Origin of the sequence: Pseudoduganella sp. UC29_106 (assembly GCF_044055365.1) — a bacterium.
Lineage (GTDB): Bacteria > Pseudomonadota > Gammaproteobacteria > Burkholderiales > Burkholderiaceae_D > Rugamonas.
In genome coordinates, this window is the sequence record NZ_CP171977.1 from 6,987,058 (window position 1) to 7,100,298 (window position 113,241).

The window sequence follows — 113,241 nt, forward strand, 5'->3', positions numbered from 1 at the left end:
TTCGAGATTCGACCCATGCCGTGGTCGGACGTTTAGGATGCCGCGCCACAGTGCGCTGCCCAGTTAACACCTACTTGACAAGTCCTTTGCTAGCTTAGGTCGAAACAAACGACCTCGGTAGGCTATACCGTGAAGACGGTCATAATAAACGCCGACGATATCGGCATGCATCCGGCAATTGACGACGGGGTGGCAGCGCTGGTGGCGCAGGGAGTGGTGACTGCGGCCAGCGTGATGGCGCTCGGCAATCCCGATCGTCACGCGCTGGGCGTGATGCGCCAGTGCGGCGCAAGCCTTGGCTTGCACCTCGATTTCAGCAGCCCTTTGGCGCACGCACCGCGGCACGGCGCGCACACATTTACCACGACGATGTTCGCCGCCTGGTCCGGCCACCTCGACCGCGGGCGCACACGCAAGGCGATCCGCTACCAGATCGAGCGTTTCCGGGAGCTGACAGGCAGCCTGCCCGAGTTTGTCGACGGTCATGACCGCGTGCACCAGTTCCCCGTTGTCCGCGAAGCGCTGTTCGATGAACTGGCCGAAATAATGCCCGGCCAGTCCATCTGCATCCGCAGCACGGCGCCCCAGGTCTGGCGCGGCGCCCGCGCGGCGCTGATCGCCCTGGGTTCGGGCGCCCTGGAGCGCATGGCCCGGCGCGCGGGCTATTTGCACAACACGGATTTCTACGGAGTGTACGACCACTCCGGCCGGACCGACCTGGGGCGCTGCTGGCGGGGCTGGTTCGCTTCGCAGCGGGCATCCGGTGCGCTGGCCATGTGCCATCCGGCATCGGCCGCGCGCGGACTGGAACCCTACCGGCTGAAGGAATTTGCCTTCCTGGGCGGCCCGCAATTTGCGGAATTGCTGGCGGAATATGACATGCGCCCCATGCCCTGGTGGCGGATCTAACTTTCCAGGATGCGGATCGCTTCGCGCGCCAGTTCGATCGCCTGTTCTTCCATCGCGATGCCGCCCTTGAGCAGCAGGTAGTGCAGCTGACGGGCCTTGGTATCGGCGCCGGTGGCGAAGTCGCGTTTCTCGAAGCTGCGGTACAGGGCCAGGCGCTCCTCGTGCATGGCCAGGTGGCGCTTCATTTCCTCCTGCAGCCCGGCCGGACCCACAGCCGCTTCGGCGCGCAGGCGCACCATCAGCGCGTCCCGCAGGTGACGCGGACCTTCGCTTTCGGCGATCCAGCGTTTCAGTTCCGCCACGCCCGCGGGCAGCACACGGTAGGCGCGCTTGCGGCCGCGGCCCGTCTCGGCCGGCAGGGACTCGACCCAGCCCGCCTGTTCCAGCCGGGCCAGCTCGCGGTAAATCTGCTGGTGGGTAGCGTGCCAGAAGTAGCCGATCGACTTGTCGAAGCGCCGGGCCAGTTCGGAGCCGGAGCCGGCTCGTTCGCAAAGGGAGGTCAACAGCGCGTGGGGCAAGGACATAAACGTGGCAACAATGGACAAATGCTCACATCTTGCCGTAGCGGTGGAGATCGTACAAGCCACAGATGTTTATGCAACCAGTTGCAAAGAAAATCGAACGGTCGTATATTTATGCAACCAGTTGCATAAACAAGGACCCCGCCATGACCGCCTACCCCCACCTGCTGTCCCCGCTCGACCTGGGCTTCACCACCCTGAAAAACCGTGTCCTGATGGGCTCGATGCACGTTGGCCTGGAGGAAATGCCGAATGGCTTCGAACGCATGGCCGCCTTCTACGCCGAACGTGCCCGGGGCGAAGTGGGTCTGATGGTCACCGGCGGCATCTCGCCGAACGAGGCGGGCCGTCCTTGGGCGGCTGGGGCCAAGCTGACCACGGAAGATGAAGCGAAAAAGCATCGCATCGTCACCGAAGCCGTGCACGCTGCGGGCGGCAGGATCGCCATGCAGATCCTGCACTTCGGCCGCTATGCCTACCACGACAAGCTGGTGGCGCCGAGCGCCCTGCAGGCGCCGATCAACCGCTTCGAGCCGAATGAACTGTCTTCCGAAGAAGTGGAACAAACGATCCAGGACTTCGTCAACTGCTCCGCCCTGGCCCAGTTCGCGGGTTACGACGGCGTGGAAATCATGGGCTCCGAGGGTTACCTGATCAACGAATTCATCGCCGCCCGCACCAACCACCGCGACGACGAATGGGGCGGCAGCTATGAGAACCGCATCCGCTTCCCGGTGGAGATCGTGCGCCGCGTGCGCGAGCGCGTCGGCCGCAACTTCATCATCATCTACCGCCTGTCGATGCTGGACCTGGTGGAAGGCGGCTCCACATTGGAGGAAGTGGTGCAGCTGGCGCAGGCCATCGAAAAGGCCGGCGCCACCATCATCAATACCGGCATCGGCTGGCACGAAGCACGTATCCCGACCATCGCCACAAAGGTGCCGCGCGCGGGCTATGCCTGGGTGACCAGGCAGCTGATGGGCAAGGTCGGCATCCCGCTGGTCGCCACCAACCGCATCAACACGCCGGAAGTGGCCGAGGGACTGCTGGGTGAAGGCGCATGCGACATGGTATCGATGGCCCGCCCCTTCCTGGCCGACCCCTTCTTCATGCAAAAGGCGCGCGAAGGCCGCGCCGATGAAATCAATACCTGCATCGGCTGCAACCAGGCCTGCCTGGACCACACGTTCGGCGGCAAGCTGACTTCCTGCCTGGTGAACCCGCGCGCCTGCCATGAAACGGAGCTGGTGATCGAGCCGGCCGTGTCGAAGAAGCGCATCGGCGTGGTGGGCGCCGGCCCTGCGGGCCTGAGCTTCGCCGTCACCGCCGCCGAGCGCGGACACGAGGTGGTGCTGTTCGATTCCGCTGCCGAAATCGGCGGCCAGTTCAACGTCGCCAAGAAAGTGCCGGGCAAGGAAGAGTTTTATGAAACCTTGCGCTATTTCCGCCGCCAGATCGAGCTGAAAGGCGTGGATCTGCGCCTGAACACGCGCGCCGACGTCGCCACGCTGGCGCAAGGCGGCTTTGATGAAATCGTGCTGGCAACCGGCGTCACGCCGCGCAAGCCCGAAATCGCCGGCATCGACCATCCGAAAGCCCTGAGTTACCTGGACGTGCTGCGCGACGGCAAGGCGGTCGGCAAGCAGGTGGCCGTGATCGGCGCTGGCGGCATCGGTTTCGATGTCAGCGAATACCTGACGCACGAGGGCGAAAGCGGCGCGCTGAATCCGGAGAAGTTCTACGCCGAATGGGGCATCGACACGCAGTACGCCGAGCGCGGCGGCCTGCGCCAGCCGGAGGTGGAAACGCCACCGCGCAAGGTCTACCTGTTGCAGCGCAAGACCAGCAAGGTGGGCGATGGCCTGGGCAAGACCACGGGCTGGATTCACCGCACGGGCCTGAAGGCGCGCCGCGTGGGCATGAGCGCCGGCGTGAACTACGAGCGCATCGACGACGCCGGCCTGCATGTGACCGTGGACGGGCAGGCGCAGGTTCTGCCGGTCGATCATGTGATCATCTGTGCCGGCCAGGAGCCGCTGCGCGAACTTCAGCAAGGCTTGCTGGATGCAGGCTGCAAGGTGCACCTGATCGGCGGTGCGGATGTCGCCGCCGAACTGGATGCGAAACGTGCTATCAACCAGGGCACGCGCCTCGCCGCGGCCATTTGAGGAGAGCCTCATGAACTTGCACCCCGCCGCCGCCAGATCGCTGGACCTGTGGCATTCGATGGTCGCCAGCGGCGACCTGGCCCGCTTGCCCGAAATCGTGCGTGCGGACGCGGTCTTCCGCTCGCCGGTGGCGCACACGCCTTACGAGAGCGCGGCTGCGGTGGTGATGATCCTGAATGCCGCCCTGCGTACTTTCGAGGACTTCAAGTACCACCGTGAACTCGCCAGTGAAGATGGCTTGAACGTGGTGCTGGAATTCAGCGCCCACGTCGGCGGCAAGGAACTGAAGGGCATCGACTTCATCCGCTTCGACGAGGAAGGCCGCATCGCCGACTTCGAAGTGATGGTGCGCCCGATGAGCGGCCTGCAGGCGCTGGGAACCGCCATGGCCGCCCGTGTCGGCGCCCACCTGCAGGCGCTGAAGGCCTAACGGTTCGTCAGCGTCACGCCGGCGGCGACCAGCACGCCGCCGGTCACCATCGAGGCCAGCACCTGCTCGCCGAGCATCAGCGCCGCCAGCGTAATGCCGAAGACTGGCACCAGGTTGTTGAAGACGGCTGCACGCGAAGGGCCGATGGCCTTCACGCCCTCATACCACCACACGAATCCGATCACCGTGCCGAAGGCGCCGAGGTAGGCGACCGAGGCGCCCACCTTCCAGTCCACCACGCTCCAGTCGACCGAGCCGATTTCGCGCGAGGCGCCGAGCAGCAGGAAGAGCAGGCCCCACAGGGCGGCATAGGTCGTTGCCGCTAGCGGCGTCAGGCCTTTCAGCGCGGCGCGTCCGACGATGGTGTAGGCCGCCCAGGAAGATGCCGCCGTCAGCATGAATAACTCACCGGTGCCGAAGGACTGGCTGATGTCATGCAGCGCCTGCAGCGGTTCGCCGCGCGTGATCACGATGGCCGCGCCGACGAAAGCGATGGCGATGCCGCCCCATTTCAGGCCGGTAAGCCGTTCGCGCATGATCACCGCCGCCGCCAGCGCCGTGACGATGGGATTCAGCGCCACGAACAGCGCCGAGCGGCCCGCCGGCATATGGCCCAGGGCCGTGAAGAAGCAGAAATTGTAGAGGAAGATGCCGGTCAGGCCCAGCGCCGCCGTGGCGCCGATCTGCTGGCCCGTCAGCCGCGGCAGGCCGCCTTCGCGCTTCCACGCCAGCAACAGCAGCAGGACCGCCGCAATGGCGAAGCGCAGCGACGCCGCCGTCATCGGCGGCAGGGCGTGCGAGGCGATGCGTCCTGCGATGAAAGTGCCACCCCAGATAAAGGTGGTCATTACAAGCTTGGCATAGATGGTTTTCATTTTGATCTTGCGGGCTGGGTTCGGAGCTTATACATTAATGCTAATCCCGACTCATGGAAAAATGAGGAAATACTCATGACCTTCACCCAGCTGGAAATCTTCGCCCTGGTCGCCGAACTGCGCGGCTTCACTTCCGCTGCCCTGCGCCTGGGCGTCAGCCAGTCCGCCGTATCGCACGCCATCAAGTCGCTGGAGCAGGAGCTGGGCGCGCAGTTGATCACCCGCCAGCAGGCAGTAATCGAGGTAACGGAGCTGGGCCAGCGCCTGCTGGTGCAGGCGCGCGAGATCTTGGGACTGGCCGAAGCCATGCGCCAGGAAGTGTCGGCCGCCAGTGGTCTGAACAAGGGGCTGCTGCGCATCGGTTCCTTCGGTCCCACGTCTTCGCTGCGCCTGCTGCCCATCATCCTGGACGTCTACCATCGCCGCTATCCGAACATCGAAGTGCGTATCGACGAGGCCACGGATGCCGATACCCTGCAGGCCATCCAGGACCGGCGCGTGGACGTGGGCTTCATCAGCCTGCCGGATGACCGTTTCGACACCGTGGAGCTGGTGGAGGACCAGATGATGGCCCTGCTGCCGGTCGGCCATCCGCTGGCCGCGCAAAAGGCGGTGTCGGTGCATGACCTGCTGCCGCTGCCCTTCGTCAGCCCGGAGCAAAGCTGCGCGGCCCCCGTGGAAGCCGCGTTTGCCGCCGAGGGGCTGTGTCCGCAGGTGCGCTACCGCATGACGCAGGTGTTGACGGTGCTGGGCATGGTGGAACGCGACGCGGGCTTCTCCTGCACCGCCGAACTGGCGCTGCCGGTTGACCTGGCGCGCACCTATCCCGGCGTGGCGGTGCGGCCTTTCGATCCGCCGATCCGGCGCCGCGTGGGCCTCGGCTTGCGCAATCTGGCGCAGGCTTCCCCCGCGACGAAAGCCTTTGTGGAAATCGCGCGCGAGGTGTGCCGCTCAGCACAGCGCGAACAGGCGGGCAAAGGCCAGGACGCTGCCCGGCTCCAGCATCGAGGTAAAAGCCCAGCCACTGAGTATGCTTAAAACGGCGGCTGTGCATAACAGCACGACTTGTTCACAGCGGTTCATCGCGCCTCCTACGCGGTTTGCAGCCGTGCCACGGCGCGGTCATCGATAGGCCAGTGCAGCGCGGCCGCCGCCAGGCCGACCGCCACGGCGGCGAACCATACCAGCTGGTAGGAATGGGTGGCGTCGTACACCACGCCGCCCAGCCATACGCCGAGGAAGCCGCCCAGCTGGTGTCCTACGAAGACAAAGCCGAACAGCGTGGAGATGTAGCGCACGCCGAATACTTGGCTCACGATGCCATTCGTCAGCGGCACGGTGCCCAGCCAGGTTATCCCCATCACGAAGGCGAACACGTAGACGCTGGCCTCGCTCAGTGGCGCGCTCACGAACAGCGCCATCGTGGCGGCGCGCAGCAGGTAGAGGTAAGCCAGCAGGTGCTTGCGTCGGTACTGGGTGCCGAGCTGGCCGCACAGGTAGGTGCCGGCCACGTTCGCCAGCGCTACGATGGCCAGGGCGGCGACGCCCACATTGGCCGAAAAGCCTTTGTCCAGCAGGTAGGCGGGGAAGTGGCCGGCGATGAAGGCCAGCTGGAAGCCGCAGGCGAAGAAGCCGGCGTTCAGCAGCCAGAAGCCGCGGTGCCCCATCGCTTCGCGGATCGCTGCACCCATAGACGCCGCCTCGCCTGGCCCCGGCCGCACGCCCGGCCCGGCCGCCGCGCCCGAGACGGCCGCGCTGTCGTCGAGCGGCATGGCGAGCGGCGCGGAGAGGGCCAGCATGAACGCCACCGCGATCAGCGCGGCCATCCAGCCCACGTTGCCGATCAGCCCTTGCGCCGCGGGCACCATGGCAAACTGACCCACCCCGCCAACCGCTCCTGCCAGCCCTAAAGCCCAGCTGCGCCGCGCCGCCGGAACGAGCCGGTTCAGCGCACCGTACACGGTGCCAAATGAAGTCCCCGCCAGTGCCATGCCGATCAGCAGCCCGCCGGACAACGCCAGTTGCGTGCTGCTGCCCGCATGCGCCATCAGATACAGCCCGGCCGCATACAGCAGGCAGCCGCCGGCAAGCACGCGGCGCGAGCCGAAGCGGTCCGCCAGCATGCCGGTCAGGGGCTGCATCAGTCCCCACACAAGGTTCTGCAGGGCGATGGCCAGCGCGAAATCCTCGCGCCCCCAGCCACGCTCGGAAGTCATGGGCAGCATGAACAAGCCCTGCACATGGCGCATGCCCAGCGCCAGTCCCATGATGACGCCGCCGCACAGCACGGCGGCCAGTGGTGATTTCATGAATTTCATCGATGCTCTCCCGGAATCTATGCACTCCGAGCATAGCGGCCGGCGCAGCGCAGGCGCCAGCGTTGATTTGGCATGACATCCATGCGTAATGCGCATGGATAGGATGCGTAAACAGCGTTGGCGCGCCTCGCGGCCTGGGCGCAGAATGAAGTCATCGAAGGAGCAAAGCCATGAATATGCTGATGACATTGCAGGCCCGTCAAACGGCCTCCCTGGCGCCCGAGGGCACGGTGCGCGTACGCTGCCTGCGCGGCATCCTGTGGATCGTGGGGCAGCGCGACGGCGAGGACCGCGTGCTGGAAGCGGGAGAGAGCGTGATGCTGGGCGCGCAGCGCCACTACCTGTCGAGCGTGCGGCGCGACGACGCGGTGTCCTTCGAACTCAGGCCGCAGCAGCAGGGCTCAAAGGCCGGCATGCTGGCGCGCCTGGGGCAGCGCCTGCGCCAGCTCTTCTGAAGTGGAAGCCAGTTGCTGCACCAGCCAGTCGCGGAACACGGCCACCTCTGCGCGCGGCGCGGGATCGGCCTGCAGCAGCCAGTAGCTGTAATCCGGCACGGCGCGGCGGCGACCATGCTGCGCCACCAGGCGGCCATCTTTCAGCAGCGGCAGGATCAGGGGCACGCGGCCCAGCGCCACGCCGTGGCCCTCCACGGCGGCCTGGATCAGCTGGTCGTACTGGTTGAATTGCAGCGTGCCGCGCGGCTTGCGCGCCAGGCCGAAATCGTCCAGCCAGCTGCGCCCAGTGCAGCCAGGGGCGGCGGCGGTCGTCCAGGTCCAGCAGCACCTGCGCCAGCAGGCCTTCGTCATCGGTGAAGGCGCCGGCGGCGACAGCGGGGCTGGCCACCGGCACCACATCCTCATGGAATAGATGAATCGCATGTTCCGGCGCGGACGCGGTGGGGCTGTAGCGGATCGCCAGGTCCACATCTTCCTGCGCCAGGTCCATCACGCGGTTGGTGGCGGCCACGCGCACATCGATGTGCGGATGCGTGCCGAGGAAGGCGCCCAGGCGCGGCAGGATCCACAGGGAAGCCACGCCCACGCTGGCCGACACCGTCACCGGCCGCGCGCGCCGCTCGCTGCGCAGAGATTCGGCCAGCTCGCCCAGCCTGTCCATCCACGGCGACGCCAGACGGAACAACTGCTCGCCCGCCGGCGTCAGCGCGATGCTGCGGTTGCTGCGCGTGAACAGTCGCGCGCCAAGGCGCTCCTCCAGCGACTGGATCTGGCGGCTGACGGCCGATTGCGTCAGGCACAGATCCTCGGCCGCAGCCGTGATGCTGAGCCGCCGCGCGGCCGCGACAAAGCCGCGCAAGGCATCCAGCGGCGGCAGGGAAACAAGCGGGTGCGGCATGCAATCTCCTCATGCGAGCCGCAGCGTCCGCTACGGCGTCAACTCATGTGGATGATTGTAGATCATGCGGCGCCAGCATGGGCGCACGCGCACTCTTGCGCCGTCCCGCCATGATTTCCAGCTCGCGGCGGGCCTGCTCGGCCTGCAACTCCAGCGTGCGCACTTCGACTTCCAGCGCTTCCACGCGCAGCGCGTGGATGTCGAGGCCGATCTGCTGGGCGGCGAACGCCATGACTTCGATCTCGTCCGGCCGGTAGCTCTCCTGGCGCGATTTCGGCGCAATAAGCACGAAGCCGTTCAGCGTGCCGCGATGGCTCATGGGCAGCACCAGCTCGCCCGGGACGCGATGGTGGAATTGCTCCAGCTGCGCCGGCGCCATGTCCGCCCGCAGCGCCACCGCCAGTTCGTGGTTGGGATCGATCTCCTCCGGCGCCTCGTTCATCGTGCCGCCCACCAGCGCATAGTTGCCGCTGGCCTGGCGCAGGTAGATTGCGCAGCCCGCCTGCGCAGTGAAGCGGTCGATCGCCGTGCGGAAGGAGGACAGCAGCGGCTCCACCTCGGTGAAGTGCGCCGCCTGCTTCACGTAATGGCGCAGCTTGTGTTCATTGTCGTGCCACTTGAAGAAGAAGATCTTCTCCACCCATTTCTCGATGCGGCCGTGCAGCTGGTGGAAGACCAGGTAGACGCCCAGCGCAATGCCGGCGTCGATCAGCAAGCTCTTGTGGGCATGGTCGTTCCCCTTCAGCAGCGATTTCGACAGGAACTCCAGCAGCCCGACGGTGCACAGCAGCAGAACGCTGACCACGCTGTACACCATGGCGCGGTTGACGGCGAATTCGAAGTGGAAGATGCGATGGCGCAGCACGGCGTAGGCGAGGCCGCAGTACATCAGCAGATTGCCCGTCACCGCCGCCATCACGGCCACGCGCATTTCACCCACGGTCCAGTCGGCAGCCGGAATCCAGACCGCGGCGCCCGGCACCGCGCCAACGAAGAAGGAAGCCATCAGCCACATATGCCGCTGCCGCACCTCGCCGCTGCTCTGCCGCCAGCCCTCGGCCAGACTCAGCATCGTCATCGTGATGCCGCTGCCGGCGCACAGCATCAGCAACTGGCCAAGCAATGGTGATTCGCCGCCCAGCGCCCACCACGCTGCGTAGGCGGAGGTTCCAAAGCACAGCACGCGCAACACTGGCAGCGTGCGCAGCAGCCACAGGCGCAGGGTGCTTGTGTGGTAAGGCTGCCAGCTGAGGATGAAGCACACGCACCAGTACCACATCAGCGGCAACAGCCCCAGCGCAGCGAGCTTGCCGGCCTGGAGCGCCGGCGCCGCGGCGGAATAGTGGAAATTGACGAAGAACAGTGCGCCCGTACCAAGGAAGGTGCGCGCCAGGAAGCGGTAAGTCTGCTGTCTGCCCTGCTTGAAACCGATCATCAGGCAGAACAGCAGGGAGACCAGTCCGAGCATCACCCTGCCCCAGTATTCGAACTGGTCGGCGAACGGCACCGGCGTTGGCCTGGCCTCGACTTGCAGATGGCGAGGCACACCGTTGCGGTAAAGCGTGAGGCCGACTGCTTCGCCCGGTACGAAACGGCGCCAGCGGTCCAGGTGATGATCGAAGCGCAGCGTGTCGCCGATTTGCGCGCCGGCGGCCTCCAGTGCTGATTGCTTATCGAAAGCCTCGATGCGCAGCAAGTGCGAGCCGGGTGGCGCGGCATAGCGGCTGAATTCGTCGTTCAGCTGCATGCCCAGGCTGCCCTGTGTGCCGTCCACGAGCGTGGGCCGGATCGCATGACCAAGGTCCGACATCATCAGCATGGCCAGCAGCGCAGCGCATGCTGCGTTGAGCCACTTCCAGGTTGCGGGCGCAAGTCGGAACAGCGTCATGTCTGCCTCACTGAGGATGGGCGATCGGACGATTATATGGTTAGAATGCTGTTCTTATGGCAACTACCACCGAAAAACTTTTCAGGGACGCAACAGCCTGGGAGCGCTGGCTGGAGAAGGAGCACGACAAGTCTGCCGGCATCTGGATGCGCATCGCAAAGAAGGGCGCAGGCGAGGCCTCGGTGCAGTACGCCGAAGCGCTGGAGGTGGCGCTGTGCTTCGGCTGGATCGATGGCCAGAAGAAGAGTATCGACGAGCATTACTGGCTGCAGAAGTGGACGCCGCGTACTGCCCGCAGCATATGGTCCAGGATCAACCGCGAAAAGGTGAAAGTCCTGATCGGGCAGGGCCGCATGCGCGAGCCGGGCCAGCGCGAGATCGACCGCGCGAAGGCGGACGGCCGCTGGGAGCAGGCCTACGAGTCCTGGAGCGCCGCTACCGTCCCCGACGACCTGCAGGCCGCGCTGGACGCCAGCCCGAAAGCGCAGCAGTTCTTCGCCACCCTCAGTAGCAGGAACCGCTACGCCATCCTGTTCCGCACCCACACCGCCAAGCGCGCGGAAACGCGTGCGAAGCGTATCCGCGACTTCGTCGCCATGCTGGAGCGCGGCGAAACGATTTATTAAGCGCGGTAGCGCGCCGCAGGCTCGTTGCGTGACAGGTTGGGGCCCATCGCCAGGCGCGCAGCGTTAAAGCGTTCCCACTCGCCGGCGTCCGGCAGCGAGGGGATGGTCACCACTTCGCCCTGGTCGAAGCCGGACAGCGCAGCGTCCACCAGGTCATCCACCTTCATCACGATCTGGTTTGGCAGGTGCTGCACCGGCACGCCCGCCTTGTCCCAGAACGGAGTCTCGATGGCGCCCGGCAGCACGGCCTGCACGCGCACGCCCTTCGCGCCCAGTTCATGGTGCAGCGACTGCGTGAGCGCCAGCACGAAGGCCTTGGAGCCGCCATACACGCCATTCAGCACTTCCGGTGCGACCGCCACGATGGAGGCGATATTGATGATGGTGCCGCTGCCGGCATTGCCGAAGCGCGGCGCCACGGCGTGCGTGAGGCGGGTCAGGGCCTTGACGTTGATGTCGATCATGGCGTCCATCTGGTCGATGTCGGATTCGGCCAGCTTGGCAGTCGCGCCCAGGCCTGCATTATTGACCAGCATCGTGATCTTTGCGTCATCGGCAAGGCGCCTGGCGACGCGCGCCAGTTGCGCGGCGTTGGCCAGGTCGGCGGACATGGTCTCGACCTGCACGCCGTATTTGCTGTGCAGCTCGGCGGCCAGCACCGCCAGTTTTTCGCCGCTGCGGGCGACGAGCACCAGGTTGTGGCCGCGACGGGCCAGGCGGTCTGCATACACGGCGCCGATGCCGGTGGAAGCGCCGGTGATCAGCGCGGTCTGGGTAGTTGCCATGGGATTGCTCCTGAAAATTAAGTTGACATTGTCAGTTTAGAGTCCTAAATTGAGTCCCATTGGACGTATTTCCCTCAATTTGGGTCATCATGAGCAAACGCATTGGCATTTTGGTATATCCGCGCTTCCAGGTGCTCGACCTCGTCGCCACCACGGTTTTCGAGCTGGCCAACATCATCACCGGCAAGGCCCTGTACCAGACCACGCTGCTGTCCGAACAGGGCGGCAACGTGATCAGTTCCTCGGGCGTGCCGGTGGCATCCGAGGCTTTCGGGCAGCAGGATTTCGATACGGTGCTGGTGTCCGGCTGGATGGAGCCGGTGCGCTCGACGCCGGGATTCAACGATTTCCTGCGCGCCGCCAGCGCGGCATCGCGCCGCACGGCCAGCCTGTGCACGGGCGCCTTCCTGCTCGGCCAGGCCGGCTTGCTGGACGGGCGCCGCGTCACCACGCACTGGTGGCAGGCGCGTGAGCTGCAGCACGCTTTCCCGAAGGCGCGGGTGGAGGAAGACCGCATCTTCATCAAGGATGGCAAGATCTGGAGTTCGGCGGGCATGACGGCCTGTATCGACTTGTGTCTGGCGCTGGTGGAAGAGGATCACGGCGCCGAATTGTCGCGCCAGATTGCGCGCAAGATGGTGGTGTATCACCGCCGCAGCGGCGGGCAGTCGCAATTCTCGGCGCTGCTGGAGCTGGAACCGAAGTCCGACCGCATCCAGCAGGCTTTGACCTACGCGAAGGAGAACCTGCGCAAGGCTCTGTCGGTGGACGAGCTGGCGGATGCCGCCCATCTGAGCCGGCGCCAGTTCAGCCGCTCGTTCCGGCTGGAGACGGGGCAATCGCCGGCGCGCGCGATCGAAGTGCTGCGCGTGGAAGCGGCGCGCGCAATGATCGAGTCGGGCAACCATTCGATCGACATCGTCGCCCGCGAGAGCGGATTCGCGGACCCGGAACGCATGCGCCGCGCCTTTGTCCGCGCCTACGGACAGCCGCCCCAGGCCATCCGCCGCGCCGCCCGCGAAGCCGCCGCCGCTTAGCCGGTGGGCGCGCTGGCTATGGCGCTTCCACCTTCTCCTCGCGCTCAAGCCATGCGCGGCCCTGGTCGAGCACCTGCGCCAGCTCGCGCCGCACGGCCGCGAAGTGCGCCGGCAGCGATTCCGGCGAACCCTCCTTGATGGCCGCTTCGGCTTCCAGCGTCGCGCGTACCAGCCGTTTCGCTCCCAGCACGCCCACCGCCCCGCGCATCGAATGGAAAATCTTGCCCGCATCGGCGGTGCGCCCTTCGCGCAAAGCCCGGTCCGCATCATCCACGGGCTGCAGGCCGGCATCCAGCGCGCCGCGCACCATCCTGAACATCACGGCCCGGCCCTTGGCATCCCTGCCCATCACCTTCATCAGGCTGTCCATGTTGAAAACCGGCTCGTTATCCACAGGCGCCGGCGCCGCGGCCGGCACCGTGGGAGGCACAACACGCAATTGCGGACGCTGGCGTCCCGGCAGATTGCGCTCGATCACCGCCATCATTTCTTCGACCACCACCGGCTTGGCGATAAAGTCGCTGATGCCCGCCTGCTCGCAGCGGTGACGCTCCGCCGCCAGCACGCCCGCCGTCATCGCAATCACGGGCAGGGACAGTTTCAGCTCATCGCGGATCATGCGCGTGGCGCTGAAGCCGTCCAGCACCGGCATTTGCATATCCATCAGCACGATGTCGTAACGGCTGGAGTCCGCGCGCAGCACATCGACCGCCTGCTGTCCGTCGCCCACCACATCCAGCGTGGCGCCCGCGTGTTCGAGGATGCCGCGCGCCACGGCCTGGTTCAGCAAATTGTCTTCGACCAGCAGGAAGTGCACGCCCTTCAGGCGATCCGCCGCCACGCCAGCCCCGCCGGTCGCTTCCTCGGCGCCGCTGGCGTTGAGCGCCTGGTGCAGCGCGTCGAACAGGCTGGAACCGGTAATAGGCTTCACCAGCACCACATCGGCTTCCGGCGCGCCGGAAATCGCATCGATCTGGTCGCGCGCGAACGCATTGATCATGACGACGATGGGCTGCTTCTGTCCGGACGCCGCCTGGCGTATGCCCTTGGCTGTGGCCAGGCCGTCCATGCCGGGCATGTGCCAGTCCGCCAGCACGACATCGTAGGGACTCGTTTCCGCCTGGCGCGCGCGGAACATGCGAACTGCTTCGTCGCCCGAGCCCACTTCGTCCGCCTTCCAGCCCCAGGCGCGCAGCAGCTGGCCTATCATCTCGCGGCTGGTGCGGTTATCGTCCGCCACCAGTACGGACAGTGGCCCGATCAAAGGCTTGCGCTGCCCGTCGATCTTGCTGCCGACCACGTCGAACCAGAGGTCGAAGCAGAAGCGGCTGCCCTTGCCTTCCTGCGACTTCAGATCAATCTGCCCGCCCATCATCTCGATCAGGCGCTTAGTGATGGCCAGGCCCAGGCCCGTACCGCCGAAGCGGCGCGTAATGCTTTCGTCGCCTTGCGAGAAGGCGCTGAACAACTGCGCCTGCTGCTGTTCGGTCATGCCGATCCCGGTGTCGCGCACTTCGAAGTGCAGCTGCACGCGCTGCTCTTCGCGCACCACCACATGCACCGCCACCACCACCTCGCCCTGCTCGGTGAACTTGATCGCATTGCCGGCCAGGTTCACCAGGATCTGCTGCAGGCGCAGAGCGTCGCCGCGCAGCAGTGTCGGCACTTCCGGATGCACGACGATGGCCAGTTCCAGCTCCTTCTCGCCGGCATTCATCGTCATCGTCGTGGCCAGCGTGCCCATGGTCTCGTCCAGGTCGAAATCGATGGGCGCCAGTTCCATGCGGCGCGCCTCGATCTTGGAGAAGTCCAGCACATCGTTCAGGATGCCCAGCAGGGACTGGCCGGAGGTGCGGATCATGTTCAGGTACTTGCGCTGCTGGGCCGTCAGCGAGGTATTGCCCAGCAGGTAAGCCATGCCCAGCACCGCATTCATCGGCGTGCGGATTTCGTGGCTCATGTTCGCCACGAAGTCGCTCTTGGCGCGGTTGGCGGATTCGGCGTGGTCGCGCGCGCGCTGCAGTTCCACCGACCGGCTTTCGCCCTCCGCCATCAGTTCATTGAAGGCCTCCGTCAGCTCGCCCAGTTCATCCTTGGTAGTGACGGGGATGGGGCGTAAAGCGCTCCGGGTGCCGGCGCAGGGACTGGATGGACTTGCGCAGCCGTCCCAGTGGCTCCATCAGCCGGAACGTGATCCAGCCTATCAGCAGCGCGGCCGCCACGGAAGCGGCGACGCTCCACAAGGCAAGGCGCCAGATCGGCCTTCGAAGGGCTCGAAGGCTTCTTCCATCGGCAGCAGTGCCGCCAGCACCCAGTCCGTCGAGCGCAGGGCCTTGTAGCTGGTAAGCGCCGGCACGCCAGCGCTGTTCACGCTGATCACCGTGGCTTCAAAGCCTTCGCGCAGCGCGCGCGTGGTGGCCGGGTTGGCGTTGCCCGGCCGCGGCTTCAGCAGGCGCTGTGGTTCGGGATGCAGCACATAGATCGAAGGCTCGCTGCGCGTGACGGCGAAGTAGTAGCCGGTGCGGCCCACCTTGGCATTGCGCAGGTGGCCCAGCAGATTGTCCTTGAACAAGCGCAGCACGCCGATCAGCACTGCCTGTACCTCGCCCTTCTCGTCCAGCACGGGCGCCACCATCTGCACGACGGGCTGGCCGCCGGCGCGGCCGAACACGGGTTCCGCGATCAGGGGCTTCTTCGTTTGCATCACCCGTTTGAAGTATTCGCGGTCGGCGGCGTTGACGCCAACGCGGCCTTTCACTTCGGGCGCATCAGCGATCACCCGGCCTTGCGGATCGAGCACCAGCACATCGTCGAACAGCGAAAGAATGGCGCGGTCTTCATAATAGGCGCGTAACGCGGCGGAATCGTGGGAAATGGCCAGCGGCTGGCGGCGCGCGGAGAGCGCAATGATATCCAGCAGCATGGTCAGCTTGTCGTCCAGCTCCACGGCGGTGCGGTTGATCAGGGCCGTTTGCTGGTCCTCCAGCACCTTGGTGAAGTCCGTGCGCATGCGATGGGCCTGGAGCGTCGCGACGAGCGCAATCAGCACGATGGACGTGATGCTGGTTGCGAGGGCGACCTTCACTTTTGATCCCGAGAGGCTTCATGGTTTCCTTTAGGACGAGGGCTGGGAAAATTCTCCTATCAATGTGACGGATTGGCAAGCAAAATGGCTCCGCTATTAACATTGAAGTTATGAGTACAAAAAATATTTTCGAATCCGCGATCCAAATGCGGCGCTGCCGCCTCTTAGTAGCCGAGGGACTTCCTCAGCAAACTAAAAGGGGTGCAAAATGTTCTACGTGAAAAATGTTCCGACCTGGGAGCGCGTGCTGCGCGTGGTAGTTGGCCTGGCCGTAGTGGCCTGGAGCCTGCTGGCGCTGGGCGGTATCTGGGGCATCGCGATTGCGGCATCGGCTGCCGGCATCGTGGCTTCCGGCCTGTTCGGCTTCTGCCCTGCCTGCGCCATGGTCGGACGCCGTCTCGATAAGGCAAGGAAGGCGAATGGCGCTCTCTGAAGTCCATCATCCGGTGCTGGAAGCCGCCCACGGCGGCGATCCGGCGGCGCTGGAGCAGCTGATGCAGCTGTGCCAGCCGGATATCCGCCGCTACGCCCAGCGCTCCTGCCTGATCAGCGATGTGGACGACGCCGTGCAGGAAGTGCTGCTGGTGATGTCGCGCCGGCTTTCTTCGGTGCGCGTGCTGGCGGCGTTTTCGGGATGGCTGTTCAAGGTGGTGCAGCGGGAGTGCCGCCGCCTGGGGCGCACCACCATTGGCTGGGATCCCTGGGACCAGGAACGCGCGGAACAGTGGCTGGCTTCTCACAATAATGCGGGGCTGAGGTGGAGCTGATTCGTGCGCTGGAGTCGCTGCCCGCGGGATTATCTGCAGATTATTCTCTTTGCGCGATTTCGAGGAGATGAGCATGGATGAAATCGCGACGGAGCTGGGGGTGACGGTCGCGGCGGCGAAGAGCAGGCTGCATCGGGCGCGGGGGATGGCTCGCGAATACCTGGTTGGCTGAATTGAGACGGCGGATCAATGATCCGCCCTACGCGTTTCGGGCGGATCGGGCCGCATGTTCGCGGCAGATCGGGCCGGGCGGTGGCGTCATGGTGTGCCGACGGTGGCCTGGCGCTGGGCGGGCCAGAGCCATTCGCCTTCGAGGCGCCAGTCGCGGCGCTCGCTCTCGATGACTACCTGCCAGCGCGAGCGCTCGAGCATGGGCAGCGGCACGCTGAAGTCGCCGTTCGCGTCCGGACGCGCCAGCAGCACGAGGTCGTGCTCGGGCTGGGTGGCGTGCGACAGGCGCACGGTCAGCGTTTGCGGTGGCAGCGCGGTGGCCGAAGCCACGTGTCCGCGCAAGGCGCCCTGCGCCGCGTCGAAAACTCAAGGTGACGCCCACGCCCAGGGCGGCGGCCGCGCGGTCGCGCCGCAGGTCCTGGTTGATGGCCTTGCCCTTCTTGTAATAGTCGCCGACCACCAGCGCATCCTGGTGCGAGAAGGCGAGCCAGCTGGTGTAGAAGCCGCCCACGATCACGAAGGCGGGGCCGGCCATCAGCAGCCATGGCCAGCGGTGTCTGTACCAATCCATTGCAGTTCTCCTTAGCGGCGCGGCACGATGAAGACCGCGCTTTCGCGCACGCTGAGCGACGGATCGTCGGTGGCCGTCAGCTCGAAAGTGATCTTGTTGGAACCGCGCTCGCCGGCGCCGTGCGGCACGCGCAGGCGCACCGGCACGGCGCGCGTTTCAGTGGCGGCCAGCGTGGCCACGTCCTCGGTGACGACGGCCAGGCCATCGATGCCGCTGGCGCGGATGCGATAGCTGTGGCCCTGCTCCGACGTGTTCATGATCTGCAGGCGGTAGACGTTCTCGATCATCCCGTCTTCCACCTCTCGGCCCATCGAACCGCGGTCACGGATCACGTCCACCTTCAGCGGCGTGCGCATCCACAGCGCCGCAAACACGGCGCAGATGAACAGCGTGAGTGCCGCTGTGTAGATCATCACGCGCGGACGCAGGATGCGAGCGTGGCCGCCGCCGTGGATGGCGCGGTCGGTGTCGTAGCGGATCAGGCCGCGCGGCTGCCCGGTCTTGTCCATCACCATATCGCAGGCATCGATGCAGGCGGCACAGCCGATGCATTCATACTGCAGGCCCTTGCGGATATCGATGCCGGTCGGGCAAACCTGCACGCACAGCGAGCAGTCGATGCAGGAGCCTGAGGTATCGCGGCCGCGCGGTTCGCCGCGCTTCTCATCATAAGTGATGATCAGGGTATCGCGGTCGAACATCGCGCTCTGGAAGCGCGCATAGGGGCACATGTATTTGCATACCTGCTCGCGCATCCAGCCCGCGTTGCCGTAAGTGGCGAAGCTGTAGAACACTACCCAGAACCACTCCCAGGGACCGAAGTTCAGCGTGAGCGCTTCGTGCGCCAGGGAGCGGATCGGCGTGAAATAGCCGACAAAGGTAAAGCCGGTCCACAGTGCGAGGGCCAGCCAGGCGATATGCTTGCCGCCCTTGCGCCAGACCTTGTCGAAACCCCAGGACGCCTTCTTCAGGCGCATCTGGGCGCTGCGCGAACCCTCGAACTTGCGCTCGATCCAAAGGAACATCTCGGTGTACACCGTCTGCGGGCAGGAATAGCCGCACCACACGCGGCCCGCAACGGCCGTGACGAGGAACAGGCCCCAGGCGCAGGCGATCAGCAGCGCGGCGAGGTAGATGAAGTCCTGCGGCCAGAGCACCAGGCCGAAAATATAGAACTTGCGCGCCGCCAGGTCGAACAACAGGGCCTGGCGGTCGTTCCACGTGAGCCAGGCGGTGCCGTAGAACACCAGCTGCGTCAGCCACAGGCAGAGCCAGCGTAGCGAGGTGTAGCGGCCTTTCACCTCACGCGGATAGATATCCTCGCTTGCGGCGTACATCTTGATGACTTTTGGAGCGGGGGCATTCATTTTGTCGCTACTGCGGGAGGATTCGAAAGACTCCAGACATAAGCCGCCAGCACATGCACCTTGCCCTCGCCGAGGAAGTCGCCGAATGCGGGCATGGTGTTGTCGCGGCCCTTGCGGATGGTTTCCATGATGGTCTCGGCGCTGCCGCCGTAGAGCCAGATCTTGTCGCTCAGGTTGGGCGCGCCCAGTGCCTGGTTGCCCTTGCCGCCGGCGCCGTGGCAGGCCATGCAGGCGCTGAACTTGGATTTGCCCATCACCGTCTTGATCGGATCGGAAGTGCTGTCGGAGAGGCTCAGCACGTAGTGCGCCACGTTCTCGATATCCTTGTCCGAACCGACGGCGGCAGCCATCGAAGGCATCACGCCGTGGCGGCCCTTCATGATGGTTTCCTTGATCGTTTCAGGTGCGCCGCCATGCAGCCAGTCCTTGTCTGTCAGGTTGGGGAAGCCCTTGTTGCCGCGCGCGTCCGAACCGTGGCACTGGGCGCAGTAGGTCAGGAACAGGCGCTCGCCCATGGCGTGGGCCTGCGGATCGGCTGCCACGGCGCGCAGGTCCTGCTGCTGGTAACGCGCGAACAGCGGACCGTATTGCGACTCGGCCTTCGCCAGTTCCTGCTTGTATTCGCCGGTCGAGTTCCAGCCCAGTTTTCCGGCATAGCTGCCCAGGCCAGGATAAAGGGCGAGGTAGCCGACGCCGAAGACAATGGTCAGGTAGAACAGCCACATCCACCAGCGCGGCATGGGTGTATTCAATTCGGTCAGGTCTTCGTCCCAGATATGGCCGGTGGTGCCGACATGGCCGTCCACCGACTTCAATGCGCTGACCTTGTGCGTGGATTGGCTCCACAGCAGGACGCCGCAGCCCACGATGCCAAGTATGGTCAGCAGGGCCACATAGATGTTCCAGAAATCGCTGGTGAAATCAGCCATGGTCCTTCTCCTCGTCGGCGAAGGGCAGTGCTGCCGCCTGTGCCCAGCCTTCCTGGTTGCGGCGGGCATAGGCCCACCAGACGATGCCGATGAAGGTCCCGAAGGACACGACGGTCATCACGCTGCTGGCGGTGCTGAAAATTGCTTCCATCTCAGTTCCTCGTCTTGATCAGTGTGCCCAGGCCTTGCAGGTAGGCGATCAGGGCGTCTTCTTCCGTCTTGTTGGCCAGTTCGGCCGGTGCGGCGGCGATTTCGGCATCCGAGTAGGGATCGCCGAGGCGCTTCAGCGCCTTCATCTTCGGCACCACGTCGGTCGGCACCAGCTTGGTCTGCGCCAGCCACGGGTAGGAAGGCATATTCGATTCCGGCACCACGTCGCGCGGGTTCTGCAGGTGGGTGCGGTGCCATTCATCGCTGTAGCGGCCGCCCACGCGCGCCAGGTCCGGGCCGGTGCGCTTGGAACCCCACTGGAATGGGCGGTCATATACGTACTCGCCCGCCACCGAGTAGTGGCCGTAACGCTCGGTCTCGGCGCGGAAGGGACGGATCATCTGCGAGTGGCAGGCGTAGCAGCCCTCACGCACATAGATGTCGCGACCCGTCAGGCGCAGCGCGGAGTAAGGCTTCAGGCCAGCTACCGGTTCGGTGGTCGATTTCTGGAAGAACAGCGGAATGATTTCCACCGCGCCACCCACCGATACCACCAGCGTGACCAGTACGATCAGCAGCCAGGGGTTCTTTTCAATCCATTCATGCGAAAACTTCATTCTCTTGCTCCTTTATGCCGCCATGCTCATTTCCGGAATACGTGCGGTGGCGGTGGTACGGCCGCGCAGCGTCATCCAGGTGTTGTAGGCCATGATGCCCATGCCGGAGAGGTACAGCACGCCGCCCAGGAAGCGCACCACGTAGTAGGGATAGGTGGCCTTCACGCCTTCGACGAAGGTATAGGTCAGGGTGCCGTCAGGGTTCACGGCGCGCCACATCAGGCCCTGCATCACGCCGGCGATCCACATCGCGGCGATGTACAGCACGATGCCGATGGTGGCTACCCAGAAGTGCAGGTCGATCAGCCTGGTGCTGTACATCTTCTGCTGGCCGGCGAGGCGCGGCAGCAGGTAGTAGATCGAGCCCATGGTGATGAAACCAACCCAGCCCAGGGCGCCGCCGTGCACGTGGGCGATGCCCCAGTCGGTGTAGTGCGACAGCGCGTTGATGGTCTTGATCGACATCATCGGGCCTTCGAAAGTGGCGATGCCGTAGAAGGACAGCGAAACGATCAGGAACTTCAGGATCGGGTCGGTGCGCAGCTTGTGCCATGCGCCGGACAGGGTCATGATGCCGTTGATCATGCCGCCCCAGCTTGGCGCCAGCAGGATCAGGGAAAACACCATGCCGAGCGATTGCGTCCAGTCGGGCAGCGCGGTGTATTGCAGGTGGTGCGGGCCGGCCCACATATAGGTGAAGATCAGTGCCCAGAAGTGTACGATCGACAGGCGATACGAGTACACAGGGCGTTCGGCCTGCTTCGGGATGAAGTAGTAGACCATGCCCAGGTAGCCCGCGGTCAGGATGAAGCCCACGGCGTTATGGCCGTACCACCACTGGATCATCGCGTCCTGCACGCCGGTGTACATCGAGTAGGACTTGGTCAGCGAGGCCGGCATGCTCATGCCGTTCACCACGTGCAGGATGGTCACGGCCAGGATGTAGCCGCCAAAGAACCAGTTGGCGACGTAGATGTGCTTGACCTTGCGCTTGATGATGGTGCCGAAGAAAACGGTGGCGTAGGCGATCCACACCACGGCGATCAGGATCGAGATGGGCCACTCCAGTTCAGCGTATTCCTTGCCCCGGGTGAGGCCCATAGGCAGCGTGACCACGGCGCTCAGGATGACGGCCTGCCAACCCCAGAAGGTGAAGGCTGCCAGCTTGTCCGAGAACAGGCGCACCTGGCAGGTGCGCTGCACCACGTAGTAGGAAGTGGCGAACAGGCCGCAGATGCCGAAGGCGAAGATCACGGCGTTGGTGTGCAGTGGACGCAGGCGGCCGTAAGTCAGCCACGGTATGTCCAGGTTCAGTGAGGGCCAGGCCAGCTGCGCGGCAATGATCACGCCGACCAGCATGCCCACGAAGCCCCACACCACAGTAGCGATCGCGAACTGCTTGACGATCTTGTAGTTGTATTGATCCAATTTTGGTTCTCCCGGAGACGCTTTGATGAGGTACGTCAAAGGTTACCGAGCGAGGGGTCAAAATTCCTTGATATGGATCAAAATTGCCCCTGCGAGCAGGTGTTAGCGGTCGTCGTCTTGCAGGATACGCAAGCCGGGGCCGGTGAGGTCGTCGAACTGGCCGTTGTCGGAGGCCTTGAAGTAGAGCCACAAGGCGCCGAAGACGAGCAGCACGCTGATGGGAATCAGAACGTAGAGGGCTTCCATGATGAGGTCCTGCGCAAGCGGAGCGCGTTGAGAATGACGATGGCGGAACTGGCGGCCATGCCGATGCCGGACAGCCAGGGATTCAGCAGGCCGATTGCCGCCGCCGGGATGGCAGTCAAGTTGTACAGCGTGGCCCAGGCCAGGTTCTGTCGGATCACGCGCATCGTGGACGCAGCCGTGTGCGAGGCTTCCGCCAGCAGGCCCAGTTGCGCGTGCAGCAGCACGCAATCGGCGTGCGCCTGCGCCAGCGCGGCGCCGCTGCCCATTGCGAAAGAGACATCAGCGGCGCTCAGCACGGCCGCGTCGTTGATGCCGTCGCCGACCATGGCGACCACGGCGCCCTTGGCTTGCAGTTCCTGCACGAAGTTGAGCTTTTGATCCGGCAGGCAGCCGCCATGGCCGCGTTCCATGCCCAGCTCGTGCGCGACGGCGTCCGCAATCTCCTGCTGGTCGCCGCTGAGCAGGATGACTTCCTTGCCTTGCTTGCGGAACGCCTGCACCACAGCTCGCGCTTCGGGGCGCAGCGCATCGCCGATCGTGAAGCGCGCCAGCCAGCGGCCTTCGGCGCCCAGCCAGACAGTCGTGCCGGCGCCGCTTGCGTCGGCCCCCGTCGGCACGGGCGTGCCAGCCACTCCTGCGACGAAGACCGCTGTGCCGATCCGGTAGCGCTGGCCGCCAATATAGGCTTCCACGCCATGCCCCGGCAGCTCGAACGGCTCGCTGGCGACGGCAGGCGCGTGTCCGTTCGCGTTGGCGGCCGCGCTGATCGCGCGTGCCAGTGGATGCGCGCTGAAGGCCTCCAGCGCCGCTGAGATGTGCAGGCATTCGGCGGCGGATGCACCGCCGAGGGGCGCGATGCGCTGGACGACGGGGCGGCCCTCGGTCAGCGTGCCCGTCTTGTCAAAAACGATATGCGTGGCGCGATGCAGCGTCTCCAGCACGTGCGGGCGCACGATCAGTACGCCCTTGCCCAACAGGCGGTCCGTGGCCGCAGCCAGTGCGGACGGCGTAGCCAGCGACAGCGCGCAGGGACAGGAAACGACCAGCACTGCAATCGCCACCGGCCAGGCGCGCGCCGCGTCATGCCACCACCAGAAGGCGAAGCTTGCTGCAGCAAACAGCAGCAGGCCGGCCACGAACAAGGAAGCGGCGCGGTCCGCCCACTGCGCAATCTGCGGCTTGGCGCCGCCCGCCTGTTCGACCAGTTTGAGCAGGTCAGACAAAGTGCTTTCGCGCGCAGGCCTGGCAACGCGCAGCACGACGGCGTTGCCGGCATTGACAGCGCCACCCGGCACTTCGTTGCCCGTGCGGCGCGGCTGCGGAGCGCTCTCGCCGGTAAGCAGCGACAGGTCGACCGAGGTCGCGCCCTCTTCGATCACGCAGTCGGCGGGAATCGCTTCACCGGCCTTGACCAGCACCATGTCGCCAGCCTCCAGCGTGGATGCGGGAACGACATCGCAATCGCGCGATTCCGGCCAGCCGCGCAGGCGCGATGCCGATTCCGGCAAGCCATGCTGCATGCGCTCCAGCGCGCTCGCGGCCTTGCGCCGCGCCAGCAATTCCAGGTAGCGGCTGCACAGCAGCAGGAAGATGAACATCGTGACGGAGTCGTAATAGACTTCGCCCGCGCCGCGGAAAGTGGACACCGCGCTGCCGATGAAGGCGGCCAGGATGCCCAGCGCCACCGGCACGTCCATGCCCAGCACGCGTGCGCGCAGGCTGGACAAGGCGCCGCGCAGGAAGGGCAGCGCCGAATAGGCGACGGCCGGCAGCGTGAGGAACAGGCTGGCCCATCGCAGCAGACTTGCCATCTCGCTATCGAGCGTGCCGTCGCCTGCTGCCATGTATTCGGGCGCCACGTACATCATCACCTGCATCATCGACAGGCCGGCCACGAACAGCTGGCGGCCCAGCGTGCGGCTGGCTTTCTGCAATTGTTCGCCGTGGCGGGCGGCGTCATAAGGCCAGGCGGTGTAGCCGATGCTGCGCACGGCCTGCAGGATGTCCGCAGCCGTGGTCTTGTCCCTATGCCAGCGCACGAACAGGCGCTCGGTGGCCACATTCAGACTGGCCTGCTGCACGCCGTCCAGCTGACGCAGGCGATGTTCGATCAGCCACACGCAGGCGGCGCAGCGGATGCCTTCCACCAGCAGCGTCGCTTCGCACGCATCGCCGTCGGCCACGATGCGCGGGTCGTCGTTGAACAGTTTCAATTCAGGCGGCACATCTGCCTGTCCGGCGGTGGCGGCGAAGCCGGTGCGCTCGCGGTAATAGCTGGCCTGGCCGATATCGACAATGGTTTGCGCAACGGCCGCGCAGCCGGGGCAGCACATGGCGCGCCCGGCGCCGTCGATCGTGACGCGCCAGTTCGCATCCGGCGCGACGTGCAGGCCGCAGTGGAAACATTCGGTGGCGGCGACTGCCGCCATATTCATTGTTGTACCGTCAGGCATAGCGCATCGATCCATCCGTGTTGCATGCCTCCTGCGGCGCGCGCGATGCCGAGCAGGCCAAAGCCCAGCACCAGCAGCCCGCACAGCAGGCGCACTGCGCGGCGCTGCATGGCCGCGCGCAGTTTTGCGCCGAGCAGGCCCATGGCCAGCAGCATCGGCAGCGTGCCCAGTCCGAAGGCGGCCATCACGGCCGCGCCTTGAGGGGCCGAACCGCTCAGCAGGGCGGTCAGCAGCACGCTGTAGACCATGCCGCAGGGGACCCAGCCCCAGATGGCGCCGAGCCCCAGCGCTTTTAGCGGCGTGTCCATCGGCACGACGGCGCGCATCACCGGGCGCAGCGTGCGGTGCATGCCTTGCCACAGCGTGCCGCCGGCGGCTTCGACACGGGCGAGGCCGCGCCATGCGTCCATCAGGTAGAGGCCGAGGGCGGCCAGCATGAGGTTCATCAGCCAGTAGCCGGCGGTTTGCCATTGCGCGACGCGTGCGAGATCGGCGGCGCTGCCCGCCAGGCCGCCAGCGATGGCGCCTGCCACGGCGTAGCTGCCGATGCGGCCGGCGTTATAGCCCAGCACCAGAGGCCAGGAGCGCACCTTCGCTGCGCCGGACGCGATCGGAATCACGCGCTGCGCGGGGAGGGTGCTGAACGCGCTGACGATCCCGCCGCACATGCCCGCGCAATGCACGCTGCCCGCGAGCCCGACGACGAAGACCGGCAACAGGTTCATATCGTCCTGGAGAAGCGCAAGGGCTGCGCGGCGCCCGCGGTGGATGGCGCGGCACGGTCGCGGGAAAGATGGCGGTCGAACACCATGCAGATATTGCGGATCAGCAGGCGACCGCGCAGGGACACGGAAATCCAGTCATCCTCGATGGTCAACAGCCCGTCCTCGGCAAATTCCTCCAGCCGCTGCAGCTCTTGTGCGAAGTAGTGCTTGAAGCGGATCGGATAGGCCAGCTCCAGCGCGGAGATGGACAGCTCGAAATTACACATCAGCATCTGGATCACCAGCCGGCGCAGCAGGTCGTCCGCATCGAGCGCGTAGCCGCGCGCGATCGGCAGGCGGCCGGCATCCAGACGGGCGTAGTACTCGTCCAGCGTCTTCTCGTTCTGGCTATAGGTGCCGTTGACGGCGCTGATGGCCGAAACGCCCAGCGCAACCAGGTCGGATTCCGCGTGCGTGGAATAACCCTGGAAGTTGCGGTGCAGACGGCCCTGGCGCTGGGCGACAGCGAGATCGTCGTCCGGCCTGGCGAAATGGTCCATTCCGATGTAGACATAGCCGGCGGTGGTCAGCGTCTTGATGCACAGGGCCAGCATGTCCAGCTTCACCGATGGTTCCGGCAAGTCTTCTTCCGCGATGCGGCGCTGCGGCTTGAACAGATGCGGCATGTGCGCATAGTTGTAGAGCGCGATGCGGTCGGGATTCGCTTCGATCACCTTGGCCAGCGTGCGCGTCATCGTTTCCATGGTCTGCTTCGGCAGACCGTAGATCAGATCAATGCTGATGGAGCGGAAGCCGGCATCGCGGGCGGCCTGCATCACGGCCAGCGTTTCTTCCGCAGGCTGGATGCGGTTGACGGCTTTCTGCACTTCCGGTTCGAAGTCCTGCACGCCGAGGCTCACGCGGTTGAAGCCCTGGGCGCGCAGCCTGAAGATGCGCTCGCGGTCCACCGTGCGGGGATCGATCTCGATGGAGTATTCGCCTTCGCTGTCCGGTGCAAAGTCGAAGCGGGCGCGCAGGTGGGCCATCAGCTCGTCCATCTGCTCGTCGCTGAAATAGGTTGGCGTGCCGCCGCCGAAGTGCAGCTGTTCCACGCGATTCATGCCGGCGAACAGGCTGCCCTGCATCTCCGCTTCCTGCTTCAGGTATTCGAGATAGGTGGCGGCCTTGCTGCGGTCCCTGGTCACGATCTTGTTGCAGGCGCAGTAGTAGCACACGGTATCGCAGAAGGGCACATGCACATACAGCGACAGCGGCCCGCGCCCGCCGCGCAGGCGGCGCGCTGCCAGCGCTTCCAGGAAGCTGGTGTAGCCGAAATCCGCGTGGAAGCGGTCGGCGGTCGGGTAAGAGGTGTAGCGCGGACCGGAGGTGCTCAGGCGGCTGATCAGGTCTGCGTCGAATTGGACTTCCATCATGTTCTCCGGTCAGGCCGCGGCCAGTTGCAGGGGGGCCTTGCGTACAGCGGCGCGCTGGCGGCGCGGGCTGCCGAATTTGAACAGGCTGATGGCCTGGGTAAGGTCGTAGGCTTCTTCGGCCAGGCTGCTGGCGGCGGCGGCGGCTTCCTCGACCAGGGCCGCGTTCTGCTGCGTGACCTGGTCCATGTGCGCAATCGCTTCGTTGACCTGGTCCACGCCGATGCTTTGCTCGCGCGAGGCGGTCGAGATTTCCTGCATGATGGCCGTGACCTGCTGCACCGAACCGACCACCTGCTCCATTGTGGCGCCGGCGCGCTGGGCGCGTTCCATGCCGTCGCTGACCTTGCCGACCGAGATTTCGATCAACTGCTTGATATCCTTGGCCGCCGCCGAGGAGCGCTGCGCGAGGTGGCGCACTTCGCCCGCCACCACAGCGAAGCCGCGGCCCTGTTCACCGGCGCGCGCCGCTTCCACCGCAGCATTCAGCGCCAGGATATTGGTCTGGAAGGCGATGCCTTCGATCAGGCCGATGATGTCCACGATGCGTCTGGACGAAGTATTGATTTCATCCATGGTGGCAATCACGTCGGCCACAATGGCGCCGCCCTGCACCGCCACTTCCGATGCGGCCTGCGCCAGCAGGTTGGCCTGCTGCGAGTTGTCCGCATTGGCTTTCACGGTGGACGAGAATTCTTCGATGCTGGAGGCGGTCTTTTCCAGGCTGGCCGCCTGCGACTCCGTGCGGCCGGACAAGTCCTGGTTGCCGACGGCGATCTGGCGCGTGGCGACAGCCATGGTTTCCACGTTCACGCGCACATCGCGGATGGTGGCGATCAGGTTGCTGTTCATCTGCTGCAGGGCGCGCAGCAGCTGGCCCACTTCGTCCGAACTGTGGGACTCGAAGCTGCCGGAGAGGTCGCCCGCCGCGATCTGGCGCGCGCCTTCCAGTGCGCGGCCCAGCGGCTGCAGCATGCCCACGCGCAGCGTGTACCACAGGAAGACGTTGATCACGAGGCCAGCGGCGGTGGCGCCGAAGATGCCGTAGCGGAGGGTGTCGCTGCCATCGTTGAACAGGCTGGCGATGCAGACGGCCGCCAGCAGCACGTTGACCACGCTGGTGGAGAGCCAGATGCGCATGGCCAGCGAAACATGGCCCAGGCGGGACAGCAGGCCCTCGATGCCGCGGCGGATTACGTGGCCGTGCACCATGGCGATGTGCTGCGTGCCGTGTTCGCGCAGCTCGCGGTAAGCCTTTTCGGCGGAGGCAATCTGCGCCGGCTCGGCCTTGGTGCGCACGGACATATAGCCGATCGTGCGGCCGTTTTCGCGGATTGGCGTGATATTGGCGCGCACCCAGTAATAGGCGCCGTTCTTGCAGCGGTTCTTGACGATGCCGGTCCATGGCAGGCCGGACTTGATCGACGCCCACATGTCGGCAAACGCTTCCCTGGGCATGTCCGGATGGCGGATGATGTTCTGGGGCTGGCCGAGCAACTCTTCCGACGTGAAGCCGCTTACCTGCTCGAAGTAAGGGTTGACGTAGGTTATATTGCCATCCAGGTCAGTTTTCGAGACGATGGCCTGTTCATCGTCCAGCTCAACTTCCTGGTTTATTACCGGTAAATTAACTCGCATCGCGCACTCCTGGGTATCAGGAGTGCAGTCTAGGGATGCTCAGGTCAAAATTTAATGATCTAAATCAAGTTTGGGGCAGTGCCCCGCCGCGCAGGTAGTCAGGCCTGCCGCTTGATGCCGCTCAGAAGTCGGGTGCCCAGGGTGACGGCGGCCAGCACGATGGCGCCGGCGATCACGCCGATGACGGCTTCCGTCACGGGTGGCACGACAACTCCCAGGACCGGACCGATGCCGCCCACTTCGCGCGCCACGTCGCCCAGATGCTCGACGCCATGGTGCAGGGCGGGAATGCCGTGTGACAGGATGCTGCCGCCGACGGTAAACATCGCGATCGTGCCGGCGACGGAGAGGAATTTCATCAGCCTGGGCGCGGCGGCTAGCAGGAAGCGGCCGAGGCCCTGGACGGCGGCGCCGGCTTTTTTGGTGAGGTAGAGGCCTGCGTCATCCATCTTCACGATGCCGGCCACGATGCCGTACACGCCGACCGTCATGACCACGGCGATAGCGGCCAGCACGGTCACTTGCTGGCTGAAGGGGGCATCGGCGACGGTGCCGAGCGCGATGACGATGATTTCGGCCGACAGGATGAAGTCGGTGCGGATGGCGCCCTTGATCTTGTCCTTCTCCAGCGCGACCAGGTCAATGTTCGGATCGGCGACGGCGGCGGACAGTTCGGCGTGGTGAGCGTCATCCTCCGCCTGGCTGTGCAGGAATTTGTGCGCCAGCTTTTCGAAGCCTTCGAAGCACAAGTAGGCGCCGCCCAGCATCAGTAGGGGCGTGATGGCCCACGGTGCAAACGCGCTGATGGCCAGCGCAGCGGGCACCAGAATGGCCTTGTTCTTCATCGAACCGACGCCCACCGCCCACACTACAGGCAGTTCGCGGTCGGCGCGCACGCCGGATACTTGCTGCGCGTTCAAAGCCAGATCGTCGCCCAGCACGCCGGCGGTCTTCTTGGCCGCAAGCTTGCTCATGGCGGCCACGTCGTCCAGGATGGTGGCGATATCGTCGATCAGGGCGAGCAGGCTGGAACCGGCCATTAACAAACTCCTAAGAATGAAATGCCGACAATCTATCACGAGTGGCGGCGAGGCTGACAATGGCCAGGGCGGCTATACTAGGTTTTTTGCCTGCCGGGAATTGTCATGAGCTTCGCCACGTGGATCACTTTTGTCATCGCCGCAGCCATTATTGCCCTGTCGCCGGGCTCCGGCGCGGTATTGTCGATGTCGCATGGATTGTCCTACGGTGTGAAGAAAACGAGCGCCACTATCATTGGCCTGCAACTGGGCCTGTTGCTGGTGCTGGCGATTGCCGGAGCAGGCGTGGGCTCGCTGCTGCTGGCGTCCGAGGTGGCATTCAATGTGGTGAAAACGGTGGGCGCGATCTACCTGATCTGGCTGGGACTGAGCCAGTGGCGCGCCAGGGTGCAGATCGGCGACCGCGCCGGCGTGACCGTGCAATACGTGCTGCCCTCCACCCGCAAGCGCATCCTGACCGGTTTCCTGACCAACGCCACCAATCCGAAAGGCATCATTTTCATGGTGGCCGTGCTGCCGCAGTTCATCACTCAAAGCGCCCCCGCTGTTGCCGCAACTGGCAATCCTGGCGGCAACCATGTGCGTGATCGACCTGACGGTGATGCACAGCTACGCTTTTCTGGCCTCCTCCATGCAGCGTTTCTTCCGCGACGCTAGTGCCCTGAAGAAGCAAAACCGCGTATTTGGCGGCTTGCTGATGCTCATTGGATCGGCCCTGTTCTTCGTCAAGCGGGGCGGCGCCCACGCCTGATTTCCCTCCACTCCCGCCCTTTTGCAATCATTTGTAACGGCGGTCGTCGTGTTCAGTTTTCAGGCGTTAAATGAAAACAAAAACATTTCGGGAGTGGAGACCATGAAACGCAAATTTGTGCATTTCCTGCTACTGGCGGCGCTGGTGGCAGTATCGTCGCTGGCGCTGGCGGATCCGCCAACGCGGGTGGGCCGCGTCTCCGCCATCGAAGGGCAAGTGACCATGCTCGTGAACGGCGAGCACGAAACCGGCAATCTGTTGAACTGGCCGGTCACCAACGGCAACCACATTACAACAGCGCCCGGCGCGCGCACCGAATTCCGTGTGGGTTCGGCGGCCGTACGCCTGGATGGCGATTCCGATATCGAAGTGCTGGACCTCGATGAGGACAGCATGCGTCTGCGCCTGAATTACGGCACGGCCAGCGTGCGCATCCGTGATCCGCAAATGCTCTCCGGCTTCGACCTGCGCACGCCGCAAGCCCGCATCGTGATGACCGAACCGGGCACGGTGCGCGTGGATACCGAGCGCGCGCCGGACACCACCACCGTCTCCATCCTCGCCGGCGCCGCGCAAGTGGAAGGCGGCGGCGTTTATACGAACGGCCAGGCCGGCAAGCGCATCGAAGTGCGCGGCGACGAGCTGTATTCCAGCCTGGCCGTGCGCGACCGCTTCGACGACTGGGTGCAATCCCGCGACCGCCGCGAGGAAGGCTTGCCCGCGGCGCGCTACCTGCCCAGCGACGTAACCGGCTATGAAGAACTGGACCAGTACGGCACCTGGATCGACAATCCGGAATACGGCACGCTGTGGACGCCGCGCCTCGTGCCGTCCGGCTGGGCGCCCTACCGCGACGGCCGCTGGGTCTGGGTCGATCCCTGGGGCTGGACCTGGGTCGATAACGCGCCCTGGGGCTATGCGCCGTCCCACTATGGCCGCTGGGTCGTGGTGAACAGCCGCTGGTGCTGGGCGCCGGGCCGCTTCGTCGGCCGCGCCGTGTGGGCGCCGGCGATGGTAGGCTGGGTTGGCGGTAGCAACTGGAGTGTGAGTATCGGTTCCTACAGCGGGCCTGGCGTGGGCTGGTATCCGCTGTCGCCGCGCGACCGCTTCGTTCCCGCCTATCGCGTTACGCCGGCCTATGAGAACCGCTTTGCCTGGCATCACCGCTCCAACGACCGCTGGCAGGAGCGCTTCCGCGACCGTGACCATGATGGCCGCCGCGATGGCGTGACCGTGCTGCCGCGCGACCAGTTCGAGCGCCGCCGCTCGATCGTCGTGCCGACCGTGCCGCGCGGACGCACGCCCGATGTGCGCAATGTGGTGCAGGCGCCGCCGCCGGCTCCGGTCGATCGTCCCGCCTGGCGCGATACCCGCGCAGCCGGGATCGACAGCAACGGCGATGGCCGCCCGGACCGCTTCGTGGGCGGTAACCGCAATAACTTCATCGACCGGAATGGCGACGGCCGGCCGGACAACAACGTCCGCGACAGCCGCAACGACCGCAATGGCGACGGTCGCCCGGACCGCTTCGTGGGCGGCAACCGCAATAACCTGATCGACCGGAATGGCGATGGCCGACCGGACAACGTCGCTCGCGATAATCGCAACAACATGATCGATCGCAACGGCGACGGGCGGCCGGACAATATCGTCCGCGAGAACCGCAACGATGGCCGCCCCGACCGCTTCACTCGCGATGGCGCCGACCGCGATCACGACGGCATTCCCGACTGGCGCGAGCGCCAGCGCAACGAGCAGCCGCGCACCGTGACGACAATGCCGCACGCGCCCGGCGCGGTGGCTGCGCCGCAGCCGCAGCAGGGCGTGCTGAGCACTACGCCGCCGCCGTCGCGTCCGCAAGCGGCGGAGGACCGCAACGCCCGCCAGCGCGACATGCGCAACCGGGATGACGATGACCGCGACCGCCGCAACAACTGGCGCGAAGCCCGCAATGAGCGCCCGGGTGGCGTCCACGTCCAGACCCAGCCGCAGGCCCAGCCACAGATGCAAATGCAGCCGCAACCGCAACCGCAACCGCAACCGCAAGTCCAGCAGCCGCGCCAGCAACCCTGGCAGGCCCGGGAACGGGACCGCGGCGACCGGGCCGACCGCGAGCCGCCCCAGATGCGCGAACGCCATCAGGCGCCTCAGCCGCAACCGCAGCCTCAGCCGCAAATGCAGGCCCAGATGCCGCAAATGGCGCCTGCCCGCCCGGCGCCGGCAATGCCTGCCCCGCCGCCGCAAGCGCGCCAGGAGCAGCCGCGCCAGGAGCGTCAGGAGCGCAATGAAGGCCGCCGCGAGCACGGCGGCGATCGGGGCGACCGCGGAGAACGAGGTCGCGAAAACTCGCGCTAAAACCGTTCAGTCCGGAAAAACGGGCTTCCAGTGCCCGTTTCCGGCACTTTGTCACAAAGCCGTAGTGGCAGCCGGGTACATTTCGGTACATTGTTACCGTTTTGTCCCGACTAATTCCACCATAAATTAGTCTTCAGCCAGCCCCTCAACCCGGGCTGGCTTTTTTTATTTCGTTTCCCGCGCACGCTGGCGGATGCGCTCGCGCCATTCGCCCAGCGCGGACAGCGCCCCGTGGAATTCCCGCTCGATCAGGTCGGCTTCGGCCTCGGTCACCTTGCCGTCCAGCAGCGCGTCCGACACCGCTTCGGCCACCGCGCCCACCTGGGCCATCACCTTGCACACCGTCTGCGACAGGTCGTCGCTGCCCACCTCCTCGGGGATCGGCACCACGAAAGCGGCCATGCCGTGCCGGGTCAGCAGCGCATGCAGCGGCAGCATTGCCTCCGCCACGCCGGCGTTGCGGCAATGCTCGACGATGGCCGACACCTCTTCGAATGAGGGGTAGTGGGAGGCGATGGTCGGCGCCAGCTTGTTGCGCAGCACGTTCACGGAAATGCCCATGCATTGCGCCAGCGCTTCCAGGCCGCCCGGATAGCTGCGGGCGACCTTGTACAGCGCGTCGTGTTGGTTCATGTCTAAGTACTTGCGAGTCATGGTGAAGCGGGCCTTTTATTACCGATGAAATTGTATTAAGTCCCAGATATTCTGACTTTCATCGAAAGCTTTATCAACCAACAACGGTGGAGACCATGAATTCGCGTTTTCGCAATGCCGTCGTTTTTGCGCTGCTGCTGCCGTTTGCCACGATGGCCGTGGCGGAAGCGCGGCCCGGCGGTTCATCGTTCCGGGGCGGTTTTTCGTCGCATAAAAGCAGCGTGACGAGGTCCGCGCCGGCGCCTGCGCCCAAGCAGCCTTCGTTTGGCAGCTTTGGCTCGCGCCGGCCGGATGCAGCGCCTGCCCGCCCGTCGTCCCCCGCCTCAGCCCCCGACGCGGCGCGCGGCGGCTCCGCGATGTCGCGCGACCTTGACCGCAGCGCGGCGCAGGATCGGGCGGTCCGCAACTGGGAATCGCGCCGCGACGCTTCCTCCGCCTCCAACACGCCGCCACTGCCGCCGCTGAACCCCGTCCTCCCCGGCGGCGCTTCCTCGGCCCGCAGCGCTTCGGCCGGCGCTGCCGATACACGCGTGGCTGGCAACGGCGCCACGTCCGGCGGCTATAGCCAGCCTGGCCCGGCGCCGGTCGTAATCCGCGAGCGCAGCGGCAGCAATGCCTGGCTGTGGGGCATTGGCGGCTACCTGCTGGGCAGCCACGCCATGTCGCACGCCAAGGATGCGCCGCCTGCGCCAAACACTGACGCCAACCCCGCCGGTGCCGCATCGAGCGCCGCCGGCGGGACCGCGCAGCCTGCCGAGACCGGGACCGGCGCCGACGCAGCGCCCAAGTCCGACCTGGACGCACTGACCGCATCGGCATCGCGGGCAGCTGAAACCGCGGCAGCTGGCAGCGTTCAGGCAACCGAACCATCGCGCACCCCGGCTGTCGAAGCCCAAAAGGAGCGCAGCGCGGTCCGCACGATGACTTGGGCGCTGCTGATATTCGGCTTCGCCTGGCTGCTGTGGATCGGCTGGCGTCACGCCAAAGCAGGCAAAAAGAACGCTAACTATTCATTTGAAAGGAACTGATCGCCATGGGCTGGAAGAACGCAATCGACTACCTGCGCAGCGCCACGCGCCGCGGCACCGAGTCCGAGCCGCGTCAGGACGAAGGTCTGCCGCTGCAGGCCCGGATCGGCAGCCTGGTCAGCCTGCAACTGTCGCCGTTGCTGCGCGCCGGCGCCGAAGGCTCGCTGATCGTCCTGCCGGAGGAAGAAGACACGCGCATCCTCGCCATTTCCCAGCTGAAGCTGTCGATGGCAGGCCGCGTCTACCGCTACTACCTGGCGACCGGCGACAACGACAGCGAAGAAAAGTTCCTGCAGCTGTACGTCGACGAACAGGGTGAAGTGAAGGAAATCCTGTACTGCACCCAGCTGGTGCGCGTCACGCCCGAAACGGTGGATGACCAGGATGCCTACACCGGCGCCAACGGCCACGGCCTGGGCGACCGCAACTACTCCTTGTGGCGCGGCCAGCTGGAGGAAATCGGCGTCGATGCAGCGGCGATCGAGACCGCGTTCGGCGCAGAAGAGGCCATTGACTACCGGCGCGATGCCGGCGATCCGGAGGCGGAATTCATCCCGCCCTACAGCGGCACCGAAACCCGCCTGGACGACGCGGCCGGCATGCTGGGCCTGAAGCAGCAGCTGTACTTCATGCCCTACGTGCGCACGCTGCGCGACGGCGGACAGGAATTTTTGCTGGTCACGACGGAAGTACTGCAGAGCGTGAACGGCGATGCAAGAAAACGCGGCATTCATGTTGATTTCGTCGTCGGAATCCGCGTCGAGCAGGAACGGCTGGTCATCCAGTGACCGCCGCAATAACACATCACCCACTGAAAGGAATGAAGATGAGCAACTCGAATGGCTGGGCACTGACCGCACGACTGATTTCCAAGCATTTCGGCGCGCTGGGCGACCGCGTGTCCGAGGCCATTGCCAGCTTTGACCCTGAAACCGCGACCGAGGCCGACCGCGACCGCCTGGCCGATACCCTGCGCAGCGCCGCGCAAAAGCTGGCCGCCGCCCGCTCCGCCTTCAACAAGGAACGCGACGATGTGGTCCGCCTGCGCGAACTGATCGCCACCGACGAGAAAGCGGCCGAAACCCTGGGCGAGCGCCTGGCGTCCGGCAAGATCTCGGAAGCGACCATCAACCTGTTCTGCGACGAGCTGGAGGCCAACAGGAACCGCCTGCCGCAGGAAATCCAGGAGGAAGCGGATGCGCAGGCTTACATGGACGAGCTGCAGAAAATCGTCGACGCCCTGTCCCAGCAACTGGCCGACTTCGATTCCGCCGCCAAGAAGGCGCGCCAGGCGCTGGCCGCCGCCAAGGCCCAGCGCGACCTGCAGGACGTGCGCGCCGAACGCCAAGAGCAGCTGGCCAGCCTGTCCGGCATGCGCGGCAACACCAGCGCGCTGAATGCGCTGACCAGGCGAGCGCAGAAGATCGCCAACGAAGCGGAGGGCATGAAGATCGTGTCCGACATCGGCCAGCGCCCCTACGACCAGGCTGCCGAGATCGAGGCCATCCGCAAATCGGTGACCCAGCCGGACAGCGGCAATGAGTCCGCCCTGGAGCGATTGAAGCGCCTGTCGGCCAAGGCTGCCTAAGCTAAAATACGGGCTGGCGCGTGCTGTGCGCGTCAGCCTTTATTTTTGGAATGATTATGAAAGCGATCCCGCCCTCCGAGTCCCTCATCGAATACCCGAGCGACTTCCCGATCAAGGTGATGGGCCCGACTCACGACGCCTTTGCCCCCACCATCCTGGAAGTGGTGCTCAAGCACGACCCGACTTGCCACGAAGGCAAGATCGAATCCCGCCCCTCCGCCAAGGGCAATTTCACGGGCCTGACCGTGATCGTGCGCGCCATCAGCCGCGAACAGCTGGACGCGCTGTACACCGAGCTGTCCGGTCACCCGATGGTAAAAATCGTCATGTAATGAAGAGGGCGCCCGGCGGCTGGCGGGGAGTTTTCCCGGCGCCGGGCGCCCTGTCGAATTCAGCAGAAAACTTCGTATTCTGTGATATTGCCGTTGCTGTCCTTGAGGCAGAGGCGCTTCCCTGCGTCGTGCTGGGCAATGATGCTCTCGTAGAGCCGCAGAGCATTCTTCATTACCTCGGCATAGGAAGCGGCTTCCGTTTTATCCTTTAGTGCGTTAAGCCTTTCGAACGACTTCTCCGCCAGCTCCAGCTGAACGCGCGTCGTGGCTTTTGTCGCCTTCTTTTCCATCACTTTTATCCTTCAATTGCTCGAACAACCCGACAATCGTATCGAGAATCTTGTCGAACGGTTCCATGTTGCCAGTCTGGGCGCCGTAGAACCCGAACGCAGCAACCAGCATAAAAACTGCTGCCACGGCGACTTTTCGCCAATCAGCCCATAGACCAGGCTTCTTTTCCTTCTCTTCGGAGGTAATCGTTACCTCTACTTTCACCTGCAACTTTTGCTTTGGATCGAAATCCTGGCCTACTTTCACTTCGTACTTCATTTGGGCATGTCCTTTTAAAGGACGGTACAGAAGCCCTGCCTTCCCTCCACTTACTGCAACCTTGCGACTGATTTCTGTAGTCGTCTTGCTTGTTTTACTGCACGCATACGTAACGAATTGGGGCGGCGTGCCGCAAGGTCAGTGGTGATCGAACGAAGCGGGGGCCACCCGCGTCCGCAGTCGATCTCGCTGTAAGTCTTTGTTGTTGCTAGCCATAGTTCTTGAGATAGTTCTAAAAAGAGCGTCGCCGTCTGTTGCCTGGCGCCACCAAAACGCACCGGAATGGATGCGTAACTTCAATGTAGTCCATGCCGAGGGAAATGCAATCACCAAATCATCAAATTTTGATGATCGTGAGGGATCAGGCGGGTGGCTGGGCGTTGGCGATCTCAGCCTTCAGCCAGTCGCGGAAGGCGCGCACCTGCGGCTTGCCGTAGGCGCCGGGCGGGCTGACGAGGTAGTAATCCTCGGCGCAGGGGCAGGTAATGCCGAACAGGCGGATCAGATGGCCGGAAGCGATCTCCTGCATGGCCACCACATGGCGCACCAGGGCCACGCCGTCGCCGTCCACGCAGGAGCGGATCAGCATGGACAAATCCTCGAACATCACGCCGCCGGCCGGCTCCGCCAGCGCCAGGCCAGCCGCCTTGAACCACGGCGCCCAAGGCTCATTCGATCGCAGCAGCACGGCGTCGGCTAGGTCGCGGGGCTCGACCGGCAGCGGGCCGTGGCGATAGTTGGGACTCACTACGGGATAGTAGATCTCGCCCATCAGCCGCTCGGAAACGAGGCCGGGATAGCGCCCCTGGCCGAAGCGGATGCCCACGTCGATGTTCTCCTTGACCAGGTCCTGCAGCTGGCTGCTCGCCTGCAGGATCACTTCGATGTCCGGGTGCTGGTCGATGAAAGAACCAAGCCGGGGCGCCAGCCAGCGCGCGGCGAAGGATGGGATGGCGGTTACGCTGAGGCGCTGGATGGCATCCTGCGATGGGCGCAGCGCCTGGGCGGCGCGCGCAATATCGTCCGCCGCGCGCGCGATCGCTTCGGCGAAACGCTTGCCTTCCGGCGTTACGCGCACTTGGCGGCCGTTGCGGATAAAGAGCGACACGCCCAGCTCTTCCTCCAGCGCCCTGACCTGATGGCTGATGGCGCCGTGCGTCAGGCAAAGTTCTTCCGCCGCGCGCGAGAAGTTCTCATGGCGGGCCGCGGCCTCGAAGGCGCGCAGGGCGGAGAAGTTCGGCAGGCGCGGCAGCTCGCTCATTTGTGAGAAAAATTAACAAGTACAACGAAAATATATCGTTATGGCAAGCGCCATTCAAGACCTACTATGTGAATAAATCTACACTAGCTGGAGTTAGCCGTGAGCCTCAAACTGTACGTCGATGCCGAATTCACCAGCCCTTATGCGCTGTCGTCTTTCGTCGCCCTGCGCGAGAAGGGCCTGGAGTTCGAACTGGAAACCGTGGACCTTGAAGCCGGCAAGAACAAGGAGTTGAGCTATACCGGTAAGGCGCTTACCGGCCGCGTGCCCTGCCTGGTGCACAACGACTTCATGCTGACGGAGTCCAGCGCCATCGATGAATATCTGGACGAGATGTTCCCGGCGCCTGAATACCGGGCCCTCTACCCCGTGCTGCCGCAAAAGCGCGCCATCGCGCGCCAGATCCAGGCGTGGATCCGCAGCGATCTGATGGCCTTGCGCGAGGAACGCAGCACGTACACGGTGTTTTACCGCCGGGCAGACAAACCCTTATCTGGCGAGGCGCAGGCGGCAGCGGACAAGCTGATTCGCCTGGCCGAGCAGGTGATCGACGGGCAATTCCTTTTCGGACGCTGGTGTATCGCCGATACCGACCTGGCCGTCATGCTCAGCCGGCTGGTGATGAATGGGGATCCGGTGCCGCAGAAGCTGAAGGATTATGTGGCGCAACAGTGGCAGAGGGATTCTTTGCAGGATTGGCTGAAGAATATCAATTTGCAGGCGGCGTGATCAGAACCCAGGGCAGAAGCAGGTGTCAGGCACGATGTGCCTGACACCAGGTTTGCGCCTCGGGTTCAAGGAAACTGCTCAGTCATTAAGCAGAAGCCCACCGCCCAAAGTATAATGGCGGGGCTATTTCAACAACGAAATGTCCTGATGTCGATCAAGCCGGCGGTGATCCGCCACCTCGGCCACGCCGAATACGAGCCCACGTTTGCCGCCATGCGCACCTTTACCGATGCGCGCGAGGCGGACACGCCCGACGAACTGTGGATCGTCGAGCACCCGCCCGTGTTCACGCTGGGCCTGGGCGCGGACCGCGGCCACCTGCTGGCCGGCGCCACGCAAATCCCCGTTGTGCAGACCGACCGCGGCGGCGAGGTCACCTACCACGGCCCCGGCCAGGTGGTGATCTACCTGATGATGGACTTGCGCCGCCACAAGCCGGGCGGCAAGCTCTACGCCCGCCAGTTTGTGCACAAGATCGAACAGGCCATTATCAATGTGCTGGCGGCGTATAATCTCGCCGGCGAGCGCGTGGAAGGCGCGCCCGGCATTTACATCGCTGAAGGGCCCAAGAAGGGCGCCAAGATTGCCGCCCTCGGCCTGAAAGTGCGCGGCAATGGCTGCACCTACCATGGCGTGTCGCTGAACGTGGGGATGGACCTGTCCCCCTTCACCTGGATTAATCCCTGCGGCTATGCCGGCCTGGAAACGGTCGACATGCGCAGCATGGGCGTGGAAGCCCCCCTGGCCGATGTACAGCAAGCGCTGGCTGAAGAGCTGGTGCGCCTGCTGGAAGTTGCCGAACCCGAATTTACCTGAGAAGCCCGTGAGGGCAAGCAGCTTATGACCTATAACCCGAGTGACAAGCAAAAAGGCGCCGACAAGACTTCGCGCATCCCCATCAAGATCGTGCCGATCGAGCAGGTGGAGCGCCTGAAGAAGCCGGAATGGATTCGCGTCAAGGCTGCTTCGGCATCGTCTCGTTTCTATGAAATCAAGGACATCCTGCGCGAGAACAAGCTGGTCACCGTGTGCGAGGAAGCAAGCTGCCCGAACATCGGCGAGTGCTTCGGCAAGGGCACCGCAACCTTCATGATCATGGGCGACAAGTGCACCCGCCGCTGCCCGTTCTGCGACGTGGGCCATGGCCGTCCGGACCCGCTGGATGTGGATGAGCCGAAAAACCTGGCCAACACTATCGCCAAGCTGCGCCTGAGCTATGTCGTGATCACCTCGGTGGACCGCGACGACCTGCGCGACGGCGGCGCCGCCCACTTCGTCGAGTGCATCACCCAGACCAAGGAACTGTCGCCGAAAACCCAGATCGAAGTGCTGGTGCCCGACTTCCGCGGCCGCCTGGAAAAGGCGCTGGACATTTTCGCCGGCGGCCTGCCGGACGTGATGAACCACAACCTGGAAACCGTGCCGCGCCTGTACAAGGAAGCACGCCCGGGCGCCGACTACCTGCACTCGCTGAAGCTGCTGAAGGACTTCAAGAAGCTGTACCCGCACGTGAAGACCAAGTCGGGCCTGATGGTCGGCCTGGGCGAGACCGACGAGGAAATCCTGCAGGTGATGCGCGATATGCGCGAGCACGACATCGACATGCTGACCATCGGCCAGTATCTCGCGCCATCCAACAGCCACCTGCCGGTGCGCCGCTACGTGCATCCGGACACCTTCAAGATGTTCGAGGAAGAGGCGTACAAGATGGGCTTCGGCCACGCGGCCGTGGGCGCCATGGTGCGCTCCTCCTATCACGCCGACGTGCAGGCCCACAACCTGCTCGAGCAGGCCTGATCTCCTAAGGGCTGAAGCAAACCGCTGCCTCTTCCTGGACCCGCTCCAGGAAGTCCAGCACCAGGCGCCGGGTTTCTCCCGCGCGCCAGAAGATGTGCCAGGCCACCGGGTCGAGTCCCGCCAGCGGGACCGACCGCAGCCCCGGCATTTCCGTGTATTGCACGAATCCCGCCAGCATCATGCAGCCCAGGCCGCTCTGCGCCATTTGCAGGCCGGCCTGGACCTGCGAGGTTTCGTAGACGATGTGGGGGCACACGCCCGCGCGCTGCCACTCCAGTTGAATCCAGTCGTAGAGCGAAGGGTGCAGGTCGCGCGCGTGCATGATGAGGCGCTGGCCACACAAGTCCTTCAAGGACAGCCGTTCTGCCTGGGCCAAGGGGTGGCCGTCATGCATCAGCACGCGCCAGCCTGCGCTGAGCAGCGATTGCGAGCGCACCGATCCATCCGCAGGAACCAGGCCAATCAGGTCGCGGTTGGCACAGCCGAAGCCGATGTCGATCTGCGCCCGTTGCAGAGCGGCAATCTGCATATCGGCATTGATGTCATGCCTTATGAGCTTCAGTTCGGGATAGCATGGCTGCAGGCGCGCCAGGGCGCCCGGCAACACCCCCACATTGGCGTACTCCACCAGGCCGATCGACAGCCGGAAGTCGTCCAGCCCGCCGGCCTCGCGTGCGCGCCGGGTGGTTTCTTCGAGTAACTGGAAGATCTGGTGCGTTCCGTCGCGCAGTACTTCTCCGGCACTGGTCAGCGTGACTTTACGATGGTCGCGCAGCAGCAGTTTGACTCCAAGCGACTCCTCCAGCCGGGCGATCTGCTGGCTCAGGGCCGGCTGCGTGATACAGGACAGTTCTGCGGCGCGGCCGAAATGCAGCTCCTGCGCAAGTGTCGAAAAAATATTTATAAGCCCGCAAATCACGCGCCTGCATAGAACCAATCCCCAGCCATAAGCTCCGCCTTATCGCAGGCGGCTGCATTTCTAATTGGCCGATTATAGGGTTCCCATCAGATACTTGCGGCATGAAACCAACTATTAACTCCCGCCGCGTTGTAGCGGCGCATCGCGAGCCGATACTTAACGCGGGCATTGCGGAAATCCTCAGGCAATATCCGGACCTCGACGTCGCTCTGGCGGAGAGCGCCGGCCACTGTGCCGGCGCGGCATCGGTCGTCACCGACTGCCAGACTGCCGTGGCGGGCGCCCTCGCGCTGCCCGTGCTGATCGTGGATGCGTGGCCGAATCGAGCGCATGCTGCTTACCGTGCGCGCGGCCGGAATCAAAAATTACGTGTTACAGGAAGCCAACGCGGCGGAATTGCATGCGGCGGTGAGCCAGCTGCTGGGTGGAGGCAACTATTTCAGCCCTGCCTTATATGCACTATTGTTGCAAATGCATGCACTCGAGCGTCCAACCCGGCGCGAAAGCGAGGTGCTGGCGCTGCTTGCGAAGGGCTATTGCAACAAACGAATAGCCCAGCGGTTAGGCATTCAGCAGGGCACCGTGAAAGCCCATATGCAGTCGTTGATGGGCAAGCTGGGCGCGTGTTCGCGAACCGAGGCGCTGGCGCTGGCTTACCAGCGCGGCATCGTCGAAATTGAGGCGGCGTAAAGCGATGCTTACTGCTGGGGAGCGCCGTAGCACAGGGTGTACAGCTCGGTGCGCAGGGCGCTGAATTCCGGATCGATTTTCAGGTCGCTCATGGAGCCGGCGCCGCCGAAGTAGTGCAGGACTTCGCCTTTTGCTGCCGAGCAATCCATCACGCTCAGTGCGCGGGCACGGCCCAGCAGGCGCGCCCAGTCGGCCTGGCGATTGTCTTCCAGCAGGGTTTCCATGCGTTGCATGATGTTGGACAGCTGCTCTTTGTCGTTCATAGGTCGTTCTCCGTCGAGGCCCGCGCAGGGCCGTTAGTTTCGATGAATCCACCTTGTGAGCTTTGCCTGTCCGGCCCTCCCGCCTTTGTGAGGGGGAACGCATGCGGCATTGCATAAGCATACCCGTTTTTGTCTGACTCGACCTCCGGAAAATGAAAAGGTTGATATCATTCAATCTTTGCCCGGAGTGCTGCATGAACCCGCAATTCACCGCCGAATACGCCAACAAATTCGCCGAGGGCACGCTGCCCGCGCACCTGAATATCCGCATCACCGAAGTTGGCCCCGGCCTGGCCATGGCGGACATGGAAATCTCCAGCTTCCACCTCGCTCCGAACGGCTTCCTGCACGCCGGCAGCGTCGTGACCCTGGCGGACACCGCCTGCGGCCTGGCCTGCTACGCCAACCTGCCGGAAGGCGCCAGCAACTTCACCACCGTCGAGCTGAAGTCCAATCACCTGGGCACGGCGCGCGAAGGCGCGATCACCGTGGTGGCCAGGGCCGTGCACATGGGCCGCACCACCCAGGTGTGGGACGCCACCGTCACCGACAAATCGAGCGGCAAGACCATCGCCCTGTTCCGCTGCACCCAGATGATCTTGTACCCGAAGGCATGACGGTACGCATCGAAGCGTCGTGGAAGGAGCAGTTGCAGGCTGAGTTCGAGAAACCCTATTGGGGGAGCCTGGCCAGCTTCGTGCGGGCCGAATACGCGGCAGCCCAGTGCTGCCCGGCCGGCAGGAATATCTTCCGCGCCTTCGATCTCACGCCCTTCCCCGACGTGAAGGTTGTCATCCTTGGCCAGGACCCTTATCACACGCCGGGCGCTGCGATGGGTTTCTGCTTCTCGGTGCCGGAAGGTAACCGTCCCCAGCCCAGCCTGCAGAACATCTTCCAGGAAATCGGCAGCGACCTCGGCGTCGCGCGCTCGCAAACCGATTTGTCCGACTGGGCCGGGCAGGGCGTCTTCCTGCTGAACAGCGTGCTCACGGTGCGGGCGCGCGAAGCCGGCTCGCACGCCGGCAAGGGCTGGGAGACTTTTACCGACAGCGCGATCCGCTACCTGTCCGAGCAGCGCGAGCACCTCGTCTTCATCCTGTGGGGAAGTTATGCGATAGCGAAACGTGCGCTCATCGACCCCCGAAAGTACCTTATCATCACATCGCCGCACCCGTCGCCGTTCTCGGCGCACAAAGGCTTCTTCGGCAGCAAGCCCTTCTCGCGTGCGAACGATTTTTTAGCCGCGAAAGGCCACTCACCCATCGACTGGGGCGATAAATAATGGTCAAACTGGCCGCCTTTGGCGCCGGACTGCTCCTTGCCAGCTCGCTGGCGCGCGCACAGATTCCTTATACGGACGACAGCGTCTTTCTTGGTCTTGGCGGGCAGGAGGGCATCCACGATATCGTGGAGACCTTCATGCCCATAGTGCTGTCGGACCCTCGCATCAAGGATTTCTTTTCGGGTATCGATATCGAGCAATTGAAGGTGCGGCTGGGCGAGCAGTTTTGCGAGGTGTCCGGCGGCCCCTGCCAGTTCAGGGGCAAGTACAAGATCCGCGATATGCAGTCGATCGAGAAGGATGTTGTATGCGAGACGCCCGAAGGGCCCTGCAAATACGTGGGCGCCTACAAGGACCGCGATATGCACACGGTCCACGAGGACCTGAAGCTCAAGGATTTTCACTTCAATGCGCTGGCCGAGGATTTGCAGATTGCGATGGAACGCAATCACGTGCCGACCAGCGTGTCCAACAAGCTGATCGCCAGGCTGGCGCCGTTGCGGCGCGAAATCGTCACTTCGAATGCGCCGGCCGAACGCTGGCCGGAAATGGGCAAGTTCATCGCCACCGGTGGCGTGTCGCAGGTGGAGGGCGCGGGTGGCGGCGGCATCGTGCCGTGGGCGCTGATCACCGGTTATGGCACGCGCGACAGCTGGGGCGCCAACGCCCACTACACTTATGTGAAGACGCAGGATTATTCGTTGAAGACTTATGGTGTTGCGGTTGGCCTGTACGATCGCGTCGAGCTGTCGCTGGCGCAGCAGCAGTTCGAAGGCGCACTCGCGCCGCTGGACCAGCTGAACATCAAGCAGGATATCTTCGGCGTCAAGGTGCGCGTGGCGGGCGATGCCGTCTACGCCCAGGATTCATGGCTGCCGCAGATCGCGGTGGGCGCCATGTACAAGAAGAACAAGGGTATCGGCGGACTGGGTGCGCTGGGCGTGACCAATGTGAAGCAGCTCGGCGCGAAGGATGACACAGGTTACGACTTCTATCTGTCCGCCACCAAGGTGCTGTTCGAACAGAGCCTGCTGCTGAACGGCACGCTGCGCTCGACGCGCGCCAACCAGATGGGCTTGCTCGGTTTCGGCGGCGACCTGCACGGCGGCCGGCGCATCCAGCCTGAAATCTCGGCAGCCTGGCTGTTGACCCGCCAACTGGCTGCTGGCGCTGAGTGGCGCCGCAAGCCGCACAACCTCGGCGTCGATAACGAAAAAAATTACTATGATGTGTTTGTGGCCTGGTTCCCCAGCCGTAACCTGTCCCTGACCGCCGCCTACGCGAACCTGGGCGACATCACGATCTTTAACCCAAAGACGCAAAAGGGCGTCTACTTTTCCGTCCAGGCGGGCTTCTGATGAAAACACAATTCTACGCAGCCTCCAGTCTCGACGGCTTTATCGCCACCGAAGACGATTCGCTGGACTGGCTGTTCTCGCTGGGTGCGCTGGAAGACTCCAGTTATCCATCTTTCATCGCCGAAGTCGGCGCGCTGGCCATGGGCTCTTCAACTTACGAGTGGATGCTCCGCAACGCCGACAAGGTTGCTGCCGAAGCCGGCTCGCCATGGCCCTATTCCCAGCCCTGCTGGGTCTTCACCAGCCGCGAGTTGCCTGCTATCCCAGGCGCCGACTTGCGCTTCGTGCGCGGCGATGTCCGCCCGTCCACGCTGCGATGTCGGCTGCCGCCGGCGGCAAGAACCTCTGGATCGTCGGCGGTGGCGACCTGGCCGGCCAGTTCTACGACGCCGGCCTGCTCGACGAGCTCATCATCCAGGTCGGCTCCATCACCCTCGGCGCCGGCAAACCGCTGTTCCCCCGCCGCCTTTCCGCCCCGATGACGCTGACCTCCGTCCAGCAATACGGTCCCGGCTTCGCCGAGCTGCGCTACCAGATCGCGTCGGTGGGTAAGCAGTCCTGATTTACTCAATCAGATCGCCGAGCCTGAATGGCTGGGGTGAACAGTTCAAACAAAAGGACGCCGCAGCGTCCTTTTTTGTTAGCCCTGCAGGGTCTTTTCCAGCAGCTTGTGCAGTTCGGCAAACTCGGGCTTGCCGACGTAGCGCTTGATGATCTTGCCGTCCTTGTCGATGACGAAGGTGGTGGGGGGTCATGTTCACGTCGCCATAGGCCTTGGCGGCCTCGCCGGTCACGTCCAGCGCGACCTTGAAGGGCAGCTGGCGGGTTTCGGTGAAGTTCACGACATAGTTCGGCGCGTCGTACTTCATCGCCACGGCCACGAATTCGAGGCCTTTCGACTTGTACTTGTTGTACGTGTCGACCATTTCCGGCATCTCCGCCACGCAAGTGGTGCAGGAGGTTGCCCAGAAGTTAATCATGACAACCTTGCCGCGCAGCGAAGCCGGCGTGATCTGCTCCCCCTTGAGGCCGACAAACGTCACTTCCGGCGCCGGGGTATGGTTGTTCAGAGAGGAATAGGCTGCAAAGCCGATCCCGGCGATTACAACAGCTGCAATCGCCGGCTTGATCCAGGCTTTGGAAGAAGTATTGGCATTCATGCCGATGATTATAGTCCGATCAGCCCTGGGCTTGCTGGGAGGCGGCCGGAGCGTTCTGGTAGGACTTCCACTCTTCCTCGGAGATGTACTCGTACACCTTCACGACCTTGTACACGCCGCTCACGCCGCGTGCAATTTCGGCCGCCTGGTTGCCCTCGCGCTGGGTCACGCGGCCCATCAGGTAGACATTGCCACGCTCGGTAATGACCTTGAAGGAGTTGGCCGAAATATCCTTGGCATCCACCAGGCTGGCCTTCACCTTGGTGGTGATCAGCACATCGTTGGAGCGGGAGGTATAGCTGGCCGGGCCGGCGATTTCCAGCTCGTTGACGATACCGATCACGCCTTCGATGCCCTTCACCTCGCGCTCGACGGCGGCCTTCATTTCCTCATCGCGCACTTCACCGGTCAGCAGGACCTTGCGGTTGAAGGCGTTCACATTCACGTGGCCGGCGTTGCCTGTCACATTGGGGATTTTCACCTCGGCCTTCACGACAATGGCCTTGTCTTCAGTCTGCGCGCCAAAAGTGCGGCGGTCGGCCGCAGCCAGCGTGCCGGACGCGGTGCCGGCAACGACCAGCGGGAAGCAGGCAGTCAGGCTACTCGCCAGCGTGGCGGCCAGGGCGACCGTCAACAGGGGGCGGGTTGCTTTATTCATTCACATCTCCTCCGAACAGGGCGACGTCGATGCCGTCGCAAATGCAGTGGATGGTTACCAGATGGACTTCCTGGATACGGGCGGTACGGTCAGCCGGCACGCAGATATGCACGTCGGCGTCGGTCAGCATCTTGCCAATGGCGCCGCCGCCTTTCCCGGTCAGCGCCACCACGCGCATTTCGCGCTCCAGCGCCGCTTCGATGGCCGCCATCACGTTGGCCGAATTGCCGGACGTGGAAATGGCCAGCAGTACGTCGCCGGCCTGGCCGAAGGCTTGCACCTGCTTCGAGAAGATCTCGCGGTAGCTGTAGTCGTTGGCCACGGCCGTCAGGATCGACGAGTCGGTGGTCAGGGCGATGGCCGGCAGCGGGAAGCGTTCGCGTTCGAAGCGCCCCACCAGCTCCGCAGCGAAGTGCTGCGAGTCCGCCGCGGAACCGCCATTGCCGCAGGCAAGGATCTTGTTGCCGTTGGACAGGGCGGAGAACATCAGTTCAATCGCCTGTGCAATCGGCTGTGCGAGCACGGTGGCGGACTGGATCTTGGTTTCGGCACTTTCGTGGAAGTGCTGGAGAATGCGTTGATTGTTCATAGTGTGCGTAATTATAGTGCAGCTGCCTGTGCCGCCGGACAAGCCTTGTTAAAAATGCTTACATTATTTCAAGTACATTGCGCAGCCAGCGCAGCTGGCCGTTCTCAATGGCGATGACGTCGAAACGGCAGGGCGGCACCTGATGATACCGCAGGAGATAGTACTGGGCAGCCCTCACGAGCCGCTTTTGCTTGGCCGGCGTGACGCTCCACAGCGCGCCGCCGAAGCGCGTGCTGGCGCGCTTGCGCACTTCCACGAAGACCAGCCCGGGTCCGTCGCGCATGATCAGGTCAAGTTCGCCCGCCTTGCAGAGAAAATTGCGTTCGACCAGCGCCAGGCCCTGAGCCTGCAGATAGGCCAGCGCCTCTTCTTCGCTGAGACGGCCCTCGACCTGCTGCGGGGTGCGGTTCACTGTGCCGCGGTGACGGGAGTCGGCACACCGTTGGTGTACACGGCCGGCATTTCGACGCGCTCGAAGTACGATGGGCCCTGGCCGAAATCAACAGTCAGCTGGCCGGTAACGCCGTCGAGGCGGAAGCGCTTGCCGGGGCGCAGGGCGATTTCGCGGGCGACGCGGAAGGCGTCGATGCCGAGGGCATAGAGACGTTCCATGTCCGCGCTCAGGCGCACTTCATCGCGCGGCTCGGGCTGGGGATACATCATCACGGCCGGATGGTCGCGCTGCAGCTGCCACGGCAGGTCCAGCAGGCGCACGCCATCCAGTTCGGGGCCGGGCTGCCACAGCGCACGGCCCGGGTTCAGGGAAGAGATGCCATACAGCGGAATATCGCCCAGCGGCGGTGCGTTCAATGCGACTTTCAGCTGGCGCGCCTGGTCCACGTCCAGCGCGGCAAACAACACGTCCGCCGGTTCGGATTGCAGGCGGGCGCGCAGGGCCACCAGTTCCGGGTCGCCCAGGTAGCCGCCGCTGGCGCTGAGTTCCAGGATCTTCACTGGAGCGCCGATGCGCTGCCATTGCGCGGCAAAGGCGTTCGCGCCGCGCTTCTGCCACGGCGACCCGGCGGACAGCACCAGCGCACGCGCATTCGGATGTTCCTGCGCCGCCCAGGTGGCAGCCTGGCGCGCCTCATCCTCGATCGACAGGCCGATGGAAATCATTTGCGGCGGCAACTGGACTTCGCCGCGCGTTTCAGGGTGGTTGAGGGCGATCGTCGGCTTGCTGACCAGCGGGCTGCCGGAGACCGCCGTCACGGCTGAGCGGGCCAAGGGGCCGACGATGATGTCATTCTGCTGCTGGGCGCTGGCGTAAGCGGACAGCACATCCTGCGCCGGATCGCCCGTTTCGACCAGGTTGATGGTGAGGCCGGCCTTGTCGCGTTCATAGGCGGCCATGAAGCCGGCGCGCAGGGCATCGGCGGCGCGGCCCAGGGTTTCGGAGCGCAGCGGCAGCAGCAGGGCGATGTTCACGCCGTCCTTGCCGGCCGGGTTGGCCTGGGCGGAGGCGCCGCTCATCTGTGCGCCGGGCATGGCGATGGCATAGGTTTGCACCTGGGTGGCGGGTTCGGGCGCCTTTTCCGGCGCGCGCTCAGGCAGGCGCACGGGCCTGGACGCGGCTGGCGTACTTGTCACCGACTCGATTGGCGCGCACAATCCGCCGGGCGTGCCGCAAGGCGTGCTGCAGGCGCTGACCAGTGCCGCGGCAGCGATGAGTAGTGCGATTTTTCCTTTTTTTGCCAGCATCCAACCCCCAATGACAGTTCACGAATCCAGCCCGCTTGCCGCCCTGCCCGTCCTTGGCGAGACCGCGCACCAGACATATCCTACGGCAACATTGTATGTAGTGGCTACGCCAATCGGCAATGTTACTGACATTAGTCTGAGGGCCCTGCACGTCTTGACTATTGTTGACGCCGTCGCCTGCGAGGACACGCGCAATACCGCCCAGCTGATGAACCGCTTCGGCATTTCCAAGCCGCTGGTGGCCGCGCACATGCATAACGAGCGCCAGGCGGCCGAGGCGCTGGTGGCGCGGCTGCAGGCGGGGGAACGGATTGCGCTGGTGTCCGATGCAGGGACGCCGGCCGTGTCCGATCCCGGCGCGCGCATCGTGGACGCAGTGCGCGCGGCCGGGCTGCGCGTGGTGCCGCTGCCGGGCGCGTCGGCGGCGGTGGCGGCGCTGTCGGCCTCCGGCCTGGTGAATGACCAGTTCCATTTTGTCGGCTTCCTGCCGTCCAAGGCGAAGCAGCGCGAGGGCGTGCTGCAGGGCTTGCGCAGCGTGGCCGCGACCATGGTGTTCTACGAGGCGCCGCACCGCATCGTCGAATGCGCGCAGGCGCTGGCGGACGTGTTCGAGCCCTCGCGCCAAGTGGTGTATGCGCGCGAGCTGACCAAGCTGTTCGAGGAAATCCACCGTTGCCCGCTGTCGGAAGCCGTGGCGTGGCTGAAGGCCGATGCGCACAGGGAAAAGGGCGAATTCGTGGTGCTGCTGGAAGGCGCGCCGGAATCGGCGGACGCCGGCGATGCGGAGGCCGAGCGTGTGCTGCGCATCCTGCTGGCGGAACTGCCGGTCAAGCAGGCGGCAACGCTGGCGGCGCAGATCACCGGGCAGAAGAAGAACGCCCTGTACGACCTGGCGTTGCAGATCAAGGGCGAGTGATCACCACTTGCAGCCGGAATCCTTCTTGTCCATCATCAGATAAAGGGGCGCCAGCAGGCCGCCGGGAATGCCGTCCTTGCAATTCGGACGGGCGGACTGCTTGATTTCCCGCCCCAGCTTCTGTTCTTTCGTTTCGCGGTAGCGCGGGCCGTTGCGCACCTGGGCATTCGGCGCGTCCGACTTCGGTTCGTCCAGATCGGAGGCGATGTCGCGGGCGGCGGCTTTGGCGGCGTCCGGGTCGAAGCGCGGCGCTGCGTCCGGCGCCGTCCCAGGAGGCGCCGGCTCGGCGCGTTCGGCTGGCCCGCTGATCGCATCCGGCGTGCGCCGTGGCGCCGGCGCATAAATCGCCTCCGGCGGCTTTTTCGGCCGCGCGGCCGGCCGCTCAGGACGCACCGCCAGGGGCCGTTCTGGCTCGCTTGCCGGCTTAGTCTCCGCCACCGGCTCCGGCGGCTTGGGCAGTAGCCGCACGGTGACCGGACGAGACCACCACGCTGGCGGCACGGTCGTAACAGGCGCAGGCGGCCGCAGCACGGTCAGCAACAGTGCGTGTATCAGGATGGAGGCCGCTACCCCGAAGGAAAAGCGCAAACCCGGGTGCGGCGCGCGGGCAGCGTCGATCGGCATGCTGCGAATATTCTCACATTGTCAGAAAAGCACAAGCGCTGCCGTGACATTTTTTCGGATCGGCCTTGACGAAGGCCGCGCGGGCCGGTATTATCTTGCTTCTTCGGAGTGTAGCGCAGCCCGGTAGCGCATCTGCTTTGGGAGCAGAGGGTCCAAGGTTCGAATCCTTGTACTCCGACCAATTTAAAACCCCGTTTGATGGCAACGTCAAACGGGGTTTTTCCGTTTTATCCCCGTTCGTTCCCAAATTCGCCCTCTTCGTCGCAACAGACGTTGGGGCTCCGGCAGATGGCTAGAATGGCTGCAGGTCCACTCATATTCCGCCTCCATCATGCTTGCTGAATTGCGATTCAACGTCAAAGCGGTCGAACACGACCGGCGGCTGGCCAGGCGTTACTTGTGCCAATCTGCCTTGCGCATGGGCGCCGGGATGCTGCTGATCACAGCAATCGCCGTCTACGTACCGATGATTGCCATCACCTGGCAACTGGGGCACGGTGCAAAAAGCCTTGGCGTACTGGTGACATGGCTGAACTTCTTCAATGTCGTGTTTACGCCCATCCTGCTGCCGGCGCTGCTAAGCATGGGCGATGCCGCGCGCACTCTTGCCGCCTGGCGCAATGCCGGTGTGGCGTTGACGCCCGAAATGATGTCGTCGCGGCCACGGCTGACGGTTCAATCTCCGCTCGACCCTATCAGCACGTTCGATCTGTGCGCCGAAACCCTGTCCGGGCTGGCGCTGGGCGCCGCGCTTGGCTACCGTGGACCGGCAGTGTTCTGGCACCAGCCATTCACTGGCCGTATCGTGCTGGGCCCCTGGCGGCCGCTCTGGCTGGGCCGCAGCGTTGAAGTGCGGGTGTCCGAGGACCTGGGCAAGCCCGTACAAGTGCACATCCGCCATCGCTTCGGCGTCGACTTCTTCCTGGTACAAAAGGGGAAGGCGTGGGAAACGGTGCAGACCATCGCGAGCCAGCTCGGCAAGCAGCTGGAGCAGCGCGACCGTGCCTTGAGAGCCGCGCGCCGCGAACGAGAACTGGAGCGCGCGGCCCTGCAGGCACGCCTGTCGGCACTGCAGGCACAGGTTGAGCCGCACTTCCTGTACAACACGCTCGCCGATCTGAAGCATCTGGTGCGAACCGACCCCGATGCCGCGCAACTGATGCTGGACCATCTGGTGGCCTATCTGCAGAACGCGCTGCCGGATATGCGCTCGGTGTCGTCCACGCTGGAACGCGAACTGGCGCTGGCGCGGGCCTACCTGTCCATCATGCAGATCCGCATGGGACATCGGCTGCGCTTCCGCATCGAAGTTGGCGAGGACCTTCTGGCCCAGCCCTTCCCGCCGGCGATGCTGATTTCGCTGGTGGAGAATGCGGCCAAGCATGGCCTGGAGCGCGCCAGCCGGCCGGGGGAGATTGTTATTGGCGCGGCCCTGAGCGGCGCCAGGCTGCGCGTGACGGTGCGTGATGACGGCGTGGGGCTGACCGAGCAAATGGGACAGGGCTTCGGCCTGTCCAATATCCAGGAGCGCCTGCAGCTGCTGTATGGCGAGCGTGCATCCTTGTCGGTGGAATCAGCACAGCCGAGCGGTGTCGAAGCCGCGCTGACCGTCCCGATTGACGCGAAACCGGAGTGACAATGCCCACCGCACTGATCGTAGAAGATGAACCCCTGCTGCGCGCCGAACTGGCTGACCAGCTGAAAGCCCTGTGGCCGGAGCTGGATATTGCCGGCCATGCGGAGAACGGCATTGAGGCTATCGCATTGCTGCAAGGCCTGCAGCCGGATATCGTGTTCCTGGATATCCAGATGCCCGGGCTGAACGGGCTGGAGGTGGCCAGGCATGTTCCCGAAACCAGCCAGATCGTGTTCGTAACGGCTTATGCGGACTACGCCATCCAGGCTTTCGATGCCGGCGCAGCAGATTATCTTGTGAAGCCGATTAACGCGGCGCGCCTGCTGCAAACCATCAAGCGGTTGAAGAGCCGCAGTCGCGCGGCGGCGCCGGTGCCGCACGATGTCTGGCAAAAGGTGTTCGGGCAGACCGGCGCGCCCGCTTATCTGAAATGGATCAAGGCTTCTGCCGGCAACACCGTGCGCCTGGTGATGGTCAACGACGTGCAGTACTTCCAGTCGGACGGAAAATATACGCGCGTCGTCACGCAATCGGCGGAGGCGCTGATACGCCTGCCGCTGAAAAACCTCGTCGAACAGCTCGACCCGAGCCAGTTCGCGCAAATCCACCGCGGCGCCATCGTCAACCTGCAGGCAATAGACCGCGTGGAGCGTGACGGCACGGCGATGGAAGTGCGCCTGAAAGGACGGACCGAAAAACTGTCCGTCAGCGAGGCTTACACCCGCCAGTTCCGCCAGATGTAGTGATCAACCGGCGCGCTTGGCGGCGATGGCGTTGCCGGCGCGGCTGACGCTCTTGCGGTTCAGGTGAGCGGAAATGAACAGGCCAGCGTCCACCACCTTGTCCAGGTCCACGCCCGTCTCGATGCCGAGGCCATTCAGCATATAAATCACATCTTCCGTCGCCACATTGCCGGTAGCGCCCTTGGCATATGGGCAGCCGCCCAGGCCGGACACGGAAGAATGGAAGATCGAAATCCCCAGCTCCAGCGAAGCATAGATATTGGCCAGCGCCTGGCCGTAGGTATCGTGGAAGTGACCGGACAGCCCGTCGAGACGGAACTCGCGGATGGCTGTCTCCATTACCGCCTGCGTCTTGCGCGGCGTGGATACGCCGATGGTGTCGGCAATATCGATTTCATCGCAGCCCAGGTCGCGCATGCGGCCCACGACATAAGCCACGGACTCCAGCGGCACCTCGCCCTGGTAAGGGCAGCCGAACGCCGTGCTGACGGAAGCGCGCAGTCGCAGCTTGTGTTCCTTGGCCGCCTTCGCCACAGGCGCGAAGCGCTCGATCGATTCCGCAATCGAACAATTGATATTCCGCTGCGAGAAAGCTTCGGACGCTGCACCGAAAATCACTACTTCATCCGCGCCGGCGGCCAGCGCCGCCTCGAAGCCCTGCATATTCGGGGTTAGCGCCGAATAGATCACGCCCGGCTTGCGGGTAATCCCGGCCATCACCTCTTTGGACGTGGCCATCTGCGGCACCCATTTCGGCGAAACGAAGGAAGCCGCCTCGATATTCGGGAAGCCCGCCTCGGTCAGGCGGTTCACCAGCTCGATCTTCACATCGGCCGGTACTTCGCCCTTCTCATTCTGCAGCCCGTCGCGTGGGCCGACTTCAACAATCTTGACCTTCTTCGGCAAACTCATAATCAGTATCCATGCAAACGGTTGATGACATCGGCGACGGGCTCGCCCTTCTCCAGCTGGCGGATCTTGCCCGCGATCTGCTGCACGCTCTCGCGGCGCAGGGTCAGGGCGGCGATGTGCGGCGTGATGGTGACACGCGGTTCCTGCCAGAACGGGTGCTGCATCGGCAGCGGCTCGTTGCGGAACACGTCCAGCGTGGCGCCTGCGATATGGCCGGACTTGATCAGGTTGAGCAGGTCGGGCTCGTTGACGTGGGCGCCGCGCGCCACATTGATGATGTAGGCGCCCTGCGGCAGCTTCAGCATATTGCCGCGATTGAGAACATTGCTCGTTTCAGGCGTCAGCGGCAGCATGCAGACCACGGCGTTCGAACCGCGCAGGAAGGTGTCCAGGCCTTCCGGGCCGTAGAAGCATTGCATCCCGTCCACATGCTTCTCGGTGCGGCTCCAGCCGCGCACGGGGAAGCCGAACTCCTTCAGCGCCTGGATCACGCGCATGCCCAGCACGCCCATGCCCAGCACCCCGACAGCGAAGTCTTCCTTGTGGTGCTGCGGCAGCTGGTCCCAGACGCCGGCGCGGGCCTGGGTGTCGTATTCGTCCAGGCGGCGGAAATAGCGCAGCACGGCGTGCGTCACATACTCCGCCATCTGGATGCCCATGCCCGCATCGCCGAGGCGGATGATGGGGATCTCATGCGAGATTTCCTGTTCGAACTTGAGGATGGCGTCCGCCCCCGCACCGGTAAGGAAGATGGCCTTCACTTCGGACAGTTCGCGCAGCATGGCCTCGGGCGGCGACCACACGATGGCGTAGTCGCAGGGTGCGGCTTTCACGCCGGGCTGCCATACCACGACCTCCGCTTCCGGCAGGTGACGGGCGAAATCCTTTATCCAGGGCTCGGTCTTGCCGTCTGCCCTGTGCAGCAAAATGCGCATGGTGTCTCCTCCTACGCAGCAGCCTTGAATGCCAGCAGAGGAGCGCCGTCGGCGACCTGGTCGCCCACCGCATACAGCACTTCCTCCACCACGCCATCATGGGGAGCCGAGATGGTATGTTCCATCTTCATCGCTTCCATAATGACGAGCGCATCTCCTTTTTTCACTTCCTGGCCATTTGCGGCCAGCACAGCGACAACCTTGCCAGGCATCGGCGCGGTCAGGCGTCCTCCCTCTGCTTCCGATTCGCCTGCGTGGGCCATCGGATCGTTATAGTCGAGCACATAGTGTCCGCCGCCGGTGAAGACATGGAAAATGTCGCCATCGCGGCGCACAGTGCCGTGCACGGAAGTTTCGCCCAGCTTGATGCTGAAATCAACGCCCTTCTGCGATTGCAGGGTCAGATCGACCTGGATGCCCTTGATTGCGAATTGCCAGCCATGCGGCAGGTAAGTCAGCAGCGGTTCGTAGCTTTTGCCATGCTCGTCGCTGAAGGCCAGCTTGCGTGCATAGTTGAAGTTCATGCGCCAGCCCAGGGCCTGGCCCCACGGATCGCCCTTGTTGGCGCCCGATTGCGCTGCAGATTTGTCTTTTTCTTCCTCGATCAGCGATACGGCGGCCAGTGCGACAGCAGCTACCGGCACCGAACGGGCCGGCGGGAACAGGGACTCCTGGTTACGCTCGATCAGGCCCGTGTCCAGGTCGGCGCTGGAGAAGGCGTCGCCCTCGACCAGGCGCTTGAGGAAGGCGATGTTGCTGGCCAGTCCAACGATCTGGTACTGGGCCAGGGCCTGGGCCATGCGGGCCAGCGCCTGCTTGCGGTCTGCACCCCACACGATCAGCTTCGCGATCATCGGGTCGTAGAACGGTGAAATGGCATCGCCTTCGCGCACGCCGGAATCGACGCGCACGGCGGCAGGGTGGCCCGGAACGCCGCCCAGCTCAAAGTTGACCGCATCCGGCGTATCCAGGTGGCGCAGCGTGCCGATGGACGGAAGGAAGCCCTTCTCCGGATTCTCGGCATAGATGCGGGCCTCGATGGCGTGGCCATTGATGGTCAGATCTTCCTGCTTCTTCGGCAGCGGCTCGCCTGCGGCAACACGCAGCTGCCATTCAACCAGGTCGGTGCCGGTGATCATTTCGGTGACAGGGTGCTCCACCTGCAGGCGCGTGTTCATCTCCATGAAGTAGAAGCTGCCGTCCTGGTTGGCGATGAATTCCACGGTGCCGGCGCCGACATAGCCGACGGCCTTCGCGGCTGCTACCGCGGCTTCGCCCATCGCGGCGCGGCGCTCGGAGTCCATGCCCGGCGCCGGCGCTTCTTCCAGCACTTTCTGGTGGCGGCGCTGCACGGAGCAGTCACGCTCGAACAGGTGGATGCAATTGCCGTGTGTGTCGGCAAACACCTGGATTTCGATGTGGCGGGGACGCAGCAGGTACTTCTCGGCCAGCACCTTGTCATCGCCAAAGGAGCTGATGGCTTCGCGCTTGCAGGAGGCCAGCGCGTCGGCGAAGGCCGCGGAGCTCTCGACCACGCGCATGCCCTTGCCGCCGCCGCCCGCCGATGCCTTCAGCAGCACCGGATAGCCGATGCGGTCGGCCTGTTGCTGCAGGAAGGCGGTGTCCTGATTGTCGCCGTGATAGCCGGGCACCAGCGGAACATTGGCCTTTTCCATCAGCTGCTTGGCGGCGGACTTGGAACCCATGGCACGCATCGCCGAAGCTGGCGGGCCAATGAAGACCAGGCCCGCTTCCGCGCAGGCGTCCGCGAACTCGGCGTTTTCGGAGAGGAAACCATAGCCGGGGTGGATCGCTTCCGCGCCCGTTGCCAGCGCTACCGCGATCAGCTTGTCGCCGCAGAGGTAGGACTCCTTTGCTGGCGCTGGGCCGATGTTCACCGCTTCGTCGCAAACCGCCACGTGCTTGGCATCGGCGTCCGCCTCGGAATAGACGGCGACCGTGCGAATGCCGAGCCGGCGGGCCGTGGCTGCGACACGGCAGGCAATTTCGCCGCGGTTGGCGATCAGGATTTTTTTGAACATGGTCTCTCTCTATCCTCGTTATATGTTTAATTCCCGGGCCGTTCAGCGGCGGATCAATGATCCGCCCTACGACGCGTCCTGTAATCGTTTCCCAGCCGACGCATTGCGGACGATTTTGGCCCCAACGGGGCTGTAGGGCGGATCATTGATCCGCCGTGGCTCAGCAGCCGCAGGCTTCCTTTTGCACCGAATCCAGCGTGGTGCCGCGAGTCGGCAGTCCCAGCTTCGCCAGCAGGGCGCGGTCATCGTTCGCTTCCGGGTTATCGGTCGTCAGCAGCTTGTCGCCGTAGAAGATCGAGTTGGCGCCGGCCATGAAGCACATCGCCTGCACCGCCTCGCCCAGCTCGCGGCGGCCGGCGGACAAGCGCACGCGCGCCTTCGGCATCGTGATGCGCGCAATCGCGATGGTACGCACGAACTCCAGCGGGTCCAGCTTGTCCATGCCGTACAGCGGCGTGCCTTCCACCTGAACCAGGTGGTTGACCGGCACCGACTCCGGATACGGATTCAGGTTTGCCAGCTGCGCGATCAGGCCTGCGCGCTGCTCGCGCGTCTCGCCCATGCCCACGATGCCGCCGCAGCAGACTTTCAGGCCCGCGTTGCGCACGTGGCCCAGCGTGTCCAGGCGGTCCTGGTATTCGCGGGTGGAGATGACGTTGTTGTAGAACTCAGGCGCGGTGTCCAGGTTGTGGTTGTAGTAGTCCAGGCCCGCATCCTTCAGGCGCTGCGCCTGTTCCGCTTCCAGCATGCCCAGCGTGGCGCAGGTTTCCAGGCCCAGGGCCTTCACTTCGCGCACCATGGTTTCGACTTTTTCCATGTCGCGCTCTTTCGGGCTGCGCCAGGCGGCGCCCATGCAGAAGCGGGTCGCGCCGTTGTCCTTGGCTTGCTTGGCGGCGTCAAGGACGGTGTCCAGGTCGAGAATCTTCTTGGCTTCCACGCCAGTGTCGTAGCGCGCGGCTTGCGGGCAGTAACCGCAATCCTCTTCGCAACCGCCGGTCTTGATGGACAGCAGGGTCGCCAGTTCAACGTCGCCATCCGGCCAGTGCGCGCGGTGGGTTTGCTGGGCGCGGAACATCAGCTCGTGGAATGGGAGCTCGTACAGGGCCAGCACTTCTTGCAGGGGCCAGGTGGCGTCCTGCGGCAGCGTGATGGCGGCGGTGGGACGGTGCAGTTCGACGGTTTTCGGTTCTTGCAGGGACATCGGTTTCTTTTCCTCTCTGTTCTGGGACGGCGGATCAATGATCCGCCCTACGCCGCGGTGGCGGATCTGGTGTTTATTTTGTCGGGCGCACAGGCCAGTTGGGCAAGCGCGTAAAGTCAAGGTACTCGGCGGCAGCGGCGGCGCTCGGCTGGGACAGGCGCGGGATGCGGCCCAGCAGCGGCGCCGGGATGCGCGCTTCCAGGGCGGCGATATTCTCGTCCGCGAAATTGAATTCCAGTTCCAGCGTGTTGGCAACCCAGCCCGCCAGCTTCAGGCCGCGCGACTGGATCGCTTCGACCGTCAGCAGCGCGTGGTTGATGCAGCCGAGCCGCATGCCGACCACCAGCACGACCGGCAGCGCAAGCTGCTGCGCCAGGTCGGCGGTGTCGTATTCGTCGGTCAGCGGCACGCGGAAGCCACCGACGCCCTCCACGACGGTGGCGTCGGTCAGCGCGGCGATTTCCAGGTAGGCGGCGAGAATCGGCACGGGGTCGATCTTGCGGCCTTCAAGCTCTGCGGCGATGTGCGGCGCGGCCGGCTCTTCCAGCATGAATGGCGTGGTGAGCGACTGCGGCAGCGATACATTGCCGGCTTCCGCCAGCTGGTCCGCATCGTCGTTATGCAGCTCGCCGTTCTTCATCACGGCGCCGGCGGCGACCGGCTTCATGCCGCAAGCGCGCACGCCGCGCCGCACCAGTGCGTACAGCATGGCGGACGACGTCAGGGTTTTGCCGATTTCGGTATCGGTGCCGGCCACGAAGCAGGCGAAGCGCGTCGGTACGCCATCGGCTGCGGCAGCGGCGGCAGGTGCGGGAGCGATGACAGGATCTTCAAGCGCCATCTCAGGACCTCCTTTCCAGTGCGTTCAGTGCTTCCACCAGCTGGGCCACATCCTGCCGCGTATGGGCGGCGGACAGGGTGACGCGCAGGCGCGCCGTCCCAACCGGCACGGTGGGTGGGCGGATACCGCCGACCCAGATGCCCTGCTCCCACAGCGCAGCCGAGGCGCGCATGGCGGCGTCGTTCTCGCCGATCACGATGGCCTGGACCGAAGTGATGGACGGGATGCGCTGCCATTTCTGCAGGCGCAGGCCGTCGTCCAGCTGGGCGATCAGGGCGTTCAGGTGGTCGCGGCGTTCGCGGCCCTCTGAACCTGCAATGATATCAAGGCTGGCCAGCAGCGCGTGCGCCAGCGCCGGCGGCGCGGCGGTGGTGAAAATGTAGGGACGGGCGCGCTGGATCAGGGTTTCGATCACGGTGCTGTGCGCGGCCACGAAGGCGCCGCCGACGCCAGCCGCCTTGCCCAGCGTGCCCACATAGACCAGGTTCGGCGAGCGCAGGTTGAAATGCTCCAGCGCGCCACGGCCATTGGCGCCCAGCGTGCCGAAGCCGTGGGCGTCGTCCACGATCAGCCAGGCGCCCTGGCGCTCGCACACTGCCAGCAACTGCGGCAGCGGCGCCAGGTCGCCGTCCATGCTGAACAGGGAGTCGGTGACCACGATCTTGTTGGATGCCGTGCTTTCGGCCAGCATCGTTTCCAGCGCCGCCACATCCGCGTGCGGATAAACCTTCAGCGTGGTGCGCGACAGGCGGCCGCCATCGATCAGCGAGGCGTGGTTCAGCGATTCGCTGAAGACTTCGGTGTTCTTGTCGCCGACGGCCAGGCCGGTGATGACGCCGAGATTGGCCATATAGCCGGTGCAGAAGTACAGCGCGCGCGCGTCCACCACGTGCGGCGACACGAATTCCGCCAGGCGCTCCTCCAGCTGCACGTGGGCGCGGCTGTGGCCCGAGATCAGGTGCGAAGCGCCGCTGCCGGCGCCGTACAGGTCTACGCCTTCGTGCATGGCTGCCGCAATCTTCGGATGTGCGGCCAGGCCGAGATAGTCATTGCTGCAGAAGGCCAGCATTTCGCGGCCGTCCACGGTCAGGCGCGGTGCGCAAGGCGTTTCCACCGAGCGGCGCTTGCGGATCTGGTGCTTGTCCTGCAAGAGCTGCAGGTGGGCTTCGAGTTTGTTCAGCAGTTCCATTACGCGATCACCTTCTCGAACACGGTCAGCGTGCGTTGCGCCAGGCCGCCGATTTCCTCGTCGCTGAGGATGTAGGGCGGCATCAGGTAGACGGTGGAACCGATGGGGCGCAGCAGCAGTTCGTTGCGGGTGGCTTCGGTAAAGAAGCGGCGCGAGAAGTCCGGTGCGGCGTCGATGGCGTCGAAAGCCCAGATCATGCCGCGGTTGCGGAAGTTCTTCGTGCGTTCGTGATTGGCCAGCGGCGCCAGGGCATCGGTCAGCTTGCGCGAGCGGGCCTTGTTCGCTTCCAGCACATGGTCTTCGGCGAAGATGTCCAGCGTGGCCAGCGCGGCGCGGCAGGCCAGCGGGTTGCCGGTGTAGGAGTGCGAGTGCAGGAAACCGCGCGTGACGTCGGCGCTGTAGAAAGCCTGGTAAATCTCTTCGCGCGACAGCACGATGGAGAGCGGCAGGTAGCCGCCGCTGATGCCTTTCGACAGGCACAGGAAGTCCGGCCACACGCCCGCCTGTTCGCAGGCGAAGAAGGTGCTGGTGCGGCCGCAGCCGACGGCGATTTCGTCCAGGATCAGGTGCACGCCGTGCCTGTCGCACAGTTCGCGCACCAGCTTCAGGTAGAGCGGATCGTGCATCGCCATGCCCGTGGCGCACTGCACCAGCGGCTCGATGATGATGGCGGCGATCCTGCCGGCGCGCTCGGTGAACACGCGTTCCACATCCGCAGCGGCGCGGCGCGCCACGTCTGCGGCGGTTTCGCCTTCAGCGGCCTGGCGCGCATCGGGCGACATCACGGTCTGCGCAGCGCGCAGCAGCGGGCCGTAGGCATCCTTGAACAGGGCGACGTCGGTAACGGCCAGCGCGCCGATCGTTTCGCCGTGGTAGCTGCCTTTCAGGCAAACGAATTCCTGCTTGCCGCCATGGCCGCTGTTGCGCCAGGCGTGGAAGCTCATCTTGAGCGCGATTTCGACGGCGGAGGCGCCGTCCGATGCATAGAAGGCGTGGCCCAGCTGGTGCTGCGTCAGCGCGGACAGGCGCTCGGACAGCTGGATCACCGGCTCGTGCGTGAAGCCGGCCAGCATCGCATGCTCCAGCATGTCCAGCTGCTCGCGCAGGGCCGCGTTGATGCGCGGGTTGGCATGGCCGAACAGGTTCACCCACCAGGAGCTGATCGCGTCCAGGTAGCGGTTGCCTTCATGGTCGTAAAGCCATACGCCGCGGCCATGGCTGACCGGGATCAGCGGCACGGTTTCGTGGTGCTGCATCTGGGTGCACGGATGCCATACGCTACGCAGGCTTCGCGCGACCCAGTCGCTGGTTTCGTTTTTTTCCAACTTGACTCCTATACGGCGGGTCAAACGACCCGCCCTACGCACCGGGGCGGAACATTGTCCACCTGCGGCGCGTAGGGCGGATCATTGATCCGCCGTTCTTAATTCAGCCACCCAGGCTTGCGCTTCTCCAGGAAGGACTGCACACCCTCGCGCCCTTCGCCGGACGCGCGGATGTGGGCAATGCGCAAGGCCGTATCAGCCAGCAGCACATCATCCACCGGGCGGTGTGCGATATCGCGCACCAGCACCTTGGCTTCCCTGACCGCGTTAGGGCTATTGCCCACCAACGCCTTCAGCACTTCAGCAACTTTTGCATCCAGCGCCTCCGCAGCAACGACTTCGTGGACGAAGCCGATGCGGTGCGCCTCCTGGGCGGTGAATCGCTCGGCGGTGAGGAAATAGCGGCGTGCCGCATTCTCGCCCATCGCCTTGATGACATAAGGGGAAATGGTGGCCGGGATCAGTCCCAGCTTCACCTCGCTCAGGCAGAAATTGGCTTCCTGGACGGCCACCGCGATATCGCATGCCGCCACCAGGCCCATTCCGCCCGCATAACAGTCGCCCTGCACCTTCGCCACGACGGGCTTGGGGCAGAGGTAGATCGTGCGCAGCATCTGCGCCAGCTGCATGGCGTCGGCCTCGTTCTCCTCGTGAGAGTACGCGGCCATCTTTTTCATCCAGTTCAGGTCAGCACCGGCGCAGAAGGCCGGGCCGTTGGCGGCCAGCACGATGGCGCGCACCATTTCGTTGCGTCCCAGTTCGTGGAAGGCAATCGAGAGTTCATTGATCGTGTGCTCGTTGAAGGCATTGCGCACATCCGGACGGTTCAGCGTGACGGTGGCGACTTTGTCGATGATGCCGACGGTAAGGGTTTGATATTCCATGCTGCCCTCCTTACATGCGGAACACGCCGAACTTCGTATCCGGGATCGGCGCGTTCAGCGTGGCCGAAAGCCCCAGGCCCAGCACCATGCGCGTGTCGGCGGGATCGATCACGCCGTCGTCCCACAGGCGGGCAGACGCATAGTAAGGGTGGCCCTGGTGCTCGTACTGATCCTTGATCGGCTGCTTGAACGCGGCTTCTTCGTCCGCGCTCCAGCTGCCGCCTTTCGCTTCGATGCCGTCGCGCTTCACGGTGGCCAGCACGGACGCCGCCTGGTCGCCGCCCATCACGGAGATGCGCGCATTTGGCCACATCCACAGGAAGCGCGGCGAGTAGGCGCGGCCGCACATGCCGTAGTTGCCGGCGCCGAAGGAGCCGCCAATGATGACGGTGAACTTCGGCACGGAGGCGGTGGCGACTGCCGTCACCATCTTCGCGCCATTGCGCGCAATGCCTTCGTTTTCGTATTTGCGTCCCACCATGAAGCCGGTGATGTTCTGCAGGAAGACCAGCGGGATCTTGCGCTGGCAGCACAGTTCGATGAAGTGCGTGCCTTTCAGCGCGGACTCGGAGAACAGGATGCCGTTGTTGGCGATGATGCCGACCTTCATGCCGAAGATGTGGGCGAAGCCGCACACCAGCGTGGTGCCGTAGCGCGCCTTGAACTCATCGAATTCGCTGCCGTCCACGATGCGCGCGATGACTTCGCGGATGTCGAAAGGCTTGCGGGTATCGACCGGGATCACGCCGTACAGTTCTTCCGGCGCGTACTTCGGCTCCGCCGCTTCGCGCAGCGCGCCCTGTTGCGGCTTCTGGCGGTTCAGGTTGGAGACGATGTTACGGGCCATGGACAGGGCATGCATATCGTCCTGCGCCAGGTGGTCGGCCACGCCCGAGAGGCGCGTATGCACATCGCCGCCGCCCAGGTCTTCCGCCGATACCACTTCACCCGTCGCCGCCTTCACCAGCGGAGGGCCGCCGAGGAAGATGGTGCCCTGCTCTTTGACGATGATCGATTCGTCGGACATGGCCGGCACATAAGCGCCGCCGGCCGTGCAGGAGCCCATCACCACCGCGATCTGCGGGATGCCCTTGGCGGACATATTGGCCTGGTTGTAGAAGATGCGGCCGAAGTGTTCGCGGTCGGGGAACACGTCATCCTGGTTCGGCAGGTTGGCGCCGCCCGAGTCCACCAGGTAGATGCAGGGCAGGTTGTTCTGGTCGGCGATTTCCTGGGCGCGCAGGTGCTTCTTCACGGTGACCGGATAGTAGGTGCCGCCCTTGACGGTGGCGTCGTTACAGACGATCACGCATTCCTGGCCCGACACGCGGCCGATGCCGGTGATGATGCCGGCCGAGGGGGCGGCATTGTCATACATTTCGTACGCAGCCAGCTGGGAGAATTCGAGGAAGGGCGTGCCGGGATCGAGCAGCATCTGGACGCGGTCGCGCGGTAGCAGCTTGCCGCGGGCGACGTGCTTGGCGCTGGCCGCTTCGCCGCCGCCTTCAGCCACCTTGGCCACTTTGGCGCGCAGGTCGTCGACCAGGGCTTGCATCGCGGCGGCGTTGACCTTGAAGTCTTCGCTGCGCGGATTGAGTTTGCTTTCGATGTGCGGCATGGTCTCCCTCTCTTATTCTGGAAATTGACCGTCCACGTAAAACCAGCGCAGGCCGCCTTCGCCGGGCTCGCGCAGGAAGCGGCTGATTTCGTGCAGCCGTTGACCGCGGCCATCGACGCGCAAGCGGGCGACGAACTCGACGAAATCCTCGTTTTCCGCGGCCTCTGCTTTACGTTGACGTAAACGTAAAGCAGATTTTACCTCAAGTCCCAGCCATTGGAGCTTTTCATTTTTGCTAATTATTGGCTCTTGTGGACGGGTGCTGGGGTGCCAGGTGGCCTGCAGGTAGGCTTCATCCTTCAGCGTGTACGCGGTGTAGCGCGAGCGCATCAGCTGTTCCGCCGTCGCCGGCAGCGCCTTTCCCTCGATAAACGGCCCGCAGCAAGTGGCCAGCGATGGGCCGCCACAGGGACAGCCGGTAGGGGTCTTGGTCTTGGACATCCCGCAATTATCCGCGATCCGGCGCTGGTATGGGTTCTGCGGGGCTGCGCGTTATTGCTTTGGCAATGCTGCCGTGGCAGCATACGAGGCTTCAACTTCGCGGAGGATATCCCATGCAGCAACGCTGGACGGTTCCCCAGGCAATCCTCATCGGCGGCGCGCTCGCCGGACTGCTGGACATTACTTTCGCGATCTCGTTCGCGATGTATAACGGACTGACGGCCGAGCGGCTGCTGCAGGTTGTTGCCAGCGGGCTGGTCGGCAAGTCTGCATTCTCCGGCGGCTTTGGCACCGCCGCCCTTGGCCTGGCCTGCCACTTTTTGCTCAGCTTCGTATGGATGACTTTGTTCTTCCTCGCCGCCCGCCAAGTGCCCGCGCTCGCGGCCCGTCCGCTCGTTGCCGCTGTTGGCTACGGCATCCTGGTTTTCCTGGCGATGCGCCTGGTCGTCCTGCCGCTTTCCGCCTTTCCGAACGCCGTTACCTTCAAGCCGCTTGCCACGACGCTCGACCTGCTGTCCCATATGTTTCTGTTTGCCCTGCCCATTGTCTGGGCCACGCGCAAGGCCTTGCGGCGAGACGCCGGCGGCTGATCAAGCACGGCGGATCAATGATCCGCCCTACGCCGCGCCGGTGATTTTATGGAGCCGCCCAATGTGGATGCGGCGATGGTTTTATGGGCCGCCCAATGCGGATGCGGCGGTGATTTTATGGGGCCGTCCAATGCGGATGCGGGGATGAAATTGAATGTCACGCGACGCGGGCGACGGCGCGGATTGTGATCGCCCCCAATGCGGCCGCCGATGCGGATATTGATCGGCCCGCGGCGCGTAGGGCGGATCATTGATCCGCCGTGCGTGCTCAGTCAGCGGCAGGAGCCAGGCTCAAGCGGCGAGCGCGAGGCAGTCGAGGGTGAACGGCGTCTGCTTGCCGCGCATGAGCGTGGCGAGGAGGTTGGCGGTGCCGCAGGCGAAGGTGAAGCCGAGGGGGCCGTGGCCGACATTGAGCCAGAGGTTCGGATATTTAGTGGCGCCGATTATGGGCGCGGAATTCGGCGTGGCGGGGCGCAGGCCGGCCCAGGGCTCGGCCTTGTCGTAGTCGGCGGCGTGCGGCATGGTGGCGCGGGCCAGTTTGGTCAGGCCGGCGATGCGGCGGCGGTCGATGGACGTGTCCTCGCCGACCATGTCGACCATGGCGGCGATGCGCAGGTTGCCGCCGATGCGCGCATACAGCGTCTTGCGTTCGAAATCGGTCACGCTGATTTCGGGTGCGCAGTGTTCGGCGCCGATCGGCGCGGTGAGGCTGTAGCCTTTCAGCGGGTACATCGGCAGGTAGATGCCGGCGGTGGCGGCCAGATTGCGGCTCTGGATACCCGCCGCAAGGACGAAGTGGTCGGCAGCGAGCCAGCCGGCGTTGGTCTGGATGGCGGACACGCGTCCGTTCTCGGCGAAGATGGTATGCGCTTCGGCGTGCACAACGCCTTCGAAGCGCGGATGCGCCATCAAGCGCTTTTCCAGCGCCAGGCAGAACGCCTGGCAGTCGGCGACTGCTTCGCCGCTGTTGAAGATGCCGCCCGCGAGCGATGGCGCCAGCTCGGCCAGCGCCGGTTCCAGTTTGGCGGTCTCAGCGCCGTTCAAAACGACGCGGTTGTCCTCTGAGCCCGGCTTGGCAACGGCCTTGTCGAAAGCAGATTTGGAACGGTAGACCACGAGCTTGCCCGCGTCGCGCCAGGAGAATTCGGACAGCGGCAGCTTCAGTTCCAGCTGCGCCATGGACTGCCGGCTCAGCTCACCCAGCTCGAGCAGCTTGGCCGTGGTGCGGGCGTTGTCGGCGGAATTGCAGTTGGCGAGGAATTGCGCCAGCCAGCGCCACTGGCGCATATCGGCTTCGGGACGGAAGCGCAGCGGGCCGTCTTCCTGGAACATCCATTGCAGCGCTTTCAGCGGCACGCCGGCGTCGGCCAGCGGCGAGACGTAGCGGTAGCTCAGCTGGCCGCCGTTGCGCGCGCTCGCCGCGCTGCCGACCGTAGGCGCTTGCTCCAGCAGCGTGACGCGATAGCCGGCCTCCAGTAGCCACCAGGCCGAAGCCAGGCCAACGACACCGCCACCGATCACGACTACTTGCTGTGCTTCTTGCTGCATTACGCCTCGCTAGGGCCTTTCACGGCCGGGTTATTCATGATAGGAAGGGTAACGGTCAGCTGGCCGTTGTCGCCAATTAAAGTTATTACAGGGGCCATAACCTCGGGTGATGCCAGCACGGCGGATCAATGATCCGCCGTACACGCTGTGGCTAATCCGGGACGCGTCCGCCGCTATCGCCCAACACGGCCCGGCGGTACAGGGCGTCGAGAATCAATTCTTCGGTGCGGGTGTGGGCGGAGAACTGCCCGGGGTAGGCATCGGGATCGCTGGCGAAGCCGCCGATCAGGGAGACGAGGCCGTTCTTCCTTTGCAGATCGACCACAAAGGTGGAAATCAGGCCATAAGCCTCGCCCAGGTGGCCCACAGCGGAGAAGCCGCCGCCGGATACGAGGCGGTTGCCTTTGCCCGGTTCGTCGGCGAAGCGCTGCGTGCCCAGTCCCCAGCTGTGATAAAGGCCCTTCAATGTGTCGCCATTGCGGCCGTTGTAATGCCACTGCTCGGCAAACATCGCCTGCAACGACTCGGGACGAAGGATCTGCTTGCCCTCAAAGCGTCCGTTATTGATCAGCATGAGCATGATCTTGCCCATGTCCCCCGCCGAAATGCGCATGCCGCCGGTCGGGCTGAACAGCGTGCCGTTGCTGCCAATCTCATAGTGCTCGATGCCAGGCGGCTGCCGCGGCGCTGACACGCCGAAATCGTCCACCTGCGCAATCCACGGCCCCTTCGGATCCCAGACTTCGGTATCGCGCGTGCGGCGGCGGTACAGGGTTGCCGTGTCCGACACTTCCTGCGCCGTGAACTCGGCCGGGTTATAGCCGCCGTGCAGACCCATCGGCTGCAGCAGCAAGCGCTTCATCAAACGGTCGAAGCGCTCGCCGGATGCGCGCTCCATCAGCATGCCGATCACGCCCCAGTTCAGGTTGCAGTAGGTAAAGTACTCGCCCGGCGCGCCCTGCTGCGCCCACATCTCCCCCTTGCCATAGCGCTTGCCGCCGGACAGCAGCACCTCGCGCAGCGAAGTATCCGTGCCCCAGGAATAGCCGGCATCGTCACGCAGGGTGGAGGTGTGGCTCAGCAGGTGGCGCAGCGTAATCGGCTTGTCCGGATAAGCGGGATTGCGGACGGGGAAGCCCATCACCGTGCTGATGTCCTCGTCCAGGCGCAGCTTGCCTTCCTCGACCAGCTTCATCGCGCCGAAAGTGGTCATCATCTTGGAAATGGATGCGATGCGGAACATCGTGGCGGGCGTGACCGGTGCGGTGACGCCGTTGCCGGCCGTATCGATGCGGCGCAGGCCGAACTGCTGCTGGTAAGCCACCTTGCCGTCGCGGATTGCCAGCACGGAAAGACCGGACAGAGGACGCTGTGCATCGTTGACAATGGCTGCCAGCTCCCGGTCCAGCACAGAGGTTGCCGGTCCCGCCGCCACAACATGGCTCGCACCGCCCAGCAAGATCGCCCCGATCAACGCGCGCATCGACATTCAGACTCCCCAGATTTTGTTATGCGAAAAGCATATAACCGGCGCGCGCACAGGGGCCAATGAAAACTGATTATGCGGACATAACCGCACGGCATATATAACAAAATCACGCCGCGAAAAGCTCATCGCTATTAAACTACTGCATAACAGGAGAAACGCAATGAACCAGCCCGGCGCAGAATTCAAACCGGATCAACAAGATAATTCCCCTCTGTATATGCAGATTGCCCGCAAGTTGAGCGACGATGTGCGCAACGGGCGATACCAGGTCGACCAGGCACTGCCATCGGAACGCACCTTGTCCGAGCAGCTGAATGTGTCGCGCGTGACGGCGCGCAAGGCTATCGACCAGCTGGTGGAGCAGGGACTCGTCGTGCGCCGGCGCGGCTCGGGCAATTACATTGCGCCACGCATCGAACAGCCGCTGTCCAATCTCTCCAGCTTTTCCGAGCAGCTGCAGCAGCGAGGCTACAAGCCCGGCTCGCGCTGGCTGAAGCGTGCCATCGTCACCGCCAGCGCGGACGAGCAAATGAGCCTGGGCCTGTCGCCCAATTCCCGCGTGGCGCGCCTGGAGCGCCTGCGCCTGGCTGACGATGTCGTGATGGCTTATGAAGTCAGCGTTCTGCCGCAAAGCGCGGTAGCGAAGCCGGAAGAAATTGGCGATTCGCTGTATCAATACCTGGAGTCCGTAGGCAAGGCGCCGGTGCGCGCCCTGCAGCACATCCGTGCCATGAACGCCGGCGCCGAACTGGCCGAGAAGCTGGAAGTGCCGGAAGGACAGGCCGTACTCTTCATCACCCGCATCGCCTATCTGGAAACCGGCGAAGCGGTCGAGCTGACCCACTCTTACTGCCGCAGCGACCACTACGATTTCGTGGCGGAGATGCGGCGAGCGGCATAACTAAATGTAATGCCCATGTATCTTCCTTTCATGGGCCCGGGTCGGTATTTGGTATTACACTGGTACTATCATGCTAAAAACCGAAACCCCTAGCAGCCTGCACACCGGGCTCGACCAATACCCCACGGAGCAGCTGGTTTCCGCGTTTGTGGACGATCAGCTGAACGCCGTCGAAGCCGTACGCAAGGCGGCGCCTTCGATCGCAAAAGCTATTACCGCAGCAGTACCACGTATCGAAGCGGGCGGACGCCTGCTCTACGTCGGCGCGGGCACTTCCGGCCGCCTGGGCGTGCTGGACAGTGTTGAACTCTACCCCACCTTCTCCTGGCCGCACGAGCGCGCCCTGGCCCTGCTGGCTGGCGGCGAATCCGCCATGTTCCAGGCAGTGGAAGGCGCGGAAGACGACCGCGAACAGGGCGCGAAAGACCTGCAGGGTCTGACCCCGACAAGGAATGACGTCGTGCTGCTGCTGGCGGCATCCGGCGGCACGCCTTATGTGCTGGGCGCATTGCATGCGGCGCGCGCCATCGGTGCGCTGACCATCGGCATCGCCAACAACACCGATGCACCGGTCGCGAACGAAGCGGAAGTGGGCATCACGCTGGACACCGGCCCCGAAGTCATCTCGGGCAGCACGCGCCTGAAGGCCGGCACCTCGCAGAAGATCGTGCTGAACACGATCTCCAGCGCCATCATGGTCCGCCTGAACAAGGTGTACGGAAACTTGATGGTAGACTTGAAGCCGACCAATGCGAAGCTGTTTGCGCGCACCGTGCGCCTGACCATGCACGCGACCGGCGCCGATGAAGCGTCGGCCCGCAGCGCGCTGGAACAATGCGGCTTCCACGTGAAGGTGGCGGTGGTCGCACTCCTGAAAAAGACAAGTGTGCAGCAGGCGGAGAGGCTGCTGGAACAAGCGAAAGGAAGCGTCCGCGGAGCGCTTTCCGCATAAGTACAAAGGAACGCATGGAACAAGTGCAGCAGCGCAGCCCCTGGTGGTGGGTGCCATCCCTCTATTTTGGTCAAGGCATCCCCTACTTCGCCGTGATGGCCTTGTCCACGACGATGTACAAGAACACCGGCATGTCGAATACCGACATCGCGTTGTACACTTCCTGGCTTTACCTTCCCTGGATCATCAAGCCGATCTGGTCCCCGATCGTGGAAATGTTCGGCACCAAGCGCGCCTGGGTGGTGCTGCTGCAAATGATGATCGCGGTCTCGCTGGCCGCGGTCGCGTTCACCACGCCGTTGTCCCACTTCGTGCAGCTCAGTCTTGCCGCGATGTGGCTGATGGCTTTCAGCTCGGCCACCCACGATATCGCGGCGGACGGCTTCTATATGCTGTCCCTGCGCCAGAAAGACCAGGCGGCCTACGTCGGCGTTCGCAGCACCGCCTACCGCATCGCGAACGTGGCCTGCAACGGCGGCCTGACTTATATCGCGGGCCAGATCATCAAGCATTCCGGCAATCCGCATCTGGCGTGGGGCATCGTGTACGGCCTCATGGGCGGCGTGTTCGGCCTGCTGGCGCTGTATCACCTGTTCATGCTGCCCAGGCCTGCGGCGGACCGCAAGGCCGTGCACGCGGCCAGTCCGTTCGACGAATTCTTCAACACCTTCAAGGCCTTCTTCCGCAAGGACGGCATCGTCGTCATCCTGCTATTCCTGCTGACCTTCCGACTGGGCGAGTCGCAGCTGCTGAAGATGGCCGTGCCCTTCCTCGTTGACAAGCGCGTGGAAGGTGGCCTCGGCCTGGATACGTCCGACCTGGGCATCGCCTATGGCACCGTGGGCGTGCTGGCGCTGCTGGCTGGGGGCCTGCTGGGCGGCTATGTCATTTCGCGCGTCGGCCTGAAGCGCTGCCTGTGGCCGATGGCCTTCATCACCCACGTGCCGGACCTGGTGTTCGTGTGGCTGTCGCATGCGATGCCGGAAAACTTCATCGTGATTTCCACTGCCATCGGCCTGGAGCAATTCGGCTACGGCTTCGGTTTCACCTCCTACCTGATGTTCATGATCATGGTCGCCGAAGGTGAACACAAGACCGCGCATTATGCGATCTGCACCGGATTCATGGCGCTCGGCATGATGATTCCGCAAATGGCGAGCGGCTGGATCCAGGAATATCTGGGCTATCCGAACTTCTTCATCTGGGCCTGCATGGCAACCATCCCGGCCTTTATCGTGACGGCGATGGTGAAGATCGATCCGGAGTTCGGACGCAAGTAGGTACAATAGTCCCCTTCAGCGTTGCGGAGGTTGGTTTGAGATTTAGTGCAAAAAAGCGGCTGACATTGTCCGCCGGTGCAGCCAGTGTGATTGGCGCCATCCTGGCCGCGTGTTCTTCCAATCCGCTGCCGTCCGATAAAGGCGCGGCCGTTCCCGGCGCCGCCGGCGGCAAGCCTGGCGCCGCACCGGGAGCGCAACCCGCAATGCCGGCCCAGCCTCACTTCACCGGCGACACGCCGCCGCCGGCGCCGCGCGAATTCCGTGCCGCCTGGGTGTCGACCGTCGCCAATATCGACTGGCCAAGCCGCAGCAACCTGCCGCCCGCGAAGCAGCAGGCCGAGGCGCTCGCCATCCTTGACCGCGCCAAGTCGCTCAACCTGAACGCCATCGTGCTGCAGGTGCGCCCAAGCGCCGACGCAATCTACCCGTCGAAGCTGGAGCCGTGGTCCGAATACCTGACCGGCGCGCAAGGCCGCGAGCCTTCCCCCGCCTGGGACCCGCTGCAATTCTGGATCGCCCAGGCGCACGCACGCGGCATGGAACTGCACGCCTGGTTCAATCCTTATCGCGCGCGCCACTCCGCGGCCAAATCGCCGAATTCGCGCGACCACATCGCCAACACCAAGCCGCAGGTGGTCAAGCAGTACGGCAAATTCCAGTGGATGGACCCGGGCGAGGAAGCCGCGGCGCAGCAGACGCTGGATGTAATCCTGGACGTGGTGCGGCGCTACGATATCGACGGCGTCCACATCGACGATTACTTCTATCCCTACCCGATCGAAGCCCCAAGCGCCAACGGCGGAGAAGCGGCCGCGCTGGATGCGCCGTCGAATGGCGGCAAGACGGAGCTTGATTTCCCCGACCAGCCGGCGTGGCAGCGCTATGTGGCTGGCGGCGGCACGCTGGACCGCGCTTCGTGGCGCCGCCAGAACGTGAACCAGCTGATCGAAGCGATCTACAACGGCATCCGCAAGGAAAAGTCCTGGGTGCGCTTCGGCATCAGCCCCTTCGGCATCGGCCGTCCGGACCGCCGCCCGCCGGGCATCCAGGGCTTCAGCCAGTACGACAAGCTGTATGCGGACGCCGAACTGTGGCTGCAGAATGGCTGGCTCGATTACTTCACGCCGCAGCTGTACTGGCCGATCGCCCAGCAGCCGCAAGCCTTCCCGGTGCTGCTCGATTACTGGCTGGCCCAGAACAAGCGTGGCCGCCATGTATGGCCGGGCATGTACACCAGCCGCATCGACAACACCGACAAGTCCTTCACGCCGGATGAAATCGTGCAGCAGATCGAAGTGATGCGCAGCCGCGGCGTGGTGAACGGCCACGTCCACTTCAGCATCGCGGCCCTGATGCAGAATCGCAAAGGCATCACCGACCAGTTGAAAAACATCAGCTACCAGAGCGCCGCGCTGGTGCCGGTCACGCCATGGCTGGGCAGCGATGCGCCGTCCGCACCGGCGGTGGCGGTCAAGCGCAATGGCAGCGGTCTGGCCGTGTCGCTGGGCGCGGTACCGAAGGCGACGCAGTTTGCCATCTGGGCCCGTTATGGCGACGAGTGGCGCTTCACCGTGGCGCCGGCCACGCGCAGTGAAGTCGTGCTGACCGACGATGCCGGCGTTCCGGCGCGCTCGGTAGTGGTGACGGCAGTGGATCGCCTGGGGAATGAGAGCCCGCGGGTTACCGCGACCTTATAACTTTTAGGAATGATTGCCCAGCAAGCTTTCATGTGAACTGGACAGCAATTGGTCTTAAACTTACTCGATCATGGGCATATCCGAATCCGACCTTCCGCTTGGGCTGGGCATAGACGCCGGCGGCACGCAAACACGCTGGGCGCTGTCCGACCCGAGCGGGAAAATCGTCGCTGAAGGCACGGTCGCCGGACTTTCCGCCCTGATGATGGCCAAGCCCGCCGGCCGCGAACAAGTGCACGCCACCTTCGCCGAACTGGCCAAGGACGTGCTCGAAGCCGGACAGCCGCTGCGCATCTGCGCCGGATTGACGGGCTTCGGCGGCGACGGCAATGTGCTGCTGGGCTGGCTGTCCGACCTCCTCGATGTGCGCCTGGACGCCATCACCATCTGCAACGATATCGAAATCGCCTATCTCGACGCATTCGAGCCGGGCGAAGGCTATCTCGTCTACGCCGGCACCGGCTCCATTGCCGCCTACATCGACGACGCGGGCGAATTCCACCGCGCCGGCGGCCGCGGCGTAATGCTGGACGATGCCGGCGGCGGTTTCTGGATCGCGCGCGAAGCGATGCGCCGCATCTGGCGCAACGAAGATGAACAGCCGGGCTCCTGGCAGGAATCGCCGCTGGCCCACGCCGTATTCGACCATGTCGGCGGCAGCGACTGGGCCTATTCGCGCACCTTCATGTACGCCCGCGAGCGCGGCGAAATCGGCAAGCTGGCGCTGGCTGTCGCGATGAGCGCGGGCGCCGATCCGGCTGCGCGCCACATCCTGCTGCAGGCTGGGCGCGAGCTGGCGCGGCTGGCGCTGGCGCTGGTGTCCCGCTTCGGCCAGAAACCGATCGTGCTGGCGGGACGCGCCGCCGAACTGCATCCGCTGATCTTCGAGGCCATGCGCGCTGAACTGCCGCCCGGACTGGAACTGTCCCGCCGCACCGCCCATCCCCAATACGCGGCCGCCCGCATGGCGGCCCGTCCACGAAACTAAGAACTCACCGAGACGTCCATGATCAAAAAACTGCTGCTTGCTTCCCTGATCTCCGTGCTGGCCGGCTGCGCCACCCAGCCGCCGACCATCGACCATTCGCTTGGCCCGTCCAAGGGGCAGAGCAGCCGTGTGCGTTTCATCGTCATCCACTACACCGTGTCCGACCTGCCGCTGTCGATCAAGCTGCTGACCGAGCACGAGGTGAGCGCTCACTACCTGTTGACCGACGAGGAAAAACCAAAGTTTTATGCGCTGGTCGATGAGAACCGTGCCGCCTGGCACGCCGGCACCAGCAGCTGGAAAAACTACACGCAGCTGAACCACAGCTCGGTCGGCATCGAAATCGTCAATCCTGGCTTCAAGGACACGCCGGAAGGCCGCGCCTGGTACCCGTTCAAGCAGGCGCAGATCGACCAGCTGATCCCGCTGCTCAAGCAGATCAAGGAACGCCATGGCGTGCTGCCGGAGAATATCCTCGGCCACGCGGATATCGCGCCGCAGCGCAAGCAGGACCCAGGTCCCCTGTTCCCGTGGAAACAACTGGCTGACGCCGGCCTGATCACCTGGCCGGACGCCAACGCTGTCGCCGAAAAGCGCGCCATCTATGAAGCCCAGTTGCCGGACATTACCTGGTTCCAGAACAAGCTGGCCGCCCACGGTTACGCCACGCCGCAGACCGGCGTGATGGACGAAGCCACCCGCAACGTGATGGTGACTTTCCAGTCCAAGTATCGCCAGAGCAAGTGGGATGGCATGCCGGACGCGGAATCCGCCGCGATCCTGGACGTGCTGACAACCCCGAAACCGGCCCCGGCCGCGGTTCCGGCCGAGGCCGCTGCCGCCAAGCCCTAAGCGGTAGCCCGCGTTGCGCCGCAGGCGGGATTCCCCTATCCTGCACTGATTCCCGCAGGAGGCTGCGGCGTAACGAAGAAGGATTGAAGCGATGCGGCTGCGTCATATCGAAGTTTTCCACGCAATCATGCAGGTCGGCACCATCAGTGGCGCCGCCCAGGTCTTGCACATTTCACAACCGGCGGTGACCAAGGTGCTGCAGCATTGCGAGCTGCAGCTGGGCATGCCGCTGTTCGAACGCGTGCGGGGCAAGCTGTATCCGAAGCCGGAAGCGCACCGGCTGTTTGCCGAGACGGAGAAGCTGCACCGCGACCTGCAGGGCATCCGTCGCCTGGCGGCCAGCCTGAAGGGGCATGCGGTGGAGACGATTCGTCTGGTGTCCACGCCGACGATCGCCATCAGTGTGCTGCCGCAAGCGATGAGCGCCTGGCGCCGCGAGTTCGCCGGCACACGCTGCGAACTGGCCACCCACCACACATCCGAGATTGTGAACATGCTGCGCCTGGGCGAAGCCGACCTGGCGCTGTCGCTGCAGGATCCGCGCCATCCCGGCATCGTGGCCGAGCCGCTGGCCCAGGGCATGATGACGGTGATCGCACCGACCGGCACCTGGCGCGAGGAAGAGCTGTCGCAGCCGCTGACGGCCGAAGGGCTGGTCGGCGAACTGATCGGTTATTCGGACAATGACCCGCTGGGCGAAATGGTGGTCGCCGCCTGCGAGGCGCAGGACGTGGAGCCGGTATTCCGCACCGTCGTGCAAACCTATCAGATCGCGCGCTCGCTGGTGGAAGCGGGCGGCGGCATGGCGGTGGTCGATCCGTTTACGGCGGCATCCGCATTATCAACCCGCGTACAGCGGCGCGAATGGGCGCCCGCGATCCCGATCCAGCTCTTCCTGCTGACGTCCGGGCACTCGCCGCTGTCGCATGGCGCCCGCCTGCTGGCCGACTCGATCGCGGCCGCGGCGCGCGCCTGCCTGGAACAAGGAAATACATGAGTCGTACCATCCGCAGCGAAGAGATCCCCGGCAGGCCGGAGTTCCGTCACCTGAGCACGATCGCCGGCATCGGCATCGACCTGCGCTACGCGACGCCGGACAATTTCGTCGGCCGCGATCTGTATTCGCCGCTGGACTGCGCCTGGCTGCACGCTGACGCCGCCGCCGCCATCGAACGTGCCGTCACTTTCCTCGCTGCGCGCGCCCCCGGCCATCAATTGCTGATCCTCGACGCCCTGCGGCCGCACTCGGTGCAGATCGAACTGTGGAATACCCTGGCCGGGACCGACCTGCAAATGTACCTCGCCCCGCCCGAGCGCGGCTCCATCCACTCCTTCGGCATGGCCGTCGACGTGACCATCCTCGATGTCGCCGGCCGCGAGCTCGACATGGGCACCGGCTTCGACGATATGACCGAGCTCTCCCATCCCATCCTCGAACCGAAGCATCTCGAAAGCGGCTCCCTCACCGCCGCCCAGATCGCCAACCGCCAGCTCCTGCGCGACGCCATGTTCCACGCCGGCTTCGTCGGCATCAACAGCGAATGGTGGCACTTCGACTGCGGCGACCGCGTCCACGTCCGCGCCACCTACGCCAAAGTTTTATAACCCAATTCGGGGTCAGCTCTGTCATTCGGACAGCTAGCGCTATCGTTTGCGGCAGATCAATACGCGAAAGTACCCACTTTGGGCGTATTGAGGAAGATCAAAAAAGTGGTCCGCGTGTCCGAATGACAGAGCTGACCCCGAATTTAGTGTTGCTGGGCGGTCCAGTCGATGAGGGCGTCGACGATGGAGCGGCCGATGCCGTTGCCGGCGCGCTCGTGGTTGACCATGGCGACGACGATGCAGGGCTGGCCGTCGGCGTCGGGGACGTAGCCGGCGATGGCGACCACGTCGCGCAGGGTGCCGGTTTTCACGCGGGCGCGCTGGGCGGCGGTGCTTTCTTTCAGGCGGCGTTTCATGGTGCCGTCCACGCCGGCGATCGGCAGGCTCGCGATGAACTCGGGCGCCCAAAGGGATTTTTGCGCGGCGCGCAGCAGGCCGGCCATTTGCACCGGACGGATGCGCTCGATGCGCGAGAGGCCGGAGCCGTTTTCCAGCACGAGGCCGGTGTCGTCGATGCCTTGCTTGCGCAGCCAGTTGCGCACCACCAGTTCGGAGCGAGCCAGTGTGCTTGCGGGCGGAGCTATGTCGCCGCCGCCGGGAGTCGCAGCGGCGGGCGCAGCGAGGTCGAGCGGACGGCTGCCCAGCTTGGGATCGGCCTGCAGGCTGCCCAGGCTGAGGAAGATGGTGCGCGCCAGGCCATTGTCGGACGGCTTATTGGTGTCGCGGATAATCTCGGGCAAACTGCGCGAGGTATGCTCGGCCAGCAGCCGCACGGCGTTCACGGGCGCTTCGGCTTCGAGCACGGAGCCGCTGAACTTGCCGCCCAGCCGCACCCACGTCGCGCGGAAGAAGCGCTCGGTGAAGTCGTGCCGGTCGAGTACATTGACCACATTCGTTTTGGCGCAGTTGCGCGGATAAGTCCCCTTCAGCACGATGGTCAGGCGGGAGCCGTTGCGCACATACTCGGGCACCTTCCAGCCGTCCTCCCACCTGGCGCATTCGCCATCGGTCAACACCAGCTCGGACTTCACGGACACCTTGTCCATCTCCGGCAGCAGCGAAACGCGCACAGAGCGTGCATCGGAGGCGATATCGAGCGTGAGCATATTCATGTTCAGCCACAGCGCATCCGGAATCACGTTGTAGTATGCCTCCGGCGACTCATCGAAAGGCGGCACGCCGACATCGAGCCGCGACGGCTGCCACAGCGTGCGGTCCAGCACCAGGTTGCCGTCGATGCGGCGGATGCCCTGGCTGCGCAGCTTTTCCAGCATGTGCGTGAAGGCGTCGACCGTGAAGTCGCCATCCGCGCCGCCGCGCAGCACGAGGTCGCCGTGCAGCACGCCGTTGACGATCTCGCCGTTGCTGCGCAATTCCGTGCGTCCTTTGAACACCGGGCCAAGCTCTTCGAGGCCGACGATGGTGGTCACGACCTTCATCGTTGAAGCGGGCGCGAAGGGTTGGTCCGGCATATCGGAGACCAAAGCCTGGTCGCCGCGCAGCACGAGCGCGCCGATGGCGTCTTCGGGAATGCCGTTGGCCGCGGCCAGGCGGGCCACAGGCTCGGGCAGCGCGGCATGAGCGGCGCCGAAGGCAGCCAACAGGGTAGCGAGAAGAAGACGGCGCATCAGACAGCTCCTTTAACCGAAGAACAGGTAGGCCACGCCAATCGCGGCCAGGATGCCGGCGAAGTCGGCGATCATGCCGCAGGAAATCGCATAGCGCGTCTTGCGGATGCCCACAGAACCAAAGTACAGCGCGACGATGTAGAAGGTAGTATCGGCCGAGCCCTGGAAGACACAGGCCAGGCGCCCCACGAAGGAATCCGGACCATAGGTTTTCATCGCATCGATCATCATCGCACGGGAACCGCTGCCGCTGAAAGGCTTCATCAGCGCGACCGGCAGCGACGGTACGAAGTCGGTGCGCAGTCCCATGGCGTTGAATAGCCAGGCGAATGCGTCCGTGATCAGGGTGAACACGCCGGCGTTGCGGATCACGCTGATCGCCACCAGCATGCCGACCAGGTAAGGAATCACGGTCAGCGATGTCTGGATGCCGCCTTTCGCGCCCTCGATGAAGGCTTCGTACACATTCACCTTCTTGCGCAGTGCGCCGATAATGAAGACCGCGATGATCATGATCAGGATCAGATTGCTCACCACCTTCGACACGACTTCGATCTCGGTGCGCGACAAATAATTGGTGAAGTAGTAGACCATGCCGCCAATGGCCGCCGTCATGCCGCCCAGCCAGCTGAGGACAACGCTGTCGAACAGATTGATGCGCTGGCGGATCGATACCGCGATGATGCCCGCCACGGTCGCCACATAAGTCGCGATCAGGCAGGGAATGAAAACGTCCGACGGGTCGGCCGCGCCAAGGATGGAGCGCTGCGCCATGATGGCCAAGGGGATCAGCGTCAGGCCGGACGTATGCAGCACGAGGAACATGATCTGGGCATTGCTGGCTTCATCCTTGTTCGGATTCAGCGTCTGCAGGCTTTCCATCGCCTTCAGGCCAAAGGGGGTGGCGGCGTTGTCGAGGCCCAGCAGGTTGGCGGAGAAGTTCATCACCATATGGCCGGTGGCCGGGTGGTCCTTCGGCACTTCGGGGAAAATGCGCGAGAAGAAGGGCGAGATGATTTTCGCCAGCCAGCCAACGGCGCCCGCCTTCTCGCCGATGTTCATGATGCCCAGCCACAGCGTCATCACGCCGGCCAGCGGCAGGGCGATGTCCATCACGCCGACCTTGGCGGTCTCGAAAGTGCCATCGATGATCTTCTTGAAAATCTCCGTATCGCCCAATAACAGCCACTGCGCCAGCGCCGCCGCGAAACCTACCAGAAAGAAGCCGGACCAGATGTAATTGAGTGACATGAATTGCCTGCAGCGAATATGGTTTAGTTGAATTTTGAAGGCAAAGTATAGGATGTGCTGATGAAACTATGCAGGTCAGGCATGTAAAAAAGTTATAAGCGGCGGGATGGAATTCACTGGCGCGGCGCGCGGCGCTGCCGTATGCTCTGCGCCGCAACCATAAGGACTAGCAATGAAGAGACTCTGGAATCCGATCGCCGCGCTGGCCATCGCCGCTTGTTTCGTACCCGCCGTCGCGAGCGCAGCCGACGCCAGGGTGGACGCCGCAAGCCCGTCCAAAGTCCTTCACGCCTTCCTCTCCACCGGCGAAACCGGTCTCGACCCGGCCGTGGCATCCGACCTTGCCAGCCTGAGCCTGCTGGAAAACCTGTTCGACCCCCTGCTGCGCTATGACTACGATGCACGTCCCGTGAAGCTGGCCCCCAGTTCTGCGCGAACGCTGCCGACCAGCGACGCCACGGGCACAGTCTGGACCTTCCAGGTCAAGCCAGGCATGTTCTTCAGCGATGACCCGGCCTTCAACGGCAAGAAGCGCGAAGTCACCGCCGCCGATTACGTCTACAGCATCAAGCGCCTGTACGACCCCAGCCTGAAATCGCCCTGGCTCTTCATGTTCGAAGACAAGCTGGCCGGCGATGAAGCGTATAAAAACGGCAAGTTCAGCTACGACAGGAACATCGAAGGGCTGCAAGCCGTCGACAAATATACCTTGCGCATCAAGCTGAAGGCCCCCGATCCGAGCTTCCTGTTCTACATGGCCCTGCCTGCCACGGGCGCCGTCGCGCGCGAGGTGGCCGAAGCCTACGGCCTGCAGATGGGCAACCACCCGGTCGGCAGTGGTCCCTTCGCCATCGAGGAATGGAAGCGCAGCGACAAGATCACCCTGGCCGCCAACCCGAACTACCAGCAAAGCTACCAGGGCCACAAGCTGCCGCAGGTGGACAAGGTCGAGGTCAAGATCATGGAGGAATACCAGTCGCGCGTGCTGGGCTTCCTGAACGGCGAATTCGACTACATCGAGCAGGTGCCCGAATCCATGCGCGACATGGTGCTCGACCCGACCTCCGGCAAGCCCGTGCTGAAGCCGGAACTGGCGCGGCGCGGCATGGTGTTCACGCCCTTCCCCGTGCTGCAGACCTACTACATGTGGATGAACATGGAAGACCCGGTCATCGGCGGCTACAGCAAAGAGAAAGTTGCCCTGCGCCGGGCCATAGCACTGGGTTATAACAGCCCGGAGGACATCGCCCTGCTGAAGAAGGGCCTGGCCATCCCCGCCCAGTCGCCGCTGCCCCCCAATGTGCTGGGTTATGACCCCGCTTACCGCAGCCCCGTGCAGTATGACCCGGCGCTGGCCCGGGCCCTGCTGGACCGCTTCGGCTACCGCGTCGGCAAGGATGGCTTCCGCACCAGGCCGGACGGCAGCCCGCTCATGCTGACCATGCACACCGAGCCGACCACGGTGGGCCGCCTGCGCGACGAGCTGTGGCGCAAGAACCTGAACGCCATCGGCCTGAACGTCACCTTCAAGTCCGACAAGAAGACGGAAATCATCAAGGCTTCGCGCCTGGGCAAGGTCCAGATGTTCGAAACCAACTGGATTGCCGACTTCCCGGACGGCGATAACTTCTTCCAGCTGTTGTACGGTCCCAACAGCGGCCGCGCCAATTACGCGCGCTTCAACTTGCCGGAATATAACCAGCGCTATGAGCACGCCCGCAAGCTCAGCGATGGCCCGGAGCGCCAGAAGATTTACAAAGAGTTGTCCCAGCTGATCCAGGCCTATAACCCCTGGGTGCTGATAATTCACCCCATCTCCGCGGATATCCAGCAACCGTGGCTAAAAAACTACAAGCGCCACCCCGTCGAATTAACTAATTGGCGGTATGTTGATATCGATCAACAAGCGCGTGTGGCTGCTACTAAAGGCGCCGTCCGCTAGAATACGCGCCTTTTCATTACATAAAGTTATAGTCTGCGCAGTAATTTTCATTGGCAGGCAAGTTTTCCACCGGGATAACCTGCATAAGCCAAGAAGAGCAATGCCCATGACATTGCCCACCACTGGCCGCTTAAGACGGTTACAAATTTAATTGGGAGAGACCCTGTGAAGGTAAAGAAGCTTGCGCATCTGATTGCGCTGATTGGTGTTGTTAGTCCTGTAATGGCGCAGGAAGTTGCTCAGCAAGTCCAGCGAGTGGAAATTACCGGTTCCAGCATCAAGCGCGTTGCCAAGGAAGGCGCGCTGCCGGTGCAGACCATCACCTTCGATACCATCCAGAAGGCCGGCATCTCCAGCACTGAGGAGCTGGTGAAGCTGATCTCCGCCAACGGCACGGGCGCCGACAACCCGACCTCCGGCAACAACGTCTTCGGCGCCGACGCCGACCGTACTTCCGGCGGCGCAGCCTTCGCTTCGCTGCGCGGCCTGGGCCCGAACGCGACCCTGGTGCTGCTGAATGGCCGCCGCCTGGGCAATAACGGCGGCAGCGGCAAGGCAGTCGACCTGAACTCCATTCCACTGGGCGCCATCCAGCGCGTGGAAATCCTGAAAGACGGCGCCTCCGCAATCTACGGTACCGATGCGATCGGCGGCGTGATCAACTTCATCCTGAAAACCGATTACAAAGGCCTGGAAGCTTCCACCACCCTGAACGGCACCGAGCACGGCGGCGGCATGACCCGCCGCTACTCCCTGCTGGGCGGCATGGGCGACCTGAATGCGGACGGCTGGAACATCATGGCCGCCGTGACCCGCGACGTGAACGACAAGCTGGCCTCCAGCCAGCGCGACTTCGCCAACGGCTACCAGCCTTCGCGCGGCCTGTCGCCGGACACCACCGGCACCCCATACGCCAACATCCTGTCCGGTACCGGCACGGCACTGACTCCCTTCAAGGTGCCTGGCGATAACACGACCTATCTGCAGGCTGGCCTGCTGAGCCTGCAAGGCAAGTGCGACTCCATTCCGGGCATGTCGCAGTACGCCAGCGAGCTGTGGACCAACGTCACTCCGATTACCCGCACCAAGTACTCCTGCGCCTATGACTACGGCGCGGACTATGTGATGTCCTTCCCGACCGAGCGCACCAACGCCGTGTCGCGCGGCACCTTCAAGATCAATGACGACCACAAGGTCTATGTTGAAGTGCTGGCCTCGAAGACCGACACCACGGCCGAGCTGACCCCGGTGCAGATTTCCACTTCGCTGGCGAACGGCAATGCCTACCCGGTCAACGGCCCGTACTACCAGAGCCTGAAGCAGTACATCCCGTCCTTCGACACGACCAAGCCGATCATCTACAAGTGGCGCGCGAACCCGTGGGGCAACCGTACCCAGGACTTCACGCTGGAAAACTACCGCGGCCTGGTGGCAGCGGAAGGCACCTTGCTCGGCAAGTACGACTATAAGCTGGGCCTGTCCAAGTCCGCCAGCAAGGCGCAGGTCGACCTGGTGGACGGCTACGGCTGGACCGACAAGATCTATTCCCTGCTGGGCAGCGGCAAGGTCAACCCATGGCTGGCGCCGGGCCAGTCCCAGACCGCCGATGCAATGCAGGCGATCGAGGCCACCAAGTACGTTGGCGCCTTCCAGCACGGCCGCACCACCACCACCCAGCTGGACGGCTCGATCTCCGGTGAAGTGTTCCAACTGCCGGCCGGCGCCGTGTCGGTGGCAGCGGGCTTCGACCTGCGCAAGGAAACCTACGAGTTCGCCGCCGACGTGGATGCGACCAAGATCCTGCTGTCGCCGGGTAACGCCAACCTGGACAAGGCCAGCCGCTACATCCGCGCCGTCTATGCCGAAGCCATCGTTCCAGTGATGAAGGACCTGGAAGTGCAGCTGGCCGTACGCCGCGACAACTACAGCCTGATCGGCGCCACCACCAATCCGAAAGTCGCCTTCCGCTACCAGCCGAAGAACTGGCTGCTGTTCCGCGGTTCGGCCAACAAGGGCTTCCTGGCGCCGAGCTTCACCCAGCTGTACGCCGGCCGCCTGTCGCAGGAACTGCCGAACGGCATCATCGACCAGGAAGGCTGCGCCAAGCACCCTGGCGACCCGGCCTTCTGCGCCATTCCGCGCCTGAACTACAACACCGGCGGCAACCCGAACCTGAAGCCGGAAACCTCGAAGCAGGGCACCGCAGGCATGGTGATCGAGCCGTTCAAGAACTTCACGGCCTCGATCGACTGGTGGGCTATCAACATCAAGGACCGTATCCTGAACCGCACGCCGCAAATCGTGCTGCAGAACTACCAGTACCTGAACCAGTACATCATCCGTGATCCGAACACCGGCATCATCGACCACGTGGAAGCTGGCTGGATCAATGCCGCCGGCCTGAAGACCCGCGGTATCGACCTGGGCCTGCGCTACGACGGCAACTACAGCGGCTACAAGTATGCGGCCGCACTGGACGGCACCTACATCGACAGCTTCAAGTTCGCCGAATTCGAAGGCCAGCCGCTGAAGGAACTGGTAAGCCAGTTCAGCACCCGCGACGTGTACCTGCGCTGGAAGCACACCGCCAGCCTGACCGTGTCGCGCGGCGACTGGAGCGGCCTGCTGATGCAGCGCTACTCGACCGGCTACAACGACCAGGTGCCGAACGGCGGCAAGGGTACGCCTCCGCCAGGCTTCGATCCGCGTGTTCACCACTACACCAAGTACGACCTGTCCGGTACGTACACGGGCTTCAAGAACACGACGATCACCGTCGGCATCCAGAACCTGTTCGACACCGATCCGCCATTTACCGCCCACAACGTGGACGAAGTGGTGGGTGCGGGCTGGGATCCCCGTGTAGCCGACCCGCGCGGGCGCTCGCTGGTGTTCACCCTGAAGTACAAGTTCTTCTGATCTCCAGACGGACATTCGGCCGCCTCGCCGCGGCCGCCCTCGCAGCTGCCGCCCTTCCGGCGGCAGCCGCTCGTTCCAGGAAACGAAAGCCTCACATGAATCACACCGGCCTGATCAAACCGCCCCGCCTGCTGCCGGGCGACACGATCGGCCTGGTCGCCCCCGGCGGCCACACGAGTGCGCCTTCCATCGCGAAGGCCATCCAGAACATTGAATCCCTGGGTTTCAAGGTCAAGCTGGGCAAGAACCTGGAAGCCGTCTACGGTAACTACGGCGGCCTGCCCCAGCAGCGCCTGGATGACCTGCACGCCATGTTCGCCGACCGCGAGGTCAAGGCGATCTGGGCGATCCGCGGCGGCTCCGGCTGCATCCAGCTGCTGGAACACCTGGATTACAAGCTGATCCGCAACAACCCCAAGATCCTGATCGGATATTCCGACATCACGGCCCTGCACCTGGCGATCCACAAGCACGCCGGTCTGGTGACCTTCCACGGACCGGTGGCTTCCTCCACCATGTCCGATTATTCGGTCACGCATCTGCTCAACGTGCTGATGCGGCCTGAAGAGGAATATACGATTCCAATGGCGGTCGAAAACAGCCGCAAGGCTGAGGAAGAGCCGCAATACGCGCTGCGCACCGTGGTGCCGGGCGTGGCCGAAGGCCCCCTGATCGGCGGCAATATGTGCCTGGTCAGCGCGCTGGCCGGCACGCCGTATGCCGGCGACTTCCGCAAGGGCGTCCTGTTCCTCGAAGAAGTGAACGAGGCGCCCTACCGTATCGACCGCATGATGATGCAGCTGCATCTGTCGCTGGGCTTGCAGAATGCGTCGGCCATCATGCTGGGCATTTGCGAGAATTGCGGTCCGCAGGATTCCGATATTTCGCTGACGCTGGACGAAACCACCGACCAGCACCTGAAGCCGCTGCACATCCCGGCCGTGACCGGCTATTCCTTCGGCCACATCCGCAACCAGTTCACCATTCCCATGGGCATCCGCGCCCGCCTGGATACCGAACGCCAGACCATTACCCTGCTGGAAGCTGCCGTAGTGTAATGTCGGGGTCTGACCCCGCCTAATGTGTAGAATGGGCCCATGCGCATGCTCAAGCACAAGGCTGTTGCCCACGTGCTGGCGCATCCCCTGGACTTCACGCTGCAATGCCTGAAAGGATTTCGGGCAAACCAGGGGTTGCTGCTGGCCGGCGCCGTGGCCTATTACTCCCTGCTGTCCATCGTCCCGCTGCTGATGCTGGTCGTGGTGGCGCTATCCCATGTATTCGAGCAGGAAGAGCTGCTCTCTACGATCGGCCACTACCTCGAATGGCTGGTGCCCGGGCAATCGAAAGCCATCGTGGCCGAAGTGGGCCACTTCCTCGACCACCGCGAACTGGTCGGTTGGGTCCTGGTGCTGACCATGCTGTTCTTCAGTTCCCTCGCCTTCACCGTGCTGGAAAACGCCATGAGCGTGATTTTCCTGCACCGCGTGGCGACGCGGCGGCGGCACTACCTGGTGTCGGCCCTGCTGCCTTACTGCTATATCCTGTCGCTGGGCGTGGGCGTGATGGTAGTGACGCTGGTGGCGGGCGGCCTGCAGGTGATCGGCACCGATACGTCCGCCTGTTCGGCTATGACTGGTCGCTGCACGGCCTGTCCGGTGCGCTGCTCTACCTGCTGGGCATCGTGGGCGAAGTGCTCATGCTGAGCTCGATTTACCTCGTGATGCCCGTGGGACGCCTGTCCTGGTCGCACGCCCTGATCGGCGGCGTGACGGCCACCGTGCTGTGGGAAATCGCGCGGCACGTGCTGGTCTGGTATTTCACGACCTTATCCAAGGTGAACATCGTGTACGGTTCGCTGACCACGGCCATTGTGGTGATGTTCAGCCTGGAAATTGGCGCCACGCTGCTGCTGTTCGGCGCCCAGGTAATTTCGGAATTCGAACGCGTATCGCGCGGCGAACAGGGCAAGGCGCCCAAGCGCCTGCACACGCGCAACGCCTGCTAGGAGGGCAAGGTGAGCGTGAAGCGGGCGCCGCCCAGCGGCGAGGCGTCCACCAACAAGGTGCCGCCGTGCAGGGTCACGGCCTTCGATGCAATTGACAGGCCCAGGCCAAAGCCGCCCGTGCTGCGGTCGCGGCTGCGGTCCAGGCGGTAGAAGGGCTCGAAGATGCGCTCGCGCTCGTCCTCCGGGATGCCGGGGCCGTCATCCTCGACCACAATGCGCACGGTACCATCCGCGTCTGCGCGCTGAGCGCTCAGGCGGACCGCACCGTTCGCGTATTTCAGCGCATTACGCAGCAGGTTGCCCACAGCGCGCAGCAGCAGCCGCTGGTCCGCCTCAATCTCGCCAAGGGCGGGCGCGAGTTCGGCATCGAGCGGGATGGCGGAGGGCGGCAGCGCGGCCATACATTGCCGCAGGGCCGGTTCCAGCGCGAAAGGCTGGCGCTGCAGGGCTTGCCCGGCATCGAGACGCGCCATGCCCAGCAGTTCGTTGACCAGTTCTTTCAGCTCGGTCAGGTCGCCCTCCATGCCATCGATGCGTTTTGACAGCGCCGGATCGTCCGCCGCATCGCGCAGCAGTTCCAGCGCGAACTCCAGCCGCGCGATCGGCGTGCGGATCTCGTGCGATACCGAATGCAGCAGGTTGCGCTGCGCCGCCAGCAGGCGTTCGATGCGGTCGGCCATATGGTCGATGCGTTCGGCCAGGGGATAGACGCTGTCGCGCGGCTGCATGCGGGCGCGGGCCGTCAGCTCGCCGGCGCCGAAGCGGTCCGCCACGCTGGAAAGCTGCTGCAGGCTGCGCCAGTGCGCGCGTGACCAGAAACCGATCGGCACCAGCAGCACCAGCGCCACGATCACATAGCGCACCGTTTCCAGCTGCATGGCAAAGCCGATATCGATGGGAAGGTTGGATGCCGTCAGCGCCTCCTCCTCGCTGCCGATATAGCGCTGGCCGTTCAGGTCCACGCGGCGGTAGAAGGCTTTCTGGTCCACGTCCAGCACCAGCTCGCCCTGCTCGAAGGCGCGGGCCTCGTGGCCCTGCAGGCGGCTGCGCACCGCGGACAGGGGTACCAGCTCATAGCGCACGTCCGATACTTCGCGCACCTTGTTCAGGCGTTCCAGCCACTGGTCGGCCGGCGCCTGGTCAACGTACTGCTCCAAAAGGAAAATCTGGGCCGACGCCTGGCGGCGGGCAATGTTGTCCAGGGGGGCGCCGAACAGCCGGTTAATGGTGAAATAGACAATGAACGCCGCCGCGCTAATGGACAGCAGCACCAGCACGAAGAAGCGGAAGAACAGGCGGTTCATGGGCCAACATTGTATTTGAAACACACTGGACCCGTGTCAAACCTACAAATTTGCGACAAAAAGCCTAAAGTTCGGGGCGGATTTACCTTCGGTTAAATCGTACGATGGCGGCAATAACAAGGAGGACCCATCATGCGACAACTCGAATACTGCCTGCCTGTGGCGTTCGCGCTGCTGCTGGCCGCTTGCGGCGGCGGCAACGACGGCGGCATGGGCCCTTTGCAGGCGGCCGGCGTGTCCGGCATCGCTGTCGGTGAACCTGCCCCTACCGCGCTGAGCCGCGACGAATTCATCAAGCTGGCGCGCGGCGCCAGCTGCAGCGATATCCGCAACCGCCTGTTTATCATCGACGACAAGCAGGTGTTCTGGGATAAACAGGGCAATTGCCCGGACATGGGCTACAGCCGCACCCTGTACGGCCGCACGGCGACCGAGGTGCAGTGCACCAGCAACGACAGCATCGCCGGTCCCCAGACCAGCTGCAGCAACACTGCCATGCGTTCCATGTTCGACACCATGCTGCAGAACCTGGACAAGGCCGACCTTGGCCTGGGCAGCACGCACAAGGTCGAGCAGATCGAATTCCTGCCCAAGGATGGCGTGGCCGCCACCCAGCCCCTGCTGCGTGAGGGCTTTTCCGGCCTGACTTCGCCCCTGAACGTGGCCGTGCGCGATCCGGACAGCTTCCTCAAGCTGTGGAGCGCCCACTACCAATATCGTAGCGATCCGCCGGCCGCGCCGAAGATCGACTTCACGCGCCAGATGGTGCTGGGCGTCTTCCTGGGCAACCGTCCCGGCGGCTGTATCGGCGCAACGATCGACAAGGTGGAAGTCCGCGCCGGCAAAGTCAACGCCTACTACACGGAAAGGGACTATTCGGGTCCGACCGTGCTGTGCATCGCGGCGATCACCCAGCCGATGGACATGGTGGTGCTGGACAAGATTGAAGGGGATGTAGTCTTTATTAAGCAATGAGCATTTTTGCCGGAACAAGAAGGCGAACCGATAAAATGGCGAGCATTCTTAACCGACCACCGCTCCTATGCACAAGTTTCTCGTTTTCGCCATTGCCGGCGCTTGCGGTTCTGTAGCAGCGCAAACCCCGGCCACTAATCCGATGCCGGATGGGAGCCGCGATATGTATGTGGGCCTGGGCGCCCAGTACCAACCGCGGTATGACGGCGCTCGCCATAACAAAACGGTTGCCCTGCCAGTGCTGCAAATACAGTGGAGCAACGGGATATTTGTGTCCGGACTGGGCGCGGGCATGCACCTGTCCAGCGATCCATCGATCGAATACGGCCCGCTGCTGACCATTGCGCCGCGGCGCGACGAGGATGGCATGGGCGGCGGCATCGGCGGCGTGGGCGATGGCTCGGGCGGCGCGCTGATTAACACCGTCCTGCCGCCTGGCGGCATCGTGCCCGGCGGCGGCGCGCGCAAGAGCTCGAACCGGCTGGAGGGCATGGACGTGATCAGCACCCGCCTGCTGTACGGCGGCTTCTTCAATTACTACCTCACGCCACGCCTGCGCCTGAACAACAGCCTGCTGTATGGCGCCGGCAACGACAAGAATGGCCTGCGCTGGCGCGCGGACCTGCAATACATGATGCCGGAACTGGCCGCCCACCATTCGCTGGTGGTGTCGGCCGGCGTCACGGTGGTTAACCGTGCCTATAACAACGCCTATTTCGGCGTGTCCAGACTCGAAAACGAACGCAACAGCCTGGGCGCCTACGAAGCGAACGGCGGCGTTCAGGATGCGCATATTGGCGCGCGCTGGAACTGGTCGCTGAGCCCCTCGTGGATGCTGACCACCGGCATGCAGGTGAACCGCCTGCTGGGCGACGCCAAAGCCAGCCCGCTCGTGGAGCGGCCGACCAACGTGACTGTGTCCACGGCACTCGCTTACCGATTCTGATGAAAACCAAGACCCTTATTCCCACCGTACTGCTGGCCCTCGGGCTTGGCGGGCACGGCTGCGCCGCGCTGGCGCAGGACGGGGAGTGGGTCAGCTACCGCGACGCCTACAAGGCGATGGTGGTCTTTGCCAAATACGGCAAACCGAAGAACCTGCTCCAGATGCACTTCCAGCTGAGTCCGCGCGATGCGGCCACGTCGCTGGATGGAGTATCGCTGTCCCTGAACGGCAAGACCGTCCAGCTCAACCTGCCGCTGGACCCGGCCGGGCGCACCAGCTTCCCGCTGCTGAAGGCGGCTTATGATGAAAACGCCGTGCTGGCGCTGAACCGCAAGGCCAGCCTGTTCAATATCCAGCCGCGGCTGTCGCTGGCGGTGCGCGCCGACGGGGCCTATGAGGCGAATGAACTGCGCGCGGCCTGCGACCAGGCGCTGCAGTACCAGCGCTTCGTGAATGGCGCCTACAGCGCGAAGAAATGCGTGGGCGTGCGCTTTGTCTATGTGAAGAAGGCCGAAGCCCAGGTGCTGGTGCGCGATGGCGGGCGTGAGACGCTGCTGCCGTCCGTAGATGGTCCGGCGTTTGATGGCGAGGCGGGCGCCGGTTTCCGCACGGTCACTTACCGCTTTGCGGACTGGCCGGCCAGCGGCCAGGTCGTCTCACACTTCCCGCCGCTGGCGCTGGCGCCTCTTTACGACTAATTCCAGGCGGAGGGCGAGAAGAGGTAGCCTTCGCCCCAGACGGTCTTGATCTTTTCCGAATCGGTATCGTCGAACTTGCGGCGCAGCTTGGAAATGCTGTTGTCGATGCTGCGGTCCATGCCGTCGAACTCGATGCCGCGCATCTTGCGCAACAGCGCATCGCGCGACAGCACGGTACCGGCCGACTCGGCCAGCGTCAGCAGCAGCTTGTATTCGGTATTGCTTAGCAGACACTGCTCGCCGCGCCAGGTCACGCTGCGGTCGCTGATGGCGATGGTCAGGGAGCCAAAGGTCAGCAGTTCCGGATCGCCCTTGGTGGCCACGCGGCGCAGCAGGGCGCGCAGGCGGGCCAGCAGCACGCGCGGCTGCACCGGCTTGTTGATGAAATCGTCCGCGCCCTGCTCCAGCAGGGACACTTCATCGTAGGAATCTTCGCGCGCGGTCATCACCAGGATGGGCACTTCGCTGATCTCGCGCAGCTGGCGGGCCACTTCCATGCCATCCAGGCCGGGCAGCATCAGGTCGAGCACGACGATGTCCGCCGGCTTCGCCTTGAAGCGCTGCAGCGCCTCATCGCCGCGGCTGACCACGTCCACCTTGAATTCATAACCCGCCAGGTACTCCGTGACCAGATCGGCCAGGCGCGGATCGTCTTCCACCAGCATTACTTGAACCATTCGAATCTCCTTCTCCACCGGACATTTTATATGCGCCGGCAGTTTGCGGATTACCTGCGGAATGATTCTGACAATCGAATACAAATTTGCGACAAATTCGGGGTCAGCTCTGTCATTCGGACACGGCCTCAGCCATTGGATAGCTGGGCTCGTGTCCGAATGACAGAGCTGACCCCGAACTTAAGTCAGAGGGCGCGGGCGATGAGGAGCTTCTGGATGTCGCTGGTGCCTTCATAGATCTGGCAGACGCGCACGTCGCGGTAGATGCGCTCGACCGGGAAGTCGGCGGTGTAGCCGTAGCCGCCGTGGATCTGGATGGCGTCCGAGCACACGCGCTCCGCCATTTCGGAGGCGAACAGCTTGGCCATCGCGGCTTCTTTCAGGCAGGGCTGGCCGGCGTCCTTCAGCGCGGCGGCGTGCCAGATCAGCTGGCGGGCGGCTTCGATCTGCATGGCCATCTCGGACAGCTTGAACTGCACCGATTGGTGCTCGAAGATGGGCTTGCCGAACGATTCGCGTTCGCGGGCGTACTTCAGCGCCGCTTCAAACGCGGAGCGCGCCATGCCGACGGACTGCGAAGCGATGCCGATGCGGCCGCCTTCCAGGCCAGACAAGGCAATCTTGTAGCCCTGCCCCGGCTCGCCAATCATGTTCGCCGCCGGCACGCGGCAGTTCTCGAACAGGATCTGTGCCGTGTCGGAAGAATGCTGGCCCATCTTGTGCTCGATGCCCGCCACGATATAGCCGGGCGCCGACGTCGGCACCCAGAAGGCGCTGATGCCTTCTCTTGCCGGCCGCCTTGTCGGTCACGGCAAAGACGATCGCCACGTCGGCGTGCTTGCCGGAGGTGATGAACTGCTTGGTGCCGTTGATGACGTATTCATTGCCATCCAGCGTCGCCGTGGTGCGCAGCGCGGCGGCGTCGCTGCCGGTGTGCGGCTCGGTCAGCGCAAAGGCGCCCAGCATTTCGCCCTGTGCCAGCGGGCGCAGGAAGCGCTCCTTCTGCTCGGCGTTCGCGTACATCATGCCGATGCTGCAGACGGGGCAGTTGTTGACCGAAATGATGGTGGAGGTGCCGCCATCGCCCGCCGCGATTTCCTCCAGCACCAGGGCCAGCGACACGTAATCCAGTCCCGCGCCGCCCAGTTCCTCCGGCACGGCGACGCCGAAGGCGCCCAGCGCCGCCAGCTCTTTCAGCTCGTCCTTCGGGAAGTAGTGTTCCTTGTCCCAGCGGCCCGCGTTGGGCGCCAGCCGATCCTGGGAAAATGCGCGCAGCGCGTCGCGGATCATCTGGTGTTCTTCGTTCAGAATCATGTTTATCCTTGTTTTAGGTGAGCTCATGGCTCGGCGCCCCCGTCCCATTTCGTGCCTGACCCCTAAATGGCTTACCAGGGGATGGGAGTGCCGTCGTAGTCTCGGTAGACGGCCTGGTCGGAGGGGGGCAGGCTTGCCAGGGTCTTGCGGATGCCGCGCGCGCTTTCTTCGACGGAGAGGTCGGCGCCGGAGCCGCCCATGTCGGTGCGCACCCAGCCCGGGTGCAGCGCAACGCAGGTGGCGCCCCGCGCGCCAAACGTCAGCGCGGTATCGATCAGTACGGAATTCAGGGCCGCCTTGCTGGCGCGGTACAGCGTGCCATTGGGATGCGTGCGCGAGCTCAGGGAGCCCATGCGCGAGGACATTACCGCCAGCTTGCCGCGCGCCAGGCAGACCATCGGCGCGATGATCGGCAGCAGGCGCATCGCGGCCAGCACATTGGTGTGCATGACCGCGTCGAAATCGCTTTGCATCGGGAAGCCTTCGGACTTGGGGCCGTACACGCCGGCGTTCAGGATGGCGACATCGAGATGTTCGCCATCCAGCTTCCAGCCCAGTCCCGCCACGGCTTCCACGTTGGTTACGTCCAGCTTGTGGGGTTCGGCACCCATCTCCGCCAGCATGTCGCAGTCTTCCTTCTTGCGGGCAGTGGCGATCACGCGCCAGCCTTCGGCCAGGTACTGGCGCACCAGTTCATGGCCGATGCCGCGCGAGGCGCCAACAATGAGTGCCGTTCCCATTGCTTACACCAGTTCGATGCCCATGGCGGTGGCTTCGCCGCCGCCGATGCACAGTGCCGCCACGCCCTTCTTGCCGCCCTTGGCCTTCAGTGCGCCGATCAGGGTGATGATGATGCGCGCGCCGGTGGCGCCGATCGGGTGGCCCAGCGCGCAGGCGCCGCCATGGACGTTCACCTTGCTGTGCGGGATATCCAACTCGGCCATCGCGGCCATCGGCACGGCGGCAAACGCTTCATTGATCTCGAACAGGTCAACGTCGCTGGCTTTCCAGCCGGTCTTGGCGAACAGCTTCTGGATCGCGCCGATCGGGGCGGTGGTGAACTGCTCCGGCACCAGGGAGTTGGTGGCGTGGCCGGTGATTTTGGCGATGACCGGCGCGCCCAGCTTCTTGGCGGTGGATTCGCGCATCAGCACCAGCGCAGCGGCGCCGTCGTTGATGGAGGACGAGGATGCGGCGGTGATGGTGCCGTCCTTGGCGAAGGCTGGCTTCAGCGCCGGGATCTTTTCGACCTTGGCTTTCAGCGGGCCTTCATCCTTGTCGATCACCACATCGCCGGCGCGGGTGGTCACGGTGACAGGGGTGATTTCCCATGCGAAGGCGCCGCTGGTGGTTGCTGCCTGTGCGCGCTTTACGGATTCAATCGCGAAGGCGTCCTGCTGCTCGCGGGTGAACTTGTAGGTGGTGGCGCACTGCTCGGCGAAGGTGCCCATGGCGCGGCCCTGGCCGGTCTTGGCGTCGCGCGAGTAAGCGTCTTCCAGGCCGTCGTACATCATGTGGTCGAACATCATGCCGTGGCCAATGCGGTAGCCGCCGCGTGCTTTCGGGATGATGTAAGGAGCATTGGTCATGGATTCCATGCCGCCCGATACGACCACGTCGGCGCTGCCGGCTGCGATCGCGTCATAGGCGAAGATGGTGGCCTGCATGGCCGAACCGCACATCTTGGACAGGGTCACGGCGCCGGTGCCGACCGGCAGGCCGGCCTTGATGGCCGCCTGGCGTGCAGGAGCCTGGCCCTGGCCGGCCATCAGGCAGTTACCGAAGTAAACGTGTTCCACAGCTTCCGGCTTGATGCCGGCGCGCTCGACGGCGGCCTTGATGGCGACTGCGCCGAGCTCATTTGCGCTCAGGCCCGAGAAGTCGCCCTGGAAGGCGCCCATTGGAGTACGTGCTGCGCCGACGATTACGATTGGGTCATTCATTTTCGATTATCTCCAGTAGAGGAGGCGCACTTGGCGCCGAAGTGGATGCATAGTGATTGCGGAAACGGACGCTTTGCGGGTAAGGGAAAACGTCCTCGATGACACCATTGGCGATCCTTTCTTTCTTCTCCTGCCACCAGGAGCAAGCAAGAAGATCGGCATGGTGCTTCATAAAGTATTTTCGGATTTTCGCGTTCCCAAGCAGGAACTTGCCAAACTGCTCGGGAAACACGTCGTGCTTGCCTATGGGGTACCACGGCTCGGAGGACATTTCATCTTCCTCGTTGCGAGGTTCTGGTATCACTCTGAAATTGCAGTCGGTGATGTATTCGATTTCGTCGTAGTCGTAGAAGACCACGCGTTTGTTGCGGGTGACGCCGAAATTCTTGTACAGCATATCGCCGGGGAAGATATTCGCCGCCACCAGGTCCTTGATGGCGTTGCCGTATTCGAGCACGCCATGTTCTATCGCGGCTTCGTCGTCCGCCTGTTCGGCATTGGTCAGCCACATGTTCAGCGGCACCATGCGCCGCTCGATGTACAGGTGTTTGATCACCAGCTGGTCGCCTTCTTCCTCGATCAGGGAGGGTGCGTACTGCTTCAGCTCCGCCACCAGCTGCTCGGAGATGCGGTGGCGCGGGAAGGCGACGTTGGAGTATTCCAGCGTGTCAGCCATGCGCCCTACGCGGTCGTGGTTCTTCACCAGGACGTATTTTTCCTTGATCTGCGCGCGCGTGGTTTCCTTCGGCGGCGGATAGTAATCCTTGATCACCTTGAACACGTAAGGGAAGGACGGCAGCGCGAACACCAGCATCACCAGGCCCTTGATGCCGGGCGCTGTTTCGAACAGGTCGGAGGAATGCTTCAGGTGCTGCAGGTAGTCGCGGTAGAACAGCGTCTTGCCCTGCTTCTGCAGGCCGAGGATGGTGTAGATCTCGCTGCGCGGCTTGCGCGGCATCAGGCTGCGCAGGAACTGCACATAGGCCGACGGCACTTCCATGTCGACCAGGAAGTAGGCGCGCGTGAAGGAGAACAGCAGCAGGATCTGCTCGTAGTCGGTCAGCACGGTATCCAGCACCAGCTGCTTCTGCTTGTTGTGCAGGATGGGCACGACAAACGGCGCTTCGCGCGTGCCGTTGATGGCGCGGCCCACGATGTAGGCGCCCTTGTTGCGGAAGAACAGGGAGGACAGCACGTGGATCTGCGCATTCGCTTCCAGCGGTCCGCCGAAGATCTGCACCATGCGCTCTTCCACCAGGTGGATGTCGCGCGTGAGGTTGGCGAAAGGCGCGTTCAGCTGGAAGTTGGTGACGATGCGCTTCAGCGTGAAGTGCATGCCGTCGCGCGCCGGGTAGTAGACGCGGTAGGTCGGCGCCGCTTCTTCCGTTTCGATGTACTCGGTGGATACCACCGGCCGCACGAAGATGAATTCGTTGTGGAAGTAGGAACGGTGCAGGATATTGCAGCAGACGGAGTTGAAGAAGGTTTCCGCGCACTCGGGCTGCTTGTGGCCGGACAGCATGCCGATGAAGTGCAGCTTCAGTTCGCGCCACACTTCGTCCGTCAGCTCAGCCGGGTCGTACTCGTCTTCCAGCATTTGCACGCATTCCTGCACGCGCTTGTCGTAGAAGCCGATGCGCTCGCGCGCCGCCTGCTGCGCCACCAGCCAGTCGCCCTGCTCGAAATAGCGCTTGGCGTCGCGGCTGGCGCGGCGGAACAGGCGGTAGTGCTTGTCGAATCCCTCGCGGATGGTGCGCGCGATGTCGAATGCGATTTGCGACGACAGCAGTTTGGGGAAGGCGGCGTGGTGGATCATTTGGGCCTCGGGTCTGCACGCACGGCGGATCAATGATCCGCCCTACGCATTGTTGGCGGATCAACCACCTCACGCGTCAAATTGGACGCGCCGCGTAGGGCGGATCGTTTGATCCGCCGTGCCTGTTCCGCCACTTACATGGTTTCGGCAAACAGCTCGCGGCCGATCAGCATGCGGCGGATTTCGCTGGTGCCGGCGCCGATTTCGTACAGCTTGGCGTCGCGCCACAGGCGGCCCACCGGATACTCGTTGATGTAGCCGTTGCCGCCCAGGACCTGGATCGCCTCGCCAGCCATCCAGGTGGCCTTCTCAGCACTATACAGGATGGCGCCGGCAGCGTCCTTGCGCAGCGCGCGCACCTGCTCCGGCGAGGCAGCGCGGTCGCAAGCCTGGCCGACAGCGTACACATAGGCTTTGCAGGCCATCATGGTGGAATACATGTCGGCGATCTTGCCCTGCATCAGCTGGAATTCGCCGATCGGCTGGCCGAACTGCTTGCGGTCGTGGATGTAAGGGATCACATTGTCCATGCAGGCCTGCATGATGCCCAGCGGGCCGCCGGACAGCACGGTGCGCTCGAAGTCCAGGCCGGACATCAGCACGTTCGCGCCCTTGCCCAGGCCGCCCAGCACATTCTCGGCCGGCACTTCGCAGTCCTCGAATACCAGCTCGCCCGTGTGGGAGCCGCGCATGCCCAGCTTGTCCAGTTTCTGCGCGATGGAGAAGCCCTTGAAGCCCTTCTCGATCAGGAAGGCGGTCATGCCGCGCGGGCCGGCTTCCAGGTCATTCTTGGCGTACACCACCAGGGTGTCGGCGTCCGGGCCGTTGGTGATCCACATCTTGGTGCCGTTCAGCACCCAGCGGTCGCCCTTGAAGTCGGCGCGCAGTTTCATGGACACCACGTCGGAACCGGCGTTCGGCTCGGACATGGCCAGCGCACCCACGTGCTCGCCCGAGATCAGCTTCGGCAGGTATTTCTTCTTCTGTTCTTCGCTGCCGTTGCGCTTGATCTGGTTCACGCACAGGTTGGAGTGGGCGCCATAGGACAGGCCCACCGACGCGGAAGCGCGCGAAATCTCTTCCATCGCGATGATGTGGGCCAGGTAGCCCATGTTCGAACCGCCGTATTCCTCGCCCACGGTGATGCCCAGCAGGCCCAGCTCGCCCATCTTCTTCCACAGGTCCATCGGGAACTGGTCGGTGCGGTCGATTTCGCCGGCGCGTGGCGCGATTTCGGCGGCCGCGAACTGCTGCACGGCTTCGCGCAGGGCGGCGATGTCCTCGCCGTGATCAAAAGTCAGGCCTGGCAGATGGATCATGTCTTCCTCTATTTTCTGATGGGGTCGGTGGAGCGCCAATCATACGCTCAAGTGACGTTAACGTAAACGTCAAGTAGATGCGGCTTGCTTTTCCTCAATAGCGGCCAGCAGGCGCTTGCATTCTTCCTCGTGGGCGGTGATCTCGGACAGGGACATTTCGATGTCTTCGCGCTGTTGCTCCAGGGTTTCGCGGTGCTGGGCCAGCACGCCGAGGAAGCGCAGCATCTGGGCTTCGGTGTCTTTCGGCGACTCGGTACATGTCCACCAGGCTCTTGATTTCAGCCAGGGAGAGGCCGATACGCTTGCCGCGCAGGGTCAGCTTCAGGCGGGTACGGTCGCGCGGCGTATACACGCGGTTGCGGCCGCCGGCGCCCTCACGGGAGGGGCTCGAGGATGCCCTGGTCTTCGTAAAAGCGGATGGCGCGGGCGGTGATGTCGAACTCGCGTGCGAGTTCGGTGATGGTGTAGGTCGGCATGGCTTACAATGGATTTTCCGTTTACGTAACGTCAATTCATTGTACGCTATGAACCCTTCTCGAATCCCAGCTTCACTATCCGTTTGGCGACACCTTGCCCGCCGCTGGCGCCATGCAGGAGGTGGCGCCCGGCGTCGCCTGGCTGCGCATGCCGCTGCCCTTTGCCCTCGACCATATCAACCTGTGGCTGCTGCGCGATGGCGACAGCTGGACCGTGGTGGATTGCGGCGTCGCCACGGACGCCACGCGTGCCGCCTGGGAGGCGCTGTTTGCCCAGGGCGTGAGCCTGCGTCGCGTGATAGCAACGCATTGCCATCCTGATCATGTGGGCCTGTCCGGCTGGCTGTGCGGGCGCTGGCAGGCCCCGCTGTGGATGACGACGGGCGAGTATGCGTTTGCGCGCATGATGGCGGCCAGCCTGCCGGGCGTCGACGGCACGGCGGCGCTGCCGCACTTCCAGCGCCATGGCCTGGCCGCTCCCGACATGGTGGAGCAGATGGCCTCGCGCAAGAGCTACTATTCCTCGCTGGTGCCGGAAGTGCCCGCCGCCTATGCGCGGCTGCAGGAGGGACAATCAGTTGACGTGGGTAACCATCAGTGGACCGTTATCACGGGCTTCGGCCACTCGCCGGAGCATGCGTCGCTTTGGTGCGAGGAGCTGAACCTGCTGATATCCGGCGATATGGTCTTACCACGCATCTCGACCAATATGTCGGTGTTCGCGGTGGAGCCGGAAGCCAACCCCTTGCAGCTTTACCTGGATTCCCTGCAGCGCTACGCCGGCCTGCCGGACGATGTGCTGGTGCTGCCGTCGCACGGCAAGCCGTCCGCGGCCTGCACACCCGCGTACGCCAGTTGCAGGAGCACCACAGTGCGCGCCTGGCGGAAGTGGAAGCAGCTTGCGCCCAGCCCGCACGGCGGCGGAAATCGTGCCGGTGATGTTCCGGCGCCAGCTGGATGCCCACCAGCTCAGCTTTGCGCTGGGCGAGGCGCTGGCTCATCTGCACAAGCTGTGGCGTGACGGTATCGTGCGCCGCGAAACAGGCGCGGACGGCATCATACGTTTTAGTAAGGCATAGTTAGGAACTTGCGGTTCCTGCAATACCACAAAAGCTTTGGCGGCCGTCCGGACCCCGGCTTTTGTTGAAAATAAGGATACAGCCCATTACAAAATAACAGCTAGATGGCTTGCCAGTTCGCTAAGCACATTGTGCTGCGGTAAACGGCTTTCGCAGAATTTGATTCGGACACAGGGGAGCCTGGAAGGATTCGTCCCGAGCGCCAATTGTTAATTATTCTCATTAGAGTTGTCACAATTGGTCGGGTGATTGCAGAGACTGACATTCATGTTCCAACATGAAATAGTGCAACTATGAATTCTTCTAATGAACGCGAAAGTTTTAGCCAGCGACTTCAGCAGGCTTTGAAAAACGCCCACTATTCCCCAGACAGCCCCACCCGGCTGGCGCGGGAGTTCAACATCCGTTTCGACGGGCGGCCGATTACGGTCCACGCCGCCCGAAAATGGCTGGTAGGGAGGCGATTCCCACTCAGGAGAAACTGCGTATGATCGCACAGTGGCTCGGCGTTCCTGCCGAGTGGCTGCGCTTCGGCGGCCCCGAGGTAAACGGGCACAATGGTGATACCAATGGCGCGAACGGGAACCGGTTCGAGTCGGCCGACGTCAAGCTGATCGCAGATTTGCAACGCCTGGATGAGCATCACCGCCAGATCGCCCGCGAATTTATCCGCATGCTGGTCAGGGTCAACTACCAAAAGTAACGCGTTCGAGCAGTTTCGGCCACGCCGGCTGCCCGGATTATGCCGTTGAAACGTTGTCGGGACCTGTGCTGGTCCCGATGAGTGGTCTGTGCTGTTTTTCAAGCCCGCGCTATCGCGCTGCGCATCTTTTGAAGGCGTCCGAACCTGTTTTCGGTGCACGCCGACGGCCTTCCGCACCCGCGGAAAGCGATAATACCACTTTGTTGTAATTCCAGTAATATGCATCCCGCAAGGGCGCATTGCGTCAGGCTTTCAGGCCGTTCCAGCGCGGCGCCAGGTCGTGGCGGATGCCGAACAGGTCGATGACGCGGGCCACCGTGTGGTCCACCATTTCATCGATCGACTGCGGCTTGTGATAAAAGCCCGGCAGGGGCGGGAAGACGATGCCGCCCATTTCGGTCACGGCCGTCATATTGCGCAGGTGCGCGAGGTTGAACGGCGTTTCACGCACCATCAGCACCAGGCGGCGGCGTTCTTTCAGTGTGACGTCGGCCGCACGCGCGATCAGGTTGTCCGACAGGCCATGGGCCACGGACGCCAGCGTTTTCATCGAGCAGGGAGCGATCACCATGCCGTCGGTCTGGAACGAGCCGCTGGCGATGCTGGCGCCCACATTGTCCTGCTTGTGGACCACGTGGGCCAGCGCTTCGACTTCCTTGCGCTGCAGCCCGGTTTCCTGGTGCAGCGTGAGTACGGCAGCGTCGGAGACGATCAGGTGGGTTTCCACGCCATCCAGCCGGCGCAGATGCTGCAGCAGCCGTACGCCATACACGGCGCCCGTGGCGCCCGTGATGGCGACGACCAGGCGGGTCATTACTTGCCGCCGTCCAGCAGGGCTTTCAGTTCGCCGGATTCATACATTTCGGACATGATGTCCGAACCGCCGATGAACTCGCCCTTCACGTAGAGCTGGGGGATGGTCGGCCAGTTCGAGTATTCCTTGATGCCCTGGCGCACTTCCGGATCGTCCAGCACGTTCACGGTGGCGATGTTTTCGACGCCGCAAGCCTTCAGGATCTGGATCGCACGGCCGGAGAAGCCGCACTGCGGGAACTGGGCGGTGCCCTTCATGAACAGCACCACCGGGGTGTTCGTCACGGTGTCTTTGATCCAGGTTTGTACGTCGCTCATATACTGCCTCTAGGGAAAAAATGTTCAGATCGTGGCATTTTACAGGGATTCCTGTTGCGGGGTCGCCGGCGCCCTTAAAACCCACGGCCTGAAACAGGTGGCTGCCACGATGTGGCAGCCACCAGGTTCACGCCTTGGGTTTTGATCAGCCGCGCAGCTTCGGCGAAGGCCGCCGCCATCGAGCCTTGAACGGCCGGCTCGCGCGACTGCTGCTTCTGCTGCTGTCCCATGGCGCGGCGGTCGTTGCGGTCGCCACGCTGTTCGGGGCGCGAACCGGCGGCCGGTGCGCTGTCGGTCAGGCGCATGGTCAGGGCGATGCGCTTGCGCTTCACATCCACTTCCAGCACCTTGACCTTGACCACCTGCCCCGCCTTCACCACGGAATGCGGGTCCTTGACGAAGGTGTTCGACAAGGCCGAAATATGCACCAGTCCATCCTGGTGTACGCCGATGTCCACGAAGGCGCCGAAGGCGGCCACGTTGGTCACCACGCCTTCCAGGATCATGTCCGGACGCAGGTCGGAAATTTCCTCCACGCCTTCCTTGAAGGTGGCCGTGGTGAACTCGGGGCGCGGGTCGCGGCCGGGCTTTTCCAGTTCCTTGATGATGTCGGTCACGGTCGGCACGCCGAACTGCTCGTCCGCATACTTGGCCGGGGACAGCGACTTCAGCAAGCGCGCATCGCCGATCACGCCCTTGATCTCCTTCTTGATGTCGGCCAGGATCTTCTCGACCACCGGATAGGATTCCGGGTGCACGGCCGACGCATCCAGCGGATTCTCGCTGCCATTGATGCGCAGGAAGCCGGCGGCCTGCTCGAAAGTCTTGTCGCCCAGGCGCGGCACATTCTTCAGCGCGGCGCGCGAGGCGAAGGCGCCCTTCAGGTCGCGGTAGGACACGATGCTCTGCGCCACCGAAGCGGACAGGCCGGACACGCGCGCCAGCAGCGGCGCCGACGCGGTGTTCACGTCCACACCCACGGCGTTCACGCAATCCTCGACCACGGCATCCAGCGTGCGCGCCAGCTGGCTCTGCGACACGTCATGCTGGTACTGGCCGACGCCGATCGATTTCGGATCGATCTTCACCAGCTCGGCCAGCGGGTCCTGCAGGCGGCGCGCGATGGACACGGCGCCGCGCAGCGACACGTCCAGCTCCGGCAGTTCTTTCGAAGCGTATTCGGAGGCCGAGTACACCGAAGCGCCCGCTTCGGAAACGACGATCTTGGTCAGCTTCAGTTCCGCATTCTGCTTGATCAGGTCGGCGGCCAGCTTGTCCGTCTCGCGGGAAGCCGTGCCGTTGCCGATCGAAACCAGCGACACATTGTGCTTTGCCGCCAGCTGGGACAGCGTATGCAGCGCACCGTGCCAGTCGTTGCGCGGCTGGTGTGGATAAATGGTCGCGGTGTCCACCACCTTGCCGGTCGCATCGACCACGGCGACTTTCACGCCGGTGCGCAGGCCCGGGTCCAGGCCCATGGTCGCGCGCTGGCCGGCCGGGGCTGCCAGCAGCAGGGCTTTCAGGTTGGTGGCGAAGACATTGATTGCCTCCAGTTCCGACTTTTCGCGCAGCGCGCCCATCAGCTCGGTTTCCAGGTGCATGAAGGACTTCACGCGCCAGGTCCAGCGCACGGTGTCGCCCAGCCACTTGTCGGCGGGACGGCCGGCCTGCCTGATGCCGAAGCGGGCGGCAATGCGGCTCTCGCAAGGATTGTGCGGCGCATCCCACTTCGGCTTTTCCTCTTCGGTATCGAGGCGCAGCACCACGTCCAGCATGCCTTCACGGCGGCCGCGCAGCAGGGCCAGCGCGCGGTGCGACGGAATGGCCGACAGCGGTTCCGAATAATCGAAGTAGTCGGCGAACTTTTCGCCCTCCTCCTGTTTTCCTTCAACAACTTTCGATTCCACAACGCCATGATCCTGTACATATTCGCGCAGCGATTGCAGCAGCGTCGCGTCTTCCGAGAAGCGCTCCATCAGGATCTGGCGCGCGCCGTCCAGGGCGGCCTTGGCGTCGGCGACGCCCGGATTCTTGCCGTCAGCCGTTTCGAAGGCTTCGCGCAGGTATTTGGCGGCTTCCTCTTCCGGATTGATGGATGGATCGGCCAGCAGGCCTTCGGCCAGCGGCGCCAGGCCCGCCTCGATGGCGATCTGGGCCTTGGTACGGCGCTTGGGCTTGTACGGCAGATACAAATCTTCCAGGCGGGTCTTGTCTTCCGCGTGCATGACGGCATCTAGGAGCTCATCCGTCATCTTGCCCTGTTCGGTGATCGAGGCCACGATGGCCGCACGGCGCTCTTCCAGCTCGCGCAGATAGCGCAGGCGCTCTTCCAGGGTACGCAGCTGGATGTCATCCAGGCCGCCGGTTGCTTCCTTACGGTAACGCGCAATAAATGGGACAGTAGCGCCTTCGTCCAGCAGGGCGATGGCAGCGGCTACCTGAACCGGCTTGGCAGCCAGCTCAAGGGCGAGTCTTTGTTCGATGGGAGGCAGCATGAGTGATTCCAGACGGTTAACCATGGAATCATACGCCATCCACGGGGAGGCTGGTCAATGCCCACACAGCGTTAGAAGTTTCACAAACACAGGACGGCTGTTGGCGGATAATATTGCATGTTGCCGTTTTTGAACCGTTTAAATGCGCCCAATGGATTTGACCCGCGACGAAGCACGTGATGTACCTGCCGCACCCACCCCTGTCCCGCCCCCTCCGCCGGGTCAGTTGCCTTATGCTGTCGCCACCTGGCTACAGCGGGTGATGCCGCCGCGCACCCGAAACCCAAGCTGGCGCCCGTTGAGGCGGACCCGAAGCAGACGAACTACCGCCTCATCTACGTGCTGGCGCCCACCAGCGGCGGCCGCCACGTAGCGCTGTGCCTGTACAAGGCACGCCTGAAGCCGAACGGCGATGTCGCCGCGGCCACCCCGGTCAGCGAAGTGTTTTCCCTGCTCTCCACCCCGCCCGGCTTCCTGGTGCCCGGTGATGACGACCTGATCCGGTTCTTCGTTGCCATGCGCAGCGGACCGAATTCCAGACCGGTAGCGCTACAGAACCGCGCGGCAAGATCGGCGCCGCCCTGCTGCAAATGTTGTCAGAACAAGACAAACTGCTTTGGGCAAATTCCTGGTCGGACGTGGGCAACGGCCTGGTTTACCCCATGAAAGCGGGCCATACCCGCACCGCCAGCCTGGCCTGGCGCGAAGAAGGCAAGGGCTTGCGCCTGGGCTGGACCGTCGATGAGCCGGAGAGCGCGTCGCCCCATGCTGCCGACCAGATCGACTACATGCTGCCCACCGATCCGCCCTGGTACATCGACAACCTGTCCTGCGGCGTGCTGCACCTGAACCAGGGCGGCGCCACGATTCCGCTGGCCGATTTGCAGGCGCTTGTTGCGCAGGCGCCACTGTTGATGCCAAACGACAAGATGCGCGTGTCGCAATTGCTGCTGGCCCACGGCTTGCAGCAACTGATGCCGCTGCCGCAGCCGCTGCCCCAGCGCCTGCGCACGGACGTCGAGCCGCGCCCCATCCTTGTGCTGGACTCGGCCCAGTTGGCCGAAGGCAGCCTGCAGCGCTGGAACGACTATGCCGTGCTGTCCTATGACTATGACGGCGAGCGCGTCTCCTTCGACCCCTCGCAGCGCGTGGTGCGCCAGCGCGGCGATGTCACCGAGATCATCCAGCGCGACGAGGCCGCGGAAGCGGCTGCGCTGGAAACCCTGTCCAGCTCGGCTTCAAGAAGCCGACCGCGCTGCCGCTGTCCAGCGTGCGCGGCGGCCTGCTGCTGGCCAGCCAGGCGGACTGGATCCGCTTTGCCGATTCCGGCATCGATGAGCTGCTGGCGGCCGGCTGGCAAGTCGAGAAGTCGGCCAAATACCGCTACGACGTGACCGCCGTGGACGACTGGTACGCCGAAGTGGAGGAAGAGAAGGAAGGCGGCAACGCCTGGTTCGAGCTGGAACTGGGCATTACTGTCGGCGGCGAGCGCGTGCCGCTGCTGCCCGTGCTGCTGCAAATGATCCGCGCCTTCCCCCAACGATTTCAGCCAGAAGGCGCTGGCGGCCCATGGCGACGAAGACCGCATGCTGGCCACCCTGTCGGACGGCACCCGCGTGGCGCTGCCGTGGAACCGCGTGCGGCCGATCCTGTCGACCATTGGCGAACTGTACTTCAGCGAGAAGATCCGCCATTCGGTGCGCATGTCCTCGCTGGATGCGGCGCGCCTGGATGAGCTGGCGCGCAACGTCGATTTCGTCTGGACCGGCGGCGAAGAGCTGCGCGAGATGGGGCGCCGCCTGAACCAGTTCTCGTCCGTGAAGCGAGTGGCCACGCCAGCCGGACTGCAGGCCACGCTGCGCGATTACCAGACCGACGGCTTGAGCTGGATGCAGTTCCTGCGCGAATACGGCTTCGCCGGCATCCTGGCCGACGACATGGGCCTGGGCAAGACCGTGCAGACGCTGGCGCACATCCTGGTAGAGAAGGAAATCCGGCCGCCTGAACCATCCAGCCCTCGTCATTGCGCCGACCAGCCTGATGAACAACTGGCAGGATGAGGCGGCCCGCTTCGCGCCAAGCCTGAAGGTGCTGCTGCTGCAGGGCAAGGACCGTGCCGAGCTGTTCGACCAGATTCCGCAGGCCGACCTGGTGCTCACCACCTATGCGCTGCTGCCGCGCGACGAGGAAAAGCTGCGCGAGCACGATTTCCACCTGGTCATCCTGGACGAGTCGCACTACATCAAGAACACCCGCTCCAAGGCGGCCCAGAGCGCCGGCCTGCTGAAGGCCAAGCACCGGCTGTGCCTGTCCGGCACGCCGCTGGAAAACCACCTGGGCGAGCTGTGGTCGCAGTTCCACTTCCTGTTGCCCGGCCTGCTCGGCGACGAGAAGAATTTCAACTCGCAGTTCCGCCATCCGATCGAGCGCCAGGACGATCCGCTGCGTCGTACCCTGCTGAACCGCCGCATCAAGCCTTTCCTGCTGCGCCGGACCAAGGACAGCGTGGCCAAGGAGCTGCCGCCGAAGACGGAAATGGTGCGCAAGGTGGAACTCAGTGGCGCGCAGCGCGACCTGTACGAAACCGTGCGCCTGGCCATGGACCAGAAAAGTGCGCGAGGAAATCGACCGCAAGGGCGTGGCCCGCAGCCAGATTGTCATCCTGGAAGCGCTGCTCAAGCTGCGCCAGGTCTGCTGCGATCCGCGCCTGGTGAAGTCGACCAAGAAGGCGATGTCGGCCGGTTCGGCCAAGCTGATCGACCTGATGCAGATGGTGGAAGATCTGCTGGAAGAAAAGCGCAAGATCCTGGTGTTCTCCCAGTTCACATCGATGCTGGAACTGATCGAGGAGGAGCTGGAAGCGCGCGATATCCCGTACGCCATCCTTACCGGCGAAACGCGCGACCGCGGCGCCCAAGTGGCGGCTTTCCAGCAGGGCGCGGTGCCGATCTTCCTGATCTCGCTGAAGGCCGGCGGCGTGGGCCTGAACCTGACCGCCGCCGACACGGTGATCCACTACGATCCATGGTGGAACCCGGCTGCGGAGAACCAAGCCACCGACCGCGCCTGGCGCATCGGACAGGACAAGCCCGTGTTCGTCTACAAGCTGATCGCCAAGGGTACGCTGGAAGAGAAAATCCAGCTCCTGCAGCAGAAGAAATCGGACCTGGCGCAATCGGTGCTGGCGGAAGGCGAATCGCAGAAGATGGCGCTGACCCAGGAAGACTTGCAGCAGATCTTTGCCCCGCTGCAGGACTGATATGCTGAGCGCCGACGACTACCGCCAGATACTCGAGCACAGCAGCGACGTGCACTGGATGCTGGATTGTGACAGCGGCAAGCTGCTGTACGTGAGCCAGGCCGCCGAGCGCGTCTTCGGCTACGACCGGGAGCGCGCCCAGCAAGTCGCTGCCAGCCTGCTGGCCGAGCTGCCGGCACGCCTCGAAGCATTCACTTCCGGCGACAGCACGCAACGCCGCCGCGTGCGCGACGCCCAGTTCGAAGGGCTGGATGGCATCCTGATCCCCGTCGAAATCGAATCGACCCTGGTGCCGGACCCGGCCAGCGGCGCATTGCGCCTGGTCGGCACGGTGCGCGACGTGCGCGAGCGGGTGGAACGCGAGAAGCAGCAAAAGAAATTCGCGTCCATGGTATCGCATGAGTTCCGCACGCCCTTGTCGACGATCGATGGCGCCGTCCAGCGCCTGGAAATGACCTCGGGCAATGCCGACGAGGCCACCAAAAAGCGCTACCGCAAGATCCAGTCGGCGGTCGACCGTTTGCTGGAATTGCTGGATGAATACCTGTCGCCCGAGCGCCTGGCCAGCATCGGCCGCAAGCGCCAGGCGGATGAGATTTCGCCGGAAGCGCTGTTGGAAACCGCAGCGGAAGCGGCCCGTTCGCGCCGGGCGGATATCACCGTGCAAGTCCTGAACCTGCCCCAATGGTTGCGTTGCGACCCCCAGGGAATGCGGCTTTGCCTCGATATCCTCCTCGATAACGCGATTAAGTACACAAATGACAACATTGCTATAGAATTAAAGGCTAGCAAGGTAGTTGAAGGCGGCGTAGAGTTTCATGTAACCGATCATGGCGCGCCCATCCCTGAGGATGAGATACCCCGGCTGTTCGAAAAGGGGTTCCGCGGCAGCGCCGCCGCCGGACAACCGGGCTCGGGTCTCGGTTTGTATATGGCAAAAGCGGTGGTCGAGGTTCATGGCGGCACCCTGACGGTGGAAAATTTGCCGGAAAGCGGCAAGAAATTTCGGATTTGGCTGCCGATCGCTGCATAAGTCTTGCGCTGCAGTTAATCACCCGTGATAATTCTTCAACGCAAGCCCCCAGACCCCGGCTCGCTGCTAACTGAATAATGGCGCATCAATGACGCAAATACTGATCGTGGAAGACAACCTGGAATACGCCGAAGAAATGGCGGAATTCCTGACCGAGCTCGGTCATGGTGTCCAGTCCACCAATAACGCCCAGGAAATGTGGTCTGCCCTGGCCCAAGGTACGATCGGCGTCGTCATCCTCGACCTCGGCTTGCCCGACGAGGATGGCTTTGACGTGATTCCACGCATGCGTCAACTGTATCCGCAGATCGGCCTGCTGGTGCTGACCGGCCGTGTCGCTTTCGACAGCCGCATCCTCGGCCTGCGCCTGGGCGCCGACCATTACCTGACCAAGCCCATCAAGTTCCCCGAGCTGGCCGCCCACATCGAGGCGCTGAACCGCCGCGTGGGTCCGCAGGAAGCCATTCCGGTGCCGAGCAAGTGGACGCTGAAGGTCGCGGCCCGCCAGCTGGAGCTGCAGGGCCAGGCCATCACGCTGACCGAGAAAGAGTGCAATTTCCTGCACCTGCTGACCATCAATACCCGTCCGGTGCCGCGCCAGGTCATCGTGGCGGGCATCGGCGGCGATGATCCGGATGCCGGCCGCCGCGTGGACATGCTGGTCTACCGCCTGCGCAAGAAGGCGCGCAGCGGCCTGGGCCAGGACCTCCCCTTGCGCAGTGCGTACGGCGAGGGCTACAGCCTGTCCGCCAGCTTCAATCTTTCCTAATTAGGGACAGAGCAAAGCGCCGAAAGGCGCTTTTTTATTTAATTGGGGACGGAGTGCGCCTGCCGCGCTAGAATGAGCGTTTTTGCTCATTTCCGCCTCCCGATATGGCCCGCCTGCCCCGTCTCATCGTTCCCAACCAGCCCCATTACGTCATCCAGCGCGGCCTGAACGGCCTCGCCATCTTTTGCGACGCCGACGATTACGAAGCCTTCCTCGGCTGGCTGCGCAATGCCGCGCGCCAGTACAAGGTTGCCGTGCACGCCTACACCCTGCTGCCGGGAGAGCTGCATTTGCTGGTCACGCCGTCCGACCCGGAGGGCCTGGGCGGCATGATGCAGTGGATTGGCCGCTACTACGTGCCCTACTACAACCAGAAATACGCCCGTGCCGGTACCTTGTGGCAAGGAAGGTACAAGACTTCTGTCGTGGACGCGGAGTATTACCTGATGTCCTGCAGCCAGTACATCGAATCCGCCGCCGTGCGCCTTGGTTTGGCCGGCAGCCCGGCCGACTATCCCTGGTCCAGCTATCCCCACCACGCCGGCATCAAGCCGGACGGGGCGGTGACCGACCATCCCTTGTACTGGGCACTGGGCAATACGCCGTTCCAGCGCGAGGCGGCGTATATCGAACTTTCCGGGCGGGGGCTGGGCAGCACGGCAGTGCGCGCCATCGAGGCAGCGGTGCTCAAGGGATGGCCGCTGGGCTCGGACAAGTATAAGACGGAGCTGCAGAACCGCATGAAGCGGCAGGTGCTGCCGGCAAAAAGGGGCCGGCCATTCAAGCAAAAACCCGAGGCATAAAGCAGGTGTCAGGCACGATGTGCCTGACACCAGGTTCACGCCGTGGGTTTCGATTGACTATGTCCCTAATTAAAATTTAAAGAGACTGAAGTCGAATTAATTCGACACCGACCCTATTTATTTCTGTTGAGTTTTTTTGTGCATCGCAGTACTCTGGTTCCTCCTGATTAAGAATTCAGCGGAGAACTGCATGAACGCGCAAGGTTTGTACGACCCAGCCAATGAACATGATGCTTGTGGCGTCGGTTTTGTCGCCCACATCAAGGGCAAGAAGAGTCATTCGATCGTCGAACAGGGTCTGCTGATCCTGAAAAACCTCGACCACAGGGGCGCCGTGGGCGCCGATAAGCTGATGGGCGACGGCGCCGGTATCCTGATCCAGATTCCGGACCAGTTCTACCGCGACGAAATGGCCAAACAGGGCGTGGAGCTGCCGCCGCCCGGCGAATATGGCGTCGGCATGGTCTTCCTGCCAAAGGAGCACGCTTCCCGTATCGCTTGCGAACAGGAAATCGAGCGCGCCGTGCGCATCGAAGGCCAGGTCGTGCTGGGCTGGCGTAATGTGCCGGTCGACTGCGAGATGCCGATGTCGCCGCGCGTGCGCGAAAAAGAGCCGGTAATCCGCCAGATCTTCATCGGCCGCGGCCCGGACATCATGGTGACCGACGCGCTGGAACGCAAACTGTATGTGATCCGCAAATCGTCCGGCCACGCCATCCAGGCGCTGAAGCTGCTGCACGGCAAGGAATTCTTCGTCCCGTCCATGTCCGCCCGCACCGTGGTGTACAAGGGCCTGCTGCTGGCCGACCAGGTGGGCGTGTACTACCGCGACCTGCAGGACCCGCGCTGCATCTCCGCGCTGGCGCTGGTGCACCAGCGTTTCTCGACCAATACCTTCCCTGAGTGGCCGCTGGCCCACCCCTACCGCCTGATCGCGCATAACGGCGAGATCAACACCGTGAAGGGCAACTTCAACTGGATGCGCGCCCGCGAAGGCGTGATGAAGTCCGCCGTGCTGGGCGAAGATCTGCAGAAGCTGTTCCCGCTGATTTACGAAGGCCAGTCCGACACCGCCTGCTTCGACAACGCGCTGGAACTGCTGCTGATGGCAGGCTATCCGCTGGCCCAGGCCATGATGATGATGATTCCGGAAGCGTGGGAAAACCACACGCTGATGGACGACAACCGCAAGGCCTTCTACGAATACTATGCGTCGATGATGGAACCGTGGGACGGCCCGGCCGCCATGGCTTTCACCGACGGCCGCTACATCGGCGGCACGCTCGACCGCAACGGCCTGCGTCCGGCCCGCTACATCGTGACCGATGACGACCTGGTGGTGATGGCGTCCGAATCCGGCGTGCTGCCGATTCCGGAATCCAAGATCATCCAGAAATGGCGCCTGCAGCCGGGCAAGATGTTCCTGATCGACCTGGAAGCCGGCCGCATCATCGATGACAAGGAACTGAAGGATACCTACGCCAACGCCAAGCCCTACAAGGCATGGATCAACGCCGTGCGCATCAAGCTGGGCGAGCTGAAGCTGAGCGAGTCCCAGCTGCCGACCAATGTCGCCAAGTACGGCCCGGCCAACGGCGAGAAGCCGGCCACCACCCTGCTGGACCGCCAGCAAGCCTTCGGCTATACCCAGGAAGACCTGCGCTTCCTGATGGCGCCGATGGCCGCCGCTGGTGAGGAAGCCGTGGGCTCGATGGGCAATGACTCGCCGCTGGCCGTCATGTCCAACAAGCTGAAACCACTTTATTCCTACTTCAAGCAGCTGTTCGCCCAGGTGACCAACCCGCCGATCGACCCGATCCGCGAAGCGATGGTGATGTCGCTGGTGTCCTTCATCGGCCCGAAACCGAACCTGCTGGATACCAATAACGTCAACCCGCCAATGCGTCTTGAAGTGGCGCAGCCGATCCTGGGCTTTGACGACATGGCCCGCCTGCGCAATATCAGCCAGGTGACCGGCGGCAAGTTCAAGTCCTATGAACTGAGCATCTGCTATCCGCACGCCTGGGGCAAGGAAGGCGTGGAAGCCTCGCTGGCCTCGCTGTGCGCGGAGGCGGTGGACGCGGTGAAGTCCGGCCACAACATCCTGGTCGTGTCCGACCGCTCGGTGGGTCCCGGAGCGCGTGGCGATCCCGGCACTGCTGGCGACCTCGACCATCCACCAGCACCTGGTGAGCAAGGGCCTGCGCGCCTCCACCGGCCTGGTGGTGGAAACCGGCTCGGCCCGCGAAACCCACCACTTCGCCCTGCTGGCGGGCTACGGCGCGGAAGCCGTGCACCCCTACCTGGCGATGGAAACCCTGGCCGAACTGGCGCACGGCATGCCGGGCGACCTGTCGCCGGAACAGGCGATCTACAACTACACCAAGGCCATCGGCAAGGGCTTGATGAAGGTGATGTCCAAGATGGGCATTTCCACCTACATGTCCTACTGCGGCGCGCAGATCTTCGAAGCGGTGGGCCTGAACAAGTCCCTGGTCGACAAGTACTTCCGCGGCACCGCCTCCAATGTGGAAGGCATCGGCCTGTTCGAAGTGGCCGAGGAAGGCCTGCGCCTGCACAACCTGGCATTCGGCAACGACCCTGTGCTGGCTGAGCAGCTGGACGCCGGCGGCGAATACGCCTTCCGCGTGCGCGGCGAGGACCACCTGTGGACGCCGGACGCGATCGCCAAGCTGCAGCACTCGACCCGCGCCAACAATTACTCGACCTATAAAGAGTACGCCCAGCTCATCAACGACCAGAGCAAGCGCCACCTGACGCTGCGCGGCCTGTTCGAGTTCAGGATCGATCCGGCCAAGGCCATCCCGCTGGACGAAGTGGAGCCGGCCAAGGACATCGTCAAGCGTTTCGCCACCGGCGCCATGTCGCTGGGCTCGATCTCGACCGAAGCGCACGCCACCCTGGCCGTGGCCATGAACCGTATCGGCGGCAAGTCGAATACCGGTGAAGGCGGCGAGGACACGCTGCGCTACTCGAACGAACTGAAAGGCATCCCGATCAAGGTCGGCACCACCATGGCTGCCGTGCTGGGCAAGGAGCAGGTGCTGGTTGACATTCCGCTGCAGGAAGGCGACTCGCTGCGTTCGCGCATCAAGCAGGTGGCGTCCGGCCGCTTCGGCGTGACCGCGGAATACCTGAATTCCGCCGACCAGATCCAGATCAAGATGGCGCAGGGCGCCAAGCCGGGCGAAGGCGGCCAGCTGCCGGGCCACAAGGTGTCCGAGTACATCGCCAAGCTGCGCTTCTCGGTGCCGGGCGTGGGCCTGATTTCGCCGCCGCCGCACCACGACATCTACTCGATCGAAGACCTGGCGCAGCTGATCCACGACCTGAAGAACGTCAATCCGCGCGCTTCGATCTCGGTCAAGCTGGTATCCGAAGTGGGTATCGGCACGGTGGCCGCCGGTGTATCCAAGGCCAAGGCTGACCACATCGTGGTGGCCGGCCATGACGGCGGCACGGGCGCATCGCCGCTGTCCTCGGTCAAGCATGCCGGTACCCCGTGGGAACTGGGCCTGGCTGAAACCCAGCAGACCCTGGTGCTGAACGGCCTGCGCGGCCGCGTCCGTGTGCAGGCCGACGGCCAGATGCGCACCGGCCGCGACGTGGTGATTGCCGCCATGCTGGGCGCCGACGAAATCGGCTTCGCCACCGCACCGCTGGTGGTGGAAGGCTGCATCATGATGCGCAAGTGCCACCTGAACACCTGCCCGGTGGGCGTGGCGACCCAGGATCCGGTGCTGCGCGCCAAGTTCCAGGGCAAGCCTGAGCACGTGGTGAATTACTTCTTCTTCGTTGCCGAGGAAGCGCGCCAGATCATGGCCCAGCTGGGCATCCGCAGCTTCGACGAGCTGATCGGCCGCGCCGACCTGCTGGACAAGTCGAAAGCCATCAGCCACTGGAAAGCACAGGGCCTGGACTTCAGCAACATCTTCTACCAGCCGAAAGTGGACGTTGGCCTGGCCATCTACCACAATGAAGAACAGGACCACGGCCTGGACAAGGCACTGGACCACAAGCTGATCGCGCAAGCCAAGGCTGCGCTGGAAAAGGGCGAGCGCGTTTCCTTCATCTCGCCGGTGAGGAACGTGAACCGCACCGTGGGCACCATGCTGTCCGGCGAAGTGGCCAAGCGCTACGGCCACGAAGGCCTGCCGGACGACACCATCCACATCCAGCTGCAGGGCACCGCCGGCCAGTCGGCCGCAGCCTTCCTGGCAGCAGGCATCACGCTGGACCTGGTGGGCGAAGGCAACGACTACGTGGGCAAGGGCCTGTCGGGCGGCCGCATCATCGTGCGTCCGAACACCGAGTTCCGCGGCTGGGCCGTCAACAACATCATCATCGGCAATA

At 63.9% G+C, this 113,241-nt stretch carries 97 protein-coding genes, 1 tRNA gene and 13 pseudogenes (2 of these 111 cut by a window edge); 53 read left to right on the top strand and 58 right to left on the bottom strand.

The genetic code is table 11. The features are described 5' to 3' along the window. Together ACHMW6_RS34690 and ACHMW6_RS34695 are read left to right on the top strand one after the other, a co-directional pair. On the top strand, nt 1-36 hold the 3' portion of the coding sequence (locus tag ACHMW6_RS34690; RefSeq protein ID WP_395404078.1) for a hypothetical protein. 99 nt of this gene lie to the left of the window's left edge; only the last 36 of its 135 coding nucleotides appear in the window; its start codon lies off the left edge, out of view; its stop codon occupies nt 34-36. 93 nt (nt 37-129) lie between these two features. After that, nucleotides 130-909, top strand: a complete 780-nt coding sequence (locus ACHMW6_RS34695) for a ChbG/HpnK family deacetylase (RefSeq protein WP_395404080.1) — start codon at nt 130-132, stop codon at nt 907-909. Here the strand turns inward: ACHMW6_RS34695 and ACHMW6_RS34700 are convergent. Next, nucleotides 906-1,433 (bottom strand): PadR family transcriptional regulator, encoded by a 528-nt coding sequence (locus ACHMW6_RS34700; protein ID WP_395404082.1) that lies wholly within the window; start codon nt 1,431-1,433, stop codon nt 906-908. The two genes, ACHMW6_RS34695 and ACHMW6_RS34700, sit on opposite strands and share 4 nt — an antisense overlap. A gap of 143 nt (nt 1,434-1,576) precedes the next feature. On the opposite strand from ACHMW6_RS34700, the gene ACHMW6_RS34705 reads away from it, so the two are divergent. Next, nucleotides 1,577-3,598: an FAD-dependent oxidoreductase gene (locus tag ACHMW6_RS34705; protein WP_395404083.1), complete on the top strand. Its 2,022-nt coding sequence runs from the start codon at nt 1,577-1,579 to the stop codon at nt 3,596-3,598. Nucleotides 3,599-3,608: 10 nt separating this feature from the next. Next, the gene (locus ACHMW6_RS34710) at nt 3,609-4,028 is read left to right on the top strand and encodes a nuclear transport factor 2 family protein (RefSeq protein ID WP_395404085.1); all 420 of its coding nucleotides are present in this window, start codon (nt 3,609-3,611) and stop codon (nt 4,026-4,028) included. On the opposite strand, the gene ACHMW6_RS34715 is transcribed toward ACHMW6_RS34710, so the two are convergent. Further along, a complete protein-coding gene (locus ACHMW6_RS34715) occupies nt 4,025-4,903 on the bottom strand; it encodes a DMT family transporter (RefSeq protein ID WP_395404087.1) in 879 nt (292 codons plus the stop codon). The two genes, ACHMW6_RS34710 and ACHMW6_RS34715, sit on opposite strands and share 4 nt — an antisense overlap. A gap of 75 nt (nt 4,904-4,978) precedes the next feature. Here ACHMW6_RS34715 and ACHMW6_RS34720 point away from each other — a divergent pair, with 75 nt between their 5' ends. After that, a complete protein-coding gene (locus ACHMW6_RS34720; RefSeq protein WP_395404089.1) occupies nt 4,979-5,941 on the top strand; it encodes a LysR family transcriptional regulator in 963 nt (320 codons plus the stop codon). A 53-nt stretch (nt 5,942-5,994) separates the two neighbouring features. Here ACHMW6_RS34720 and ACHMW6_RS34725 read toward each other — a convergent pair whose 3' ends face one another. Next, entirely contained in the window at nt 5,995-7,221 is a 1,227-nt protein-coding gene (locus ACHMW6_RS34725) for an MFS transporter (RefSeq protein WP_395404091.1), read from the bottom strand. 170 nt (nt 7,222-7,391) lie between these two features. Between ACHMW6_RS34725 and ACHMW6_RS34730 the strand changes: the two genes are divergently transcribed. Next, complete coding sequence (locus ACHMW6_RS34730; protein WP_395404093.1) at nt 7,392-7,676, top strand: DUF2917 domain-containing protein; 285 nt, start codon at nt 7,392-7,394, stop codon at nt 7,674-7,676. On the opposite strand, the pseudogene ACHMW6_RS34735 reads toward ACHMW6_RS34730, so the two are convergent. Next, nucleotides 7,623-8,574, bottom strand: a pseudogene (locus ACHMW6_RS34735) (LysR substrate-binding domain-containing protein). The gene ACHMW6_RS34730 and the pseudogene ACHMW6_RS34735 overlap by 54 nt on opposite strands. Before the next feature lie 43 nt (nt 8,575-8,617). Then, nucleotides 8,618-10,462 carry a GAF domain-containing protein gene (locus ACHMW6_RS34740; RefSeq protein ID WP_395404095.1) on the bottom strand — a complete coding sequence of 615 codons (1,845 nt, stop codon included), beginning with the start codon at nt 10,460-10,462 and terminating at the stop codon, nt 8,618-8,620. A 56-nt stretch (nt 10,463-10,518) separates the two neighbouring features. On the opposite strand from ACHMW6_RS34740, the gene ACHMW6_RS34745 reads away from it, so the two are divergent. Further along, on the top strand, nt 10,519-11,088 hold the full coding sequence (locus tag ACHMW6_RS34745; RefSeq protein ID WP_395404097.1) for a YdeI family protein: 570 nt from the start codon (nt 10,519-10,521) through the stop codon (nt 11,086-11,088). Here ACHMW6_RS34745 and ACHMW6_RS34750 read toward each other — a convergent pair. Then, a complete protein-coding gene (locus ACHMW6_RS34750; protein WP_395404099.1) occupies nt 11,085-11,873 on the bottom strand; it encodes an SDR family NAD(P)-dependent oxidoreductase in 789 nt (262 codons plus the stop codon). The two genes, ACHMW6_RS34745 and ACHMW6_RS34750, sit on opposite strands and share 4 nt — an antisense overlap. A gap of 89 nt (nt 11,874-11,962) precedes the next feature. On the opposite strand from ACHMW6_RS34750, the gene ACHMW6_RS34755 reads away from it, so the two are divergent. After that, complete coding sequence (locus ACHMW6_RS34755; RefSeq protein ID WP_395404101.1) at nt 11,963-12,910, top strand: GlxA family transcriptional regulator; 948 nt, start codon at nt 11,963-11,965, stop codon at nt 12,908-12,910. Between the two features lie 16 nt (nt 12,911-12,926). On the opposite strand, the gene ACHMW6_RS34760 is transcribed toward ACHMW6_RS34755, so the two are convergent. Together ACHMW6_RS34760 and ACHMW6_RS34765 are read right to left on the bottom strand one after the other, a co-directional pair. After that, on the bottom strand, nt 12,927-14,963 hold the full coding sequence (locus tag ACHMW6_RS34760) for a response regulator (protein WP_395404103.1): 2,037 nt from the start codon (nt 14,961-14,963) through the stop codon (nt 12,927-12,929). Nucleotides 14,964-15,113: 150 nt separating this feature from the next. Beyond that, nucleotides 15,114-15,995: a cache domain-containing protein gene (locus ACHMW6_RS34765; RefSeq protein ID WP_395404105.1), complete on the bottom strand. Its 882-nt coding sequence runs from the start codon at nt 15,993-15,995 to the stop codon at nt 15,114-15,116. A gap of 208 nt (nt 15,996-16,203) precedes the next feature. Here ACHMW6_RS34765 and ACHMW6_RS34770 point away from each other — a divergent pair, with 208 nt between their 5' ends. From ACHMW6_RS34770 to ACHMW6_RS34780, 3 genes are all read left to right on the top strand, one after another. After that, nucleotides 16,204-16,428 (top strand): DUF2892 domain-containing protein, encoded by a 225-nt coding sequence (locus ACHMW6_RS34770; RefSeq protein ID WP_395404107.1) that lies wholly within the window; start codon nt 16,204-16,206, stop codon nt 16,426-16,428. Beyond that, entirely contained in the window at nt 16,415-16,762 is a 348-nt protein-coding gene (locus ACHMW6_RS34775; RefSeq protein ID WP_395404109.1) for an RNA polymerase sigma factor, read from the top strand. Before ACHMW6_RS34770 ends, ACHMW6_RS34775 begins: the two co-directional genes overlap by 14 nt. Before the next feature lie 73 nt (nt 16,763-16,835). Continuing rightward, the gene (locus tag ACHMW6_RS34780) at nt 16,836-16,934 is read left to right on the top strand and encodes a sigma factor-like helix-turn-helix DNA-binding protein (RefSeq protein ID WP_395404111.1); all 99 of its coding nucleotides are present in this window, start codon (nt 16,836-16,838) and stop codon (nt 16,932-16,934) included. Between the two features lie 86 nt (nt 16,935-17,020). Here the strand turns inward: ACHMW6_RS34780 and ACHMW6_RS34785 are convergent, their stop codons facing one another. The 13 genes and pseudogenes from ACHMW6_RS34785 to ACHMW6_RS34845 form a co-directional block, all read right to left on the bottom strand. Continuing rightward, a complete protein-coding gene (locus tag ACHMW6_RS34785; protein WP_395404113.1) occupies nt 17,021-17,275 on the bottom strand; it encodes a FixH family protein in 255 nt (84 codons plus the stop codon). Between the two features lie 52 nt (nt 17,276-17,327). Beyond that, a pseudogene (locus ACHMW6_RS34790) lies at nt 17,328-17,504 on the bottom strand (FixH family protein); the annotation flags it as partial. A gap of 11 nt (nt 17,505-17,515) precedes the next feature. Next, nucleotides 17,516-18,871, bottom strand: coding sequence for a cytochrome c oxidase accessory protein CcoG (ccoG, locus tag ACHMW6_RS34795; RefSeq protein WP_395404115.1), 1,356 nt, complete (start codon nt 18,869-18,871; stop codon nt 17,516-17,518). Next, complete coding sequence (ccoP, locus tag ACHMW6_RS34800; RefSeq protein ID WP_395404117.1) at nt 18,868-19,800, bottom strand: cytochrome-c oxidase, cbb3-type subunit III; 933 nt, start codon at nt 19,798-19,800, stop codon at nt 18,868-18,870. The genes ccoG and ccoP overlap by 4 nt, the downstream gene beginning before the upstream one ends. Beyond that, nucleotides 19,793-19,951, bottom strand: a complete 159-nt coding sequence (locus tag ACHMW6_RS34805; RefSeq protein ID WP_395404119.1) for a cbb3-type cytochrome oxidase subunit 3 — start codon at nt 19,949-19,951, stop codon at nt 19,793-19,795. Before ACHMW6_RS34805 ends, ccoP begins: the two co-directional genes overlap by 8 nt. A 1-nt stretch (nt 19,952) precedes the next feature. After that, a complete protein-coding gene (gene ccoO, locus ACHMW6_RS34810) occupies nt 19,953-20,567 on the bottom strand; it encodes a cytochrome-c oxidase, cbb3-type subunit II (protein ID WP_395404121.1) in 615 nt (204 codons plus the stop codon). A 12-nt stretch (nt 20,568-20,579) separates the two neighbouring features. Continuing rightward, a complete protein-coding gene (gene ccoN, locus ACHMW6_RS34815; protein ID WP_395404123.1) occupies nt 20,580-21,995 on the bottom strand; it encodes a cytochrome-c oxidase, cbb3-type subunit I in 1,416 nt (471 codons plus the stop codon). Between the two features lie 102 nt (nt 21,996-22,097). After that, nucleotides 22,098-22,241 carry a cbb3-type cytochrome oxidase assembly protein CcoS gene (ccoS, locus tag ACHMW6_RS34820; protein WP_395404125.1) on the bottom strand — a complete coding sequence of 48 codons (144 nt, stop codon included), beginning with the start codon at nt 22,239-22,241 and terminating at the stop codon, nt 22,098-22,100. After that, nucleotides 22,220-24,676 (bottom strand): heavy metal translocating P-type ATPase, encoded by a 2,457-nt coding sequence (locus ACHMW6_RS34825; RefSeq protein WP_395404127.1) that lies wholly within the window; start codon nt 24,674-24,676, stop codon nt 22,220-22,222. The genes ccoS and ACHMW6_RS34825 overlap by 22 nt, the downstream gene beginning before the upstream one ends. After that, complete coding sequence (locus tag ACHMW6_RS34830) at nt 24,673-25,419, bottom strand: sulfite exporter TauE/SafE family protein (RefSeq protein WP_395404129.1); 747 nt, start codon at nt 25,417-25,419, stop codon at nt 24,673-24,675. The genes ACHMW6_RS34825 and ACHMW6_RS34830 overlap by 4 nt, the downstream gene beginning before the upstream one ends. Continuing rightward, complete coding sequence (gene hemN, locus ACHMW6_RS34835; protein WP_395404131.1) at nt 25,416-26,831, bottom strand: oxygen-independent coproporphyrinogen III oxidase; 1,416 nt, start codon at nt 26,829-26,831, stop codon at nt 25,416-25,418. The genes ACHMW6_RS34830 and hemN overlap by 4 nt, the downstream gene beginning before the upstream one ends. A gap of 9 nt (nt 26,832-26,840) precedes the next feature. Further along, the gene (locus ACHMW6_RS34840; RefSeq protein WP_395404133.1) at nt 26,841-28,466 is read right to left on the bottom strand and encodes a methyl-accepting chemotaxis protein; all 1,626 of its coding nucleotides are present in this window, start codon (nt 28,464-28,466) and stop codon (nt 26,841-26,843) included. Between the two features lie 98 nt (nt 28,467-28,564). Next, on the bottom strand, nt 28,565-29,506 hold the full coding sequence (locus ACHMW6_RS34845; RefSeq protein ID WP_395404135.1) for a DUF808 domain-containing protein: 942 nt from the start codon (nt 29,504-29,506) through the stop codon (nt 28,565-28,567). Between the two features lie 105 nt (nt 29,507-29,611). On the opposite strand from ACHMW6_RS34845, the pseudogene ACHMW6_RS34850 reads away from it, so the two are divergent. Both ACHMW6_RS34850 and ACHMW6_RS34855 read left to right on the top strand, forming a co-directional pair. Further along, a pseudogene (locus ACHMW6_RS34850) lies at nt 29,612-30,257 on the top strand (LysE family transporter). A gap of 102 nt (nt 30,258-30,359) precedes the next feature. Then, a complete protein-coding gene (locus tag ACHMW6_RS34855; protein ID WP_395404137.1) occupies nt 30,360-32,612 on the top strand; it encodes a DUF6600 domain-containing protein in 2,253 nt (750 codons plus the stop codon). A 165-nt stretch (nt 32,613-32,777) separates the two neighbouring features. Here ACHMW6_RS34855 and ACHMW6_RS34860 read toward each other — a convergent pair whose 3' ends face one another. Next, a complete protein-coding gene (locus ACHMW6_RS34860) occupies nt 32,778-33,245 on the bottom strand; it encodes a phage regulatory CII family protein (protein WP_395404139.1) in 468 nt (155 codons plus the stop codon). 116 nt (nt 33,246-33,361) lie between these two features. Here ACHMW6_RS34860 and ACHMW6_RS34865 point away from each other — a divergent pair, with 116 nt between their 5' ends. From ACHMW6_RS34865 to ACHMW6_RS34880, 4 genes are read left to right on the top strand one after another with little or no spacing between them, the layout of a single operon-like run. Further along, entirely contained in the window at nt 33,362-34,294 is a 933-nt protein-coding gene (locus ACHMW6_RS34865) for a hypothetical protein (RefSeq protein ID WP_395404141.1), read from the top strand. 5 nt (nt 34,295-34,299) lie between these two features. Then, nucleotides 34,300-35,082, top strand: coding sequence for a DUF2491 family protein (locus ACHMW6_RS34870; RefSeq protein WP_395404143.1), 783 nt, complete (start codon nt 34,300-34,302; stop codon nt 35,080-35,082). A 38-nt stretch (nt 35,083-35,120) separates the two neighbouring features. Next, a complete protein-coding gene (locus tag ACHMW6_RS34875; protein WP_395404144.1) occupies nt 35,121-35,882 on the top strand; it encodes a hypothetical protein in 762 nt (253 codons plus the stop codon). 56 nt (nt 35,883-35,938) lie between these two features. After that, nucleotides 35,939-36,214: a DUF493 family protein gene (locus ACHMW6_RS34880; RefSeq protein ID WP_395404146.1), complete on the top strand. Its 276-nt coding sequence runs from the start codon at nt 35,939-35,941 to the stop codon at nt 36,212-36,214. 59 nt (nt 36,215-36,273) lie between these two features. Here the strand turns inward: ACHMW6_RS34880 and ACHMW6_RS34885 are convergent, their stop codons facing one another. From ACHMW6_RS34885 to gcvA, 3 genes are all read right to left on the bottom strand, one after another. Further along, nucleotides 36,274-36,504 (bottom strand): hypothetical protein, encoded by a 231-nt coding sequence (locus ACHMW6_RS34885; RefSeq protein WP_395404148.1) that lies wholly within the window; start codon nt 36,502-36,504, stop codon nt 36,274-36,276. Beyond that, the gene (locus tag ACHMW6_RS34890; protein WP_395404150.1) at nt 36,431-36,763 is read right to left on the bottom strand and encodes a hypothetical protein; all 333 of its coding nucleotides are present in this window, start codon (nt 36,761-36,763) and stop codon (nt 36,431-36,433) included. Before ACHMW6_RS34890 ends, ACHMW6_RS34885 begins: the two co-directional genes overlap by 74 nt. Before the next feature lie 361 nt (nt 36,764-37,124). After that, the gene (gene gcvA, locus ACHMW6_RS34895; RefSeq protein ID WP_395404152.1) at nt 37,125-38,024 is read right to left on the bottom strand and encodes a transcriptional regulator GcvA; all 900 of its coding nucleotides are present in this window, start codon (nt 38,022-38,024) and stop codon (nt 37,125-37,127) included. A gap of 99 nt (nt 38,025-38,123) precedes the next feature. Here gcvA and yfcF point away from each other — a divergent pair, with 99 nt between their 5' ends. The 3 genes from yfcF (at nt 38,124) to lipA (ending at nt 40,550) form a co-directional block, all read left to right on the top strand. Beyond that, complete coding sequence (gene yfcF, locus ACHMW6_RS34900; RefSeq protein ID WP_395404154.1) at nt 38,124-38,753, top strand: glutathione transferase; 630 nt, start codon at nt 38,124-38,126, stop codon at nt 38,751-38,753. Nucleotides 38,754-38,900: 147 nt separating this feature from the next. After that, nucleotides 38,901-39,569 carry a lipoyl(octanoyl) transferase LipB gene (gene lipB, locus ACHMW6_RS34905; RefSeq protein ID WP_395404155.1) on the top strand — a complete coding sequence of 223 codons (669 nt, stop codon included), beginning with the start codon at nt 38,901-38,903 and terminating at the stop codon, nt 39,567-39,569. A gap of 24 nt (nt 39,570-39,593) precedes the next feature. After that, nucleotides 39,594-40,550, top strand: a complete 957-nt coding sequence (gene lipA, locus ACHMW6_RS34910; RefSeq protein ID WP_395404157.1) for a lipoyl synthase — start codon at nt 39,594-39,596, stop codon at nt 40,548-40,550. A 4-nt stretch (nt 40,551-40,554) separates the two neighbouring features. Here lipA and ACHMW6_RS34915 read toward each other — a convergent pair whose 3' ends face one another. Continuing rightward, on the bottom strand, nt 40,555-41,469 hold the full coding sequence (locus ACHMW6_RS34915; RefSeq protein ID WP_395404159.1) for a LysR substrate-binding domain-containing protein: 915 nt from the start codon (nt 41,467-41,469) through the stop codon (nt 40,555-40,557). Nucleotides 41,470-41,799: 330 nt separating this feature from the next. On the opposite strand from ACHMW6_RS34915, the gene ACHMW6_RS34920 reads away from it, so the two are divergent. Next, on the top strand, nt 41,800-42,159 hold the full coding sequence (locus ACHMW6_RS34920; protein WP_395404161.1) for a response regulator transcription factor: 360 nt from the start codon (nt 41,800-41,802) through the stop codon (nt 42,157-42,159). 8 nt (nt 42,160-42,167) lie between these two features. Here ACHMW6_RS34920 and ACHMW6_RS34925 read toward each other — a convergent pair whose 3' ends face one another. Continuing rightward, on the bottom strand, nt 42,168-42,422 hold the full coding sequence (locus ACHMW6_RS34925) for a DUF6966 domain-containing protein (RefSeq protein WP_395404163.1): 255 nt from the start codon (nt 42,420-42,422) through the stop codon (nt 42,168-42,170). A 194-nt stretch (nt 42,423-42,616) separates the two neighbouring features. On the opposite strand from ACHMW6_RS34925, the gene ACHMW6_RS34930 reads away from it, so the two are divergent. From ACHMW6_RS34930 to ACHMW6_RS34950, 5 genes and pseudogenes are all read left to right on the top strand, one after another. Next, entirely contained in the window at nt 42,617-43,039 is a 423-nt protein-coding gene (locus ACHMW6_RS34930) for a PaaI family thioesterase (RefSeq protein WP_395404165.1), read from the top strand. Further along, nucleotides 43,036-43,704, top strand: a complete 669-nt coding sequence (locus tag ACHMW6_RS34935; protein ID WP_395404167.1) for a uracil-DNA glycosylase — start codon at nt 43,036-43,038, stop codon at nt 43,702-43,704. The genes ACHMW6_RS34930 and ACHMW6_RS34935 overlap by 4 nt, the downstream gene beginning before the upstream one ends. Further along, nucleotides 43,704-43,958: pseudogene (locus tag ACHMW6_RS34940) on the top strand (group 1 truncated hemoglobin); the annotation flags it as partial. The gene ACHMW6_RS34935 and the pseudogene ACHMW6_RS34940, both read left to right, overlap by 1 nt. 294 nt (nt 43,959-44,252) lie before the next feature. Further along, nucleotides 44,253-45,062, top strand: a complete 810-nt coding sequence (locus ACHMW6_RS34945; protein ID WP_395408788.1) for a DUF3034 family protein — start codon at nt 44,253-44,255, stop codon at nt 45,060-45,062. Beyond that, nucleotides 45,062-45,624, top strand: a pseudogene (locus ACHMW6_RS34950) (dihydrofolate reductase family protein). The gene ACHMW6_RS34945 and the pseudogene ACHMW6_RS34950 overlap by 1 nt, the downstream one beginning before the upstream one ends. A 78-nt stretch (nt 45,625-45,702) precedes the next feature. On the opposite strand, the pseudogene ACHMW6_RS34955 reads toward ACHMW6_RS34950, so the two are convergent. The 5 genes and pseudogenes from ACHMW6_RS34955 to ACHMW6_RS34975 form a co-directional block, all read right to left on the bottom strand. After that, nucleotides 45,703-46,222: pseudogene (locus ACHMW6_RS34955) on the bottom strand (peroxiredoxin family protein). Between the two features lie 19 nt (nt 46,223-46,241). Continuing rightward, nucleotides 46,242-46,880 carry a BON domain-containing protein gene (locus ACHMW6_RS34960; RefSeq protein ID WP_395404169.1) on the bottom strand — a complete coding sequence of 213 codons (639 nt, stop codon included), beginning with the start codon at nt 46,878-46,880 and terminating at the stop codon, nt 46,242-46,244. Further along, complete coding sequence (locus tag ACHMW6_RS34965) at nt 46,873-47,469, bottom strand: phosphoheptose isomerase (RefSeq protein ID WP_395404171.1); 597 nt, start codon at nt 47,467-47,469, stop codon at nt 46,873-46,875. Before ACHMW6_RS34965 ends, ACHMW6_RS34960 begins: the two co-directional genes overlap by 8 nt. A 58-nt stretch (nt 47,470-47,527) precedes the next feature. Beyond that, nucleotides 47,528-47,881, bottom strand: coding sequence for a YraN family protein (locus ACHMW6_RS34970; RefSeq protein WP_395404173.1), 354 nt, complete (start codon nt 47,879-47,881; stop codon nt 47,528-47,530). Continuing rightward, nucleotides 47,878-49,170 (bottom strand): penicillin-binding protein activator, encoded by a 1,293-nt coding sequence (locus tag ACHMW6_RS34975; protein ID WP_395404175.1) that lies wholly within the window; start codon nt 49,168-49,170, stop codon nt 47,878-47,880. The genes ACHMW6_RS34970 and ACHMW6_RS34975 overlap by 4 nt, the downstream gene beginning before the upstream one ends. A 10-nt stretch (nt 49,171-49,180) precedes the next feature. On the opposite strand from ACHMW6_RS34975, the gene rsmI reads away from it, so the two are divergent. Further along, nucleotides 49,181-50,086: a 16S rRNA (cytidine(1402)-2'-O)-methyltransferase gene (gene rsmI / locus ACHMW6_RS34980; RefSeq protein ID WP_395404177.1), complete on the top strand. Its 906-nt coding sequence runs from the start codon at nt 49,181-49,183 to the stop codon at nt 50,084-50,086. On the opposite strand, the gene ACHMW6_RS34985 is transcribed toward rsmI, so the two are convergent. After that, nucleotides 50,087-50,710 carry a hypothetical protein gene (locus ACHMW6_RS34985; protein WP_395404179.1) on the bottom strand — a complete coding sequence of 208 codons (624 nt, stop codon included), beginning with the start codon at nt 50,708-50,710 and terminating at the stop codon, nt 50,087-50,089. A gap of 104 nt (nt 50,711-50,814) precedes the next feature. Between ACHMW6_RS34985 and ACHMW6_RS34990 the strand changes: the two genes are divergently transcribed. The 3 genes from ACHMW6_RS34990 (at nt 50,815) to ACHMW6_RS35000 (ending at nt 53,089) form a co-directional block, all read left to right on the top strand. Then, nucleotides 50,815-50,891 (top strand) — tRNA-Pro (locus ACHMW6_RS34990). A gap of 249 nt (nt 50,892-51,140) precedes the next feature. After that, nucleotides 51,141-52,346 (top strand): sensor histidine kinase, encoded by a 1,206-nt coding sequence (locus tag ACHMW6_RS34995; protein ID WP_395404181.1) that lies wholly within the window; start codon nt 51,141-51,143, stop codon nt 52,344-52,346. Nucleotides 52,347-52,348: 2 nt separating this feature from the next. Beyond that, nucleotides 52,349-53,089 (top strand): LytR/AlgR family response regulator transcription factor, encoded by a 741-nt coding sequence (locus ACHMW6_RS35000; RefSeq protein WP_395404183.1) that lies wholly within the window; start codon nt 52,349-52,351, stop codon nt 53,087-53,089. Between the two features lie 3 nt (nt 53,090-53,092). Here ACHMW6_RS35000 and ACHMW6_RS35005 read toward each other — a convergent pair whose 3' ends face one another. From ACHMW6_RS35005 to ACHMW6_RS35050, 10 genes are all read right to left on the bottom strand, one after another. Beyond that, nucleotides 53,093-54,001, bottom strand: coding sequence for a hydroxymethylglutaryl-CoA lyase (locus ACHMW6_RS35005; RefSeq protein ID WP_395404185.1), 909 nt, complete (start codon nt 53,999-54,001; stop codon nt 53,093-53,095). Between the two features lie 2 nt (nt 54,002-54,003). After that, nucleotides 54,004-54,936, bottom strand: a complete 933-nt coding sequence (locus ACHMW6_RS35010) for a 2-hydroxyacid dehydrogenase (protein WP_395404187.1) — start codon at nt 54,934-54,936, stop codon at nt 54,004-54,006. 11 nt (nt 54,937-54,947) lie between these two features. Further along, nucleotides 54,948-56,978 (bottom strand): acetyl/propionyl/methylcrotonyl-CoA carboxylase subunit alpha, encoded by a 2,031-nt coding sequence (locus ACHMW6_RS35015; protein ID WP_395404189.1) that lies wholly within the window; start codon nt 56,976-56,978, stop codon nt 54,948-54,950. Between the two features lie 160 nt (nt 56,979-57,138). Beyond that, a complete protein-coding gene (gene bioB, locus ACHMW6_RS35020; protein WP_395404191.1) occupies nt 57,139-58,179 on the bottom strand; it encodes a biotin synthase BioB in 1,041 nt (346 codons plus the stop codon). A 73-nt stretch (nt 58,180-58,252) separates the two neighbouring features. Next, entirely contained in the window at nt 58,253-59,020 is a 768-nt protein-coding gene (gene bioD / locus ACHMW6_RS35025; RefSeq protein ID WP_395404193.1) for a dethiobiotin synthase, read from the bottom strand. Between the two features lies 1 nt (nt 59,021). Further along, a complete protein-coding gene (bioF, locus tag ACHMW6_RS35030; protein ID WP_395404195.1) occupies nt 59,022-60,209 on the bottom strand; it encodes an 8-amino-7-oxononanoate synthase in 1,188 nt (395 codons plus the stop codon). Further along, a complete protein-coding gene (gene bioA, locus ACHMW6_RS35035; protein WP_395404197.1) occupies nt 60,209-61,534 on the bottom strand; it encodes an adenosylmethionine--8-amino-7-oxononanoate transaminase in 1,326 nt (441 codons plus the stop codon). Before bioA ends, bioF begins: the two co-directional genes overlap by 1 nt. Before the next feature lie 98 nt (nt 61,535-61,632). Further along, nucleotides 61,633-62,418, bottom strand: a complete 786-nt coding sequence (locus ACHMW6_RS35040; RefSeq protein WP_395404199.1) for an enoyl-CoA hydratase/isomerase family protein — start codon at nt 62,416-62,418, stop codon at nt 61,633-61,635. Nucleotides 62,419-62,428: 10 nt separating this feature from the next. Beyond that, the gene (locus tag ACHMW6_RS35045; protein ID WP_395404201.1) at nt 62,429-64,036 is read right to left on the bottom strand and encodes a carboxyl transferase domain-containing protein; all 1,608 of its coding nucleotides are present in this window, start codon (nt 64,034-64,036) and stop codon (nt 62,429-62,431) included. A gap of 12 nt (nt 64,037-64,048) precedes the next feature. Then, entirely contained in the window at nt 64,049-64,477 is a 429-nt protein-coding gene (locus ACHMW6_RS35050; protein WP_395404203.1) for a YchJ family protein, read from the bottom strand. A gap of 113 nt (nt 64,478-64,590) precedes the next feature. Between ACHMW6_RS35050 and ACHMW6_RS35055 the strand changes: the two genes are divergently transcribed. Continuing rightward, a complete protein-coding gene (locus ACHMW6_RS35055; protein ID WP_395404205.1) occupies nt 64,591-65,067 on the top strand; it encodes a hypothetical protein in 477 nt (158 codons plus the stop codon). A gap of 291 nt (nt 65,068-65,358) precedes the next feature. Here the strand turns inward: ACHMW6_RS35055 and ACHMW6_RS35060 are convergent, their stop codons facing one another. Both ACHMW6_RS35060 and ACHMW6_RS35065 read right to left on the bottom strand, forming a co-directional pair. Further along, nucleotides 65,359-66,615: a D-amino acid dehydrogenase gene (locus ACHMW6_RS35060; RefSeq protein WP_395404207.1), complete on the bottom strand. Its 1,257-nt coding sequence runs from the start codon at nt 66,613-66,615 to the stop codon at nt 65,359-65,361. Nucleotides 66,616-66,766: 151 nt separating this feature from the next. After that, a complete protein-coding gene (locus ACHMW6_RS35065; RefSeq protein WP_395404209.1) occupies nt 66,767-68,098 on the bottom strand; it encodes a serine hydrolase domain-containing protein in 1,332 nt (443 codons plus the stop codon). Nucleotides 68,099-68,264: 166 nt separating this feature from the next. Between ACHMW6_RS35065 and ACHMW6_RS35070 the strand changes: the two genes are divergently transcribed. From ACHMW6_RS35070 to ACHMW6_RS35105, 8 genes are all read left to right on the top strand, one after another. Then, nucleotides 68,265-69,005, top strand: coding sequence for a GntR family transcriptional regulator (locus ACHMW6_RS35070; RefSeq protein ID WP_395404211.1), 741 nt, complete (start codon nt 68,265-68,267; stop codon nt 69,003-69,005). A gap of 70 nt (nt 69,006-69,075) precedes the next feature. Continuing rightward, the gene (gene murQ / locus ACHMW6_RS35075; RefSeq protein ID WP_395404213.1) at nt 69,076-69,957 is read left to right on the top strand and encodes an N-acetylmuramic acid 6-phosphate etherase; all 882 of its coding nucleotides are present in this window, start codon (nt 69,076-69,078) and stop codon (nt 69,955-69,957) included. A 14-nt stretch (nt 69,958-69,971) separates the two neighbouring features. Continuing rightward, complete coding sequence (locus ACHMW6_RS35080) at nt 69,972-71,237, top strand: MFS transporter (protein WP_395404215.1); 1,266 nt, start codon at nt 69,972-69,974, stop codon at nt 71,235-71,237. Nucleotides 71,238-71,323: 86 nt separating this feature from the next. Then, on the top strand, nt 71,324-72,934 hold the full coding sequence (locus ACHMW6_RS35085; protein ID WP_395404217.1) for a glycoside hydrolase family 10 protein: 1,611 nt from the start codon (nt 71,324-71,326) through the stop codon (nt 72,932-72,934). Between the two features lie 70 nt (nt 72,935-73,004). Further along, a complete protein-coding gene (locus ACHMW6_RS35090; protein ID WP_395404219.1) occupies nt 73,005-73,922 on the top strand; it encodes an N-acetylglucosamine kinase in 918 nt (305 codons plus the stop codon). An 18-nt stretch (nt 73,923-73,940) separates the two neighbouring features. Continuing rightward, the gene (locus tag ACHMW6_RS35095) at nt 73,941-74,774 is read left to right on the top strand and encodes an N-acetylmuramoyl-L-alanine amidase (RefSeq protein WP_395404221.1); all 834 of its coding nucleotides are present in this window, start codon (nt 73,941-73,943) and stop codon (nt 74,772-74,774) included. Between the two features lie 91 nt (nt 74,775-74,865). Continuing rightward, complete coding sequence (locus tag ACHMW6_RS35100) at nt 74,866-75,771, top strand: LysR family transcriptional regulator (RefSeq protein WP_395404223.1); 906 nt, start codon at nt 74,866-74,868, stop codon at nt 75,769-75,771. After that, nucleotides 75,768-76,379 (top strand): M15 family metallopeptidase, encoded by a 612-nt coding sequence (locus ACHMW6_RS35105; protein ID WP_395404225.1) that lies wholly within the window; start codon nt 75,768-75,770, stop codon nt 76,377-76,379. The genes ACHMW6_RS35100 and ACHMW6_RS35105 overlap by 4 nt, the downstream gene beginning before the upstream one ends. A gap of 143 nt (nt 76,380-76,522) precedes the next feature. On the opposite strand, the gene dacB is transcribed toward ACHMW6_RS35105, so the two are convergent. Both dacB and ACHMW6_RS35115 read right to left on the bottom strand, forming a co-directional pair. Then, on the bottom strand, nt 76,523-78,007 hold the full coding sequence (gene dacB / locus ACHMW6_RS35110; RefSeq protein WP_395404227.1) for a D-alanyl-D-alanine carboxypeptidase/D-alanyl-D-alanine-endopeptidase: 1,485 nt from the start codon (nt 78,005-78,007) through the stop codon (nt 76,523-76,525). A 12-nt stretch (nt 78,008-78,019) separates the two neighbouring features. Continuing rightward, complete coding sequence (locus ACHMW6_RS35115; RefSeq protein ID WP_395404229.1) at nt 78,020-79,258, bottom strand: nucleoside recognition domain-containing protein; 1,239 nt, start codon at nt 79,256-79,258, stop codon at nt 78,020-78,022. 172 nt (nt 79,259-79,430) lie between these two features. On the opposite strand from ACHMW6_RS35115, the gene ACHMW6_RS35120 reads away from it, so the two are divergent. The 4 genes and pseudogenes from ACHMW6_RS35120 (at nt 79,431) to ACHMW6_RS35135 (ending at nt 86,127) form a co-directional block, all read left to right on the top strand. Next, a complete protein-coding gene (locus ACHMW6_RS35120) occupies nt 79,431-81,200 on the top strand; it encodes an ABC transporter substrate-binding protein (protein WP_395404231.1) in 1,770 nt (589 codons plus the stop codon). Nucleotides 81,201-81,365: 165 nt separating this feature from the next. Continuing rightward, the gene (locus ACHMW6_RS35125) at nt 81,366-84,119 is read left to right on the top strand and encodes a TonB-dependent receptor (RefSeq protein ID WP_395404233.1); all 2,754 of its coding nucleotides are present in this window, start codon (nt 81,366-81,368) and stop codon (nt 84,117-84,119) included. A gap of 95 nt (nt 84,120-84,214) precedes the next feature. Beyond that, complete coding sequence (locus ACHMW6_RS35130; protein WP_395404235.1) at nt 84,215-85,177, top strand: LD-carboxypeptidase; 963 nt, start codon at nt 84,215-84,217, stop codon at nt 85,175-85,177. A 45-nt stretch (nt 85,178-85,222) separates the two neighbouring features. Next, nucleotides 85,223-86,127: pseudogene (locus ACHMW6_RS35135) on the top strand (YihY/virulence factor BrkB family protein). Here ACHMW6_RS35135 and ACHMW6_RS35140 read toward each other — a convergent pair. Beyond that, nucleotides 86,124-87,431 carry an ATP-binding protein gene (locus ACHMW6_RS35140; RefSeq protein WP_395404237.1) on the bottom strand — a complete coding sequence of 436 codons (1,308 nt, stop codon included), beginning with the start codon at nt 87,429-87,431 and terminating at the stop codon, nt 86,124-86,126. The pseudogene ACHMW6_RS35135 and the gene ACHMW6_RS35140 overlap by 4 nt on opposite strands. A 132-nt stretch (nt 87,432-87,563) precedes the next feature. Here ACHMW6_RS35140 and ACHMW6_RS35145 point away from each other — a divergent pair, with 132 nt between their 5' ends. The 3 genes from ACHMW6_RS35145 to ACHMW6_RS35155 all read left to right on the top strand — a co-directional run bounded on the left by ACHMW6_RS35145 (nt 87,564) and on the right by ACHMW6_RS35155 (nt 90,050). Continuing rightward, nucleotides 87,564-88,406 carry a hypothetical protein gene (locus ACHMW6_RS35145; RefSeq protein WP_395404239.1) on the top strand — a complete coding sequence of 281 codons (843 nt, stop codon included), beginning with the start codon at nt 87,564-87,566 and terminating at the stop codon, nt 88,404-88,406. Between the two features lie 163 nt (nt 88,407-88,569). After that, nucleotides 88,570-89,352 (top strand): MipA/OmpV family protein, encoded by a 783-nt coding sequence (locus ACHMW6_RS35150; protein ID WP_395408789.1) that lies wholly within the window; start codon nt 88,570-88,572, stop codon nt 89,350-89,352. Next, nucleotides 89,352-90,050: a hypothetical protein gene (locus ACHMW6_RS35155; protein WP_395404241.1), complete on the top strand. Its 699-nt coding sequence runs from the start codon at nt 89,352-89,354 to the stop codon at nt 90,048-90,050. Before ACHMW6_RS35150 ends, ACHMW6_RS35155 begins: the two co-directional genes overlap by 1 nt. Here ACHMW6_RS35155 and ACHMW6_RS35160 read toward each other — a convergent pair. The 7 genes and pseudogenes from ACHMW6_RS35160 to ACHMW6_RS35190 form a co-directional block, all read right to left on the bottom strand. After that, entirely contained in the window at nt 90,047-90,727 is a 681-nt protein-coding gene (locus ACHMW6_RS35160) for a response regulator (RefSeq protein WP_395404242.1), read from the bottom strand. The genes ACHMW6_RS35155 and ACHMW6_RS35160 overlap by 4 nt on opposite strands. Before the next feature lie 185 nt (nt 90,728-90,912). After that, nucleotides 90,913-92,041: pseudogene (locus ACHMW6_RS35165) on the bottom strand (acyl-CoA dehydrogenase family protein). Between the two features lie 71 nt (nt 92,042-92,112). Further along, a complete protein-coding gene (locus ACHMW6_RS35170; RefSeq protein ID WP_395404244.1) occupies nt 92,113-92,781 on the bottom strand; it encodes an SDR family oxidoreductase in 669 nt (222 codons plus the stop codon). A gap of 3 nt (nt 92,782-92,784) precedes the next feature. Further along, nucleotides 92,785-93,984 carry an acetyl-CoA C-acyltransferase gene (locus tag ACHMW6_RS35175; RefSeq protein ID WP_395404246.1) on the bottom strand — a complete coding sequence of 400 codons (1,200 nt, stop codon included), beginning with the start codon at nt 93,982-93,984 and terminating at the stop codon, nt 92,785-92,787. Then, a complete protein-coding gene (gene aceK, locus ACHMW6_RS35180) occupies nt 93,977-95,797 on the bottom strand; it encodes a bifunctional isocitrate dehydrogenase kinase/phosphatase (protein WP_395408790.1) in 1,821 nt (606 codons plus the stop codon). The genes ACHMW6_RS35175 and aceK overlap by 8 nt, the downstream gene beginning before the upstream one ends. 137 nt (nt 95,798-95,934) lie before the next feature. Further along, the gene (locus tag ACHMW6_RS35185) at nt 95,935-97,119 is read right to left on the bottom strand and encodes an isovaleryl-CoA dehydrogenase (RefSeq protein ID WP_395404248.1); all 1,185 of its coding nucleotides are present in this window, start codon (nt 97,117-97,119) and stop codon (nt 95,935-95,937) included. A 69-nt stretch (nt 97,120-97,188) separates the two neighbouring features. Continuing rightward, nucleotides 97,189-97,595 (bottom strand): annotated as a pseudogene (locus tag ACHMW6_RS35190) (MerR family DNA-binding transcriptional regulator). A gap of 94 nt (nt 97,596-97,689) precedes the next feature. Between ACHMW6_RS35190 and ACHMW6_RS35195 the strand changes: the two are divergent. Then, nucleotides 97,690-98,674: pseudogene (locus ACHMW6_RS35195) on the top strand (MBL fold metallo-hydrolase). Between the two features lie 487 nt (nt 98,675-99,161). Then, entirely contained in the window at nt 99,162-99,377 is a 216-nt protein-coding gene (locus ACHMW6_RS35200) for a hypothetical protein (RefSeq protein WP_395404250.1), read from the top strand. Nucleotides 99,378-99,621: 244 nt separating this feature from the next. Here ACHMW6_RS35200 and ACHMW6_RS35205 read toward each other — a convergent pair whose 3' ends face one another. From ACHMW6_RS35205 to ACHMW6_RS35215, 3 genes and pseudogenes are all read right to left on the bottom strand, one after another. Continuing rightward, on the bottom strand, nt 99,622-100,191 hold the full coding sequence (locus tag ACHMW6_RS35205; RefSeq protein ID WP_395404251.1) for a UbiX family flavin prenyltransferase: 570 nt from the start codon (nt 100,189-100,191) through the stop codon (nt 99,622-99,624). Further along, nucleotides 100,191-100,508 (bottom strand): Grx4 family monothiol glutaredoxin, encoded by a 318-nt coding sequence (gene grxD, locus ACHMW6_RS35210; RefSeq protein ID WP_395404253.1) that lies wholly within the window; start codon nt 100,506-100,508, stop codon nt 100,191-100,193. Before grxD ends, ACHMW6_RS35205 begins: the two co-directional genes overlap by 1 nt. A gap of 158 nt (nt 100,509-100,666) precedes the next feature. Next, nucleotides 100,667-103,003: pseudogene (locus ACHMW6_RS35215) on the bottom strand (Tex family protein); the annotation flags it as partial. Nucleotides 103,004-103,154: 151 nt separating this feature from the next. Here ACHMW6_RS35215 and ACHMW6_RS35220 point away from each other — a divergent pair. The 5 genes and pseudogenes from ACHMW6_RS35220 to ACHMW6_RS35240 form a co-directional block, all read left to right on the top strand. Continuing rightward, nucleotides 103,155-106,262 (top strand): annotated as a pseudogene (locus ACHMW6_RS35220) (DEAD/DEAH box helicase). A gap of 1 nt (nt 106,263) precedes the next feature. Then, nucleotides 106,264-107,295 carry an ATP-binding protein gene (locus tag ACHMW6_RS35225; protein WP_395404255.1) on the top strand — a complete coding sequence of 344 codons (1,032 nt, stop codon included), beginning with the start codon at nt 106,264-106,266 and terminating at the stop codon, nt 107,293-107,295. Nucleotides 107,296-107,383: 88 nt separating this feature from the next. Then, a complete protein-coding gene (locus ACHMW6_RS35230; protein WP_395404257.1) occupies nt 107,384-108,064 on the top strand; it encodes a response regulator transcription factor in 681 nt (226 codons plus the stop codon). 104 nt (nt 108,065-108,168) lie between these two features. Further along, nucleotides 108,169-108,867: a transposase gene (locus ACHMW6_RS35235; protein WP_395404259.1), complete on the top strand. Its 699-nt coding sequence runs from the start codon at nt 108,169-108,171 to the stop codon at nt 108,865-108,867. Nucleotides 108,868-109,057: 190 nt separating this feature from the next. Next, a pseudogene (locus ACHMW6_RS35240) lies at nt 109,058-113,241 on the top strand (glutamate synthase-related protein) (it continues 540 nt past the right edge of the window).

Bases quoted from the DNA above. Each gene is read 5' to 3' on its own strand.
- ACHMW6_RS34700 (WP_395404082.1), bottom strand. From the start codon at position 1,433: ATGTCCTTGCCCCACGCGCTGTTGACCTCCCTTTGCGAACGAGCCGGC.
- ACHMW6_RS34705 (WP_395404083.1), top strand. From the start codon at position 1,577: ATGACCGCCTACCCCCACCTGCTGTCCCCGCTCGACCTGGGCTTCACC.
- ACHMW6_RS34710 (WP_395404085.1), top strand. From the start codon at position 3,609: ATGAACTTGCACCCCGCCGCCGCCAGATCGCTGGACCTGTGGCATTCG.
- ACHMW6_RS34715 (WP_395404087.1), bottom strand. From the start codon at position 4,903: ATGAAAACCATCTATGCCAAGCTTGTAATGACCACCTTTATCTGGGGT.
- ACHMW6_RS34720 (WP_395404089.1), top strand. From the start codon at position 4,979: ATGACCTTCACCCAGCTGGAAATCTTCGCCCTGGTCGCCGAACTGCGC.
- ACHMW6_RS34725 (WP_395404091.1), bottom strand. From the start codon at position 7,221: ATGAAATTCATGAAATCACCACTGGCCGCCGTGCTGTGCGGCGGCGTC.
- ACHMW6_RS34730 (WP_395404093.1), top strand. From the start codon at position 7,392: ATGAATATGCTGATGACATTGCAGGCCCGTCAAACGGCCTCCCTGGCG.
- ACHMW6_RS34740 (WP_395404095.1), bottom strand. From the start codon at position 10,462: ATGACGCTGTTCCGACTTGCGCCCGCAACCTGGAAGTGGCTCAACGCA.
- ACHMW6_RS34745 (WP_395404097.1), top strand. From the start codon at position 10,519: ATGGCAACTACCACCGAAAAACTTTTCAGGGACGCAACAGCCTGGGAG.
- ACHMW6_RS34750 (WP_395404099.1), bottom strand. From the start codon at position 11,873: ATGGCAACTACCCAGACCGCGCTGATCACCGGCGCTTCCACCGGCATC.
- ACHMW6_RS34755 (WP_395404101.1), top strand. From the start codon at position 11,963: ATGAGCAAACGCATTGGCATTTTGGTATATCCGCGCTTCCAGGTGCTC.
- ACHMW6_RS34760 (WP_395404103.1), bottom strand. From the start codon at position 14,963: ATGGCGGAGGGCGAAAGCCGGTCGGTGGAACTGCAGCGCGCGCGCGAC.
- ACHMW6_RS34770 (WP_395404107.1), top strand. From the start codon at position 16,204: ATGTTCTACGTGAAAAATGTTCCGACCTGGGAGCGCGTGCTGCGCGTG.
- ACHMW6_RS34775 (WP_395404109.1), top strand. From the start codon at position 16,415: ATGGCGCTCTCTGAAGTCCATCATCCGGTGCTGGAAGCCGCCCACGGC.
- ACHMW6_RS34780 (WP_395404111.1), top strand. From the start codon at position 16,836: ATGGATGAAATCGCGACGGAGCTGGGGGTGACGGTCGCGGCGGCGAAG.
- ccoG (WP_395404115.1), bottom strand. From the start codon at position 18,871: ATGAATGCCCCCGCTCCAAAAGTCATCAAGATGTACGCCGCAAGCGAG.
- ccoP (WP_395404117.1), bottom strand. From the start codon at position 19,800: ATGGCTGATTTCACCAGCGATTTCTGGAACATCTATGTGGCCCTGCTG.
- ACHMW6_RS34805 (WP_395404119.1), bottom strand. From the start codon at position 19,951: ATGGAAGCAATTTTCAGCACCGCCAGCAGCGTGATGACCGTCGTGTCC.
- ccoO (WP_395404121.1), bottom strand. From the start codon at position 20,567: ATGAAGTTTTCGCATGAATGGATTGAAAAGAACCCCTGGCTGCTGATC.
- ccoS (WP_395404125.1), bottom strand. From the start codon at position 22,241: ATGGAAGCCCTCTACGTTCTGATTCCCATCAGCGTGCTGCTCGTCTTC.
- ACHMW6_RS34825 (WP_395404127.1), bottom strand. From the start codon at position 24,676: ATGAATATGGCGGCAGTCGCCGCCACCGAATGTTTCCACTGCGGCCTG.
- ACHMW6_RS34830 (WP_395404129.1), bottom strand. From the start codon at position 25,419: ATGAACCTGTTGCCGGTCTTCGTCGTCGGGCTCGCGGGCAGCGTGCAT.
- hemN (WP_395404131.1), bottom strand. From the start codon at position 26,831: ATGATGGAAGTCCAATTCGACGCAGACCTGATCAGCCGCCTGAGCACC.
- ACHMW6_RS34840 (WP_395404133.1), bottom strand. From the start codon at position 28,466: ATGCGAGTTAATTTACCGGTAATAAACCAGGAAGTTGAGCTGGACGAT.
- ACHMW6_RS34845 (WP_395404135.1), bottom strand. From the start codon at position 29,506: ATGGCCGGTTCCAGCCTGCTCGCCCTGATCGACGATATCGCCACCATC.
- ACHMW6_RS34855 (WP_395404137.1), top strand. From the start codon at position 30,360: ATGAAACGCAAATTTGTGCATTTCCTGCTACTGGCGGCGCTGGTGGCA.
- ACHMW6_RS34860 (WP_395404139.1), bottom strand. From the start codon at position 33,245: ATGAACCAACACGACGCGCTGTACAAGGTCGCCCGCAGCTATCCGGGC.
- ACHMW6_RS34865 (WP_395404141.1), top strand. From the start codon at position 33,362: ATGAATTCGCGTTTTCGCAATGCCGTCGTTTTTGCGCTGCTGCTGCCG.
- ACHMW6_RS34870 (WP_395404143.1), top strand. From the start codon at position 34,300: ATGGGCTGGAAGAACGCAATCGACTACCTGCGCAGCGCCACGCGCCGC.
- ACHMW6_RS34875 (WP_395404144.1), top strand. From the start codon at position 35,121: ATGAGCAACTCGAATGGCTGGGCACTGACCGCACGACTGATTTCCAAG.
- ACHMW6_RS34880 (WP_395404146.1), top strand. From the start codon at position 35,939: ATGAAAGCGATCCCGCCCTCCGAGTCCCTCATCGAATACCCGAGCGAC.
- ACHMW6_RS34885 (WP_395404148.1), bottom strand. From the start codon at position 36,504: ATGGAAAAGAAGGCGACAAAAGCCACGACGCGCGTTCAGCTGGAGCTG.
- ACHMW6_RS34890 (WP_395404150.1), bottom strand. From the start codon at position 36,763: ATGAAGTACGAAGTGAAAGTAGGCCAGGATTTCGATCCAAAGCAAAAG.
- gcvA (WP_395404152.1), bottom strand. From the start codon at position 38,024: ATGAGCGAGCTGCCGCGCCTGCCGAACTTCTCCGCCCTGCGCGCCTTC.
- lipB (WP_395404155.1), top strand. From the start codon at position 38,901: ATGTCGATCAAGCCGGCGGTGATCCGCCACCTCGGCCACGCCGAATAC.
- lipA (WP_395404157.1), top strand. From the start codon at position 39,594: ATGACCTATAACCCGAGTGACAAGCAAAAAGGCGCCGACAAGACTTCG.
- ACHMW6_RS34920 (WP_395404161.1), top strand. From the start codon at position 41,800: ATGCTGCTTACCGTGCGCGCGGCCGGAATCAAAAATTACGTGTTACAG.
- ACHMW6_RS34925 (WP_395404163.1), bottom strand. From the start codon at position 42,422: ATGAACGACAAAGAGCAGCTGTCCAACATCATGCAACGCATGGAAACC.
- ACHMW6_RS34930 (WP_395404165.1), top strand. From the start codon at position 42,617: ATGAACCCGCAATTCACCGCCGAATACGCCAACAAATTCGCCGAGGGC.
- ACHMW6_RS34935 (WP_395404167.1), top strand. From the start codon at position 43,036: ATGACGGTACGCATCGAAGCGTCGTGGAAGGAGCAGTTGCAGGCTGAG.
- ACHMW6_RS34945 (WP_395408788.1), top strand. From the start codon at position 44,253: ATGGGCAAGTTCATCGCCACCGGTGGCGTGTCGCAGGTGGAGGGCGCG.
- ACHMW6_RS34960 (WP_395404169.1), bottom strand. From the start codon at position 46,880: ATGAATAAAGCAACCCGCCCCCTGTTGACGGTCGCCCTGGCCGCCACG.
- ACHMW6_RS34965 (WP_395404171.1), bottom strand. From the start codon at position 47,469: ATGAACAATCAACGCATTCTCCAGCACTTCCACGAAAGTGCCGAAACC.
- ACHMW6_RS34975 (WP_395404175.1), bottom strand. From the start codon at position 49,170: ATGCTGGCAAAAAAAGGAAAAATCGCACTACTCATCGCTGCCGCGGCA.
- rsmI (WP_395404177.1), top strand. From the start codon at position 49,181: ATGACAGTTCACGAATCCAGCCCGCTTGCCGCCCTGCCCGTCCTTGGC.
- ACHMW6_RS34985 (WP_395404179.1), bottom strand. From the start codon at position 50,710: ATGCCGATCGACGCTGCCCGCGCGCCGCACCCGGGTTTGCGCTTTTCC.
- ACHMW6_RS34995 (WP_395404181.1), top strand. From the start codon at position 51,141: ATGCTGCTGATCACAGCAATCGCCGTCTACGTACCGATGATTGCCATC.
- ACHMW6_RS35000 (WP_395404183.1), top strand. From the start codon at position 52,349: ATGCCCACCGCACTGATCGTAGAAGATGAACCCCTGCTGCGCGCCGAA.
- ACHMW6_RS35005 (WP_395404185.1), bottom strand. From the start codon at position 54,001: ATGAGTTTGCCGAAGAAGGTCAAGATTGTTGAAGTCGGCCCACGCGAC.
- ACHMW6_RS35010 (WP_395404187.1), bottom strand. From the start codon at position 54,936: ATGCGCATTTTGCTGCACAGGGCAGACGGCAAGACCGAGCCCTGGATA.
- ACHMW6_RS35015 (WP_395404189.1), bottom strand. From the start codon at position 56,978: ATGTTCAAAAAAATCCTGATCGCCAACCGCGGCGAAATTGCCTGCCGT.
- bioB (WP_395404191.1), bottom strand. From the start codon at position 58,179: ATGTCCCTGCAAGAACCGAAAACCGTCGAACTGCACCGTCCCACCGCC.
- bioD (WP_395404193.1), bottom strand. From the start codon at position 59,020: ATGGCGCTTGAAGATCCTGTCATCGCTCCCGCACCTGCCGCCGCTGCC.
- bioF (WP_395404195.1), bottom strand. From the start codon at position 60,209: ATGGAACTGCTGAACAAACTCGAAGCCCACCTGCAGCTCTTGCAGGAC.
- ACHMW6_RS35040 (WP_395404199.1), bottom strand. From the start codon at position 62,418: ATGGAATATCAAACCCTTACCGTCGGCATCATCGACAAAGTCGCCACC.
- ACHMW6_RS35045 (WP_395404201.1), bottom strand. From the start codon at position 64,036: ATGCCGCACATCGAAAGCAAACTCAATCCGCGCAGCGAAGACTTCAAG.
- ACHMW6_RS35050 (WP_395404203.1), bottom strand. From the start codon at position 64,477: ATGTCCAAGACCAAGACCCCTACCGGCTGTCCCTGTGGCGGCCCATCG.
- ACHMW6_RS35055 (WP_395404205.1), top strand. From the start codon at position 64,591: ATGCAGCAACGCTGGACGGTTCCCCAGGCAATCCTCATCGGCGGCGCG.
- ACHMW6_RS35060 (WP_395404207.1), bottom strand. From the start codon at position 66,615: ATGCAGCAAGAAGCACAGCAAGTAGTCGTGATCGGTGGCGGTGTCGTT.
- ACHMW6_RS35065 (WP_395404209.1), bottom strand. From the start codon at position 68,098: ATGCGCGCGTTGATCGGGGCGATCTTGCTGGGCGGTGCGAGCCATGTT.
- ACHMW6_RS35070 (WP_395404211.1), top strand. From the start codon at position 68,265: ATGAACCAGCCCGGCGCAGAATTCAAACCGGATCAACAAGATAATTCC.
- murQ (WP_395404213.1), top strand. From the start codon at position 69,076: ATGCTAAAAACCGAAACCCCTAGCAGCCTGCACACCGGGCTCGACCAA.
- ACHMW6_RS35080 (WP_395404215.1), top strand. From the start codon at position 69,972: ATGGAACAAGTGCAGCAGCGCAGCCCCTGGTGGTGGGTGCCATCCCTC.
- ACHMW6_RS35090 (WP_395404219.1), top strand. From the start codon at position 73,005: ATGGGCATATCCGAATCCGACCTTCCGCTTGGGCTGGGCATAGACGCC.
- ACHMW6_RS35095 (WP_395404221.1), top strand. From the start codon at position 73,941: ATGATCAAAAAACTGCTGCTTGCTTCCCTGATCTCCGTGCTGGCCGGC.
- ACHMW6_RS35100 (WP_395404223.1), top strand. From the start codon at position 74,866: ATGCGGCTGCGTCATATCGAAGTTTTCCACGCAATCATGCAGGTCGGC.
- ACHMW6_RS35105 (WP_395404225.1), top strand. From the start codon at position 75,768: ATGAGTCGTACCATCCGCAGCGAAGAGATCCCCGGCAGGCCGGAGTTC.
- dacB (WP_395404227.1), bottom strand. From the start codon at position 78,007: ATGCGCCGTCTTCTTCTCGCTACCCTGTTGGCTGCCTTCGGCGCCGCT.
- ACHMW6_RS35115 (WP_395404229.1), bottom strand. From the start codon at position 79,258: ATGTCACTCAATTACATCTGGTCCGGCTTCTTTCTGGTAGGTTTCGCG.
- ACHMW6_RS35120 (WP_395404231.1), top strand. From the start codon at position 79,431: ATGAAGAGACTCTGGAATCCGATCGCCGCGCTGGCCATCGCCGCTTGT.
- ACHMW6_RS35130 (WP_395404235.1), top strand. From the start codon at position 84,215: ATGAATCACACCGGCCTGATCAAACCGCCCCGCCTGCTGCCGGGCGAC.
- ACHMW6_RS35140 (WP_395404237.1), bottom strand. From the start codon at position 87,431: ATGAACCGCCTGTTCTTCCGCTTCTTCGTGCTGGTGCTGCTGTCCATT.
- ACHMW6_RS35145 (WP_395404239.1), top strand. From the start codon at position 87,564: ATGCGACAACTCGAATACTGCCTGCCTGTGGCGTTCGCGCTGCTGCTG.
- ACHMW6_RS35150 (WP_395408789.1), top strand. From the start codon at position 88,570: ATGTATGTGGGCCTGGGCGCCCAGTACCAACCGCGGTATGACGGCGCT.
- ACHMW6_RS35155 (WP_395404241.1), top strand. From the start codon at position 89,352: ATGAAAACCAAGACCCTTATTCCCACCGTACTGCTGGCCCTCGGGCTT.
- ACHMW6_RS35160 (WP_395404242.1), bottom strand. From the start codon at position 90,727: ATGGTTCAAGTAATGCTGGTGGAAGACGATCCGCGCCTGGCCGATCTG.
- ACHMW6_RS35170 (WP_395404244.1), bottom strand. From the start codon at position 92,781: ATGGGAACGGCACTCATTGTTGGCGCCTCGCGCGGCATCGGCCATGAA.
- ACHMW6_RS35175 (WP_395404246.1), bottom strand. From the start codon at position 93,984: ATGAATGACCCAATCGTAATCGTCGGCGCAGCACGTACTCCAATGGGC.
- ACHMW6_RS35185 (WP_395404248.1), bottom strand. From the start codon at position 97,119: ATGATCCATCTGCCAGGCCTGACTTTTGATCACGGCGAGGACATCGCC.
- ACHMW6_RS35200 (WP_395404250.1), top strand. From the start codon at position 99,162: ATGATCGCACAGTGGCTCGGCGTTCCTGCCGAGTGGCTGCGCTTCGGC.
- ACHMW6_RS35205 (WP_395404251.1), bottom strand. From the start codon at position 100,191: ATGACCCGCCTGGTCGTCGCCATCACGGGCGCCACGGGCGCCGTGTAT.
- grxD (WP_395404253.1), bottom strand. From the start codon at position 100,508: ATGAGCGACGTACAAACCTGGATCAAAGACACCGTGACGAACACCCCG.
- ACHMW6_RS35225 (WP_395404255.1), top strand. From the start codon at position 106,264: ATGCTGAGCGCCGACGACTACCGCCAGATACTCGAGCACAGCAGCGAC.
- ACHMW6_RS35230 (WP_395404257.1), top strand. From the start codon at position 107,384: ATGACGCAAATACTGATCGTGGAAGACAACCTGGAATACGCCGAAGAA.
- ACHMW6_RS35235 (WP_395404259.1), top strand. From the start codon at position 108,169: ATGGCCCGCCTGCCCCGTCTCATCGTTCCCAACCAGCCCCATTACGTC.